Source organism: Thalassolituus sp., assembly GCF_034111725.1.
GTDB lineage: Bacteria > Pseudomonadota > Gammaproteobacteria > Pseudomonadales > Oceanobacteraceae > Thalassolituus.
Map to the genome: position 1 here is coordinate 57,672 of NZ_JAWUWR010000047.1, position 83,535 is coordinate 141,206.

An 83,535-nucleotide genomic window follows, 5' to 3' on the forward strand; every position below is an offset into this window, starting at 1 on the left:
GCATCGTATTGTAATCGTCAACACCCTGCACAACCAATTCAACATCAAATTGACCTGCCGTGGGGAGAGCAGAATCCAAAACGGGAAAGACTCGCAGTGGCTCAATAGCAGACAAGCTACCATAAATTTGCGGCACTATTTCTTGGACACTTTTTTCGCGCTCGCTATTTGGCCCTAGCTCTAGGCCACCAAATCCGCCGGCAGCTTGCAGAATTTGCCAAACACCCTCAGCGCTCTCAACCTTCATAAGCTCGTCAATAACCAAATCCATTTGTTCATTGGTATAGGCTAGAGATGATTCTGGCGGTGATTCAATAATCACAGTAATCGAACTTTGATCTTCTACAGGTGCAAGTTCTTTCTGAGCAATAAGATAAAAGGGAATTGATAATAAAGAGATGAAAATGGCAACGAAGATAACCTGACTTCGCCAAACAAATACCCCACCCAAAAATCTAACATACCAACTCTGCAGGTAATCAAATTGAGTATTTACCCAAGCAGTTACCTTTCCCTCTTGGCCCCCTTCATCACATACATACGCACTCATAATAGGTGAGAGAGTAACCGCAACGACGCCAGAAATAAGTACCGCCACCGCAAGCGTAAAAGCAAACTCACGGAACAGCATGCCTGTTAATCCCGTTAAAAATCCTATAGGCGCATAGACAGCCGCAAGAGTAAGAGTCATGGCAATAATTGGCAGAAGCAATTGACGCGAACTGGTGAGCGCAGCTTGAGTTCTCGACATACCTTGGCGCATATAACGCGCAACGTTTTCTACTACAACAATCGCATCATCGACAACCAGCCCCACCGACAAGACTATCGCCAATACTGTTAATAAATTGAGAGAAAAACCCATCATGTATATAGCAGCAATAGCGCCAAGTATTGAAATAGGTATGGTCACTAAAGGCACCAAAGCGGTTCGAAACGAGCCCATCATGGCAATAACCACAATACCAACAAGAAAGATGGTCTCTAACAGTGTGGTGAAGATTTCTTGCAACGAATCGCGCATATAGAGAGTGCCATCAAAACCAACATTAATTTGCATGTCAGCCGGCAGTGTTGGGTTAATCTCTTCTAGTTTTTTGTAGAGTGCATCGCCAATATCAATTTCATTGGCACCGGGTAATGGCCAAACAGCAATATAAGTCGTATCGCGCTTTGAAAAACGAGCATCGATCTCGCCTTCTTCCTCACCCATAACAACGCGGGCGATATCGCCTAATCTTACTAATTGATTATTGTCTTCATGCACGACTAACTGCTGGAAATCGTCTACCGTTGATAATGTGGTATTTGCCAAAATATTGATTCGTTGACGGGCGTTTTCACTACTGCCAATACTGGCAATGATATTATTAGTTCTTAACGCCGTTAGAACATCCTCAGCCGAAAGATTTAATGCTGCTAGCGCTGTTGGATCGATCCAAATTCGCATCGCTGGGCTGCGTCCGCCTTCCAATGTTATACGCTGTACGCCTTCAATAGATGACAGCAAAGGGCTAACGTAACGACTGAGATAATCCGATGCGACTGCACGATCAAGCTCTTTAGTAACAACATCTAAATAGAAAACAGCATAAGGTCGATCCGCTCGCCGCACGGATATCGATGGATCTTCTGCACCTAGTGGTAACTCGTAACGAATCTGGCTCAAGCGCGCTGTCGACTCGGCTAAAGCATCATTACTGTCTTGATTTAATTTCAACCATGCAGTAACACGACTCACACCCGCAGTCGTTTGCGAATCGACATAATCAACCCCCGGAACGCTCGCCATCGCGCGTTCAATTGGCTCAGTTACAAATCCCTGCACCATTGCCGCGGAAGTGCCGGTATATATTGTAGTAACTTCAAGTGAGGCACTTTCTAATTGAGGAAATTGCAACACTGGTAACTGCCGCGTCGCGCCAAAACCTGCGAGTAAAATAATCAAGGACAATACTATTGCGACAACTGGACGGTGAATAAACACATCCATCGGACTGGATTTCATAATTAGTACCCCTCTGCACTGGCAGAGGTTTTAGCATTGTCATCAACGCTAAATACTTGTGGAGAAACATAAACCTTAAGGCCAGGATATAACTTAAATGTGCCAACTTCAGCAATAAAAGTACCGGCATCAACCCCGGTTATAATAGCGCGACCATCCTGTTTGCTAAGTAAATTAATCCCAATACGATTCGCGCGATAAGCATCACCATCGGGCTTGAGTTCATAAACATAGGCGCCAAAGCGATCGTGACCAACGGCCGTATCAACAGTTTCAATAGCCTCGATCTCTGGACCTGAAGGTACACGAACACGAACAACGGAATTAACTTGTAATAATCCATCGGTATTATTTACCCGTGCTCGATAACCTAATTGCCTCGACGTTGTTGAAACCTCAGACTCTTTAGCAATAACCGTGGCTTGATATTCACGCTGATTCACTGTCGCAGTGATAATCGTGCCAATATCTAATGGCGGAATTTTTTGTGGCAATGAAAAATCCAGCCATAAATAATCCGTTATACCAATAAGCGTCGTCACTATCATATTAGGTTGAAGAAATTGGCCGACTTCCAAATTATGAATACTAGTCCGGGCAACAAAAGGAGCACGAATTTCTTTTTTCTCAATCGTTGTTTTTAGGCCTTCTATTTCAGCTTGCGCAGCCAGGTAATTGGCTCGTGCTTCATCGTAACCTTGCTGACTAATATTTTTATCATCCTTTAACGATTGGCTTCGTTCCCAAGTACTCTTAGCATAGGTGAAGCGCGCTTCCGCAGCAGTTAATTGGGCCTTTTCTATGCGCGTGTCCAAAGCAATTAATAGCTGGCCATTGGCGACATTTTCACCCGACGCGTAACCAATGCTGATAATTTTCCCCGGCAACTCATTCCGTACCTCTAAGCGTTGGGGAGCGACGACCTCGCCCAAGACTTCACTATAAGCTTGGTGTTTAGCCGCTTTTGTTACCGCACCACCAACGGTTTCTGAATGCTCAGGATAAGCCTCGGCCATGGCAATAAAACCTTGGATTTCCAATACTTTAAAGGTGGCTAGCCCCGCTGTTACTGCAACACATCCGAGCCCGGTAACTAGCCAACGACGAAGCGACATACGAAATCTCCTGAATCGCTATACCACCGAATGAAGTCGTGAATAGCGCGAATAATATAAAGCAGAAATTGTGGCGCTGTTACGCTTGCATCGCAAGATATGATTTAGCCAAGAGCAAACAACATATGAATATTCACGCATAACTTGGAAGAGGAGATTACACAACGATGACAACGAGCCTACATCGAGATTATAAAGGGGATAAACGCGAAATAGACGGAAAAATAATGTGGGATTAATCGGAAAAACTGAACATTAATTGGGGTACAGCAGACCACTAGAATGACGCGTTTCCAATCGTAAACGTACTGCTTTAGGTAAGCCCTTAACCACCAATGCATAAGACATATCGATTTGGCGCTGCAATTCAGCCTCAGGCACATCGCCGGGGAAATTAATCGTATTCCAGTGACGTTTATTCATGTGATAACCGGGAATAACGCTGGTGAATACATCGCGTAATTGAATCGCTTCATCAGGTGGAGATTTTAAATTGATGCGCCAACCGTCTTGGCTTGGAATCACGAGAGCAAACATTTTGCCCTCGATTTTATAAACGCTCGGCTCGGGTCCGAAGGGGAAGTCTTCAATGCTGTCAGGCTTAGTCCGCAAATAGGCGTGGAGATCATCCAGTGTCATCTTGCTCTTCCTATATTGCGGATCATGCCTTAGTGCAATTTTACTGCACCTTTATTGTAAGGTGATGCGCGGTACCCGCGGCGTCACTTGGCAATATAATTCGTAACCTATGGTGCCGCACAGTGCCGCAACGCGATCAATGTCCACCAGCTCGCCCCATAATTCAACCGACGAACCAATTTGCGCCGCCGGCACATCCGTTATATCAACGGTAATCATATCCATCGAAACACGACCAATCAGCGGGCATTCGACACCGGCCACATTCACCGGCGTACCCGCAGGCGCATGACGTGGATAACCGTCGCCATAGCCAATGGCGACTACACCAACCTTGGTATCGCGCTCGGCAATCCAGCTATGGCCATAACCAACACCCTCGCCCGCCGCAACCTCGTGTGTGCTAATGAGCGCCGACTGCAAACTCATCACGGGGCGTAAATCCAATTCAGACGCTGTTTTTTCTGCCAATGGCGAACTGCCATACAACATAATCCCAGGGCGACTCACGGCTTCGGCAATGCTCACGTCGCGCATCAGCGCTGCACTGTTACTCAAACTCAACGGCACCGGCCAGTCGTGTTTGAGCATAATCTGACGCTGCTCAGTGAAAAACGCATCGTCGACTTCGTCAGCGGTGGCAAAGTGACTCATCACGTGCACCAGCTGCAAATTATCGTTCGCTTCAATTTGAATAATGATCGAATTAGCATCATCCACACGAATACCCAAGCGGTTCATACCACTGTTTATCTTTAGCCAAACCGGCACAGGGTAACGAAACTCTAATCCTTGGCATTCTTGTAGCTGTTGTTCGTGATGCACCACCAGTTGCAAGCCATGATCGGCTGCCTTTTGCCATTCTTCAGCACTGTAGGCACCCTGCAGAACAAGAATAGAATGATCGAACCCCGCAGCACGGATACGCAGACCCTCATCGACACAGGCAACGGCAAAACCATCCGCTTCGGATGCCAGCGCATTGGCACAAGCCTCCAAGCCGTGACCATAGCCATTGGCCTTGATCACGGCATATGCCAAGGCGGCAGCGTGGCGTTTAGCCACACGATAATTGTGACGCAAATTAGACCATTTGAGTAATGCGCGAACAGGACGTGTCATAAGCGTGGGAACAATCCAGAAAATCAGTACAATAGACCCATCACAGCAACCCTGTAATGACCGTAGTCATTATGTCAGTCCTATTCAGTACCCGGAAGTTATTCATGCCGAGCCACCCGTTATTTACCGATAAAACCATTGCCCTGTCTGCGACGCTCGCGGCCACGATCGGGCTGGAAGAAGCGGTATTACTGACGATACTGAATGACGCCGCCAGTTTGCAAAGCAACCAATGGGCACGGTTACATTGCCAAACCTTACGCCTGCAACTGCCATTTTGGGACGATGTATCCATTCGCCGCGTACTGCGTAGCTTGATCGACAAAGGGTTACTCAGCTTGCAGGGGCCTATGTTTCCCGATGCCGAGGGTCTGATTTTTGGCTTTGGCAGCCAAGGTGTTACTGAAGTTCCAGCGGATACCAGCACCATCGCGATACGGCAACCCGCTCAGCCCTCAGTGCAAGCGGCCAACACTGTTCAAGCAGCCAACGTTGCGCAACCCATTCCAGGCCAGACCACACCGCATAAACCGCTCAATGGCCAGTGGCAACCCAACGAAGACACACTGGCACGGTTAGAACAGCATGGTGTTCCACGCGCATTTAGCTGGGCGCAAATGGATGCTTTTATATTGCAAGGCCAAGAACAAGGCGCGAACCGCAACGACTGGAATACCCGATTTTTCCGTCATGTGAAAAATCAGTGGGTATTTAGCCAAAATGACGCACAAAAAAATGCGCGCATTCCTGAACGTACCGCGTTTAATCCAGCGCAAGACGAAGCCAAACCCATCGCATTAAATTGGCAGCCAAGTGCTGATGCCTGCCAGATTTTAGGCCGTGCGGGCATTGATCCACAGTTTATTGAAGACGCCGTGGCCGAGTTTATTTTGTATTGGAGCGAGCGCGGTGATGCCTTTAAAACTTGGAACAGCAAATTTATCCAGCACGTTCGTCAGCAATGGGCGCGCTACACATCGGCAGTAGAACATTCGCCTCTGCCCAGCCGCATTGTCGATAATTGGCAACCGGCAGCCGATTGCTTTGATATTTTAGCCATGGGTCATATTCCACAAGAATTTGCCCAAAATTTAGTACCCGAATTTGTGCTGTACTGGCGTGATTCCAACCAAGTTCATAACAGTTGGAATAGCCGCTTTTTACAGTACGTAAAACAACAATGGGGCAAGCGTTTGGCTCAGCCTGTAGGAGATGCAAATGGACAGCAAACAACTGCTAAACCGGGTTACACAACAGCTGAAGCAAGCATCCAAAGACTCAACGATACAAGCTGGTGATAACGGCGCCATCGCCCATGAGCCGACTGTTGAGCAAAAAGAAGCGATAAACCAGATTTTTGAACTGTTTCGATTTAATTATCACAACCAGTTTTTAAAAGCGTTTCCTGACCTTGATACCATGATCATGGCCAAACGCTTGTGGGCGAAATTATTAGCCGACTACAGCGGCCAAGTGATTATGCGCGCCGCCGAAAAAACGGTAAAAGACAGTACCTATTTACCGAATGTACATGAAGTGCTCATGCGCTGTGATATTGCCGACGTCCACGGCTTGCCGTCGACGCACGCGGCCTACATGGAAGCTTGCCGAGCCCCCTCCCCTAAGCGCGAATACTCATGGACGCACCCCGCAATTTATTACGCCGGTCGCGCCAGCGATTGGTTTTTTCTCGCTAATGAACCTGAGTCGGTCGCCTTTCCTGTATTTAAGCGTAATTACGAATTATTGCTGCAACGTATACAACAAGGCGAAGAGATAGAACTAGAATTGCCGAAGGCGCTACCGGAGCACAGCAGCGTGCCCCTGCCACGCAAAGAACAACAAGAGCGTCTGCACGCCCTGCAAGACTTACTTAAAGATTAATTTGAATACGCTCACCGGCGGTGAGCGTTTGCGCATCTCCCGCCCACTGCGCCCGCACAGATCCTTCTAACACCTGTACAGTTAATTGTTTATCCAGCAGCGTCATACGAAATGCACTCGTACCCGCACGCAAACGAAAATCCCCAGCTTGCACCCAAAAAGGTCGAAGCGGATCTTCCATCACCACAAAGGTCGCTTCACCACCAACCAAGCGCAAACGTTGCTGATCATCACTGATGCGCCGCGATAACTGCGTATTCTCACTCAACTGAATTTCCGAACCACCCGCCATCGTAAGGGAACGAACCTCCCCCGCCACCGTCGAAATGGTATCCACCGCCGCTGCCGACTCACTTTGCTTAGGGCTAAAAAACAGAAATACCGACAACGGAATAGCAATCAGCAACGTAAGCGCAGCATACAATGAACGAGAAGGGCCAAGAGCGGCAGACATAATCAAACCTGCAAACATAAATATGCTTCGACACTACCACTGCTATGCTCAATGAGCGATGCGACTTTTGGGTAGGACAAGAATCGACCGAATAAACCGCTTCAACTACCTCCCAGTAAAAGACCAAACCCACCGAGGAAAATATGTACGAACTACAACCCCACACCGTCTACTGCCCCTACTGCGGCGAAAACCTAGAAGTGCTGATCGATACCTCAGAAGACGAACAAGACTACATCGAAGACTGCCAAGTGTGCTGCCGCCCGATTCGGTTTTTAGTGCAGATAGATAACGACGGCGATGCCATGGTTATAGTGCAGGATGAGAATGAGGTTTAGAAGAACGGTCACTTCCTCTCATCTGTAAAGATTATCAAAAGCCATTTACCTATAATAATTATAGCTATACTATCCACAGGCTTGGAGCAAAGGACTGACCCATGGCCATCGAACTACCCAAATTCAAAGCTCACGAAGTCAGGGCTGAAATCAAACGCATTGCCGATTCCAGCACACATTTCGTGGAGTTTTTAGATCACGCGCTCGACAGAATGGAGCAGCGCGGCGTTACTACGCGACAAGTGCTCCGAGTATTGAGAGACGGAGATCAAGAAGGCAATGCAGAATGGTGTACCGATAAGGAACGCGGCTGGCGCTGCAGATTAAGCAGAATCACCGCCGGTGAAAAAATCACAGTCATCGCAAAACTCGTTGAACGTAAAAATTCAACTTGTCTCGTTGTAACCACTTGGGAGGGCTAGCCATGTATCACTATAAAGCATGTGGTCTAGACAATGTGTACTTGAAAAATGGCTATGAAGAGAAAAATACGCCATCGGGCAAATCCATTGCCATCCATGATATTGACGGCCTACACAAAGCCATTGGCAAAGGTATAGCCAATAAAGAAGCAGCTTTAACACCACAAGAGTTTCGCTTTTTACGTGGAGAGTTAGATCTTTCACAAAAAGCACTTGGCATGTTGCTCGATCGAACGGATCAAATGGTCGCCAAGTGGGAAAAAGGCGAGACTAAAATTCTAGTGCTGGCCGATAAAGCCATTCGTGACTTGTACATGGAAAGCATCGGCGAAGGACCAATTTCCAACCTGCTGCAACGCTTAGCCCAGCTAGATAGAAAAAATCGCGAACTCACTTTGCAACTAGAGGAAACCGCTACCGGTTGGCTAAGCGAAAGTAGCGCCGCGTAGGCGGAGCCTCATTTGTGTTGGTTGAATTGCGTGAACAGTAGCCTTAGCCGCTCCCAGCCAAGCCCTTGCCATTCGCTAATAGTTAACATTTAATAACGAAATAAATCGCTAAGGATGGTGACCTTCCTATAGAGGACTTTCACCTCATTAGCTCTCCCCCGAATTGGCCATAAACTATACCGATGATAGCGGCCAAAAAAATTATGATGCTATAGCTGGTCGTTAGCATCTACCTCAACTTGGATGAGAAAATCATGGGGCATTGAGTATGAAAATCATCATTGCAAGCATCCTTTTTTCTCTACTTATAACGAGCTGTGCAACTGTTCATAATTCTTCGGTACTGTATCGAGAGTATTCACAATATCAGGAAGTCGCAAATAAGAATAATATCGTTGAAATGGCTGAGAACTTCTTTAGTCCTAATCTACTCGGCACAAATTACCAGACCAATCCAGATGCAGTAAACCAGTTACTATTCAAAAATTATATGACTAATATCAGTAGCCACCATGAAAAAGTGGATGAGATTGGGAGCTGCCTGACTATAAACGGATATGACGAAGAACGTTTCCCTTTAATTTTTAGCCTGAAGTATATTTTACTTAATGGTCATTGGCTTATTGACAATATTCATGTTTTTTTTTCGAAAATGAAAGTGATTTTTCTAATAATGCTAAATGTCCTAGTGAATACCCAAACTAGTACTCATCGGTGACGGAGGGTCTCGAACCCTTGACCCCTAACCCTCTGCTTACGCATCTCCCGAAAGTCGACCAAGGCTTCGTGAAACTCATTAACGTTATTTAATAAGCGATAAGTTGTCATAGGGTTCGTTCCTTTGTCCTTTGACTAGCGTCAATTATTCTTATGACGAGAGCTTAGCTAGTACACTCCCGTAATAGATATTCGATCCCGCAGTGACTCTGTTCAAATTACTCCTTCGTTGTCTACTCCGCATAATCATGCGCGCCTTACACCGCGCGAAATACAGCAATGTATGGTTATGCACTAGTGAGATGAGTTCCTTTCTCGGCTTTGGCATCATGGGACTTGCTTCGCATTTTGCTCCTTATCTCGTATTTTAAATACCATCGGCATTGACGTTCCGGATCAATCAGGCATTATTGTAATGACTGTCAGATTAGTTGTTAGTTTTCATCATGAATTCATATAGAGTTTATTGATATGAATAGAAAGCAATGGGTTGAAGGTAGAGAGTTAAAATCCGAGAAAATTTCAGTTCAATATCTTGTGAAGCCAGTAGAAATAATAGAGGTCTCGTTTAGAGAAGTTGAGGGTGAAACTGAGGGGGCTGACGAATATATTGCAGTACTTTTTCGTACAAAACATAAAGAATACCTCTATACGTATGTCTCTTCTCTAGAAGAGGCTCAGAATCAATCCAAAACACTATGTACTGATATTGAACGCTACATTAGAAATTAACAAAATGTACCACTACTGTGTCTACGACACTCGCACCCGTTTTGAGTAATACTAGCTCTATGATGACCGCTTGGTTAGAAACAATTGAGTCGCAGTGAAACATAATAAGGCGATGTGCCCGCTAGATAATTCCGCCGCCTAAGCGCTCTCAAATAAACGCTCTAATGCTCGTCAATTAGCAAACCATTAAAACCTAATTTAGTGAATTCCATGGATATAGTATTTTTCAAACAGATTTTAATTACAACTATATCGACACTTGGCATAGGTGCAACAGTAATCTTTGGACTTGCATCGTGGCTAGGAAGCCTGTGGGCACGGCGCATATTGCAATTAGAAAGAGGAGTGATTGAGGAAAAGCTAAAAAGTATCGAACATGAATTAAGTTTCTCCAAAACATCCTATGGTAATCATTTGAATCAAATTCTTGAATATTACGATATCTACTACTCTCACTATCGAACCTGCCAACTGACTGCTGAAGCTGATATTATCCGGTTTCCTGATGGGGATGATTTAAATACGCAAGAGTCCTATTTTGAGGAGCTAGAAAAATTTCAGATAAAGTGGAATTCTATTGAAGGTAAAGTGCGTTTTATTTTGCCAAAAGATCTATTAGAGTGTCATGAAAAGTCCATAAATTGTTTTAACGAATTTAACGCAGCGGCTAAAAAATATACATCACAAAGCGACCTTCAGGGAAGAGCACCTTTAGAAGAAGCCTTTAAAAAACTTGATGATGTCAAAAACAATTACGAGAAACTAATCAGGGCCTATTTAAGAACTGAAAATATGCTTGCAAAATAGGAGGGGCTAGCAGTCAGTCCCACACACCCTGCATATAGTTCCACTCAAGGCACTTCACTTAGAATACTGAAACTAGACTTCTTACTTTAATACACGACATCCATATCGAATTGCGGCAGCAACCCTGCGACACCATGCCACACCGCTAACTCAAACACCTTCTGCTAATCTGCCCGCCAATAAAACTGACTTATTGGTGATAATTCAATGCGTTACATGCATACCCCTTCTCTTCTCGCTATCGCGATATTAGCCATCAGCACCAATGCCAGCGCAGAAGACTCAAATCAAGAGCCCATCCAATTATCAACTCAGGTGGTGACTGCACAGGCAACTGATTCGGTTCTAACGGTTGTTACCGACCCTAAAGCGCCGCGTCAGCCAATGCCTGCGCACGATGGTGCCGATTTATTAAAGAGCATTCCGGGGTTTTCGGTTATTCGCAAAGGCGGGACGGATGGCGATCCGGTATTCCGCGGGATGGCGGGATCACGTCTTGGCATCATGCTGGATGGCGAAACGATTTTGGGTGGTTGTGGTAACCGTATGGACCCACCAACCGCGTATGTCTTTCCGCAAGCATACGATCAAGTAACGGTATTAAAAGGCCCACAAAGCGTTCAGCACGGCTCCGGCAATAGTGCTGGAACCGTATTGTTCGAACGTGCGACGCCGGATTTCTCCATGCAAAATGGGCAAGGCGAAGCAAGCGTGTTATTTGGCTCGGCAGATCGCAATGATCAAATGGCGCATGTATTAGCCGGTACCAACGATGGCTATATCGATTTAAATGGCACACGCACCGATGCCAATAATTATGAAGATGGCGATGGCAACGAAGTACATTCCGCTTATACCCGCTGGAGTGGCAATGCGGCATTAGGTTGGACGCCTTCACGCGATAGCCGTATCGAGATTTCTGGCGCGCGTAGCGACGGTGAAGCACGTTATGCTGACCGCGGCATGGATGGTGTTGCCTTCGATCGCAACAATGCAGCATTAAACGTCGAGCAAACCAATATCAATGATTCACTACTTGAACTCAAAGGTCGCGTGTATCGCAATTATGTTGATCACGTCATGGATAACTTCACCCTGCGCGATAGCACGGGTATGAAAATGGTCAGCAATCCTGATCGCGAAACCATAGGTGCTAACCTGAGCAGCGAATGGGCCTTAGGCCAAACAACAACCTTGCGCACAGGTATTGATCATCAGCGTAATAATCACCGTATTCGTTTGGCCAATAACATGATGAATATGATGATGACGCCAGATATTGATGGCGTTGCGCGCGTAGACGATATGCGCTTTCGTACCCGAGGGGTATTTGCTGAGTTAGACCATGATTATAACGATGGCAGCAGTGTCTACACCGGCCTACGTGTTAATCGCGATCAAGCGGAAGATCTGCGTTTAAATAAAACAACCAGCGGCGAAAAAGACGTTAATACATTAACCAGTGCTTTTATTCGCTATGAAAAACAATTGGATATCGCCCATCGCGTTTATGCCGGCATTGGCCATAGCGAACGCGGTGCAGACTATTGGGAGCGCACTAAAAATCCTGCGGCAACCACACCAATGATGACGGGTATGGCGAGTACGTTTTTAATTAATCCAGAAAAAACAACTCAGCTCGATACCGGCTTATTATTTAATCACGAACGTGTGAGTGGCTCGGTATCGGCATTTTATGCTCAACATGACGACTACATTTTAATTGAACAATTACCTGACATTAGCGCTTACGCCTCCACTGCGCGGAATATTCAAGCAACAACCTACGGTGCAGAAGTCGACTCTAAATACAATCTAACCACCAACTTGTATACCACGGCGAGCTTGGCATGGGTTCATGGTAAGAACGATACCGACGGCACGGCACTTGGCCAGATTTCTCCGCTAGAGATGCGCCTTGGCTTAAATTATCAGCGCAACAACTGGTCTACTGGTGCTTTGTTACGCTTAGTAGATGAACAAAATCGTGTCGCCATTAATACTGGCAATATCGTTGGGCAGGATATTGGTAAAACGGGGGGCTTTAATGTGTTCTCGGTTAATGGCAGCTATCAGCTGATTGAAAATATCAAAGTCAGTGCAGGCATTGATAACCTATTTGATGTGACCTATGCCGAGCATATTTCACGCAGTGGTGCGACGATTACTGGCTATGAAACGACCGACCGCGTTAATGAGCCGGGCCGAACGTTCTGGTTGCAGTTACAAGCTAAAATTTAAGCGAACAAGTAACAAAAAAGGTGCGTTAAATACGCACCTTTTTGTTAATCGTCATGACTATAATTTTTTAGCCAAGATTTTTATTCGAGATCTTGTAGTGGTGTTGGGTTTAGCAACGACCAAACCTCTAAATCCACTGATTCGCCTTCAAATTCTAACTGCGCAGGTAAGCAGCCTTCTTTGGCGAAGCCCAACCACGTTAATAAACGTTCGTGGCGTTCTTGCTGTGGCTTTAAGCGCATTTCGATACGATGCAGCTTTAACGCTGCAAAAACATATTCGAGTAATTGCGGCACAAATTCCAATACGCCTTCGTCGGTTAGTTCGTCGTCTAACTCCCACACCAACTGCGCATTCAGCATCATCCAATTAATGTGCTGAATACCCATTCGGGCGAATATTTTTTTATCAAAACGACCTTCTACCAACCAAAATGCCGCTTCGCGCGAGTCGAAACGCATGGTCATACGCCGCAGCTCATCCAACGCTTGAGCATCAACCGTTTGCGCTAAACGCGGAATATGAGCGGCGGCATTTTGATTTTTTAATAGCTCAAATAATTGTGGGCCATCTTCATCCATCACTGGCAAACGCACACTAAAATTTGCGGTTTCGAAATTCCAGCTCATGCGTCACCTCCGACAGAACCACGTCCTGCGACGCCATTGGCCGATACATTTTGACCAAGCTCATCATCGTCACCTAGTTTGCGCGGTACCGGTTTGGCGCGATCAAGTACACAGTGATATTGCACCACATTAGCGAAGCTCGTTTCTGCGGTGCGCCATGCATCACGCAGAACGGCGGCTGGTTTAAAACCGACGCTCTCAACAACGACTTTCAAACTGTCTTGCTGACCATCAATCCACTGGTAAGCAAAGTTACGCAGGTGATATTTATCGGCCATAAATTTCATGCAGGCATTCATAGCTGCGGCACGATAAGCGTCTTTTAAAGTCGGCAAACCATCAACCCGAAGTGTTGCGCGCAGCAAAGAGGGCTGCCAATCATAAATGCTGACTAAGCCTTGGCTCTCGCCATTCACTTCTAGCAACCACATCATGCCGCGCTGAGTCGCTGCCATTTGCACACTTAAATCGATCATGCGCTGTAAATGTTCGCGATTTTCAATAACACGCTGACCCGGAATCTCTGGGTGCTGATAAATCTCAAATAGGTTGTCGACATCGTCGGCTGTGAGTGGGCGAACCAGTCCGCCATCAAACGTTAATTCTGGTGTGAATTTCATGAAGTGTTTTCGCCTTAAAGGGTGCGCAATTAGTGCGCAACCCGATTAGTATTCGTCGTCGCCGTCATAACCTCGGGCGAGATTTTCAAAACGGGTATATTTACCGATAAACGCTAAGCGATCAGTACCAATAGGACCGTTACGGTGCTTACCGGTAATAATTTCAGCAACGCCTTTATCTGGCGTGTCTTCGTTATAGACTTCATCGCGATAAATAAACTGAATAATATCCGCATCCTGCTCAATCGCGCCTGATTCACGTAAGTCGGAACTCACGGGGCGTTTATTCGGTCGCTGCTCTAACGAGCGGTTAAGCTGCGATAACGCAATCATAGGGCAGTTAAATTCTTTCGCGATCACTTTTAACGTCCGCGAAATTTCCGAGATTTCTTGAGTACGCCCTTCCGACGGCCCTGATACACGCATTAATTGCAGGTAATCGACCATGATCAAGGCAAGGTCGTTGTTATTTTCGCGATACACCTTACGTGCTCGCGCCCGCATTTCTTGCGGTGTAATCGCTGCAGTGTCGTCGATATATAAAGGTAAATCTTTTAATAAGTTCACCGCCGCTGAAAGCTTTGGCCAATCCTCATCAATTAATTTACCACTACGAATACGAGTCTGATCAATACGACCAATAGAAGACAGCATACGCATCACGATGGATTCGGACGGCATCTCTAGACTAAACACCAATACTGGTCGCTTGGTTGCTAGCAAAGCATTTTCAACCAAGTTCATAGCATAAGTGGTTTTACCCATCGAAGGACGCGCGGCAACAATCACTAAGTCGGCTTTCTGGAACCCGGACGTGCGGCTATCGATCTCGGTAAAACCAGAAGTAATACCGGTTAAACCGTCTGGCTGGTTAAACATCTGATCAAGCTGTTCGAGCGTTTGCTTTAGAATCGGCGCAACCAATTGTGGTCCGCCATCTTTACGACTGCCTTCCGCAATTTGCGCGATGGCCTTTTCGGCATCCGATACCAAGGTCAGGGAGTCATCACCCGCTGGCTCATAGGCCTTATCAATAATATCGTTAGCTGCTTCAATTAAGCGACGTTGTTGTGCGCGTTCGTTAACGATCTGAGCATAGGCTTCGCAGTTGTCGATAGACGGTGTCATATCGACAAGGCGGCTTAAATAAGAGGCGCCACCGATCTTATCGAGCTGACCACGCTCCTCTAACTCTTCGGCAACCGTCACGACATCAATCGGTTGCTCGCTGGCGGTGAGATGCGTAATCGAACGAAAGATTAAGCGATGCTCGTGGCGATAGAAATCGTTGTCTTGAATGGTTTCAGACACAGATTCCCAGGCACGCTCATCCAACATCAGGGCTCCCAATACCGACTGCTCTGCCTCAACGGAATGAGGCGGCATACGAGCGCTGCTCGCTTCGCTATTGTGAGAATGATCCGGTGAGTAATCGTCGTTCATGAACGTCCCTTAAACTCCAATAAAAAAGGCACTATTAGTGCGAACCAATAGTGCCTTATTCTGGCGGCGAGGGCTACATACGCCCCGCCATCATTGACTAATTACTCTGCAACAACGTGCAATTTCAGTACGGCAGAAACTTCTGCGTGCAACTGAATAGTAATGTCAAATTCGCCAACGTTACGGATAGGACCGTTTGGTAGACGAACTTGTGACTTAGCCACTTCAACACCCGCTTGAGAAGCAAGGTCAGCGATGTCACGGTTGCCCAGAGAACCGAACAATTTGCCTTCGTCGCCCGCTTTAACGGCAACAGACAATTCGATTTCTTCAATTTTCTCTTTACGAGCATTTGCTTCAGCAAGGTTAGCATCAGCTTGCGCTTCCAATTCGGCACGACGTGTTTCGAACTGTTCTACGTTTACTTTAGTTGCTGGAACTGCCTTGCCCTGTGGGAACAAGAAGTTACGAGCGTAACCTGGCTTAACAGAAACTTGGTCACCTAGAGTGCCTAGGTTAGCGATTTTTTCTAAAAGAATAATTTGCATCAATAAATCCTCATTACAGGGCTAGGGTTATTCGTCCTCAGCCGTGTCTTTTAGTCGCGCCCGGATGTCGGTAAGACTGTCCAATAACGCTACGAAAATTAGTAATGTGTACATGTAAGGCTCAAAAACCAGTACGGCTACATACAATACAGCCAACCAATTCGAGCTGGTTCGTGTCTTTGACACGACACCATGGAACACCGCCAATCCGGCAAAAAATAGTGGCACTGTTACGACAACAGAAACACCTACCATGCTTGGCTGTAACGCCCCAGCAAACAATACCAAGCCAGTGGCCGGTAGACTGTATGCTAGCGGTAATCGCAACTGATTAAACTCGCGGCCAAACCCTTGCGGATTGTACAACTCGCTTTGCCAGTAGCGTCCCAAAAACAGACACAAAATACAGATAATTACATGCAGGGCGGCTAAGCCACCACTGACGACAGGAGCCACCATAGGTTGAACAGCTGCGGCCATGTCTGGCTGCTCTGTCAACGCTGTCATAATTTGTCCCTCTATTTCGCTAATAACGGCGGTTAATACATCGCCATATAGCAGAGGTAGCAAAGCAAACAGCATTACTCCCAATCCTGTCGCTAATAACAACGCCCAATCGAGTCGTTGATAATTGCGCAGAACAACGGCAATCAAGCTCGCGCCGATTACCGTAATCAGGGCCGTTGAATCTCCGATCGCACTCCACGCAATTGCGGGAAGTGATGCCCAGAGAACCACTCGACCACCGTCCTTCACGCCCTGTCGCATAATAATTAATGCTGACAGTGCGCCTCCGATCCAGAACAACAAGGGAACCATTAGAGTGCCAGCTACCGCGATAAACGCGTATAACTGGCGACTCATGGCCCATCGGGCCAGAGATTTCATCCGTTAATAATCAGCTTAACTTAGTTGTCGTGCTGATCAGTGTACGGTAGCAAAGCAATGTAACGAGCGCGCTTGATCGCTGTAGACAACTGACGCTGATATTTAGCGCGAGTGCCAGTGATGCGGCTTGGTACAATCTTGCCAGTTTCAGTGATATAGCCCTTTAGGGTATCCATATCTTTGTAATCGATCTCCGCTACACCTTCAGCAGTGAAACGGCAGAACTTACGACGACGGAAAAAACGTGCCATGACTCAAATCCTCTCTTATTCTGCGTTATCTTCAGATGAATCGTCTTCGATATCATCTGCATCATCTTCTTCAACATCTGCACTGTCATCCGAAGATTCTGAGCGAGTGTCAGGACGACGACGATCTTCACGGCTTTCAGCTGCTTTGATCGGAGAGATTTCAGTAACGGCTTCGTCGCGACGGATAACTAGGTTACGCAGAACTGCATCGTTGTAACGGAAGTTAGTCGTCAGCTCATCTAAAGCTTCTTGTGTACATTCTACGTTCATAAGAATGTAGTGAGCTTTATGAACATCATTGATTGGGTAAGCCAAGTGACGACGGCCCCAATCTTCAAAGCGATGAATTTTACCTTCAGTCGCTTCGATGGTGTTGGTGTAACGCTCTACCATTGCTGGTACTTGTTCGCTTTGATCTGGGTGAACCAGAAAAACGATTTCGTAGTGACGCATTGTCAACTCCTCGTGGGTTATAGCCTCCCAGGGGATCCGGTAAGGCAAGGAGTCCATCTAAACCACAACATCTGTCGTTTGGATGGATAAAAAGGAGCGCGGAGTTTACCTAAAGCCCCCAGCGAATTCAATCAAATGCATGCGACAAAGATCAAAAAATAGACAACCCCCCTGTGACATCGTGCCACAGAGACGAAATTTTGATTCTGGATTACGATTATTTCAGGCTATGAGGGTGGCCTAATATGGGAATTACGCTGGTGCTGTGCGGAGCTAACAGGGAGTGAAAGTAGACTCTGGCTCGGGGGTCGCGCAACGCACCACCGGCGCCCTACTCACCAATATCGATAAAATTTCGACCAACCGACCAAGGATTGTCGCTGCTGTGCACAACCTATGCCTAGCTTACAAAGGTTTTCCACATATTCTGTGGATAAACTAGTGGATAGTTTGGAGACAAGTGGTCTAAATCCCCATTATTACTAGCTTTAAAAATGTCGTACAGATTTGCATCAGTTCAAATCGTTATTAAAAACTCCTTATTATTCATAGGATAAGCATAGCCAATCACGCCATTTGAGTTAGCTGACCAAACAATGACTTAATGTTCTGGCAGAGCACCTCACCCCTCGATCATCTGGGGACAACCTTGCAAGCTCATCCACAATTGCTGTGGATAATTCTGTGTGTAATTTATTAACAACAGGCTCTAAGGTGCGCCAGCTATGGGATTCATTCAAACGACCGTTTTTTAACCGTTAACAGGACTTTTAGATTTGCTATGCTCACTACTCACCTCATCGTTATCGGATGGACCGATGGACTGGCGCTCTATACTTAAGCGACAAATGCACAATGATCGACGTTACCTTGGTTTGTTTGTATGGGGTGCTGTCGGCTTTTTTGCGGGCCTTGGTATTGTTATTGGCGTAGATCGCTTACTCTTACCATCTTGGCAGCAAGAAATGGCCGCACTCGCTGGATTAGCACTCGCATCCATCGGTGGCTTGGCTGCCTTAATTGGTTACATAGCACTAAGCCTCTTCCGTATATTAAGGATCTCAAACCCCAATGACTGACCAACTTCCCGATTTAGAAATCTATATCATGAAGGCAAACCCAGAAGCCGTGCATAACTGGCTCGCCTCCTTGTTCAAAGTTGAGATCATTAAATCTGCCGCTGGACACCATCACTATCGTTGTAACGATATGGATGTGTTTTTAAATGAAGGCGCTGAGAAAAATTTCGCTAGCCTTTGGTTTAAGCAAAATGATACGACTTGGCATACCGACTTAGAATTAGCTCGTGCAGCCCACTCTGCGCTAGAAACAGAGATTCGCTGCAGCGCCGAAGGTTGGAAAGAAGGCGACGAAAATGCCGCCAGTGATAACGGCTGGATTAAGTTAAATAAAGGCCAAGAAAAGTCGTTCGAATGGCACTAACTATCAATTACTAAAAATTGATAGTTATATTTCAACCAAACCATATTGCAAATAGTAATCATTCTCATTAAGGTATTCTTCAAATAAGGAGGAATACCTATGTCGCTATACTCTGATATCTACCCCATAACGACCTTTCCCGATCTTGTACCACAACGAGAACACCGTAATTCTTGTATTCTGCGCTTAGAGCGCTTGGAAGATGCCATTCGTAGTTATCACGGCGATGAATTACATCATGAGTGGCTGAATGATTACCTAGATGCCGGTTTAGAGCTCGCCCAAGAAGCCGGTGAGCGTGATCTCATACGCCTGCAAGAAAGCTGGCTAAGACGCATCTACAACACCTTGCGCGATACCGGAGTTAACGTCAGTTGCGGTGAAGCATGGCGGCACCAATGCCTCGAATACTTGTATCAACCTTTCTTTGCTTTACAGCATTTGTATCGAGCGCAACCAGGAAGTAATAGTCGCATCAAGGCCTTATCTCGTGATTTTTCTTTTATTTCTCGCTACGTCATTTAAGGAGCTATTTATGCAACGGATTGGATTGATTTACGGTACTGATACGGGAAATACCGAAGAAGTTGCTTATCTACTGCAAGAAAAAATTGATTGGGCTGTGGTCGAAATTCACAACATAGCCAGCTGTGCAGCTGAGGATATTGCGCAATATCAGACATTAATATTGGGCATACCCACTTGGGATTTCGGCGGCATTCAAGCCGACTGGGAAGACTTTTGGCCAATACTGGAAGATATGAGTTTTGCCAACAAAACGATTGCCCTTTATGGTTTGGGTGATCAGTTCGGTTATGGTTATTACTTTTTGGATGCTTTGGGATTACTGCACGATGCTGTGCGCGACCGTGGAGCAACTGTGATTGGCTATTATTCTATTGAAGGGTACGACTTTGAAGAATCGCGGGCATTAACCGCCGATGGTCGCCACTTTGTAGGATTAGGACTTGATGAAGATCGCCAACACGAATTAACTGAAAAAAGGGTAGATCAATGGGTCAAGCAATTGAAAAAAGAATTAAATAGAAAAAAGCCCCAGACGCGACGCGCCTAGGGCTATTTTTAAACATGATTAATTGCGATTAATTATCCGCGCAGCCATTCTAAAAAAGCCAACCAACGCTGACGTAAGCGATACCAACGCCTGTTGTTTTCAAGCTCGACCGCGACACTTATAGTGTCTGAGCCATCAGTAACATCGATAGTTAACGTTAGCGGCAACATAGCGATTACGCTCTGTGTAGCAACACCCGTTAACTGGCCATCATTAGATAAACTAAAACCTTCTGGCAAGTCACTAGCTGAATACGTTAATTCATCACCATCAGCATCAATTACATAGTCACTAACGGTGACAGCAATACGGGCATTACTGCGGTTAACCAAAACAACAGGGATTTCGTTATCTTGTTGCGGAGCGCTATTGGTAACCGGAGCTTGTAAATTCAAACCAACGACAATGGGATCGTGATCCGAGGAACGATACGCATCCGGTTCAGCATAATTATCAACCGAGTTGAATGTTTGACCATTGGCTTCGGTTAAATAATCAACCAATGAATCTTCCACAGAGTTAATATGCCAAGCGTCCACGCTCACGACTTGTTCAGCAATAACACCTGTCGCCAAGGCATGATCTAAGCTACCTAACAAACCACTAAACGAGTATGAATATGGTTGTGCTTCGGTTGATGCTGCTGTGTATTTTAAGTTAGTAAAATCAGCAGCGTAAAATACTTGCATCGGATCTTCTTGGCTGTAGGCATTTAAATCACCCAGAATCATAACGCCGTCAGATTCAACATTAGCCAAGAATTCAACCAATGCTTGCGCCGCGCGTGTACGCTTAATATTACAATTGCCTTGGCCGTCGTTGCCTTCATCGACTTCGCCACAAGCCGATCCTTTCGACTTAAGATGATTCACTGCAATGGTAATTTCTTGGCCATTAACCTCAAAGCTTTGAATTAACGCTGGGCGGTTTTTTGTATCATCAAATAAAGGTTCAGAATTATCATCCAATGGCGAATTTTCAGTATTTAATACCAAAGCAGAACCAACCGGAGTGACTTTTCCAGCTCTATATAATAAACCAACAGCAATTTCATCTGTACCTAACAACGAAGAATTCGGAGTGATAATGCTATATTCAAAGCCTGGCATTTGTGTTTGATTTAATTCATTAGCCAAAGTTTGAATAGCACTTTCAGAACCGTAACCGTCATTTTCGATTTCCATCAAACCAATAATATCAGCATTCATTGCGGTTAAAGCACTCACGATTTTAGCGCTTTGAATGGCAAAAGCATCAGCCGTTGGCGCACCACGAGAGGTGGGGAAACCACCACCTAAACCATCGCCATTAAAATAGTTGAGTACGTTCATTCCAACGATCACTAAGTTGACATCCGCTGCAACCACAGGGGCTAACGTACGCGCATGAGTTGGATCAATGGTGATGGCATCAGGAATGATGGTGTAGTTATTTTTATACGCATGCATTACACCGGCAACTGCTGGTACTTGATAACCAATGCGCATTGGATTGGATGCAGAAAAACCTGTTTCATCTGGGAATGGAATAAAACTTGGGTAAGATGCTGATACACCATCGTCAATTAACAACGCATCTAAATTGCGTTCATTAACCGCTTTGATAGCGGCATCCGAGCCGGGTAAGGCAATTTCAGTACCTTGGAAATGCAAGCGCGAAGACACCACAAACTGACCATAATTTCCAAAACCGTAACCAGTACCAAATAAATCACTAACGACCAAGCCCTGCTCGTTAGCAATGCGCATGCCTTCAAGCGCTTCTAACGCGCTCAAATCTGCAACCGGTAAGTTAATCGTAGTTGCCGCGGGCAAAGTCTGGCCTGAAGCACAAACAACTACTTCGCTAACTTGACTGATTTGAGTTACTTGATTGTATTCAGATACCGTGCCCTGCAAACGAACCCGATCACCGACATTAACTGCATCGGTGTAGTCATAAACAAATACACCTTCGGATGTCATCGGATCACTGTCTACTGCATCGTCCGCTTGTTGTAGCCAAAAGCCACTGTATTGGTACGAAGAATCGCCGTTGGCCAATGCCCCGCCTTGCTTATCTGCCGTAACGATTGCTTCAACAATCACACTTTGGCCGAGTAATGGGCTGGTATCATTACTGACGTCAGAGATTGCGCCTTGAATAGCATGAATTCCCGTCGCTTCGTCACCGCATAAACCAATGCTTGGCTCAACCACGACACTGCATTGGTTAGCGACGCCTGCAGTAGGAGCAGCGACAACAAAGCCATCAGTATCACGAGCAGCACCACCACAACGCTGAATAGAATCCGTTGTGCTTGCAGCATTTTCATTCTCATTAAGTTGTGGCTGTCCAGCATTCAACAATGCCAGTAAACCACTATCATCGGCGTCACTCGTGTCATAAACCACGGCATCCACTAATGCTGTGGTCGTTACCGCAGTATTCGTTGGAAAACTGCTGGCAGGAGCTACATACAATGCAACAGCATCCGCACCGTTCTGGATTAAATTAGAATCTGGCGAGACATCCAAATCACAATTTGCCACTTGCGCCGCATCGCCACACAAGACGAAATACCCATCACTATTGGTGCTGTACCCATCCAAACTGAATGCTTGATAACTTAGATCATTACTGCCGTTATAAAAAACGAGACTGTAGCCATCTAAAGATTGGTTGCCTAAGCCACCATCAAATAACTCGATAAATTCTGCGATATCTGTACTTGTTTGATCGGCATCGACTTCGTTGATCAAAATGTCAGCATGGCTAACGGATGCCAGCGCTAGTGTCAGCGCCGAGGCAATCGAAGGGAGTTGTGTTTTCATTGCGTCCTCAATGTGCGGAACATCCGCAAGCTAAAAATTGGCTGTTCCATTGGGGCACATCTAGGTTGCTTATCTAAGACACTTTATTGACAGTTTTATTGATGCGAGATGACCATGTCTCATCGTTTTTAATGAGTTAAGCCATCAATCCAGCGTTGCAATATTTTTCCAGTGGCTGAATCCCAGCTTTTTATTTTTTCTCGGGAAATCGTTTTTGCCTGATCCAACTCGTTTTCATCAAGACGAATGTCACCCTCGGCATATACATAAAAACCAATAATTAATTGATTAAATATCTGCCCACCAACACCACGACCATCAAATAATTCAAAACCAATAAACTCGGCTTTATTTCCTTGCAATCCTAATTCTTCTGCGGTTTCACGTAAGGCGCACTGCTCGGGCGTTTCGCCGCGTTCTAAAAATCCAGTAATAATACTGAACATACCTTCAGGCCATGCTTTATTGTGCGCCAGCACAATGCCATCTGGCGTTTCAACCACGACGGCGACCACCGGCGTTGGGTTATCCCAAAAAACAAATCCACACTCAGCGGCACAGGCAATTCGAGCCTCACCATCAATAACAGCATCCGTTAACGTAGATGTACATTGTGGGCAGTACTTCATTTTTCAACACCCTTTTTTATTAATAAAGTTGGTATTAATTAATTCGGCAAGCCAACAATGCTCGCTCTAATTCATCGGCGTTAAGCGCTGCATCGTGAATCAGTTCAATGCGGCTTTCTTCCAGCGCTCGTGTCGGCATTTCGGTTAAGGCGCCGTCGCGCCAATTGAGAACAAAGTAACCTTGATCTGTACGCAGTAAGCCCTTGGCTCGCTGTAGATTAATCGTGTTTAGCCAATGGCGTAACTCTGCTAACGAGAACTGCCATTCACCAGACAATAACCAACCCACGGAAAAATACCCATCGCCTTGATTCTGTAGGCAACGAATATCCTGCCCTGGCTCTAAAGCCAGTATAGATTCACGCGCATCGAGAACATCAGACGCCTCCTGCGCATTAACTTGAGGCGAGTTTAGAGCCGTCAGCCCAGAAGTTCCTATATTTGTTGCCGGACGAAATTGCACGCGCCGCTGTGGATTAGCGGCAAGCTCCAAACAGGATAAATCAAAATGACCTTGCGTCGTCCAATAGGAGGCGGCTTTCGCCGGTTGCGAACGCTCAAGCAAAGCATCAAACGCAGACTTATCAGCCGGCGAGGCCAGCTCGGTTTTATTCGCCACCAGCACGTCAGCGACCTGCAATTGATCTTTAAATACGTCGTTGCTGGTATAACGCGGCTGGGATAAATGCCGCGGGTCGAGCAAGCAAATGGTGGCACCCAGCTCTAAAATGCTTTGGTAATGCTCTGCCGCCATCATATTAAGAATATTGCGCGGATGCCCCAGCCCCGTGGGTTCAATTAAAATAACATCCGGCTTTTCGCGGGCAATAAGAAGATTAAGCCCCATTTGAAATGGCAAACCAGATACACAGCACAAGCAACCGCCTGGCACTTCTTTCACCACGGCACCTTGTGCGGCGAGAATGGTGCCATCAACACCAACCTCACCAAATTCATTCACCAATACTGCCCACTTTTGCTGACTCGGCTTATTCGCCAATACGTCCAGAATGGCAGTGGTTTTTCCTACACCGAGAAAGCCGGTGATCAAATGAACGCGTATCATAGAAAGCTAGTTAGTCCGCTTAAAAAGTAATAATATAACATCTGTTGCACTCCGCAATGACCAGACGAATATCAACAACTGGTTTCTGCGGTATGGTTACCGTCGCTACGCATATTCAATCGCGGCCAACGGCCCGTTGAACCAGGAGTTACTATGCATATAACTAATGTACTCACGCTAGCATTGCGCCTTGCCACTGATGCGGGAAACCTTATCAGTCAACAGAGGCCAAGACTCTCAGTAGAGTTTAAAGGCGGCACGGAACTCGTTACTCAGGCCGATGTAGCTGCCGATGAATTAATATGTCGAGGCATTCGCCAAGTTTATCCCGACCATCAAATCCTGTCAGAAGAGCTCAATCCAGATGGCGGCACCGATGCTGAACACCTTTGGATTATCGACCCCATTGATGGCACCGTAAATTACGCGCACCACCACCCACAAGTGGCTATTTCCATTGCCTACTACCACAAAGGCAAAGCTAAAGTAGCGGTTGTTCATAATCCATTTATGCAGGAAACATTCCATGCGATTGCTGGCAAAGGCGCGCGTTTGAATGACCATCCTATTCGTTGCAGCTCAAAATCTGAGCTCAACCGAGCGCTGGTCGCGACTGGCTTTCCCTATGTAAAAGATGATTTACCGCGTTTGATGGGGCGTTTGAATAGCGTACTCACCCGCTGTGCTGACGTACGTCGCTTGGGCTCTGCAGCCTTGGATATATGCTGGTTAGCATGCGGAAGAATGGACGCTTATTACGAAACCGTTAAGCCGTGGGACTTCGCCGCCGCACAACTGATTGCACGTGAATCGGGCGCGACGGTTGGGCATATACACCCTCTCCCCGCTGGTGCAAACCCCGAAATTTATAGTGAAAATTTATTAATGTCGGCGCCTGCATTGTTCCTGCCTTTGCAAAAGCTTCTGCAAGCTGCCGACCAAGAAAGCGTTATTCCTCCTTCAGCAACGCCAGTGCCGCCCCAATTCGCTTCTGCTCAAGGCTCGTAAAGTGAGCGTCACGATAGGTTTGCAATAAATCATCGCGATCTTGCGGTGCCAGTCGTTGTAGCTCAGACGACTGTTTATAGTGCCGATAATCTTTTAAACGTTGTTGCCATTCCTCTTGGCGCTGTTTTACCTGTGCTAAGCGTTGTGCGGCTTCTTCGCCGTACTCGCGTACCTGCCAAGCATATTGATCCTCTGCACTCACATTCTGCGCCTGCATCTGTGCCATTTCTTGATTCAGCGTTAACACGGAATGTGATTGTTCACGCATCACCTGTACTGCTTCAGGCAGAGATTCGTCCAATTGTTTGAGCTCGGTAGCATTAACGCCATTACGCAGCAGTGCTAATTTTTGTAGGGTGTAATTGTCAATTAGCTCATCAGCAGTGAAAAAGGCCGTTACGACATCAGGTTGTAGCCACTCACGCCGCAAGCGCTGCTGCCACTCGAAGCGAGTGAGCATACGACTAGACGCATCGCTCATTTGATTTTTTAGAGCCGTGGTTTCATCGTATGCGGCAAGAGCATCCAAGTAGCCCAAATAATCTTTTAACACAGTCAAGGCTTCATCTCTGGCCGGTAATGGCAGCCGCAATATTCTCTCGGTCATCACATTACGGATATCGGCAATACTCAACTCGCCCACGGCCGACAAATGAAAATCAAACCAATGACGCAGCTGTAAATCAATGACCAAATGATTGTCTTCATCAACCCGTAACTTGCCATCTTCAGACGCGCCGCGAAACGTACGAAGAGCCGCTTCGTTCACAGACCTATCTAGCACTGACCCACCTAGCGACGCGGCAGCACCAACGTCTGCATTCTCAGCCGATGCATATTCCATCGGCAAAGAACGGATCACAGTGTCCTGTGATCCTATATCGCTCACTATCCAACCGATAACACTAAAAAAAGACGCTACCGCAAAGATCATGAACCGTTTCATAGATTAAAAGCCTGCTAGCTTTAAACGATTAGCGTGCGTTCGGAAGATAGTTAATGGATCCGTCTCCGTTAAGTGATGAATACCCAACAGTTGGTTAACTTCATCTAGGTGGTTCATCTTGAAGTCATCACGCACCACCATGCCTAGGTGAGTCGAACATGTGCCGACTAAGCCGTCGTTGGCTTCGCCATCGGTAAACAATAAAGACGCACCAGCGGTAATCAAATCGGAAATATCCAATACATTCGTTACTGGCTTAGCACCCGTCCAAGAATAGAAGCCAATACCATTCACTTCATAATCACCTTCGCCGCACGCAGTCGCAGGAATCCCAGCAGGATGCTCATTATTAAAGCGCTCAGCTTCGGCAAAGGTCATCGAACCAATTGAGGCCAGCAGATCTTGCTCATAACCGCCGCCCGACAAGAAATCGATCGTCGTCGATAGGGCGTTACCTAAATTATCAAGTAGCCATGCAAACTCGGTAGAACCTTCGCTCCAGTCTTGAAGAGTCTGTGCCACTGGAGTGCCTTTATTCACACCACCGACCGATGTTACCGAAGCAACCAAATCCGGGCGCACAGAAGCCACATAACGAGTCGTTGGACCGCCATGGCTATGACCGATCAAGTTCACTTTTTCCGCGCCGGTAATAGCAAGAATTTCTTCAATTTGAGAGATGAATTGTTCGCCACGAATCTCCGGGCTATTCGAGTTCGACACCTGCGTCAAATACACGCTTGCGCCATCTTTTTGCAGTGTCTCTGGGATTTTGTACCAGTAATCAACACCTAGCAAGCTATCAAAGCCAAACAATCCATGTGCAAGCACGATCGGATATTTTGTTTCGGTATAGCCAGTCTCAGGGGTTGATGACATGGCAAATGTCGGCGCAGACACCGCAATGGCAGCAGCCAATGCTAAGCACTTCAGTTTCATAATCATTACTCTGTTTGTTATTTTTGTTTTGGCAAACACCTAGGACCAATGGCCCATATGGCAAATGCAGACTGAGTGTATGAAAATTCAACAAGGCAGCACTGACTATTGGAGCCGCAACCGTATCTATATAAGCCGCAGTAACAAATCACTACATAATTGCCATTTTTTGGGCACTTTACGACAAAAATAAGCGATAGATTAGTCAGAAACTAAATGACGGCATTAAGACTACGTGGGGATAACAGAAGGGAAATATAAAGCTCCAATTAATACCGGCGCAGGCCCGATATCAATTGGAACGAAACACAAACAGTGAAGTATTAGTTAGCCCAATACGCTGCCTGCTTAGTATGAAGCGCTTGGGCTTCTGCCGTGATGCGTTTGACCAGCACATCTACGGATACTACGTCTTCGATCAGACCTTGAGTCTGACCAATAAACTGCACCCCCTTTTCTAGGTCGCCATCAATGGTGGCAGCTTGCAGACGCGGTACACTAGCGCCGAAGTAAGCCAACAGCTTTACCTTATCCATCATAGCCAGCATACCAACCATAATTTTCCACACTGGCTGATTAACCAGCTTCGCAGCCTTCGTGGCTTGCCAAGAAGCAATAAAGAAGTTCATAGGCCTTCGTGTTGCTTTGATTGAGCGTGGCGTACGCATCACTCGAGCAGGAATACCGTCGAAGTTCTTCGAGTAAATCGTTTCCTGTTCGCTGCGTGCAACTACCGCATCTTTTACCTTGCTATGCAATGGACTGTCAGCACTGGTCGCAAAACGCGATCCCATGGCAACGCCTTCAGCTCCCAACGACAAAGCAGCCAACAAACCACGACCATCAGCAAAACCACCGGTAGCGATAACTGGGATAGATACTTTAGAAGCAATAGAGGGGATCAAAACCAACGAAGTTACGTTTCCACCATGTGCAGCAGCTTCATGGCCTGTTACTAATAAGGCATCGGCACCAATTTTCTCTGCCGATTTAGCGTGTTTTTCAGACACCACAGTCGCGATAACTTTACCGCCGTACTCATGTGCACGCTTAATCAACCAATCGCCTTTACCTAATGAGAAGTTGATCACTGGCACTTGTTCATCCAATGCAACCTCAGCGTTCTCTTTAGCACCTGGCATCAGCAACGTCACACCAACGCCGAATGGCTTATCGGTGAGCGTGCGAATCTCACGAATAGCAGCACGAGTTTGTTCGGGATTAAGTGGGCCACTTGCCAAAATACCAAGCCCTCCAGCATTACTGACTGCAGCCACCAGCTGAGGTGTTGAAATCCAGCTCATACCAGGCAAAACAAGAGGAACAGATATGCCAAACAATTCAGTGATACGGGTTTTCATAGGGATTTAGCAACCGTGACGTCTGTGAGTTAACAGATGGTTACTCTAGGCATAACAAAAAGAAAGTCTATGGCCGAAATGACGAATGGCCCACAAGGAATACTTACAATATGTGCGGAAAGTTACCTAACAATAAACTTGCTAGCTAGTTTCAACGGAAACGCTGACTCTCGCTCTGCTGCACGAAACTACGGAACATTTGCTGGCGTTGTTCCGACGACATATCCCGTAACTGCTCTAAATGCTGTTCGCGCATAATACGCTGATTTGCTTCTGGCTGAGCCGAGAAGTTTTGTAGAGACTGATAGAAAGTATCTAGGGCTTGGCGTTGCTCTGGATTGGTATTGTTCCATTCCAACTGCATATCCGGACGCGCACCTGCCGCTGGCGGATTCGCCATAGCAAAAGAGGACAATACTAGTAGCGCAACAGACAACAATACTCGCACGCAAAACACCCTGAATATAAATACTTACTATAAATACTTACTATAAATACTTACTGAGTGTAACAGCGAGATTACAAAAACGCACAGTCAAGTTGACGTAAACAGCACGTAAAGAGACTATCGAACCTTTGGAATCGGCCCAATTGGCAAATCTATCAATACGATAAGGCCACCATCCTTGTGATTATGTAATCGCAACTTGCCACGGTGGTGCAAAACCACACGATGAGCGATCGCCAAACCTAAGCCAAAACCTCTGTGCCCAGAACCTAAACGTTCACGAGCAGACTCAGCACGAACGAAAGGCCGTAAAAGGTCTTGCAGCTTGCTCTCCTCAACACCGGGTCCGTGATCACGAATAATGATGCGCAGGTTTTCATGACGAGAACTAATATCAATATCCACGGAGGTTCTTGGCGCTGTATGCAGCAATGCATTACGAATAATATTCTCAAATGCCGACGCCAGTAGCTTGGTATCCCCAGTCACCTTTGTGAGTTCGCCGTGTAAGGTTAACTTTAGCTCACTACCTTGGTGCTCAAACTTAGCATCATCAACGATATGCGTTAGCAACTTGTGACAGTCGACTCGCTTCCAATGGCTATGATCTTGTTGAGTTTCCAAGCGCGCCATACCTAATAAATCTTCGATCATATCGTTGAGTCGTTGGTTCTCTAACTCAATGCGATCTAAGTGTTCCACTTGTTCTGGCACCGCATCAAAACGCGCAAGCTCCAGAGCGATAGCCGAACGCGCTAACGGCGAACGCAACTCATGCGATACATCACTGACCAACTGCCGCTGATCTTTAATCAAGCGTTCCAAATATGCTGCCATATGATCGAACTCACGGCTCAATTCGCCGAGCTCATCCTTGCGACGCAAAAAGTTTGGATTCATCCGTGCAGACCAATCACCGTTGGCAAAAGATCGTACAGTTTTTTGCATATAACGTAGAGGCCGAGTGAGATACCCCGACAGTACAAAACTCCAGAGCGCAAAGAGCAAGAGCGAAGCTAACGTGCCCCACGCCAAATACTCCGGCAAGTTGAATACAACGAGAGGATGGATGAACTCAACGACTAATAAATACACTCGACCGTCGTAACCTTGCAGCGGTGCCTTTACCAGTATCTCGGAACGCCCTATTGGATTAACCTTGGCCACATACGAATCGGAAGAAAACGCATAATCCTGAACCGATAACGGCACATCCGGCAATAAGCTAATACCCTGATCGTCGAACACATAAGCATTAACACTTGGGTGACGCTCAAAGGTCAGTAACCATTCTAGCAATAGGGGTTCACCACCGCGCTGTAGGATCAGTTCCGCGGCTGAAATATAGCCGCCAGTAGGAGCAATAAGGTTAACGGAATCGTTAGACCATTGACGGTAATAGGATGCCAGCAGAAGCGTCACGACCGTGGTAATGAGGGTCGTGACCATGAAGGCTAAATAAATTTTAAGGAATACGCCTCGCACTCTATTGGCTTACGCCACCTCTTCTTCAGGAATATACATGTAGCCAATACCGCGAATGGTTTTGATACGAGCTTCGCCATCGCGGTTCGGCCCAAGCTTCTTACGCAAGTTGCTCAAATGCATATCCAAGCTGCGATCAAATAGCGTGAGCGAGCGCTGCATAGACTGCTCAGCCAAACGATTTTTATCCACAACCTTGCCAGCATCCCGCGCCAGAACGCTTAAAATATTGAATTCCGTCACCGTTAAGTCAATGACTTCACCGTCGCGACTCACTTGGTGCTGATCGAAATCTATAGTCAGTTCATCTAACTGGACAGAAGACGAAGCGACCGCATTCGATCTCCCACGACGCAAAATAGAGCGCAAGCGAGCCGATAGCTCGCGTGGATTACAGGGTTTGGGAATGTAATCGTCAGCGCCAATTTCTAGGCCCTCGATACGATCCATCTCATCGCCCTTAGCCGTCAACATAATCACCGGCAACTCACTGCGCTTGCGTATGCCCGCTAAAATTTCCAAACCATTCCCACCGGGAAGCATAATATCTAGAACAACCGCTTGATAACGACCACTCAGGGCTTCGGTCAACCCTTCGTCAGCAGTATGTACCGCGGTTACTTTGAACAATTCGCGCTCCAGATAACGACGCAACAGAGCACATAGCTCCTCATCATCGTCGACTAGCAATATGTTCATGCATCACTCCATTTTGCAGTTTTCGATCACACTAAACTCGGCTGATCATAACTAAACGATATATTAAAACCATACTACACGCCTGTTTAATCTTTGCGCGAGTGTTGTTCAACAAAAATGATCGCAGCGGCCACCGTTTGTTCAATGCTATCTCTTGTGCTTATCAATTCATCAGGAGACATATAAAACGCCATATCTACTTCATGTCGAATGTAGCGTGGGGGCAAACGATTTAGCGCCACACAAGCAACATCGGCCATATACTCAGAATCGCGCCTAACCTCAGCGTCTAAAGGCCGATCCTTAAGTTGTCGAAGTATTTCCTCCGCAACCAGCTGCTCATAATAGTTACGAATGTGATGACTGATACTCATTTTAAACTCCTCGCCTGAGCAACATTTACTGCCTGACAGCACCAAAGCATAGCAGTTTGAACAATTACTGCTTTACTAAAAAGGAAGCCTAACAGCTTATCAAATCAGGCCAGATGGTGACTCTATGAAGACGATTAGTGACATTATGATCACCGAGCTTTTCACGCTCACACCCCAATGCACGCTTTTAGATGCAGAACGCTTAATGCGCGAACACCAGGTACGCCATATCCCAATCATTGACAATAACCGTCGTCTCGTAGGTCTATTAAGCCAAAAAGAATTCTTACGAGAAGCATTTCGTATTACCGACAAATTCGGTGCTCACCATCTACAAGATTATTTTAGCCGCACAGAGATAGGAAGCTGCATATCAGCCGATATAACAACCGTGGCTCCGGGTGTCTCGCTTAAAGCAGCCGGAGAAACCCTGCGACGAGAGAAACAAGGCTGTCTCTTGGTTGCTGATGCCGACGACAAACTAATCGGCATCGTGACCTCGCAGGATTTCGTGCGTTTAGCTATTCGACTACTGGAAAGTGACTAACTTACATTCTAGGAACGAGCAATAATCCAAAAGCATGCCGTCGCTGCGATCCCTAATGAACTGGTACTCATTATCCATCGGGGGTACCAAGTTCGTCCTCGCAATACCAATAAAACAGGCAGCGCTAGCAGTACAATGACTAACTGACCAAGCTCAACGCCGATATTAAAAGCGATAACGATTAGCACCGGTAACGCCTCACCATCACTCAATAACTCTGCTAGAACGCTCGCAAAGCCCATCCCATGCAGTAACCCAAAGACGAACACCAGCAACGAAATTTGGCGAACCATCGGCCAAATATTATTCAAAGCGGCAATAGCAACAGAAAAAGCGATACCCAATTCGATCCAGTAACTTGGCAACACCACCCACTTCAATGCAGTTGCCGTTAGTGTTATGGAATGGGCAAGAGTAAACATGCTGGCTAATAGAGCTGACTGTTTTAAAGCCGATCGGGTACTCGGTTGCGGTAACCATTTACCATCAACTCTTACCAAAACCGATGTCAGTAGTAGCGTTAATAAAAATAGTACGTGGTCAATCCCCTTCCAGATATGTACAACACCCTCCACGATGAAAGTTACCATGGTTGAGAGTGAACTATTACTCGCTGGATTAACCACCACAAAGCGCGGTTCATTCGCTAGAATTTTAGAGACTAATTGACCATCATAATTAAGATTAATCAAAAGTTTATGCTGGCTATCAAAATCCATAAATGCTGAGTAATAAATAGAAAACAACTCAGGATTCTGGCATATAACATTAAGAGGAACACTTAGATAGGCCTCGCCGTAATGACTATCTATACTCCAATTAGAAGGTATATTAACGATACAATTCTGTTTGTTTTGTTCGACTGAAAAATGGCGTTTAAGATAAATTACGATTTCATTTTTATGCTGCAGTAATTCTCCCCAAGTCACCTGGCCGTTATGATTAGAGTCAATACCAATAGCTCGCTCAAGATCAAATAAGCGTAACTGTAAATCTACTTGCAATATCGAATCGTCACCGATCTTTCCCGTTAAAAAAGCAGTACTTGCTTGATGTGCATGAACACTTGAGGCGCTAAGAACACTCAAGAGAAAAAAACGCAGGATAAACATTATTCGAAACCCTCTACGCTAGATTGCGCTAGTGAATTGCGCACCAATGACAATAGCCGTTCATCTTCGTAGCTCTTATTTTTTTGCCAATTGATATTGGCCCAACGCTCAGCTTTGCTAATGTCTTTTTCAATCTCCAAGTAAAATCTAGCCATTTCACTCGCGTGCAATTGATCATTGCGCTGCTCACGTAATGCAACTCGATCACTCATGATGTCTGTCCAATACGACGACATCCCCAACGACGATTCAGCAATAGCTAGACGCAACAATAAAGCATCGTCCTTATCAGTATTACTAGAAACAATAGGGCCCAATACATCAATCACACGCTGAGGCTCATTGAGTACCAATTGAATATCGCTCCATTGTGCTAGGAAACTAAGTGTTAGTGTTGCAGGAGCACGCCTGTTCATCATTGCATCTAACCACTGCGAAGCGACATCCCACCGTCCTGTTTGCATCGTCCCTTCGGCAAGAATCTGTGCAAGCCATATGGCGCGATCATCGTTAGGCCAACCTTGCTGAATAATCATATTTTCTATTTGACTTAACAGTCTGGCATTCACATTACCTTGAGCTTCGGACGAACAGGCGGCAATCGTTAATACATCTGTAAGTCCGATCATGCGAACACAGCTAGACTTAGCCGCAGCGCTGTCGCCCTGTAAGGTATAAAGGCGAGCCAATAACAAATGCGCGCTGATATGTTTCGGCTGCTGTAAAATTAATTTTCTCAGAGTTTTAATCGCTCCTGAAAACTGGTGCTGGTATTGATCAATACGGGCATGTACAAATAGACCGCGAACGGAAGACTGCTCAGATTCAGGTAACGCTTGAAAAATGCTCTCAACCCGACTGTAGCGGTATGCTTGTCCTGGTTGATTAGCAACTCTTAATGCTTGATCTATCTCCTCGAATATTTCTACGACACCCGTAGCTGAAAAATCACGACTAACAGTGGTAGGAACTCTATCAAGCGGCCACTCAGCAATAATTTCGTCAGCGTGAGTAGGCACCCATTCAGCCTGAGCCAAAAGCGGTAAAAATAGAGACAGTACTGAAATAATTTTTTGCTTCATGCTTTTTATAACTCCGGCAAAAAACCGCCGAGTAATCTACTCGGCGGCTAGTTACTTATTCGCCGTGCAGCAAATAATCAAACGAGTATTGATCAGTATTATCATCAATTATTAAATCATTAATGGCTACTGGCTCACTCTCTGCGTCTGCATAAAAGATGTCATCAACCAAGCCGGCTAACGTTACTCTATTAGGATCAGACCGCTTTTTATCGTCATCGAACACATCCGAACAGCCAGATAAAAGTAAAGTACTAGCAGCTAATGTGGATAAGATAAACTGGGTAGTCATTTTCATATTCATAACCTCTCGCCTATGGATTTACTGAGCCAGCCAATGGCGCTTTCAAATATGGAAATTCATTATCAACATAAGTTGCATCGAGTGGTGCAAGATCGCTGAAAGGCTGATCACCCACTGGCGCGTCACTCGGCGTGCACAAACCTAAATCATCAGTAGCAGTGCCGTCACCATCGAGGTCTACCGAGTGACATAGAGCACCCATAACAACGCGCAATGCAATATCAACTACATCATCACCTGGACGACGTCCATTTGGAAAACCGGCCAGATCACCTGCAACAACACCAAACGCACTCTGATCGGCAGCTGGTGTTGCATCAATACCCGTATTTAATCGCAGCATTTCAGAACCGGTCACGGTAGCCAACTGGTTAACACCAGGAAATCCTGTTAAAAAGGCGGTGACTAAATCATTGCGAGGAATATTTGATGGCGCGATATTATCGGTAGCGCCAAGTGGCGTTCTAAATAGGATATCAAGTAATGCAGGCAATGTAGGATGCGTTACATAATCTGCAAATTGACCGTCATCCTTTGGTTCAGAAGAAGAGAATAGATCCTTATCATTTAAACCAATCACCACTTCGTTAACGAGTGGCATACCTAAGCGAGAAACCTGCACTAAAGCCCCGCCATCGACTGAAGGCTTATCAATTGTTGCTTGCGGGTTCAAAATACGTGCCTGCGGTAAACTCGCGGAAGTCCATCCACCCACAACGCCATTTCCGCTACCAGTAATGCACGACTTAGGCACTTCTAGAGCAATGGTAGTAACGTTCTTATCGAGTAAATCATCGTTACTATCACTTTGATTAGTACCATTATCCAACGGTACATAATTTACCAAATCAAAAGTGCGACCTAAATTAACGACAAATGCATCTTTTCGCTGTCCGACAAACACTTTACTGCCCGTATCACAACCAGGAATAGTAATGTCATGAATAAATGTGGAAGCATAAGTATCATAATCTGTGAACGATTTCTCTCCGATATTATCGAGAGGCTTTGAGAAGCTGGTTCCATTATCACCCGTTAAATCTGACGCAATTCCATCGCGGCGATCACCTTTAATTAATTTAACGGTGTAGGTTTCCTTAAAATTCACACTGCCATCATTATCAACATTACCGAAGTTCTTGAGTGGAATGCCAACTTGCTTGGCATTATCACCTTCGCCAATCGTCAGAGCTACGCCACCGCTAACACCCAATGCCTGCTGGAATTTAAACTGAAAGGTTAAATCTTCAATGGCATCGCCATCGTTATCAATATGAATTTCATAAACCGCATTAGGGTCCATTGCGAAATAGTTCGGGCCACCATAACCATCTTGCAATGGAATATAATTTGCGATGAAAGTTACAAAATCCTCCCGACCATCTTGATAGCTATTAAAAGCATAAAAATCGGTAGAATCGATGGTAGGTAAGCGAGTAACGTTGGGAGCCTCGCGATGACTAGAGGCTAATGCAGCTTCGCTACTAACCAAACCGGCAATGGCGATAGCCAGAGCTGAACGTGTGATGGAATTCTTCATAAGCGTACCTTTTTGAGATGAGTTAACAATTCAATCCCAAGAGATACGCTGCAAGTTTTAGTTTGGATGCAAATAGGCCAAGTTAAATTTACTACTTACTTTTTTTAGGGCGCTGCCAGCCACTAATATTGCGCTGTTTACTCCGAGCAACAGCCAATTCACTGTCCGCAACATCTTTAGTTAATACTGAGCCTGCGGCTACCGTTGCACCAGCACCCACCGTCACAGGAGCAACCAAAGACGAATTGGATCCAATAAAAGCACCATCACCAATATTGGTCTGAAATTTATTTACGCCGTCGTAGTTGCACGTAATAGTACCGGCACCAACGTTTACATCTGCCCCCAATGTGGCATCACCAATATAGGTTAGATGGTTTACTTTGGAGCCTTTACCAATATGGGATTTCTTAATCTCGCAGAAGTTACCAACACGCGCGCCCTCCGCCAGCTCCGCCCCAGGACGAAGACGAGCATAAGGGCCAACATTACAATCCAGTTCTAGGCGAGCCTCGTCAATCAGCGAATAGCTCTCTATGCGCGAGCCAGCACCAAGGTGGCTGTTACGCACAATGCAGTAAGGGCCGATAGTAACGCCGTCTTCAATCGTTACGTCGCCCTCAAAGATGCAACCGACATCAATACTGACATCAGACCCGACAGTCAGTGATCCGCGAATATCGAGACGACTTGGATCCGCTAAAGAAACACCATCGCGGAGTAAATTATCTGCCAGCTGACGTTGGTAAACGCGCTCAAGTTGCGCCAACTGTAGGCGGTCATTCACGCCTTGAACTTCAAATTCGCTATGCGGATGAATTGCGCGCACACCCACACCATTCGCCACCGCCATGGCAATCACATCCGTTAGGTAGTACTCACCTTGAGCGTTATTCGACGACAACTTAGGCAGCCATTCATGCAAATGGGCTGCAGACACAGCCAAAATACCGGTGTTCACTTCATTAATTCGCAGCTGTTCCGCCGACGCGTCTTTTTGCTCCACTATCGCCAGAATATTGCTAACCTCATCGCGAACGATGCGACCGTAGCCAGTAGGGTTATCGAGATGAACCGTCAACAGCGCCAACGTGTTGCCTGTACTGGCTATTTTAACCAACTGCTTCAGGGTCTCAGCGCGTATCAACGGCACATCACCGTACAACACCAGTACCACAGCATCATTGGCGATCGCAGGCATCGCTTGTGCAACCGCATGCCCAGTGCCTTTTTGCTCAGCTTGCAGCGCCCAGCTCACATTCTGATTGGCGAATTCTTGCTGCACTTGTTCAGCACCGTGCCCTATCACCACATGCTGATCTGCGTGTTCCAACTGACGAGCGCTAGCCAACACATGCGCTAACATTGAACGGCCTGCCAAAGGGTGCAGAACTTTGGGCAAATCGGATTTCATGCGCGAGCCTTTACCGGCCGCAAGAGTAACAACTGCTAGGGTCATAACGATGGGTATCCGTATATACGATCAACAAAGTGAAGATGGAGAAAATAAATTGCAGCCATTCTAAGCCCTCACGACTTGGAAGCAAACCAAGCACAATTAACGCCCGATTGTTGAAAAAGGCGCAAAAGTACTATTTTCGCAACAATGAACAGGTTTTATTCCAATAAAAAATCACTTGCTAGAAGCTATTTTAAAACATTCGTCTCACCGCCGAATTGGCTTAACCAATTGTCATCTAAAATCACTAGGCAAGATATATAACACTATGATTTTTAAAAAGAAAAAGCGCATCGTCATACTATTGAAAACAGAAATCACCAATATCTATTGTCTTGCTTTTAAACTTAAGCAACAGACCTGTACAAAAGGGCCAAAAACTCAAGGGAATTGGAAAGGATATTATGAGCCAATCGACTTTTATGCATAACCGCTGAATTTTCATAATGAGCGCTTTGTGATTAAATCTAATCGTATCAGCGTCGGTTCTAATAATAAGAAAACAATCGTTCCCTTAACGAGAAAACCTAAGCTGAAGATAACTAAAATAACGATGCATTCTCAAACACGAATTCCGCTCATTAATGCTCAACACAGCCATTGATAGCAAAAAGCTGATCAACAGGATAGATCTGTACTGTGCTTGAATAGATGCCTGCCTCGTTATTTTTCTGGAAATCCAGAGAACATCCAGCTGCTGCGTTCCTAATAGGGACTGACAGCGGCTGAGAATACAACCCAAAAGAACTCCAAGATTCTTGATGGTTGTCACTGTTATTAAGAGTGCCGTCATTGCACCAGGAGCTATATTGAATGTCTGCTTTAAACTCTCTGACCACGTCATTGCTACACTTTGCGTCCAGTCAACTTACCCGTCAGGGCGCCAAGAAGATGCTCGAATCGAGCAAACAATTGGAGAGTATTCAACGCGCTAAACTGCATTCGACATTAGCACTCGTTGCAGGTAGCGCTAGTGGTGAGCAGCACAACGTGCCAGCCGACATGTCGCTAGAAGAATTCCAACAGCGCATCCCTGTTACCGACTATGATCACTGGCATGACATGATTGTCGAGCAGCAAAAAAACAATCGTCCGATGCTAACCAGCGAAGGCTGTGAACGCTACCAACCAACCAGTGGTTCAACGTCTAAAATCAAATGGATTCCTTATACTCAGGCATTCTTAAATGAGCTAGACGGTGCGATTAGCCCTTGGATGTCGGATCTGTACAGCAGCTTTCCCGGTATCAAAAAAGGTCGTCACTATTGGTCGCTATCTTGGGTTCCGAGCGATCTACGCAACCAAGTCAGCGAGAGCATTAACGACGACCTGAAATTACTGCCTTGGTGGAAACGCATTTTTATGGCCCGCACCATGGCCGTGCCGGAAGCCGTATCGCTAGCAGAATCATCAGAAGAATCCTTCTTCGCGACCTCGTGCTACTTAGCTTCGTGTACTGATTTATCGTTTATTTCGGTATGGAGCCCAACGTTTGCCATGAGTATCTTGCAACTGATGCAAGAACACCGTGCCGCTATCGCTGAAGTGCTACGTACTGGTGAATGGGTTGAACCGTTTAAAACCCTAACGTATTTAGAAGCTCCAAAAAATCTTGAAGCCGCCAAAATCATGGCCGCTTGGGATGGTGAAATATCGCCGAAAATCACCAAAGCGCTTTGGCCGAACCTTGCATTGATCAGCTCTTGGGACACATCGTCATCAAAAGGCTGGGCAGAAAAGTTACATGCAATTTTTCCCCATAGTGGCTTTCAAGGTAAAGGTCTATGGGCTACTGAAGGCGTCGTAACCTTCCCTCTTGGCGACAAATATCCGCTATCGCTCAATAGTCACTTCTACGAATTCGAAGACTTAGAAACCCAAGAAATTTTAACCGCTTGGCAATTAAAAGAAGGGCAACGTGTTCGCCCAATTTTGACCACAGGTAACGGCTTACTGCGTTACGCCACGAAAGATCAATTGCTAGTCACTGGCTTCATTAACCAATGTCCATGCTTGCAGTTCATCAGCCGTATTGACGGCGTCGACATGGTTGGCGAAAAACTCGCTCCTGATGTTGCCGTTAATTTGATTAACGAATTTGACGGCAAACATGGCATAGCACCAGTCACCTTATTAGCACTGCCATCCAACGAATTCCGCGCCAAACCAACCTATGCACTGTTATGCAGTGGCGACGAAAAGGCTAAAGCTCACGGAGCTGAACTCAGTGCGCAATTAGAAAACAGCCTTTGTCAGCACTTCCATTACAAGCTTGCACGAGAGCTAGGCCAGCTCGCCAAGGCCGAACTGTTAATCGTAGATGACGCAATGGATGTATATACCAGCCATAAAATTGCTGGCGGCATGGTCGCCGGTAACATTAAAGTCGAGCCATTAGTGTTATGGCAAAGCGAGCCGTTACCTGAGGCGTTAAAAGTGTCGTTAAACGAACACACGGAGCGCAGTGCATGAGTCAGCGCTATGTTATACGCCCAACAGTGCCTGAAGATTCCCAGGCGCTACTGGATTTACTTGGCGATACACCGCAAGAAGGTAGCATTCAGTTAAATTTTGAACGTCAGCCTAATTATTTTTATGCCACTTATATAGGCACGAGCGATCCTGATCTTTGGGTCATGGAAGATACTCAAGAAAAAATCATTGTCGGTGCTTTCAGTATCGGTAAGCGAAATGTATTTATTAATGGTGTCCCGCAAGCAGTGCGCTACGCCAGCGATTTACGTATTCATCGTAGCCAGCAAGGCGGACGCGCTCTTTATCGGATGTTCAAGCATTATAAAGAGCAAACGAAAGATGAATGGATGCAAACGGTTATTCTCGAAGAAAATAAAGCATCAATGGATACCGTGAGTAGTGGTCGAACAGTGCTTCCTACTTATTACCCCGCGGGGCGATATCGCACCAATATGATTGATTTGCGCCGCACTGAAAAGCGTAAAATAAAGCATCATGTTCGTCGCGCAACTGCCGATGACGTTGTCATCATGCAAGCATTCTTCGATAAGGAAGCCCGCAAAAAGCAATTTTACCCTTGCTATGACTTTTCATTAATAGGTACCGATAATGACTATTATCGAGATATTCGCTTAGGCGATTTCTTCCTTGCCTTCGAGAGTAATGGCGACCGCCAAAATCTCATTGGAATGACTGGTTTATGGGATCAAAAGAATTTCAAGCAAACGCGCATTGCAGGCTACGCTAACGGCATGCAGTACATTCGACCGTTTTATAATCTCTATACCAAGATATTTGGCGGGTTAAGCTTGCCACCTGCAGGCGCATTAACGAGTTATCTATACTTGCATAGTACTGTAATCGCCAATAACGAATCCGAGACCTTTGCCGACCTCGTCGCCTTCGCGCGTCGTGAATTAAAAAACACGCGCTACGATGCTTTAGTCTTTGGATTCGATGTTAATGATCCTTTACACGCCGTCGCGAACAAATACAAAAAGGTTGAATTGTTTAGTCGCCACTTTCTTACATTCTATGGAGAGGATCCCGCGAGCGAGTTGGATTCTGACCGCATCATGTATTTAGAAACATCTCGTCTGTAGGAGCAGTAGTGTGCAGAAGAAGAAAGATTACATAGCAATGTGGTTCAATGTTCGCAAACAGTTAGGTATTAGCGATGAAATACATGCGGGTTGGTACGATCACAATACTAAAACTATGCAATGGACGAGCTATGAACATGCAAAAATGGATGGTATGGGATTATATGCTCACGAATTGAGAAAATATGGCTATCCTTGCACACCACTACCAACCAATCGTGATACCAGCGAACCTAAATTTTTTGATGTATTGAAGAAACAACGTCAAGGAAAATACCAAGATACGGCTCCAAAGAAAATTCGTTGGAAGGAAACCTTTGAATATTCTAACAGCGATCGCGGAGAGCTGGAGTGTATTATTCTTGATGAAGCTGCAACCTTAAAATTGAAAGAAAAAGCAGCGGCACAGAATGTTTCCGTAGCAACCACTATATTCTACTCATTAAACAAAATGGTTGCCTCTGAACTTCTTGACGGAGAACAAGAGTATTATTGGTTTTATCCTGTCAATATGCGTGGCGGTGTAAAGCTAGAAGATGAAACGATGAACCATTCATCTGGCTTTAACTTAGCACTTAACACTAAGTCCACTGCCAATGAAATCCAAGATATTGTGCGAGACAAACTAAAATCACAGAGCCATTGGATGCTGTGGAAGCTTGCGCATATTGGTAAGTGGATTGGACACGCCGGCGTTAAACGTATTTATACAAGTTCGAGCAAAAAGAATTTTTTCGCAGGGTCACTCAGTTATCTGGGAAGCTGGCCTATTCCCGATGAAAGAAATTCTGGAGAACGAAAAGACGACGTATTGGCATGCTGTGGTACAGGATCAAAAAACTATCCGATTTCGACGGGTGTTACTGAATGGTATGGAAAAATGTCTATAGCCCTCAAGCTACATCCGTATATCGGCAAGAAGCCAGGATTAACCAAACACTGCCTAGAACAATGGCAAAAGTATTTAACGGACAGTAACTAAGCATGAAAATCTTAAGAACCCTTACTTTGGTGCTGATCGTATTACTTATTGGCGGTGGCGCTGGTTACTATTTTTACACCAATGCACCAAAACCGGTGGTTACCGAAAAGCCCGTTATTATTCCACAAGTGCCCTACATCGAAGTTGAGATCGCAAGCCAATCGATTCCCGTATACACCCGAGGAATAGTGACGGCCGCAAAGGTACACAAAGTGGCTAGCTCAGTATCTGCTTTGGTGGTGAATGTTAGTGACTCTTTAATAAAGGGAGCTTTTGTTAATAAAGGCGATATCTTAGTTGAACTTGATGAAGCGCATATCATCCTCGACATTGCGCAACAGCAGGCGACTTTAGATCAAGTGAAACTAAAGCTGGAGGAAGTTGAAGCCAATGCGCGAGTAGCAAAACGCCAAACTGGAAAGAACGCATCGGAATACGCTCGCTTTGTTCCGCAATTACGTTATGCAAATAGCCAAGTCGCGGCGGCGCAAGCCGCACTGGACTATGCCTACAAGCAGCTAGAAGAAACAAAAATTCGCGCTCCGATTGACGGTAAAGTGATTGAATCTTATGTTCATCAAGGCGATTTATTACAAGCATCTGCACCAGTTGCCGTTATCTATAGTATGAACCAAGCGGAGATCCGTTTGCCGATCAATGACCAACAGCTCGACATCATCGGTTTCAAAGATCAGCTCAGTTCGGAACAAGGTCCACGCTTCACTCCTGTAGTAAAGCTAGGTAGCTATCAAGATGATGGGCAATGGACTGGGTATATCGTCCGTAAAGACGGTGAGCGCGGCCAAAACCAATTAATGTATGTCGTCGCTCAAGTGAATGCGGACTCTATGATCAATGCTTCCGGGAAATCGTTACTACCTGGGTCGTTTGTCGAAGCCGAAATTAAAGGAAGAGTGATCGACGATCTGCGCATTTTGCCTCGCGAAGTTCTGCAGCCTGGTAACATTATTTGGTTGCTGGATGACGAAGATCGCCTCCACTCGCAAGAAGTTGCTGTGATATATCGTGGTCGCGATCAAGTATATATCGATACTCTACTACCAAAAGGTACTCGTGTTGTGTCTGGTGGTTTCCATCGTTTGGCCGAAGGCACGCGTATTATTCCTGTTAGCCAATCCAGCAATAGTAATAACTGAGGTAGATTTATCGTATGAAATCCTCAATTAGCTGGTTTGCTAACAACCCAGTTGCGGCTAACTTATGCATGATTTGTATTTTAGTTTTAGGTTTCCTGTCGATACCTGAAACACGTAAAGAGTTGCTGCCTAACGTCTCGTTAGAACGTATTAGCATCCAAAGTAAGCTGCCTGGTGCATCGGTTGAAACCGTTGAGTCGAGCGTATGCCGCCCTATTGAAAATCGTATTTATGATATTCAAGGGACTATTGATCTTACCTCTTATGCTTACGAGGGAATCTGCTCGATCACCCTTGATGTTGATGAAGGCTTTGTTACTAAAGAAATCGTCGATGAAGTAAAGAGCCGTCTAGAAGCAAAAGATTTATTACCAAAAGAAGCAACAACACCTGACGTTGTCGAGCTGACAGTACGAAACCGCGTTGCTAAATTGATTCTTAGCGGCCCTGTTAGTTATTCCGTATTAACGGCTTCAGCTCGGCAATTACGCACCGACTTACTCGAGTTTAGTGCGGTGAGTATTGTTGAACTCGAAGATATGAAAAAATCGGAAATCCGCATCAGCATTCCCGCTTTCAATTTGCAGAAATATCAAATTAGCTTTGATGAAATAAGCGCAATGATTCAAAAGCAGTCGGGGTTTTTACCCGGGGGCATGCTACAAACGAGAGAAGGCGACGTACTCATTACCAGCGATGCCTATCGAGATTCTAGTGAGAGCTATGCCAATATTGTCATCGCCGCCGACCCCGACGGGGGCGAAGTTCGGCTGGGCGATATCGCCGATATTATCGATAACCGTTTCAGTAATCTGCCCCAAGCTTCTTTTGATCGTCAACCAGCGGTATCCATCGATGTATTCCGTGTTGGCAACCAAAATATTACCGATATTTCGGATGTCATTCACAATCACTTGGCCGACAGTAATTTACCGCAAAACGTGAAAGTGTATGTCTGGCAAGATGAATCGAAAAACTTCCAAAGCCGCGTGGACCTATTAGTAAGCAACGCATTTAGCGGTCTGGTACTGCTGTTTATCGTTTTATTATTATTTTTAAGCGCGCGCTTATCTTTCTGGGTGAGTCTAGGTATTCCAATCGCTTTCCTTGGGACTATCTTTATTCTTCCGGTGTTCGATGTATCCATCAATATTGTATCGCTATTCGCATTTATCCTTGTACTCGGTATTGTTGTCGACGATGCAGTGGTTGTCGGCGAATCTATCCATCTACAAAATCAAAAAGGTTTGCATGGCACTGAAGGCGCATTACAGGGCGTATTCGAAGTCTATAAGCCGATCTTTTTCGCAGTTGCCACAACCGTTGTCGCCTTTTTGCCATTAGTGAGTTTACCTGGACCTGAAGGGAAGCTAATGCGAGCCATCCCTATCGTTGTGATCAGCACACTAATATTCTCATTAATAGAATCCTTATATATTCTTCCGGCGCATTTATCTGGTACGCACAAGAATGAGAAGCCGGGCAATAAGGTATTAACAGCGATTCAAAATGTTTTCTCTGTTTTTCTAGATACATTAATAAAATGGGTTTACACCCCGGTATTGACTGTATGTTTGCGCAATAAAGGGCTTGTAGTGCTGACTTTTACCGTCGTTTTCGCATTGTTCATTGTGTTGCTTAGCCAAGGCTGGATTAAAACCGCTTTATTTGCGGCTATTGAAGGCGATGTCGTAGTTGCTAATTTTGCCTTCCCTGAAGGGTCGCCGCGTGAAAAAACCGAAAAAGCGTTAAGACACTTAATTGCTGCAGCAGATCAAGTTCAAGCTGAATACGAAGCTAAAGACGCCAGTGCAATTGAACATATTTACTCAGTTGTTGCACCAAAGAATACTTTTACCTCTTACAGTGTAGATAAAAGTATGGATCATAAAGGTCAGGTCATTATTGAACTGCCCTCTTCTGAAACTCGGACCTATAGTGGCCAAGATGTATTAGCCCGCTGGCGCGAACTCGCTGGCGACATCCAAGACACCACCAGTCTGAAATATAGCGCAAGTTTGAATCCGACCAATCCAGATATTCAAATTGAATTCTCTGGTTACGACATCGACGACTTAATGAGTGCGGCCAATCAATTAGCCAAGAAACTACGCGATTACGATGGCACTTTCGATATTCATACATCTCAAGAAGAAGAGAAACAGGAAGCCGAAATCAAACTCAAAGACAACGCTGTAGCGCTTGGTTTAACTCTTGAGAGCGTTATCCGCCAAATTAACCGCGCTTTCCAAGGGAATGTCGTACAGCGCATTCAAACCCAAGATGATGAAGTCGAAGTCTGGGTTGGCTTGCCAAAAGATGAACGTTCTTCGCCTTGGTATTTAGAAAACATGCATATCGAATATGCACCGGGCCAGTACGTTAGCTTATCGACCATTGCCACTATCGAATATCGTCCGTCTAAAACTCATATTAAACGCTATGACCGTAAACGCGTTATTTCAGTGAGTGCATTCGTTAACCCTGCACAAAATTCAGTGAAAAACATTCAAACTGATTTAGCGACCAATTACCTCGACGGCTTAGTGAAAACCATGCCCGGCATTAACTGGGATGTTGGTGGATACCAGCGTGCAGTCACTTTGTTCTTAGATATTTTAATGAAGTACTACCTGTTCGCTATTTTAGCCATGTACCTAATGATGGCGGTTTTGTTTTCCTCATATAGCCAACCACTGTTGGTGCTATATGCGATTCCTTTTGGACTCCTTGGTTCGGTTACCGGTCATATCCTTCTCGATCTAGAATTAACCCTATGGTCATTCGTGGGAATGGTGGCCGTTAGTGGCGTGGTGGTAAACGACAACTTAGTATTGATTGATTACATCAACACCCAACGCGCTAAAGGCGAGAATGTGTTTGTCTCGGTGTGCGAAGCCGGTCGTGTTCGTTTCCGCCCTATTATGTTGACGTCTCTCACTACCTTCGTTGGTTTGGCCCCACTTATTTCGGAAACCAGTGTGCAGGCACAGTTCTTAATTCCAATGGCGGTGTCGTTGGCTTTCGGGGTGGTATTCGCCACACTTATTAGCTTGTTATTAGTGCCAGCAACCTACTTAATGATGGTCGAATGGCAAACAAGCGTGTTGCGTCTGTTTAAACAAACACCAAGCGGTAGTTCCGATGATCCCGTTGAAGCGGCATATCAACGCGGCTTTGAACAAGGTACGCGCAACGCCCGCAAGGCAGTGTGTCCATATGAAGATGACGTTCTTAGCTCTAGCTGGGAAGCTGGCTTAAACGACGCAAGAAACCTTTAAAACTAAAAAGCCGCGTATGAGAGAATGCAAAAATCTCCTACGCGGCCTTATTAAATATTTATCCATCCCATTTTTGCTTGAAGCAATTATTCTTCTGCGGGCAAGTCTTGCTGCGACTGCCAATTAACACGCTGCCAGTAACCAATTTCGTTAATCAAAATAGCCGTTAATATATACATGGCTAAATACAAGACATAAGCAGCGCTCATCCATATCATCCCCTCAATCAGGCGGGCGACTGAATCGACGTTAAGTAGCACATAGACGGCAACGATTTTACTCACGTTAGCACCAACCAAAGCCAACCACCACAACGGCAGCAACCAAGAATCTGGGACAAAGTTGTGATGCTCAGGAGCCGATCTATGGCGCATGGACGCAAGGGTGCGCAATGCTAAAAAGATACAGCTCAGCATGCGCATAAAGATAATAAGAGTATTTTTTATAGTATGCGGCTTCTCGTCGTATAGGCAGACTAAATTGCGCACCGCATAGAAGAGCCAGTAGCCAAAGAATATACCGAGCACACCGGTCAGGCTGATTTGCGTAATACGAATAAGACTATCTAGGGCAATACGACTTTGCAACCCAGCATCTAATTGCGTGATTATGTCAGTCGCAGCCAGCCCATGAAGTTGTTGCAAGGTCATAAAACCATGAATAAAACCGGCAACACACAGTATTCCTGGTATTGCCATTACCCCAATAATGACACGATTCAAGAGATGCAAATCGTAGAAAGGGTATCGCTTGTAGGCCATTATAATACTTATCCTTTTAGGCTATCGTCGATCGCTATGCTGAAACTGCACTTACCAATTAATGGTAATTGTCTCAGCACGTCGCAAAAGCACAAGGATAATTCATGCCGTTAATGGCTCAACTGCCACATTTCAGCATAATCAGCGCGTAATATTCATTACTATCGGTCCAAATATTCGTACACTCAAACCCACAAGACCCTGCCATATCAATCAAGTGCTCTAACCGATATTTGTAAGAGTTTTCGGTGTGAATTGTTTCACCACTGCGCAAGGCGATAGTGTTACCGGCAATATTAACCATCTGATCGATGGAGCTCACAAGGTGCATTTCGACACGAGAGAGAAGATGATTGACAACAATTTTGTGTTCGAAACGATCTTCGTTAAATTGACCATCTAAGGTGCGATTTAGGTGACGCAAGACATTCTTATTAAATGCGGCAGTAACACCTTGAGAGTCATCGTAAGCGGCTTGCAAAATCGATTCATCTTTTAGTAAATCGACACCCAATAAAAAATAGCCGCCGTCACCTAAAGTCGAACGCACTCGACGCAAGAAATCATTGGCCTGCTCAGGGGTGAAGTTGCCCATACTCGACCCTGGAAAGAAAGCCATTTTCGTACCGGCATTTAACAGCTGATCCGGCAATGCGATGTCTTGAGAATAGTCGACACATGCAGCGTAAATATTGAGCCATTCGTAGTCGTCGAGTAGGCGTGAAGCGGAAGCGATTAAAAACTCGCGACTAATATCCATAGGTACATAACACTGTGGACGTAAGGCTTCGAGCAGCAAGCGAATTTTAATACTCGCACCACTACCGTACTCCAACAAAACAGAGCCACGCCCGATAATTTCGGCGATTTCATCGGCGTATTCGCGCAGTAAACCAATCTCAGTTCGTGTTAAATAATATTCAGGTAGATGGGTAATTTCTTCGAATAAACGTGAACCACGTTCGTCATAGAAATATTTCGCCGGTAAGGTTTTCTGACTAGAGTTTAAGCCAGCTAATACCTCTGAACGAATATCAGCCGGAGCAGGTAAATCATCAAAAATTTGTAATGCCTGACGTTCCATGGTCATCCTCTTTTATTTAAGGTCCGTAATAATTGCTGCGTTAACTAAAAACGCGCTAAACGAATGCCGGTAAATTGCCAGCGCTCATGGGGATAAAAGAAATTGCGATACGAAGCTCGAGCATGAGCAACAGGCGTCAGACAAGATGCTCCGCGCAACACCATTTGATTACACATAAACTTGCCGTTGTACTCGCCAACAGCACCGGCGGCGGGTTTGTACTTGGGATAAGCTTGATAAGTACTACTGGTCCACTGCCATGTTTCACCAAAAAGTTGTTGCAGCGATTTGTTGTTCGCTGCACCTTGGGGATACCAATAAGCCGACTCTTGAAACCCACCAACAATCGCATGTTTTGACGCCACGAGTTCCCATTCTGCTTCCGTCGGTAAACGAGCACCCGCCCAGCGCGCATAAGCGTCAGCTTCATAAAAGCTCACATGCGTCACCGGATTATCTAATGCCAGTGGCTGGTCGCCGTGCAAACTAAAACGACGCCAGCCATCAAGCGTCTCACGCCAATATAAAGGTGCTTCAATGGCATTTTGTTGTACCCAAGCCCAGCCGTCCGCCAACCAAAGATCTGGGCGCTCATAGCCATCATCTGCCATAAACTCTAAATATTCGCGGGTCGTAATTAAGCGATGAGCGATCGCGCCGTCACTCACTAAAACCGAGTGTCGCGGCCCTTCGTTATCAAACGAGAAGCCATGCCCTTGATGACCAATACTGTGAATACCACCACCAAATTCGTGCCAGCTTATTTCTTGGTGGACAAATTTGGTCTCATTCATTGGCGCAGCATAAGCGGGGGCAAGCGGGTTCACAGACCAACAATATTGTAGATCTGTGAGTAACAGCTCTTGGTGCTGTTGCTCGTGATTAAGACCCAGTTCAATCAGGGGCCAGAGGCGAGTATCAGCCAATAGAGCCTGCATCGCTTCATCAACCCAGAGACGATAGCGCAGAACCTCAGCAAGCGAAGGACGTGATAACAAGCCGCGCTTATCGCGAGGGTATGGCTTGCCTATGCCGTTGTAATAGCTATTAAAAAGCTGTTCAAACAGGGGATTGAAGGGGCGATAACCTTTCAGATTGGGTAGTAAAACGAAGGTCTCAAAAAACCAAGTAGTGTGGGCTAGATGCCACTTCGCGGGACTAGTAAAAGCCGCCGCTTGCAACTCATGATCGGCAGGCTCCAACGGCGTACATAAGGCCAAAGTTGTTTGCCTGATTGCGTGATACGTATGCGATGGATCGTTCATTATGCTCTCTTGGTCAATCGGTCATTATTAACCCTGACCTCTGAGAGCACATAGTGCAAGTCTTAGTCGGTTAATTTTCTCTAGGCTCAAGACAAGCGCGCGCGCGCATCGCCATGTCATCTAAGAACCGAGCGTAGCCATCTTTTGTCACAGAAATATGACTACCTAACGGATCAAGTTCTGCTCGATTCACTGGCAAATCACCGACGACAGAATCCACCAGCGCTGGAGTATATTCAGGTTCGCTGAACACACATACGACTTCGCCATTGGCTAGCTGGTCACGCATAGCTTGCAAGGTCCGAATGCCTGGTTTTTGTTCAGGCGACAAGGTAAAAGCCCCCAATTGCAATAGACCTCGCTCACTAACCCAGTGGTCGTAGGCGCGGTGAAATACGAAAAAGCCTCGCTGTTGTAAGCCCTGTAGTTGCTCCTCACTGAATTGTACGGAGGCAGCCACACTCTGCGCGAACTCAGAGTTGTCATGCCCCAACAATGCCGCTAGATCAGCTTGAGCCGCCAAAGCAATCACAGTCGAAAACCAAACATGAGGATCGTCACTTTGCCCCTCTTGGCGATAAATGGCTAAGTTAATCCAATGTTTGTCGGGCCAACGTTTAGCAAAACCACGCAAATACGGCTCAGCCTCTGGACCAGCCCAAAAAATAATATCGGCATTTTGCAATCGGTCGATATCGGACGGTCGCAAGCTAAAGTCGTGCGGCGTCATACCCGCTGGCACTAGCACTTCAAGCTGCTCGGGAGGAACCGTCGATGCCGCAATTAAGGCTAACGGATGCAGTGTTGCCAGCACATTTAATGGCTTGGGCGCACTCATGGCGGGAAATGTTAGGGTAGATAAAACAACTAAACCCAACAAATAACGCAAATTCTTCATTGTCTCGCAGCCTAGGTATCGTAGAATTGCTACATTATAACCTAAGGTTTACGTCATGACTTCTACTGTCTACGCACCGCATGATCATCACACCTGCATAACGGCAGCTTTAGCTAATGCCAAGAACTTGTGTGAATCCCGTGGCGCGCGCTTAACTCCAGTGCGTAAACGCGTATTAGAGTTAGTTTGGCAAAATCATAAACCGACAGGCGCTTATGAACTGCTACCGCAATTAGCCCAAGACGGCTTCAATTCAGCGCCGCCAACAGTCTATCGTGCGTTAGATTTTCTATTAGAGCTTGGTCTGATTCATCGCATTAGTTCGCTCAACGCTTTTATTGGCTGTGCTCATCCTGGGCAAGATCACACAACGGGGTTCTTTATCTGCCGCTTGTGTGGCAATGCACTGGAACTATCACCCGAGCGTATGCAAGACGTTAACACTCGCCTCGCAGAAGAATTAGGAATTATTATAGAAGAACAAACAATCGAACTCTCCGGTCTCTGCCCTAGCTGCCAACATTCAACTGCAGCTGCTAACGGGGCAAATGCATGAACGCATCGTCAGCATTAATTGAAGCGCAAAATCTGCGCTTAGCCTTACGCCAAAAAGTCGTGCTTGATGATATATCGCTAAAAATTGAGCCCGGTAAAATCATTACCTTGATCGGCCCCAATGGCTGCGGTAAATCTACTTTAATTCGCGTATTACTAGGCTTAACGAAAGCCGATAGTGGGCGCGTATTACAACGCCCTGATTTACACATAGGGTATATGCCGCAACGCTTGGCGCTAGATGAGCGCATGCCTCTAACCGTCGGTGGTTTTTTACGTCTGGCGCGTGGCGCTAAAAAAGACCAAATCCACTACTGGCAAGAACGTTTAGGTATCAAAGCTCTGGAACAGCAATCCGTTCACAATCTCTCTGGTGGTGAATGGCAACGCGTGTTGTTGGCACGTGCTCTATTACTCAAACCGCAACTACTGGTACTTGACGAGCCAGTTCAAGGCGTGGATGTGCAAGGCCAGTTAGAGTTATACCAACTGATTCCAACTTTGCGCGATGAGTTAGGTTGCGCGGTGTTAATGGTGTCTCACGATTTGCATTTGGTGATGGCTGCCACCGATGAGGTGATTTGCCTGAATGGCCATGTCTGTTGTTCTGGCCATCCTGATAGTGTCTCGCTCGACCCTGCTTACTTGCAGCTGTTTGGTAAGCGCGAAGCGCCAATCGCCCATTACACCCATCATCACGATCATGCGCATTGCATTGATGGGCATGTCGAACCAGCTAATACCTTATCGGTTGATCACAAACACCACCGGCACTGCAATCATCACTCAGGATCTAACTCATGATGGACTTCACCACACCTTGGTGGACGATGCCGTTACTGGCAGGGATTTTACTGGCTGCCACCACTGGGCCGCTCGGTAGCTTTGTAGTTTGGCGACGCATGGCATTTTTTGGCGATACTCTCGCACACGGTGCGTTATTAGGTATCACCTTCGGTGTTCTCACCGATATCAATCTGACCTTGGCGTTAATTATTGGCTCAGTATCGTTAGCCTTAATACTGCTGCCACTGCAACGTGGCTCGCGGTTATCATCCGATACTTTACTCGGTATCGTTTCCCACGGCACGCTAGCGGTAGGCTTAGTTGCGCTTAGCTTAACAGATGGGATTCGGATCGATTTAATGGGATATTTGTTTGGTGATTTACTCGCCGTCGAGAGCCAACATACTCTATGGCTTTTGCTCGCCGCCATCAGCACTGGGCTGTTGTTACTTTGGCAATGGCGTGCGTTATTGGCCGTCACGGTTAGCCCTGAACTGGCTAGTATTGATGGTCACCCAGTCCAGCGTTTGAATTTATTGCTGGTATTGATGCTGGCAATCGTTGTTGCCCTAGCAATGAAAATCGTCGGCATTTTACTGATCAGTGCGCTACTCATTATTCCGGCGGCAGCCGCACGTAGCTTTGCTCGCACACCGGAGCAAATGGTGGGTCTATCGAGTGTTGCTGGTGTAATTTCAGTGCTACTCGGTATGTGGGCATCTTTTCGTTGGGATACCCCCGCAGGACCAAGTATCGTGGTTGCCGCGATGCTCTTGTTCTTAGCGAGTATTCCTGCAGGCCGCTTACAAGCAGCGCGCTAATATCTAACGCGGCATACTAACGAGCTGCTGCATAACGCCCGTTAGTCTTTGCGGATCTAACGGTGGTTCGATATAACCTCGATACTGCCCTGCGGGATCAATCAATACTATATTGGCCGAATGATCCATCAAATACGCTAAATCACCATCGCGTTCGACACGCGCAAAAAACGCATTCACTTCCGTTGCTAACGTTTTAAGCGCCGCAGGGTTGCCAGTTAATGCCATAAAGCTGGGATTAAAGTACCCCATGTAAGGTGCCATCGACGCCGGTGAATCGCGCTCGGGGTCAACACTCACCAATACAACATTAAATTGTGCCTGCACATCCAACGGTAAGCGCTTCCAAGTCCTGCTTAAATTTGCCAAGGTCATTGGACAAACATCTGGACAGTAGGTGTAGCCAAAGAAGAGCAAACTCCAGCTTCCTGATAATTCGCTAAGATGAAATGAGTTACCGGTTTGAGCACTAAACTGACCGTCAGAAATAGGAATTCCGCGGCTAAAAATACGCACGCCATCAATACCAACTGCCGAAGGCCCATTCAGCCGCGCTAGCGCCCCACCAGTAATCATTGCAGACACTAACAAAAAAAAGAGCACTGAAGCGAAAATACGCTGTGTTGCGTTCAACATCTGGATGCCTCTGATTGAGATGTGGGATTGAGATGTGGGATTGAGATGCGGGATTGAGATTACCAATGTTCATATTGCTGTTATTGTACCAGCCATGACGCCTTCACACTCTGCCAATAGCCCCGAAATTGAGCCGCTAACTGCGACACAAGGTCGCATCCTCGCACTAGCTTGGCCGATTATGCTCAGCAACATTACAGTGCCACTACTCGGCTTAGTCGATACTGCGATATTGGGTCATTTAGACGATGTCACTTACCTCGGTGCGGTCGCCATAGGCAGCCAGTTGTTTACCTTTATGCTGTGGAGTTTTGGGTTTTTACGCATGGGAACAACGGCATTAACCGCACAAGCCTATGGTCGCGATACGATAACTCAAGAAGTAAACGGCGTTTTCGATGTGCTCAAAAATGCGCTCTGGCTTGCGTTACCTCTGGCACTGCTAATCGCCGTCATCGCCCAATTTATGATTCCTTGGTTGCTACCGCTATTTGGCGACACACAGATATCGAATAACTCACTGCTACAAACACACGCCCAGCAATATATTGAGATACGTTTATTCAGCGTACCCGCGGTGTTACTACAGTACACCTTAGTTGGCTGGTTTATTGGCCTAGGGAAAACTCGTATTCCGCTACTTATGCTAACAAGTGCAAATCTCGTGAATGCGCTACTCGACTACCTCTTTGTTTATCACCTAAATATGACCAGCGACGGCGTCGCTTGGGGCAGCGTTATTGGCGATTACAGCGCCAGTATCATCGGCGTTATCTGCGTGTGGCGTTACTATCAGCAGAATCATCAGAACAACTCCTCGTCGATCAGCTCCGCTGTCTTGTGGTTGCAACGTCCACACTGGCAAGCTATAGCGCCCCTCGTACGCATTAATCATCAACTATTTATCCGTACTCTTTGCTTACTCAGTGTGTTTGCATTTTTTACCGCCCAAGGAGCACGACAAGGAGAAGAAATACTCGCCGTGAATGCCGTATTTATTACCTTGTTACTCCTCATTTCTAATGCCCTTGATGGCTTTGCTCATGCAACAGAAAGCCTAATAGGACAAGCACTGGGGTGCGCTCGCGCAGACTTATTAAAACGTATCTTATGGTTATCCGGCAGCAATATGGTGACGATGGCTGCTTTGCTATCCATTGGCTTTTTCAGTTTTGGCCCAACGCTATTAAGCGTTCTAACCAACAACCCTGGCCTACTTCCGCGCTTAGAAGAATACCAAGGTTTCTTATTCCTATTGCCCTTAGTCGGTGTTGCCAGCTATTGGCTCGATGGTATTTTTATTGGCGCGGCGCGAACAGCACTCATGCGCAACGCTATGTTAGCCGCAGCATTACTGGTGTTTTTACCTTTATGGTGGCTATTACTACCCTTCTCAAATTACGGTTTATGGCTAGCATTTTACGGATTCTTAGTAGCTCGCGCTCTATTTATGCTGCACGGCTTTTTGACACTCTGGCGGTACCCGAAAAAATTTATGTAAATCACCTAGCGTAGGCGTCAATCTTTACTATACTTTTTTCCAAGAGGCAGAAACTGACTCGTAAACATTTGATTTTATTAGATTTTTATACCGTCAGTTGTCAGTCACTAGAATTCACTGTCGTAATGATTAGCCACCGAAGAGGGTCGAATTGTGACCATGGAACGTATCGAAGTACTGATTCACAACGCCATTGCCGAAGAAAAAACCAGCCATCATTTACAGCAAGTCTTAGGTCAACGCTTGGATCAAGTAGCACGCGTTGTGCAACTACCAGAAAATGATGCGACACAGCGTTTGTGCGAATTTGTCGTGCGCTATATCAGTAACGTACCCGCCATGCTGACCGATCTAAGTGATGCCGCTCAGATAACAGGCTTGAGCCATGCCGTTGAACCTGTGATTCGCATTGCCGCCGAATTTTTCACGACACCACCACAAGCAATCAATAGTGAAGTCGGTTTAGCTGCGCTCATGGATGAAGCCTATTTAGCTCATCGTTTATTGGAAGAGGTCAACGAAGCCTGTATTCATCGCATTGGCCAGCCTTTAATTCCTTTAGATATGGCGCTATCCAACGTGATTATTCATACCTTGATTGGCGAGCCATTTTCTAACGACTTAGATGAGCTCGTCGAAGCGGCTGTCGAACGACTGTTAGAACAACCACAAGCCTATGAGAATCCAACCTTCGATTCCTTTATGAAACGCTTAGGCAGTAGTAATTTATTCCAAATTGGCCAGCGCTGGTCTTGCTTGTCAAGCCAAATGGGATTTGCCAGTCCGCTGCTGTAATTCGTTTTACTTTGAGCCTTCATGCATTAGTCATCTTGAAGGCTCAAAACTCTAATATTACTCTCTAAACCGCAGGTAAATGCGCTAACAGGAAATCCTGCAAAGCTCGAATACGTGTGCTTTGACGTAAGTCCTTATGATATACGAACCACATATCAGCCGAGCCTGTGCGCAAACCAAAATCAACTACCTGCAATCCATCTTCTGAGCCAAATGGCTTACGCACCATGCTTAAGGGACCTATCCCCATGCCTTCGCGAATGGCAGACTCTATGTCGTTAAAACTATTACTCTGATATGCCACTTGCTGAAAATCCAACCGCTCAAATAGCTGATCAATACCCGATAGTCGCAGTTTCTCGCCGCTTGGCATAACCCACAAATGACGATTTACGTCCGCTAATGAGCGCGGCACGCCGTAATTGTCTATGTAGCTTTGGGCTGCATAATATTGCAACCTAACAGACATTAAGCGCTTAGCAATAATGTCTGGTTCGCGCGGTTCTTGACCGATACGAATGGCAACGTGAATATCCCCACTGGCAAGGGACAAGACATCATCGGTTGCAACAATTTGGACCCGAATTTGCGGGTATTGCTGACGAAAGCCATGCAGCAGTGGCGCAAAGAAAGCCGAAAAATCCGATACTGTGGAAATTCGTAATGTGCCCGAAGGCGAACTTTCAAGCGACGACAAAGTGTTAAACAACAACTGCATATCGGTGACGATTGGGCGCATTTTCTCTAACATCAGATGACCGGCATCGGTCAGTTGATAGCCGCGCTGATGGCGAATAAACAAACGTAAATTGAGTTGCTGCTCCAAGCGATTAACCGCACGCAGAACTGTCGTGTGGTTAATACCTAACTGCTGACCGGCTCGGCTCAAGCTACCTGATTCCGCCACCTGATAGGCTACGCGCAAATCATCCCAGCGATACCCAGAATCCATACTCATCTCCACTTTGAACAAGTTCAGCGGCCTAATTGTGCATATTTGCACAATAGTTGTCTGTTTTTGTACCTATTTATCACACTCAGAAAGGTCTAATGTGATGACCTACAAGCAACTGACCAGCCGCGGAGGCGATTTCGAATGTCAGGCAATTTAAGGAACACCCCGCTTGGTTATGGCTGGATAGCCATCCTACTCCATTGGACTATGGCGCTTGCTATTGTCGCTATGTTCGGATTAGGCCTTTACATGGTTGAACTAACCTACTACGACGCTTGGTACAAAGGCTCCCTCGACCTGCATAAGAGTGCCGGTATATTAGTCGCACTATTATGGCTCACTCGTGTGTGCTGGCGCTTACTGAACCCAACACCAAAACCTTTGTCGGAAAAACCGTTAGAAAATAAAGCGGCCCACATTGCGCACTTAGGTTTGTATACCTTGATGGCCATGTTGTTCCTCAGCGGCTACTTAATATCCACCGCTGACGGTCTAGCGATCACGGTATTTGGCTTGTTCGATGTGCCAGCAACACTTACGGGCAATGGGCAAGCAGACGTCGCAGGCGAAGTTCACGAATGGCTGGCTTGGTCGCTTATTGCCTTAGCGACGTTCCACGGTGTCGCGGCGTTAAAACACCACTTTATAGACAAAGATAAAACACTGCTGCGCATGATTAGACCCGAATCAAATTCAAATGAATTTAAATAACGAATAAAACACATTTAACTGTAATAGGATAAAACATGAAAAAATTACTATTAACTTTGGCATTCAGCGCGGCGACATTAGCGGCTCCATTAACCCAAGCAGCCACCTATACTGTCGATCACCAAGGCGCACATGCTTCGGTCAACTTTAAGATCAAACATCTTGGATACAGCTGGTTGGTAGGTCGTTTCAACACCTTCGACGGCACGTTTGAATATGATGCAGCTGCGCCAGACAAATCTGCAATTAATGTGACCATTGATACTACCAGCGTTGATTCAAACCATGCCGAGCGTGACAAGCACCTGCGAGGTGCTGATTTTTTAAATACCGGTAAATATCCAGAAGCTTCGTTTAAAAGTACCGGCTTTAAAACAACCGGCGAAGGCACTGGTGTAATTACTGGCGACTTTACCCTGCATGGCGTGACCAAAAGCATTAGTTTTCCAGTGACTCGCATCGGTGAAGGTAACGATCCATGGGGCGGGTATCGTGCGGGCTTTGAAGGTTCAACCACGCTGACATTGAAAGATTATGGTATCGACTATAACTTAGGCCCAGCGTCAACTCAGGTTGAAATTGAACTCCATATCGAAGGTATTCGTCAGTAAGACGCCATCGTAAGTAACCAAAAGCCGGCTTAGTGCCGGCTTTTTGTTTTGTACGGTCTTACGACTTATTCACAAGGTGTGTCAGCGTCGCAGTATACAGCACCTGCCCTGGCAACCCAGTGACAGATCCACCGGGTTGCTCCAAGCTGATCGCTAACGCCGCAATCTGGAGGCTATCAAAGGCTTCATGACGCGGCACATCAAGCACCCCAGACTCAGGAACAACCCCTAATGAAATAGGTGCGCGTCCGTCTGAGGCCACTATCCATAACTCATAGTCGTGATCGGCACTTTGCTCAACCGCTGCCGTCGCCTGCACATGCAACACATCGTCACTTAATTCCAGCAACCATAACGGCTGTTGATCAGCATTCTGAATAATCGCGATCTGTTGTGTCAAAGGCATTGCTACTTGCTTGCTTGGCATCACCAAAACCACCGCGAGCACTAGCATAGCAGCCGTTGATAGTGCCGCTAACCAACCCCAGTTAGTGTTTGCCGCTGCTTCTTCAGCCGCATGTTCAATAGCATCTTCCGTATCATTGGCGGCTTCAGGCAAATGCCCAAGGCGTAATTGTATTTTGCGCAGCAATTGTGTCGAAGGCACAGCGTCTAATAACCGCTCTGTCATTGGCGCTAAGGTGCGCTCCCAGTAATAGACGCGCTCACGAATTTCGGCGTGCTCTCGCATCAATCGTTGAAAGCGTGATCTAGCAGCGCCATGCAACGTACCCAGTACGTACTCTGCGGCCAGGGCATCTTTCCGTTCTTTAGTCAGGTAATTCATGATTCCAGACACCTCTTTAGGCGCTGTAAACCTCGGCGAATCCAGCTTTTAACCGAACCCAGCGGCGATCCCAGCTGCTCAGTAATCTCACTATGCGTTAGTCCGCGGAAGTAGGCCAAGTGAATGGCGTGCTGTTCTCCCTCGTCCAACGTCTGCATACAGGCACCCAACTGCGGTGCATCTTCAGTCAACACTAAATCATCCAATAAACTTGTTTGCTCAGTCTCTGGTATCGACTCGTCACCCTCAAATTCATCCTGCTTATCTTCACGCAACTTGCGGCTGCGCAGCATGTCTAAACAGCGATATCTGACGATGCTGCTCATCCAAGTTAGTACAGAACCACGCTCTTGGTGATATTCACCAGCGTTGTACCAAATGCGCACATAAGCTTCTTGTACGGCCTCTTCTGCCCTATCAGGCTGACGCAGTAAGTTTAGTGCTACTGCATACAAACGCCTGTTAGTACGCTCATATAATTTGGCAAAAGCGTCTTCTCGCCCTTGCGCCGTCTCAGTTAAGAGTCGCAATTCAATTTCTAAATCCATGGATGGTGCTCTACCTTTGGTAGGTTTCCGTTACGGGAATACGCGTTTTTTCTACCGGTAATAGATATACGATAGACTGCACTTTTCGGATGCACAAAATATAAGACTAGTTCCACGCTGTGATTCAGATCAAGGTGATAGTTAAGCCCTCAGCTATGCTAAGAGAAGCTATCAAAAGGAGAGAATATGAATACTGAAGCAATCCGCGACCGTTTAGTGGCACGACAAAAAGTGTTGCTTGAACGTGCGAATAAGGTCGAGCGCGATGCTAGCCACCGAGATGCCCCCTTGTCCGCTGATTTTGCTGAGCAAGCTACCGAGCGCGAAAATGACGATGTATTGTTGGCGCTAGGTGATGAATGGCACCACGAACTACAAGATATTGATCATGCACTCGATAAACTAGAACACGGCACTTACGGTGAGTGCGATACCTGTGGAGAAAGCATCAATGCTGCGCGACTAGAAGCGATTCCAACCGCGCATCAATGCATGATGTGTGCAGATTAGGCGATATTTACGACCACTTCACTGCTGGTCGAATTAGCAATAAAACAATGTTCATGTGCCTTATCGTGCATAGCACGAATAGCCTCAGAGTCCGGAATTTTATCGCCGCTAAACGTAGCTTTGGGATTTAGCGTAATACGACTAACCCAAAATTTACCGTCATCGCGCTGGCTTAATTCAGCCTCTGCCGTGTCGCGATAGCTCTCTACCTTTAAACGTTTTTTAGCAGCCAAAGCTAGAAATGTTTGCATATGACAACTGGCCATCGCCGCGGCCAACATTTGCTCTGGATCGGCACCGTATTCGTTACCTGCGCCACCAGCAGCAATGCTGACATCGGATTGAAACTGAATGCTATGACGACGTTCAAAGCCTTCGTGCGAGAACTCGCCCTGTGCTTGCCAGTCGATTTTAATTACGTGATCAGCCATTAGATTAGTCCTGTAAGGTTTTTCGCAAGGTAAAGGCTCCACGAAGATCGCCGACATTGAAGCCAACGGCCTGATCGACAGGATACAGTTCGTGTATTTTGCTAGCCACTGAGGGTGCCACATTAGAGCCGTGGCAAGTAACACACATTTCCGCAGTAGGGATGGCTTTCATGTAACGAAATTCGCCGTCAATAATCTTACTGGCTTCAACCATCATTGGGTTTTCGCCCGCCTGAATTCGATCATTGAATTCGTTTAGCGTCTGCTTTTCCCAGGCATCGGGAGCATTATCACTATTACGTATTTTTAGTGAGGTACGGCCAACACGCCAATCAGCCTGACTTAAACTTCCGGCAATGTCTGGCGCATTCAAATTACATACGGTAATTGCTGCTTCAGGACCTTCGCTTTGTATGCTCGTTTTCAAAACGGCCATCAACGACTGCCCTAGTATTTTACTTTGAGAACGAGCCTCTACTGTTAACGATTCCATATCTCCAGCATGCAGGGATACACCGAAAAAACATAAGTACATAATCACTAACTTGCGCACATGGAACCTCATAGACAAATGCTACTGATAAACACTAGGGTCAACTTCAATTTTATGAACAGTACCTGTCCATCCATCAAAACCGCCAACCAGCATACGTACGTTATCGAATCCCATCTGTTTGAGTGTATGGGCCGCCAAAGTGCTACGACCACCATTTTTGCAATACAGTAAAATAGTCGCTGAAGTATCGGTTAAAGCGGGATGGTCGCCGACGCGAAATTCCAATACTCCACGCGGAACATTAACAGCACTAGGTAGGTGGCCAGCATAAAACTCCGCCGGCTCGCGAACATCTAGCACCACAGCACCTGATGCTAATAGCGCTTCGGCTTCATTCGCAGTAATGGGTGAAATCGATGCTTGAGCGGCGGCTAAAAAATCTTCTTTTTTCATCATCATTACGCAATCTCACTTATTATGTATTCAGTTTAAGTAGCCAGAAAACCAACTATAGGCTGTCCACGTCATAACCGGCCAAGCAATCACTGGGCCTAATGTAAAACGCCATATCCGCATTTCAGGGATATAACCAATACCATGCACAAAACCGGCACTAATGCCCCACATAGCCAAGGATAACGGACCATGTTTTAAGCTCATGGTATCAGCAGCAACCAAATGAGGCATAACCAGTAATGCACCAGACAATCCGAGCGCTGTCAGTAATGACAGCACCCTCGCCCAAACGTGATAAAGAGGACCATAAGCGCGGTAATTAATCGGCGTTTTGTGATCGCCATCCGCGCTTACCGCCGCCTCTATTTTTTCACTCTGGGACATCAGCATCACGATCTAAGTTTTCATTCACTTCTAACCACAGCGCATTAATAATGCCGAATGAACAAGCCAACAATACGCCTAAAATCCAAGCAAAATACCACATAAATAATTCCTTAAATTAACAACACCCGAATACTAGTAAGTACTGTATTTATTGTTTTCAATAAAGTCGGTCGTTAAACGACCACGCATTTTGTAGTAACCCCATGCGGTGTAACTCAAAATAATAGGGACGAAAAACATAGCCACCCAGAACATAATATTCAGCGTTAATTCACTCGAAACAACATCCCACACGGTCAAGCTTTGAGCGGGGAACGTGCTCGACGGCATAATAAATGGGAACAAGCTAAAACCTGCAGTGCAAATAATTCCAGTTAGAGCAAAAGAACTAGAAACAAAGGCTAGCGCCCCACGATTAGCAATTGAAAATAAGGCAGTTAACAATAAACCAACAAACCCCATGGCTGGTGCACTCATCATCCACGGATAACGACCATAATTTTCCAACCACCCGCCCGACTGCAGCATCACTTCTTTTTGCAACGGCGTTACTGCTTTGGTCACATCGTTAATAGCGCTAATGACATAACCATCAAGATTAGCTACCCAAAAACCAGCAACGGCAAATGCTACCGTAACCACAACGGCTAAATACAAAGAGGTTTTCCGCGCACGCTCGTGCAAAGCGCCATCGGTACGCATTTGCAAATAAGTCCCGCCATGCATCGCCAACATCAACAAACTGATGACACCCGTCAACAAGGCAAATGGATTCAATAATGCCCAAAACGATCCGGTATAGGTGGAGCGCATAAACTCATCGAAACCAAAAGGAACGCCCACCAGTAAATTACCAAATGCGACGCCAAAGACTAAAGCAGGAACGGCTCCACCAACGGTTAAGCCCAAATCCCAAGCTCCACGCCAGCGTGGATCATCAATTTTAGAGCGATATTCAAACCCTACCGGACGGAAAAACAAGGCAAATAGCACCAAGAGTAAAGCCCAATAAAAACCCGAAAAAGCCGTGGCATACACGATCGGCCATGCCGCAAAAATGGCACCACCAGCCGTAATAAACCACACCTGATTACCATCCCAGTGCGGGCCGATGGTATTCATCATTACTCGACGTTCATTATCGGTGTTACCAATAATGCGTAATAAGGCACCTACGCCCATATCAAAGCCATCGGTTACCGCAAAGCCAATCAGCAGAACACCGATCAACACCCACCAAGCGAGTTTTAATGTTTCATAATCCATGGTGAATATCCTTACGCTGGTGCGTGAGTAGTAGTGTGATTACTTGGCTGTTCAAAATGATAGCGACCAGTATGTAAACTCGAAGGTCCTAAACGCGCAAAGCGAATCATTAAGTACATTTCAGCCACGAGCAGCAGTGAGTAGAAACCAATAAATGCGCCAATGCTCATATAAAGATCCGTCACGCTGCGTGTTGATACAGATAAGTGCGTTGGTAATATTTCACCAATAGACCAAGGCTGGCGACCGAATTCGGCAACAAACCAACCCATTTCACAGGCCACCCAAGGCGCAGGTAAACAAATAATCAAAGCGCGCAATAACCACTTTTGTTTCTCGGCGGTATGGCGTGCGCTGTAGTAAAAGGACAAGCCGATCAAAGTGAGCATCAAAAAGCCTAAACCCACCATAATGCGGAAGGTAAAGAACATAGGGGCAACGCCTGGGATAGTATCTGCGGCGGCTTGCTTAATTTGCTCTTCTGTCGCATCGACGACATCGTTGGTGTATTTCTTCAAGAGTAAGCCATAACCTAAGTCATCTTTTACTGCTTCAAATTCCGCTTTCGTTGCGGTAGACACATCACCCGCCTTTAGCTTCAGCAGCACTGCATAAGCAGTCATGCCATTGCGAATACGCTCTTCGTGCTCAATCAGTAAGTCTTTAATGCCGGTAATTTCTTGGCTCACCGAGCGCGTCGCTATCAACCCAAGCATGGCAGGAATTTTAATGGCGTAGTCGGTTTCTTGGGTTGCTTCATTCGGCAAGCCAATTAAGGTAAACGCGGCTGGCGGCTCTTGGGTTTCCCATTCGGCTTCGATGGCTGCAAGTTTGGTTTTCTGCACATCACCAATTTCATAACCTGACTCATCACCTAAAATAATGACCGAAAAAATAGACGCTAGACCAAAGCTTGACGCGATCGCAAATGATCGACGAGCAAAGGGTAAGTCGCGTTTTTTCAACATATAAAATGCCGAGATAGCGAGTACAAACATAGCACCCGTTACATAGCCTGCCGACACGGTATGCACAAACTTAACCTGCGCTACGGGATTAAAAATAACGTCTGAAAAACTCATCATCTCCATACGCATGGTTTCATAATTGAATTCTGCACCAACAGGGTTCTGCATCCAGCCATTTGCGATCAAAATCCACAAAGCTGACATATTCGAACCGATGGCCACCAACCAAGTCACCGCTAAATGCTGCACTTTCGTCAGACGATCCCAGCCAAAGAAAAACAAACCGATAAAAGTAGACTCTAAAAAGAAGGCCATCAGACCTTCAATCGCCAGCGGCGCACCGAAAATATCACCGACGTAATGTGAGTAATAAGCCCAATTGGTGCCGAACTGAAACTCCATCGTCAAGCCAGTGGTTACCCCCAGCGCAAAGTTAATACCAAATAACTTGCCCCAGAACTTCACCATATCCTGATAAATCTGCTTGCCGGTCATGACATACACAGATTCCATAATGGCTAAAATAAACGCTAACCCCAGCGTTAATGGAACAAACAGAAAGTGGTATAGCGCGGTTATCGCGAATTGCAGTCGCGATAGATCCACCAAACTTTCACTGATCATGGGTGTTCTCCTTCATATTAGAATCGGTAGCGGATGGGCTGACAGGTAATCCCCACTGCTCAGTCATGACCTCATCAACACGGCCTTGCTCGACCGAGTCGGAAAAATACAGCGTATAAATACCCCAAATGAGGGCCAGCTTGATAATGAGTAGCGCAGTCAATTCACGAATTAGCGCGGAAGACCACATAGAGGCTTTGTCTGAAGACGTTTTAAATATCGGCATCACTCAAACCTCCAGAACTAGGAGCGCCAGTATCTCAAACTGGCAAAGACTGCGTATGCGACAAGACGTCGCAGCTGGATGTAGAGCTGTTGAAATAGGTCAAGATATAACTACATAAGCATGAAGATTTCAACTCTTCATTTGTCTTGTGTAGCCATTCTATTGATACCGCCCCTCCCTAGGCTTGCGGCTATCGCAGTGGTATATTCAGAAGCAGTCTAGGCTCAGGCAGTGGTATATTCAGAAGCAGCCTAGGCTCAGGAATGACGAAAATAAAAGGCTTAGTCACAGATGTGACGAGAGCATATACAAAACACGGCAATAATTCCGAGATTACATAGCAATCGGAGCAGCCCCTGAGCAACTCACCACAACCGTTTGGCAGACGGTTATAGAACCTATGGACAGTGCAATGGCCGCGGATTTACGTGAACACCCAAGATTCACCAGCCAGCTAAATGCGCTATTAACGCTTAGCGATGGGCGCAAGTTCGACTGTATCGTGACGGATTTTTCGCACAGCGGCATGAAACTTAATTGGCAGCACGGCAGCCTGAAAGGCACCGCGGGTGTGCATCAATTGCAACTTTCACTGGCAAACCCAGTCAATATTGCTGTGGAGTGGGTATTTCAACGCAATCAAGTTGTTGGCATTAAATTGCACGAGCCCGACGACCAACTCTTCTTGCAGCTACAAGAAGTTAATCAATCTAGCCGTGCCGGCGGCGGTATCACTAGCGAACAACGCGAAACATTTAAAAAGCTGTTTGTCAGCGAAGCATCTCGCCTCATCGAAAGATTACCGCGCCAGTGGCTCCCCGAATTTTTAGAAGGTACCTTCGATCAGGCCAATCAAGCTCGCAATACGGCAGAGCAGCAACAATGGCTGAAGCTAGAAAAACAAGTTAAAGCGCAGGGTGACAAATTCTTTCAGCGTTTTTCACAGATTTTAACTCATCAATTAAAACGCTGGATGGATGGTGAAGCTAAAATCTCTGACGAATCAGAAGACTATGAAGGTTCGATTGCATTATCACTGGTACACCAAAGCGATTTTGAAGATTGGTTATTAGCAAAAGTAACCGCATCACATCTGCAATCGCATTTGAACAAAGAAAGCTTCGAGCTTAGACAGCTACTCGATACCATTTCCAGCGCCTCTGTCGAAAACTGCTTTAACCCCATAGGCCCAAATACGGTAACCGAAGCATTTCGCGACAGTGTTGAAACCATTGGCCTACCACATGAGGCGCGAGAGCTTGCGTTCGATACATTCGAACACGCGGCATTAACCTTACTGACGTCGACTTATCAAAATGTCATTCGCCAAATTAATATCCCACTGACATTCCGCTATCGTAAACCTAAGCAAGATGAACGTCCGCAGGCGGCAACGACGGCAAGTTATGCTCAAACGGAGCAGCCGACTGCCGGCACTGCAAATTCAGTAAAAGAACCACAAGCGCCAAAAAACCAGTACAGCGCAGGCAACACCGATAGTGCCAGCAATAAGCCATCAATGGCCGACTTCCAACGCCATCACGAAGAAGCACGCCAGGCCTACGAAAACATTCAACACTTATTATCGTTGCGCTATCAACGCTCGCAACCAGAAAGCGAAGCTCCGGCCTTACCCGAAGCTGCGCCAGAACAAATTACCGATTTAGTTGCGGTGATGTCGCAAGTTAATGCCTTGCCAGACAGCCACGTACTCGATGAGTTAGAGCACGAACTTGCTCGCCAAGACGTAAGTCTGCCCGAAGATACGCGTCACGCAATCGACACCATTGAGCATGTCACCCGCGACTTACTAGACAACCCGCAAATTGCTGACTTTATCAAACCGTCGATCTCACAATTAGGCTGGCCGTTACTGCACTTGATGCTGAATGATGCCACCTTACTGTTCAATCAAGATCACCCAGGGCGCTTAGTGCTGAACTTGTTGGCACGCTTAGGACATTTGACCACTACTGGCCAAGGCAAGATTCAGGCGACCCTAGAAGAATTAATCACCCCGCTAACGGACGATATTCAAAATAACCCCCAACAATTGGATGAGTTATTAGAATCATTGCAAACCATGGTTGGCAGTGCTGAACGTAAGGCCCGCAAGAACGCCGAGCGCGTCGCACAAACCGCCGAAGGCGAGTATCGCTTAGCCATGGCGCGTCGTCGTATCGACGCCTTAATTGGTCGTGATATCTCTGGCCGTACTTTGCCCAATTGTGTAGTTGAGTGGCTGCGTGAAGGCTGGCAACAGATGCTGTGCTTACTGCTGCTGCGCGAAGGCCCAGATAGCGTTCGCTTTAAAGGCGCAGTGAAACTCTATCGCCAAACCTTAGTACTATTTAATAGCAACAACACTGGGCGTCGCGAGCTCATGCTCAAGTTCGCCCCCATGATGGATCTCGCCCGCCAAGAACTAGATCAACTGAACGGTCCTCTGCCGCGCCATGACACATGGCATAAAGCGATACTAGAAGCCGCAGAAGAGCACCTCAGTCACGGCGAAGTACGAGAAACCGTTGATCTGCCAGAATTCATTGAAGAACAAGAAGATCAGCAGCTGCAAGGTAAAGGCGCTCGGCGCGCACGAAATCTGCAAATGGGCGATCGCCTGCTCATCATTAGTAACAATCAAACCGTATCAATTGCTTGGATTGCGGCCGATATGTCGCGCTTCGCCTGCGTTAATCATAGCGGTATGAAAATCGTAGATTTCACCTTCAACGAACTCGCAATCGCACTCGAAGATGGCTCCATTAAGCGCTTATATGAAGCTGAGGAATCGGCGGTTGACCAGAGCGTTGATAGCCTAGTGCAACAGATCTATAAAGACCTATCCGAACAAGCAAACATTGATGCCCTTACCGGCCTAACAAACCGTCAGCATTTCTTGTATCTACTACAAGAACAACTGCAACAACATCTGCATAGCGGCGTGCCGCAGACCTTGTGCATGATTGATATTGATCAGTTTAAGTTGATTAATAAAAACTACGGAGTGGAAGGCGGTGACATCTGCCTGCAAGCCATCGCGACACTTATTGAAGATCATGATGGCGACGCCATTTGTGCCCGTATAGGCAGTAATGAATTCGCAGTATTGTTCCCGCGCCACGATATCGAACAAGCAGAAGCCAGTACGCGACTTCTGCGTAAGGCAATTGAACAGTTCGATATACCAACGGGCGAAAGCACCTTCCGCGTTCATGTCAGCATGGGCTTGGCCGAATTAAATGCCGATACCACAGAAGCCGCGTTGTTATTTGAACAAGCAGAATCGGCCTGCATGCTAGCCAAAGACCGTGGCGGTAGCCGTATTGTGCGCTACGAATTTGATGACGCTTCACGCCAACGCCAAGATGCCTTTATGCATTGGGGGAACAAGCTCAACCAAGCCCTTGAAAACGAACAACTATCGGTCCTGTGCGTTCCTATCAAAGCGATTCAAGAACGGCATAAAGGACATATTCAATACGAAGTAGTTATCAGCATCGCAGACGAGGATGGCGCTCAAATACCGCCATTAGAGTATCTACAAGCCGCTGAAAACTATAACCGCATGTACATGTTAGACCGCTGGATTATCGAACAGATGGTGCAATGGCTGGCTGATAACCCTGAGACTGCTGCGACAATTCAGCGTTTCGTTCTGCGCCTGTCGGGGCACGCTATCAACGATGAAAGTTTGTTAGCCTACATCTTTGAGCAGGCAAGAGAAAAAGACGTGCCCGTTAATAAGCTCTGCTTTGAACTGAATGAAACATCTGCCATTAAAGATCTCGATGACGCCGCCGATTTCATGCACGAAATGCGCAGTCTTGGCTGTAAGTTCGTGCTTGCTGATTTTGGTACTGGGCAATCCTCATTCCGCTATCTAAAAGCCTTACCGGTTGACTTTGTTAAGATCGACCATAACTTTATTGATGGCCTAAATAGCAGCTCAGCCGACTACGCCCTGATTAAATCGATTCAGGAAATCGCGCAATTTATGGCGAAGAAAACCATCGCTGAATATAGCCCAAATCAATCCGTATGGGAGATTCTGCGAGGTATTGGCATCGACTACAGTGTTGCATCATCGGACGATCACATTGCCCTACAAGATCTGGCTTAAACGTAGGCTATTAACGCTTGAGTCGATGAATGCCTCAACCTACTCCCGGGCGCCTGAATGACAAGTGTCTGGGTTTAGTGAAACCGTCACCCTAACCGGTGTACAATCCGTGCTCCAAATCTCAATAGTGCCTGACATGAAATCGATTTTGACCATAGGGCTGTGCCTAGTAATGGCCGCCTGCTCTGTTGGCAGACTGCCGAGCAATCTATCTCGTTCCATGATGAACCAAGATGATCCTGCGGTAGTAGCCGCTGGCGCCCCTGCCTATTTACTACTGTTAGATGCCTTGGTTCTAACTTATCCCGATGACGAAGACTTCCTACTTGCCGCTTCTCGTTTGTATGGAGCATATGCCGGCGTATTTGCTCAAGATGAAGAGCAAGCTAAATCAATGGCCGACAAAGCCATGACCTACGCCCGACGAGCACTGTGCGAATACGATGATGATGCTTGTCGTCTAGTGGATGGTCCTGCGGATGCTCTCAATAACGCCCTATATTTAGACTACGACAGCGACGACATTGCCGTTTTTTACGCATTTGCTTCTGCTTGGGCCGGTTGGATTCAAGCTAATACTGACGACTGGAATGCCATTGCGCAGTTATCAAAAGTAACGATCCTAATGACTTGGGTAGCCAGCCATGATCCGGCATACGACAACGCCACTGTGCAAGTCTATTTAGGCGTATTGGAAACCCAACTTCCACCATCATTAGGCGGCAAACCAGAAGCAGGTCGAGCGCACTTTGAGCGCGCTATCGAATTAACCGATGGCCACAATCTCATGGCCAAGGTACTGTTTGCGAAACAATACGCCCGTTTGATGTTCGAACAAGAACTGCATGATCGTTTGCTGCAAGAAACTCTCAGTGCCGATCCCCATTTTGAAGGCCTAACCTTGATCAATCGTTTAGCACAACGCCAAGCGCATCTTTTGCTGGCTGAATCCGCTGATTACTTTGAGTGAGACCATAATGAAATTACTAACACCCGCTATATTAGTCTTAAGCCTACTAGCATCTGGGGCACAAGCCGCCACGCTAAAAATTGCTACACTGGCACCCGATGGTACTAGCTGGATGAAGCTATTGCGCGAAGCGGCTGCTGAAATAAAGACAGAAACGGAAGGTCGCGTAAACGTTAAATATTTCCCAGGCGGCGTACAAGGTAGCGACAAGAGCGTGCTACGTAAAATGCAGATCCGCCAACTGCAAGGTGGTGCTGTTGCCTCTGGTGCATTCGCGCAAATCGCCTCGTCTACTCAGCTCTATAGCCTGCCATTCACCTTCCGCAATTTAGAAGAAGTACGTGCAATTCGTGAAGAGTTCGATCCGTACATTATTCAAGATCTAGCGAAGAATGGCTATGTCGTACTCGGCATATCAGAAGGCGGGTTTGCTTATTTGATGTCGAATAAAGCGATCCGCACATCAAGCGATGTTCAAGATCGCAAAGTTTGGGTTCCTGAAGGCGATATGATCAGCCAAACAACGTTCGAAAACGGTGGCGTATCACCCATAGCACTGCCTGTTTCAGATGTGTATACCAGCTTACAAACTGGTTTGATCGATACAGTTGCCGTTAACCCTTCGACCTCGATTGCATTGCAGTGGCATACCAAACTCGATTACGCCACAGATTACCCTCTGGTGTTTTTGATTGGCATGATGGTCGTTGATGATTCTGCCTTTAAAAAATTCAGCCCGGCTGATCAAGCAACCGTCAAACGTGTTATGGCAGCTACCTTCGCGAAAATGGATGCACAAAACGAAATTGATGAAGCCGGTGCACGCCAAGCCCTAGCACAAAACGGTATCGAATTCGTAGAGCTGACCGAAGCTGACAAGACCGCATGGCAAGCATTAGCCAAAGGTGCGATTGCTGCTCTTGCCGATAAGAACGTTTATCCCGTCGATTTATACAAAAAGCTGCAACAGCGTCTCATCGAATTACGTCAGGCTAAATAATGAAGAAACTCGTAACTTGGGTGCATCGAGCAGAAGACAGTCTATTAGTGCTACTCCTACTCGCTATGATTTTACTGGCGGGATTCGATATTCTCGCGCGCTCGTTGTTTGGAGGCGGTGTCAGCTGGATTCCACCCTTGTTAAGAGTTTTAGTGCTATGGCTTGGTCTGCTAGGCGCTTTGTTAGCAACACGCACTCGAGAGCACATTGCTATTGATCTAATTAATCGCTTAGCTGGGCCAAACACCAAACGTTTGTTGGCAACCCTAACTCTGAGTTTTGCCGCTGTCATTTGCTGTATTATTGCTTGGCATAGCTATGCATTTCTCGCTGTATCACGCGAATTCGGCGATATTGCTTTTGCTCAAATTCCAGCTTGGCCGCTACAAGCTATTATTCCTTTTAGCTTTGGCTTGATGGGCCTGAGATTTATCGCGCAAAGTCTAGATACAGCGTTTAATGGCTTGGAGAAAAACGCATGAGCGTTATTATTCCTCTCATTCTATTCTTGCTCGCCATAGCTGGTGCCCCGTTATTCACCGTCATTGCTGCAAGCGCGTTATGGGGCTTTTGGCAGAGTGATGTCGACCTGCAAGTTATGGCCGTAGAAATCTATCGCATTGCCGAAATGCCCGTGCTGATCGCTATTCCTCTGTTTACCTTTGCTGGTTATTTGCTCGGTGAAAGCCAAGCGCCTAAACGCCTCGTACGAATTACCGATGCATTTCTTGGTTGGATGCCTGGTGGCCTGGCCATCGTTGCTCTTGTAGCGTGCGCTATGTTTACAGCATTTACAGGAGCTTCAGGCGTGACCATAGTGGCACTGGGCGCATTGTTAGTACCGGCACTGAATAAAGCAGGCTACAAAGAGCAGTTCAATCTGGGTCTAGTAACCACATCCGGTAGTCTTGGATTGTTGTTCGCGCCGTCGTTACCTTTGATTCTGTATGGCGTCATTGCCCAGCAAATGGCTTTGGACACGCCTGTGAGTATTGATGATCTGTTTCTTGCGGGTCTTTTGCCTGGTCTGCTTATGCTTGTGGCACTATCGCTTTATAGCGCTTGGCAAGGTCGTCATATTAAGAAAGAAGCTGCGCCTTTTGATGGCGCGGAAGCGTGGGCTGCAATCAAGGACAGCGCGTGGGAGATTCCTCTGCCTTTCGTCGTACTTGGAGGTATTTACGGTGGTTTCTTCGCCGTATCTGAAGCCGCTGCCATCACAGCGTTATACGTACTAATCGTCACTGTAGTGATTCGTCGCGAAATCAGTTTTAGTAATTTACCCGGCGTTATGCGCGACTCGATGAAACTCGTTGGCGCTATTTTACTGATATTAGGCGTATCCCTCGCATCCACTAACTACATGATTGATGCTGGGGTACCTGAGGCTATCTTTGGCTACATTCAGGCACACGTCAGTGACGGATTCACATTCCTATTACTGCTAACGGTATTCTTGCTAATCTTAGGAATGATGCTGGACATCTTCTCAGCCATCGTCATTATGATTCCGATCATACTGCCGATCGCTGTACAGTATGGTATCCACCCAATCCATCTAGGGATTTTGTTCTTGGCGAATATGCAATTGGGATATTTCACACCGCCGGTAGGCATGAATTTATTTATTGCTAGCTTCCGCTTTAATAAACCAGTGATGACCCTATATAAAGCGACGCTGCCCTTCTTCTTTATTCTATTAGCCACCGTCATCATCATCACCTATGTGCCTTGGCTAAGTATGGTTCTGCTATGACCATAAACATCGCTTTAAATACTCACTTATGCATGACCAATCTTTACAGCTCTCTGCCCAAACTTACGCAGGACGGGAGTAGATTATCAGGTATTGGCTTAGGCCATCTTCATGATCGTTGCGCAAGGATGTGCACCCAGTCCTGCTGCTTTGCGGGCCCCCAACGGCCCGCTCTTTTTCCTACTCGGTAATTTCATATGCCCTCCTTTTTAGCACGGGCGACTCGCCTATTTGTAAACCAAGTGGTGAAACGCCAGTTAGGACCCAAAGTATCCATTGCCTCCCAGCGCAAACGGTTAGATGCATTACAGCGCGTTATTCCAATGCCGAATGGTGTTAAGGAAGAAGAGTGCCGCTTAGCTAATATTCCAGCACGTAGCTACACACCTGCGATGGACAGCGGCGCAATTCTCTATTTACACGGCGGAGCCTATACCATTGGCTCACCGGTTAGTCACAGAGAACTCGTTGCACGGATATCACGAGAGACAGAATACAAAGGCTATTTAATCGATTATCGCTTAGCACCTGAGTCATTATTCCCTGCTGCGGTAGAAGATGCCCTAGAGGCATATATAGCGTTGCTAGCAGAGCATCAAAACATCGTTGTTATAGGTGACTCCGCGGGTGGAGGTCTCACCCTTGCTCTTATGCAGGCAATTCGCGCTGGCGAATACGCCGAGCCTAGTGCGTTAGTCTTACTATCACCTTGGGCGGACTTAACTTGCAGCGGCAACAGCATTGAACGTTGCGCCAACATAGATCCGATGCTTAGCGTCGAGTGGTTGCGAACGTCGGCAAAAATATATGCTGGCGATCAGTCACTAAGCCACCCACAAATATCCCCGCTTTTCAGCGATTTTAAAGAATATCCGCGAACACTAATTCAAGTCGGTACCGACGAGATACTGCTTGATGACGCCCGTCGGGTTGCCTATGCAATCAAGCAGGCTGGGAATGAAGTGGTTTTACAGGAATTTGCCGATATGTGGCATGTATTCCAAATTCACGGCAGCTACATGCCTGAATCGCGCGGTGCGATACGAGCAATAGCCAATTTCCTAAAGGCTGAGAAATAATCTTGCGCCCGTGAGGCTTAGGCCTCAACGGCACCGTGCTCTGATTATTAGCGAGCGCCCATAAAAAAACCCGCGATTTTCATCGCGGGTTTTTCGCATCAGTAAACTGACACTAACTAACTTAGTCTTCAGTAACTACGTCGTCAGCTGCAGTAGCAACTGGACGATCTACTAATTCAACATAAGCCATTGGGGCGTTATCACCCGCACGGAAGCCACATTTCAAAATACGAATGTAGCCACCTGGACGAGCTTGGTAACGAGGACCCAAGTCAGTGAACAACTTACCAACTACTTCTTTGCTACGAGTACGAGCAAAGGCCAAACGGCGGTTAGCAACTGAGTCCACTTTTGCAAGTGTGATCAGCGGCTCAGCTACACGACGCAGCTCTTTTGCCTTTGGCAGAGTAGTCTTGATGATTTCATGTTCGAACAAGCTCACCGCCATGTTTTTGAACATAGCTTGACGGTGTGCGCTTGTACGATTGAAGTGACGACCACTTTTACGATGACGCATGGTTTAATTCCTTAACTAACTGAACGAACCGCTTACGCTAGCACTTTGTCGTCGTTCCGGAGGCTGGCAGGTGGCCAGTTTTCCAGATGCATACCCAACGACAGGCCGCGTGACGCAAGAACGTCTTTAATTTCAGTCAGAGACTTTTTACCTAAGTTAGGAGTCTTCAACAGCTCAACTTCAGTGCGCTGAATCAGATCACCGATGTAGTAAATATTTTCTGCTTTCAGACAGTTAGCAGAGCGAACGGTCAACTCTAAGTCATCCACTGGACGAAGTAGGATCGGATCGATCTCTTCTTCTTCGCGAATCTGCTCTACGACTTCGTCGTTTTCTAGATTTACGAAAATTGCTAACTGCTGTTGCAAGATAGTCGCGGAACGACGGATCGCTTCTTCTGGATCAATTGTGCCATTGGTCTCAAGATCAATGACCAGCTTATCCAAGTCAGTGCGTTGTTCTACACGAGCGCTATCTACGCTGTATGAAACACGTTTAACTGGGCTGTAAGTAGCATCAAGCTGCAATTTACCAATCGCCTTAGTCTCTTCATCGTTTTGGTTACGAGCTTCAACAGTTTCGTAGCCGCGACCAGAAGATACCTTCAGGCTCATTTTCAGTTCAGTGCCTTCGCCCAAATGAGCTAAAACATGACCTGGGTTTGCAATCTCAACACCGTGATCCAGTTGAATGTCGGCAGCTGTCACTACGCCAGGACCAACTTTGGTCAGGCTTAGAGAAGCTTCGTCACGTTCATGCAATTTGACCGCAACACCTTTGAGGTTCAGTAGGATCTCAATCACATCTTCCTGAACACCATCAATCGCGCTGTACTCATGCAAAACGCCATCGATCTCGCATTCGACGATCGCTGCGCCTGGCATAGAAGACAGCAGGATACGACGCAATGCATTGCCCAGAGTGTGACCAAAACCGCGTTCTAGCGGCTCAAGTGTTACCTTGGCATGGGTATTGTTTACTTCGTCCACCTGGATGTGACGAGGTGTCAAAAATTCATTAACTGCACGCTGCATAGCTGCCCCTTAATTTCCTCTATTATTTAGAGTAAAGTTCCACGATCAGGTTTTCGTTGATCTCAGCAGAGAGATCAGCGCGCTCAGGAACTGATTTATAAGTTCCTTCCATCTTGCCCGCATTGACATCAATCCATGCGCAATCGGCACGTTGTGATGACAACTGAAGAGCAGTTTTAATGCGATCCTGAGTTTTGGATTTTTCGCGAATCGCTACTACATCGCCTGTCTTAACTTGGTAAGACGGGATATTTACAGTTTGACCGTTCACAACGATAGATTTGTGAGAGACAAGCTGACGTGCTTCCGCACGAGTCGAGCCGAAGCCCATACGATATACGACGTTATCCAAACGCCCTTCCAACAATTGCAACAAGTTCTCACCAGTCGCGCCTTTACGGCGTGCGGCTTCTTTGTAGTAACTGCGGAACTGCTTTTCTAGGATACCGTACAGGCGACGCACTTTTTGCTTTTCGCGTAACTGTAGACCGTAGTCTGACAGACGACCGCGACCAGCACCGTGTACACCTGGTTTGGTTTCCATCTTACATTTTGTGTCTAGTGAGCGAACACCGCTTTTTAGGAACAAATCAGTTCCTTCACGACGTGCTAGCTTACACTTAGGACCAATATAACGTGCCATTTCTCAGCCTCCTTATACGCGACGCTTCTTAGGTGGACGACAGCCGTTATGTGGAATCGGCGTCACATCAGTGATGTTAGCGATTTTGTATCCACATGCGTTCAAAGCACGAACGGCAGACTCACGACCAGGACCCGGACCTTTAACTTCCACGTCCAGATTCTTGAGGCCGTACTCTTTGGCGGCTTCCCCAGCGCGCTCCGCAGCAACCTGAGCTGCGAAAGGAGTGCTCTTACGAGAACCACGGAAACCAGAACCACCGGCGGTAGCCCATGACAGAGCGTTACCTTGACGATCGGTAATGGTTACGATGGTGTTGTTAAAAGAGGCGTGTATATGGGCGATGCCGTCCACTACCGTCTTTTTAACCTTCTTCTTTGGTGATCTATTTGGCTTAGCCATTTTTAAATCCTGCTTTTAATATCAACACTGCAACAAGTCGAATGCAGCTACACTAAAAACCCGATCGTAAGTAAAATTACTTACGAATCGGTTTGCGCGGACCTTTACGGGTACGGGCATTTGTTTTAGTACGCTGACCGCGAAGTGGCAGGCTACGACGGTGACGGATGCCTCGAAAGGAACCCATATCCATCAAACGTTTGATGCTCATCTGGACTTCACGACGCAGATCGCCTTCAACCGTGTATTTTGCTACTTCGTTACGAACAACATCCAACAACTCTTCGCTCAAATCACCAATCTTGGTGCTCTCAGCAATGCCAGTACTGGCACAGATTTGCTGGGCAGACGTCTTACCAATGCCATAGACATAGGTCAGAGAGATAACTGCATGCTTGTTGTCAGGAATGTTGACACCGGCAATACGGGCCATGTCTAACTCCGTTACACTTACTTAATGAAAGGGCCGCGAATAATACAGATAACATGATCAGAAATCAAGTTATCTGAATCGCGACCCGGCCTTGTCAGAAGAATTAACCCTGACGTTGTTTGTGCTTAGGATCTGTACAGATCACTCGCACGCTACCGTTACGGCGAATTACTTTGCATTCACGGCAGATTTTTTTAACAGACGCACGTACTTTCATGACGGTCTCCTAAATCTGACTCAGCGTGCTGAGCCAAAATTCTTAAGATTTGATTTCTTCATCAGTGAATCGTACTGGCTCGACATCAAGTGCGATTGCACCTGCGCCATAAAGTCCATAACGACAACCACAACGATCAACAATGACGTTCCACCAAAATAGAAAGGAACATCTGCAGCCACTACCAAGAACTGAGGTAACAGACACACAGCGGCAATATACAGAGAACCGAACAGTGTCAAACGACCTAGTACGCTATCAATGTAATTGGCTGTTTGAATTCCTGGACGAATCCCTGGAATAAACGCGCCTGACTTCTTCAAGTTCTCTGCAACATCACGAGGGTTGAACATCAACGCCGTGTAGAAGTAGCAGAAGAAGATAATTCCAGCTGCAAACAGAACAATATAAAGCGGCTGACTAGGAGCCAACGCATTACTGAACTTCTGCAACCATTCCATGCCTTCGCCTTGACCAAACCATTGACCCAAAGACGCAGGGAACAAAAGTAAGCTTGAGGCAAAGATCGCCGGGATAACCCCAGCCATATTCAGTTTAAGCGGCAGATGACTGGTCTGGGCCTGAAATACTTGACGGCCTTGCTGGCGCTTGGCGTAGTTGATTGTGATACGACGCTGACCGCGTTCTACGAACACGATAAAGCCGATCACAGCAACCGCAAGAGCAGCAATCACCAGTAACAACAGGATATTCAAGTCGCCCTGACGGGCAGACTCAAACGCCTGACCAATAGCACTTGGCAAGCCTGCAACAATACCAGCAAAAATCAGAATCGAGATGCCGTTACCAATACCACGTTCGGTAACTTGCTCTCCTAGCCACATCATGAACACAGCACCTGCCACGAATGACGGTACGGCCGTGATGTAGAAATCCAATCCAGCTGAGAAAGTAACACCCTGACTCGCCAAGCCGGCGGAAACGCCAAATGCTTGAACGGTTGCCAGTAATACGGTGCCATAGCGGGTGTACTGAGTAATCTTACGACGCCCAGACTCACCCTCTTTCTTTAATTGCTCAAGCTGAGGCGTCACTGCCGTCAACAATTGCATGATAATCGACGCAGAAATGTAAGGCATGATGCCCAGCGCGAGAATACTCATACGCTCCAGTGCACCGCCGGAGAACATGTTGAACATTTCCAAGATAGTACCTTGGTTCTGTTCAAACAGGCGCGCCAATGCGTCTGGATTAATGCCTGGTACCGGTATATGGGTACCCACACGATATACAACAATTGCCAGCAGGACGAATCGGATGCGAGCCCAAAGCTCGCTTAATCCGGATTGCATGCCCTGTGGTAGTGAGCCTTGCCTAGCCATTAGTCTTCGACCTTTCCACCTGCTGCTTCAATAGCAGCTTTAGCGCCTTTAGTGACCTTTAAACCTTTAACGGTCACAGCTTTCTTAACTTCACCAGACAAGATCACGCGAGCAGATTTAATCTTCTCACCGATAACGTCTGCTGCTTTAAGAGCTGCTAAATCAACCACATCACCTTCAACCAGTGCCAACTCGTTCAAACGAATCTCAGCAACATACTGTGCTTGACGAGAAACGAAACCGAATTTTGGCAAACGGCGATGAATAGGCATCTGACCGCCTTCGAAGCCTGGAGCCACTTTACCACCAGAACGCGATTTTTGACCTTTGTGACCACGACCACCAGTCTTACCCAGACCAGAACCGATACCACGGCCTACACGCTTAGCAGCAGGTTTAGAACCAGGAGCTGGGCTCAATTCATTGAGACGCATATTACTCCCCTTCAACCTTAATCATGTATTGAACTTTGTTGATCATACCGCGTACAGATGGAGTATCTTCCAACTCAACGGTGTGACCAATGCGACGGAGACCCAAACCTTTCATGGTTTCACGATGCTTTGGCAACTTGCCAATAGTGCTTCGTATTTGGGTCACTTTTACGGTTTTATTAGCCATAACAGATTACCCCAGGATGTCTTCAACAGACTTGCCGCGCTTAGCTGCAACTTGTTCCGGAGACTTCATTTGCGCTAGACCATTAAAGGTTGCGCGAACGACGTTCACCGGGTTAGTTGAGCCGTAGCACTTAGCCAATACGTTTTTAACGCCGACCATTTCCAGAACAGCACGCATCGCACCACCGGCGATAATACCCGTACCTTCAGAAGCAGGCTGCATGTATACCTGAGCGCCAGAGTGACGGGCGCGTATAGGATACTGCAAAGTGTTACCGTCCAATTGTACGGTAACCATGTTGCGCTTAGCCTGTTCCATTGCTTTCTGGATAGCCAGTGGCACTTCGCGTGATTTACCACGACCGAAGCCCACACGACCATTGCCGTCGCCCACTACTGTCAAAGCGGTAAAGGCGAAAATACGACCACCTTTTACAACTTTGGCAACGCGGTTAACTTGTACCAGTTTTTCCTGGAGTTCGCTTTCGTTACGGTCGTTGTTACGATCGTTATTAAGTTAATTATTTGCCATGATCTTTACCCTTAGAATTCCAGGCCGCTTTCACGAGCCGCGTCAGCCAGAGCTTTAACACGACCATGGTATTTAAAACCAGAACGATCGAACGCTACTTTAGTGACGCCAGCGGCTTTCGCGCGCTCGGCAATCAGCTGGCCAACTTTAGTGGCAGCGTTAACATTACCAGTCAGTTCAGTACGCAGATCAGCTTCTACAGTAGAAGCAGTAGCCAAGACGTTAGCGCCGTTGGCCGAGATGATCTGAGCATAGATGTGTCTGGGCGTACGGTATACGCACAGACGTACCGCGCTTTTCTCACGGATATTTATCCGTGTTTTCTGGGCGCGGCGTAAACGAGCTTTTTTCTTCTCATTCATGGCCTAGACCTTACTTTTTCTTGGCTTCTTTACGACGCACGTTTTCATCAGCATAACGAACACCCTTGCCTTTATAAGGCTCTGGTGGACGATAGCCACGGATTTCAGCTGCTACTTGACCAACTTGCTGCTTATCAACACCTTTGATAACCACTTCAGTTTGGCTAGGAGTCTCAGCAGTAACACCTGCTGGCAGCTCGTAGTCGACAGGGTGAGAGAAGCCCAGTGTTAAATTCAGAGTGTTGCCCGTGGTTTTTACACGATAACCAACACCTTGCAGGACCAACTTCTTCTCAAAACCTACGCTAACACCAGTAACCATATTGTTTACTAATGCGCGGAACGTACCAGCTAGAGCATTGCTCTGCTTGTCGTTTGATTTTGGAGCAAAAGTTAAAACGTTTTCTTCTTTCTGAATATTTACAGAAGAATGAACGTCCAACTCAAGTTGACCTTGCTTACCTTTAATCAAAATCTTCTCAGCAGCGACAGTTACTTCAACGCCAGCTGGGATTTGTACAGGAGCTTTTGCTACGCGAGACATCGTTATTCCCCTTAGAATACGGTCGCTATAACTTCACCGCCAACGCCCGCAGCACGAGCAGCGCGATCAGTCATAACGCCTTTAGAAGTGGAAACGATAGCCACACCCAAACCTGCTTCAACTTTCGGCAGTTCGGTGGTGCCGCGATATTGACGTAGACCAGGGCGACTTACGCGCTGGATACGTTCAATAACTGGCTTGCCTTCGTAGTATTTCAAGTCAATCGTCATAGTCGGCTTAACGCCTGACTCAACTGAAAAACCTGCGATGTAGCCTTCAGATTCTAGAACCTCGGCCACTGATTTCTTAATTTTTGAAGACGGCATGCTTACATTCGAATGACCAGCTTGCTGGGCATTACGAATGCGGGTGAACATGTCCGCCAACGTATCTTGCATACTCATTTAATATTACCTCTGTTGTACAGCGCCCCCCTTCCGGATTAGAGGAAGGGGGAATTGCTTACCAACTAGCTTTTTTAAGGCCAGGCACATTACCCTTCATGCCTTCTTCGCGCAACTTAATACGTGAAAGCTTGAACTTACGGTATACACCGTGTGGGCGGCCTGTCATTTGACAACGTGCACGCAGGCGGCTTGATGACGAATCACGCGGCAGCTTTTGCAATGCTTGTTGTGCGTTCCAACGAGCTTCATCAGATGAATCTACGTTGATGATGATTGCTTTAAGTTCGGCGCGTTTTGCGGCGAACTTTGCTACCAACTTCTCACGCTTCAGTTCACGATTCTTCATGCTAATCTTAGCCATGGTTAACTCCTTAGTTACGGAACGGGAACTGCAGCGCTTTAAGTAGAGCGCGGCCTTCATCGTTAGTTTTGGCAGTTGTTGTGATGGTCACATCCATACCGCGAATCTTGTCTACTTTATCGTATTCAATTTCCGGGAAGATGATCTGTTCCTTCACACCCATGCTGTAGTTACCACGACCGTCGAACGACTTAGGGTTAATACCACGGAAATCGCGTACACGCGGTAGAGAAATATCTACCAAGCGATCCATGAATTCCCACATACGAGCGCGACGTAGGGTAACTTTACAGCCAATTGGCCAGCCTTCACGAACTTTAAAGCCCGCTACTGACTTACGTGCCTTAGTAACAATGACTTTCTGACCAGCAATCGCTTCCATATCGGAAACGGCGCTTTCCATCAACTTCTTGTCACCTAATGCTTCACCAACACCCATGTTCAGGGTGATTTTGGTAACGCGTGGCACTTCCATAATGTTTTTGTAACCAAACTCTTCTTTCAGCTTGGCTACTACTTCAGTTTTGTACAGTTGTTCTAAACGTGACATAGCAGTACCCAGTCCGATTAGGCGTCAACTTGATCGCCAGTGGATTTGAAGATACGTACCTTGCTTTCGCCTTCAACTTTAAAGCCAACACGGTCAGCTTTTTCAGTTTTCGGGTTCCAGATAGCAACGTTGGAAGCTTGAATACTCGCTTCTTTCTCAACGATACCACCTGGTTGCTGTAGGTACGGATTTGGTTTCTGGTGTTTTTTCACCATGTTAATACCAGCTACAACCAAGCTTCCGGTGTCTAGTACTTTTTGTACTTTGCCACGTTTGCCTTTGTCTTTACCGGCAATAACAACTACTTCGTCATTTTTGCGAATCTTTAACATATCGTCCCCTCCCCTACAGCACTTCAGGTGCTAGGGAAATGATTTTCATGAACTGTTCAGAGCGCAGCTCACGAGTCACAGGGCCAAAGATACGTGTACCGATCGGCGCAAGAGACGCGTTCAACAGTACCGCAGAGTTGGTGTCGAAACGGATGATAGAGCCGTCTGGACGACGTACACCTTTACGGGTACGTACTACTACTGCGTTCATTACCTGACCTTTTTTAACTTTACCGCGTGGAATCGCTTCCTTCACGGATACCTTAATCAAATCACCGATGCCGGCATAGCGACGATGTGAACCGCCCAGTACTTTAATGCACTGTACGCGCTTCGCGCCGCTGTTGTCGGCAACGTCAAGCATTGATTGAGTTTGAATCATGCTGCTCGCTCCTTAACTAGCTTCGCCAGGTATTAAACCTTGGCGCCGCGCTCGTCGATACTTACCAGCGCCCATGTCTTGTTTTTAGACAAAGGACGCGACTCTTTTAGCGTAACGGTGTCACCAATCTGACATTCGTTATTTTCATCATGCGCCATTACTTTCGTAGAGCGCTTCACGAACTTCTTGTAAATCGGGTGCTGAACAAAACGTTCGATAAGTACAGTTACTGACTTATCCATTTTGTTGCTGACAACGCGACCACTCATAGTGCGTGCAATAGTTGTGTTCTCACTCATGATCATTCCCCTGCCTTGCTTGCAAGCACGGTTTTAACGCGAGCGATATCACGACGTGTCTGACGTACTAGATGCGTTTGACCTAACTGGCCAGTCGCCTTCTGCATACGCAGTTTGAATTGATCGCTCAACAGTTCTTCTAGCTGAGTTTGCAGCTCAGCTACTGATTTTTGTTTCAGTTCAGTTGCGTTCATCACAGCACCGTCCGTTTAACAAATGCGGTTTCAAAAGGCAGCTTAGCAGCGGCCAGAGCGAAAGCTTCACGAGCCAACTCTTCTGGAACGCCTTCAATCTCATAGAGAACGCGGCCTGGTTGAATCTGACAAACCCAGTATTCAACGTTACCCTTACCTTTACCCATACGCACCTCAAGAGGCTTCTCGGTAATTGGCTTATCAGGGAAAACGCGGATCCAAATTTTGCCCCCACGCTTCACTTTACGAGTCAACGCACGACGCGCTGA

Annotated in this window: 96 protein-coding genes and 1 pseudogene (1 of these 97 cut by a window edge); 34 read left to right on the forward strand and 63 right to left on the reverse strand. The window is 46.5% G+C overall.

From position 1 onward, the window contains the following. The 4 genes from UXZ23_RS07325 to alr form a co-directional block, all read right to left on the reverse strand. Window positions 1-2,008, reverse strand: the 5' portion of a protein-coding gene (locus tag UXZ23_RS07325; protein WP_320819960.1) for an efflux RND transporter permease subunit. The gene continues 1,070 nt to the left of window position 1, outside the view; only the first 2,008 of its 3,078 coding nucleotides appear in the window; it begins with the start codon at window positions 2,006-2,008; the stop codon falls past the left edge of the window. A 2-nt stretch (window positions 2,009-2,010) separates the two neighbouring features. After that, window positions 2,011-3,123 carry an efflux RND transporter periplasmic adaptor subunit gene (locus UXZ23_RS07330; RefSeq protein ID WP_320819961.1) on the reverse strand — a complete coding sequence of 371 codons (1,113 nt, stop codon included), beginning with the start codon at window positions 3,121-3,123 and terminating at the stop codon, window positions 2,011-2,013. A 255-nt stretch (window positions 3,124-3,378) separates the two neighbouring features. Beyond that, a complete protein-coding gene (locus UXZ23_RS07335; RefSeq protein ID WP_320819962.1) occupies window positions 3,379-3,762 on the reverse strand; it encodes an MmcQ/YjbR family DNA-binding protein in 384 nt (127 codons plus the stop codon). A gap of 51 nt (window positions 3,763-3,813) precedes the next feature. Beyond that, the gene (alr, locus tag UXZ23_RS07340; RefSeq protein ID WP_320819963.1) at window positions 3,814-4,884 is read right to left on the reverse strand and encodes an alanine racemase; all 1,071 of its coding nucleotides are present in this window, start codon (window positions 4,882-4,884) and stop codon (window positions 3,814-3,816) included. Between the two features lie 104 nt (window positions 4,885-4,988). Here alr and UXZ23_RS07345 point away from each other — a divergent pair, with 104 nt between their 5' ends. Together UXZ23_RS07345 and UXZ23_RS07350 are read left to right on the forward strand one after the other, a co-directional pair. After that, window positions 4,989-6,182: a DnaT-like ssDNA-binding domain-containing protein gene (locus UXZ23_RS07345; protein ID WP_320819964.1), complete on the forward strand. Its 1,194-nt coding sequence runs from the start codon at window positions 4,989-4,991 to the stop codon at window positions 6,180-6,182. Then, window positions 6,103-6,768: a replication protein P gene (locus tag UXZ23_RS07350; protein WP_320819965.1), complete on the forward strand. Its 666-nt coding sequence runs from the start codon at window positions 6,103-6,105 to the stop codon at window positions 6,766-6,768. The genes UXZ23_RS07345 and UXZ23_RS07350 overlap by 80 nt, the downstream gene beginning before the upstream one ends. Here UXZ23_RS07350 and UXZ23_RS07355 read toward each other — a convergent pair. Next, window positions 6,758-7,222, reverse strand: coding sequence for a FecR family protein (locus tag UXZ23_RS07355; RefSeq protein ID WP_320819966.1), 465 nt, complete (start codon window positions 7,220-7,222; stop codon window positions 6,758-6,760). The genes UXZ23_RS07350 and UXZ23_RS07355 overlap by 11 nt on opposite strands. Window positions 7,223-7,365: 143 nt before the next feature. On the opposite strand from UXZ23_RS07355, the gene UXZ23_RS07360 reads away from it, so the two are divergent. From UXZ23_RS07360 to UXZ23_RS07390, 7 genes are all read left to right on the forward strand, one after another. Further along, a complete protein-coding gene (locus UXZ23_RS07360) occupies window positions 7,366-7,560 on the forward strand; it encodes a CPXCG motif-containing cysteine-rich protein (RefSeq protein WP_320819967.1) in 195 nt (64 codons plus the stop codon). Between the two features lie 101 nt (window positions 7,561-7,661). After that, the gene (locus tag UXZ23_RS07365) at window positions 7,662-7,982 is read left to right on the forward strand and encodes a DUF4258 domain-containing protein (RefSeq protein WP_015488412.1); all 321 of its coding nucleotides are present in this window, start codon (window positions 7,662-7,664) and stop codon (window positions 7,980-7,982) included. Between the two features lie 2 nt (window positions 7,983-7,984). Next, a complete protein-coding gene (locus UXZ23_RS07370; RefSeq protein WP_015488413.1) occupies window positions 7,985-8,431 on the forward strand; it encodes a helix-turn-helix domain-containing protein in 447 nt (148 codons plus the stop codon). A 268-nt stretch (window positions 8,432-8,699) separates the two neighbouring features. After that, complete coding sequence (locus UXZ23_RS07375; RefSeq protein ID WP_320819968.1) at window positions 8,700-9,149, forward strand: hypothetical protein; 450 nt, start codon at window positions 8,700-8,702, stop codon at window positions 9,147-9,149. Window positions 9,150-9,619: 470 nt separating this feature from the next. Then, complete coding sequence (locus tag UXZ23_RS07380) at window positions 9,620-9,880, forward strand: hypothetical protein (RefSeq protein ID WP_320819969.1); 261 nt, start codon at window positions 9,620-9,622, stop codon at window positions 9,878-9,880. Window positions 9,881-10,090: 210 nt separating this feature from the next. Then, on the forward strand, window positions 10,091-10,687 hold the full coding sequence (locus UXZ23_RS07385; RefSeq protein WP_320819970.1) for a hypothetical protein: 597 nt from the start codon (window positions 10,091-10,093) through the stop codon (window positions 10,685-10,687). A gap of 207 nt (window positions 10,688-10,894) precedes the next feature. Further along, complete coding sequence (locus tag UXZ23_RS07390; protein ID WP_320819971.1) at window positions 10,895-12,928, forward strand: TonB-dependent copper receptor; 2,034 nt, start codon at window positions 10,895-10,897, stop codon at window positions 12,926-12,928. 80 nt (window positions 12,929-13,008) lie between these two features. On the opposite strand, the gene UXZ23_RS07395 is transcribed toward UXZ23_RS07390, so the two are convergent. The 7 genes from UXZ23_RS07395 to rpsF form a co-directional block, all read right to left on the reverse strand. Beyond that, window positions 13,009-13,557 carry a GNAT family protein gene (locus UXZ23_RS07395; protein WP_320819972.1) on the reverse strand — a complete coding sequence of 183 codons (549 nt, stop codon included), beginning with the start codon at window positions 13,555-13,557 and terminating at the stop codon, window positions 13,009-13,011. Beyond that, window positions 13,554-14,177 carry a GNAT family N-acetyltransferase gene (locus UXZ23_RS07400; RefSeq protein WP_320819973.1) on the reverse strand — a complete coding sequence of 208 codons (624 nt, stop codon included), beginning with the start codon at window positions 14,175-14,177 and terminating at the stop codon, window positions 13,554-13,556. The genes UXZ23_RS07395 and UXZ23_RS07400 overlap by 4 nt, the downstream gene beginning before the upstream one ends. Window positions 14,178-14,222: 45 nt before the next feature. Next, window positions 14,223-15,620: a replicative DNA helicase gene (gene dnaB / locus UXZ23_RS07405; RefSeq protein WP_320819974.1), complete on the reverse strand. Its 1,398-nt coding sequence runs from the start codon at window positions 15,618-15,620 to the stop codon at window positions 14,223-14,225. Between the two features lie 101 nt (window positions 15,621-15,721). Continuing rightward, a complete protein-coding gene (gene rplI, locus UXZ23_RS07410) occupies window positions 15,722-16,168 on the reverse strand; it encodes a 50S ribosomal protein L9 (protein ID WP_320819975.1) in 447 nt (148 codons plus the stop codon). Window positions 16,169-16,195: 27 nt separating this feature from the next. Continuing rightward, window positions 16,196-17,032 (reverse strand): hypothetical protein, encoded by an 837-nt coding sequence (locus tag UXZ23_RS07415; protein WP_320819976.1) that lies wholly within the window; start codon window positions 17,030-17,032, stop codon window positions 16,196-16,198. A gap of 44 nt (window positions 17,033-17,076) precedes the next feature. Further along, window positions 17,077-17,307, reverse strand: coding sequence for a 30S ribosomal protein S18 (rpsR, locus tag UXZ23_RS07420; protein ID WP_015488437.1), 231 nt, complete (start codon window positions 17,305-17,307; stop codon window positions 17,077-17,079). Between the two features lie 15 nt (window positions 17,308-17,322). Then, complete coding sequence (rpsF, locus tag UXZ23_RS07425) at window positions 17,323-17,760, reverse strand: 30S ribosomal protein S6 (protein ID WP_320819977.1); 438 nt, start codon at window positions 17,758-17,760, stop codon at window positions 17,323-17,325. A gap of 818 nt (window positions 17,761-18,578) precedes the next feature. Between rpsF and UXZ23_RS07430 the strand changes: the two genes are divergently transcribed. The 4 genes from UXZ23_RS07430 (at window position 18,579) to UXZ23_RS07445 (ending at window position 20,278) form a co-directional block, all read left to right on the forward strand. After that, complete coding sequence (locus UXZ23_RS07430) at window positions 18,579-18,839, forward strand: hypothetical protein (protein ID WP_320819978.1); 261 nt, start codon at window positions 18,579-18,581, stop codon at window positions 18,837-18,839. Beyond that, complete coding sequence (locus tag UXZ23_RS07435; RefSeq protein WP_320819979.1) at window positions 18,832-19,203, forward strand: hypothetical protein; 372 nt, start codon at window positions 18,832-18,834, stop codon at window positions 19,201-19,203. The genes UXZ23_RS07430 and UXZ23_RS07435 overlap by 8 nt, the downstream gene beginning before the upstream one ends. A 99-nt stretch (window positions 19,204-19,302) precedes the next feature. Beyond that, window positions 19,303-19,728 carry a hypothetical protein gene (locus UXZ23_RS07440; protein WP_320819980.1) on the forward strand — a complete coding sequence of 142 codons (426 nt, stop codon included), beginning with the start codon at window positions 19,303-19,305 and terminating at the stop codon, window positions 19,726-19,728. A gap of 10 nt (window positions 19,729-19,738) precedes the next feature. Next, a complete protein-coding gene (locus UXZ23_RS07445) occupies window positions 19,739-20,278 on the forward strand; it encodes a flavodoxin (RefSeq protein ID WP_320819981.1) in 540 nt (179 codons plus the stop codon). Window positions 20,279-20,310: 32 nt separating this feature from the next. Here UXZ23_RS07445 and UXZ23_RS07450 read toward each other — a convergent pair whose 3' ends face one another. From UXZ23_RS07450 to UXZ23_RS07460, 3 genes are all read right to left on the reverse strand, one after another. Then, window positions 20,311-23,091, reverse strand: a complete 2,781-nt coding sequence (locus UXZ23_RS07450) for an ExeM/NucH family extracellular endonuclease (protein ID WP_320819982.1) — start codon at window positions 23,089-23,091, stop codon at window positions 20,311-20,313. 128 nt (window positions 23,092-23,219) lie between these two features. Then, complete coding sequence (locus UXZ23_RS07455; RefSeq protein WP_320819983.1) at window positions 23,220-23,720, reverse strand: NUDIX domain-containing protein; 501 nt, start codon at window positions 23,718-23,720, stop codon at window positions 23,220-23,222. A gap of 34 nt (window positions 23,721-23,754) precedes the next feature. Then, the gene (locus tag UXZ23_RS07460; RefSeq protein ID WP_320819984.1) at window positions 23,755-24,786 is read right to left on the reverse strand and encodes a GTP-binding protein; all 1,032 of its coding nucleotides are present in this window, start codon (window positions 24,784-24,786) and stop codon (window positions 23,755-23,757) included. Window positions 24,787-24,939: 153 nt separating this feature from the next. On the opposite strand from UXZ23_RS07460, the gene UXZ23_RS07465 reads away from it, so the two are divergent. Then, a complete protein-coding gene (locus UXZ23_RS07465; RefSeq protein ID WP_320819985.1) occupies window positions 24,940-25,794 on the forward strand; it encodes an inositol monophosphatase family protein in 855 nt (284 codons plus the stop codon). Here the strand turns inward: UXZ23_RS07465 and UXZ23_RS07470 are convergent. From UXZ23_RS07470 to UXZ23_RS07500, 7 genes are all read right to left on the reverse strand, one after another. Further along, complete coding sequence (locus tag UXZ23_RS07470; RefSeq protein WP_320819986.1) at window positions 25,736-26,740, reverse strand: lipase chaperone family protein; 1,005 nt, start codon at window positions 26,738-26,740, stop codon at window positions 25,736-25,738. The two genes, UXZ23_RS07465 and UXZ23_RS07470, sit on opposite strands and share 59 nt — an antisense overlap. Before the next feature lie 3 nt (window positions 26,741-26,743). After that, window positions 26,744-27,679 (reverse strand): triacylglycerol lipase, encoded by a 936-nt coding sequence (locus UXZ23_RS07475; protein ID WP_320819987.1) that lies wholly within the window; start codon window positions 27,677-27,679, stop codon window positions 26,744-26,746. Window positions 27,680-28,002: 323 nt separating this feature from the next. Next, window positions 28,003-29,040, reverse strand: a complete 1,038-nt coding sequence (locus tag UXZ23_RS07480; protein WP_320819988.1) for a nitronate monooxygenase — start codon at window positions 29,038-29,040, stop codon at window positions 28,003-28,005. Between the two features lie 151 nt (window positions 29,041-29,191). After that, on the reverse strand, window positions 29,192-29,488 hold the full coding sequence (locus UXZ23_RS07485) for a hypothetical protein (protein ID WP_320819989.1): 297 nt from the start codon (window positions 29,486-29,488) through the stop codon (window positions 29,192-29,194). Window positions 29,489-29,605: 117 nt separating this feature from the next. Beyond that, entirely contained in the window at window positions 29,606-30,937 is a 1,332-nt protein-coding gene (locus tag UXZ23_RS07490; RefSeq protein ID WP_320819990.1) for a sensor histidine kinase, read from the reverse strand. Window positions 30,938-30,982: 45 nt separating this feature from the next. Beyond that, entirely contained in the window at window positions 30,983-31,672 is a 690-nt protein-coding gene (locus UXZ23_RS07495; RefSeq protein ID WP_320819991.1) for a response regulator transcription factor, read from the reverse strand. Between the two features lie 86 nt (window positions 31,673-31,758). Then, window positions 31,759-32,046: a late competence development ComFB family protein gene (locus UXZ23_RS07500; RefSeq protein WP_320819992.1), complete on the reverse strand. Its 288-nt coding sequence runs from the start codon at window positions 32,044-32,046 to the stop codon at window positions 31,759-31,761. A gap of 124 nt (window positions 32,047-32,170) precedes the next feature. Here UXZ23_RS07500 and UXZ23_RS07505 point away from each other — a divergent pair, with 124 nt between their 5' ends. Continuing rightward, complete coding sequence (locus UXZ23_RS07505; protein ID WP_320819993.1) at window positions 32,171-32,593, forward strand: HPP family protein; 423 nt, start codon at window positions 32,171-32,173, stop codon at window positions 32,591-32,593. An 8-nt stretch (window positions 32,594-32,601) separates the two neighbouring features. On the opposite strand, the gene UXZ23_RS07510 is transcribed toward UXZ23_RS07505, so the two are convergent. The 5 genes from UXZ23_RS07510 to glmU all read right to left on the reverse strand — a co-directional run bounded on the left by UXZ23_RS07510 (window position 32,602) and on the right by glmU (window position 38,090). Next, on the reverse strand, window positions 32,602-33,705 hold the full coding sequence (locus UXZ23_RS07510) for a HupE/UreJ family protein (protein WP_320819994.1): 1,104 nt from the start codon (window positions 33,703-33,705) through the stop codon (window positions 32,602-32,604). Then, complete coding sequence (locus tag UXZ23_RS07515) at window positions 33,705-34,787, reverse strand: hypothetical protein (RefSeq protein ID WP_320819995.1); 1,083 nt, start codon at window positions 34,785-34,787, stop codon at window positions 33,705-33,707. Before UXZ23_RS07515 ends, UXZ23_RS07510 begins: the two co-directional genes overlap by 1 nt. A 55-nt stretch (window positions 34,788-34,842) precedes the next feature. Continuing rightward, entirely contained in the window at window positions 34,843-35,091 is a 249-nt protein-coding gene (locus UXZ23_RS07520) for a hypothetical protein (protein ID WP_320819996.1), read from the reverse strand. 10 nt (window positions 35,092-35,101) lie between these two features. Then, the gene (locus UXZ23_RS07525) at window positions 35,102-36,631 is read right to left on the reverse strand and encodes a DUF4331 domain-containing protein (protein WP_320819997.1); all 1,530 of its coding nucleotides are present in this window, start codon (window positions 36,629-36,631) and stop codon (window positions 35,102-35,104) included. Between the two features lie 91 nt (window positions 36,632-36,722). Continuing rightward, window positions 36,723-38,090, reverse strand: a complete 1,368-nt coding sequence (gene glmU, locus UXZ23_RS07530; protein ID WP_320819998.1) for a bifunctional UDP-N-acetylglucosamine diphosphorylase/glucosamine-1-phosphate N-acetyltransferase GlmU — start codon at window positions 38,088-38,090, stop codon at window positions 36,723-36,725. Window positions 38,091-38,903: 813 nt separating this feature from the next. Here glmU and UXZ23_RS07535 point away from each other — a divergent pair. The 5 genes from UXZ23_RS07535 to UXZ23_RS07555 are packed head-to-tail and all read left to right on the forward strand — an operon-like array spanning window position 38,904 to window position 47,088. Then, a complete protein-coding gene (locus UXZ23_RS07535) occupies window positions 38,904-40,562 on the forward strand; it encodes a GH3 auxin-responsive promoter family protein (RefSeq protein ID WP_320819999.1) in 1,659 nt (552 codons plus the stop codon). Continuing rightward, window positions 40,559-41,668 carry a hypothetical protein gene (locus UXZ23_RS07540; RefSeq protein WP_320820000.1) on the forward strand — a complete coding sequence of 370 codons (1,110 nt, stop codon included), beginning with the start codon at window positions 40,559-40,561 and terminating at the stop codon, window positions 41,666-41,668. The genes UXZ23_RS07535 and UXZ23_RS07540 overlap by 4 nt, the downstream gene beginning before the upstream one ends. Before the next feature lie 10 nt (window positions 41,669-41,678). Continuing rightward, on the forward strand, window positions 41,679-42,650 hold the full coding sequence (locus tag UXZ23_RS07545; RefSeq protein WP_320820001.1) for a hypothetical protein: 972 nt from the start codon (window positions 41,679-41,681) through the stop codon (window positions 42,648-42,650). Window positions 42,651-42,652: 2 nt separating this feature from the next. After that, entirely contained in the window at window positions 42,653-43,807 is a 1,155-nt protein-coding gene (locus UXZ23_RS07550) for an efflux RND transporter periplasmic adaptor subunit (protein WP_320820002.1), read from the forward strand. 14 nt (window positions 43,808-43,821) lie between these two features. Then, complete coding sequence (locus UXZ23_RS07555) at window positions 43,822-47,088, forward strand: efflux RND transporter permease subunit (protein ID WP_320820003.1); 3,267 nt, start codon at window positions 43,822-43,824, stop codon at window positions 47,086-47,088. Between the two features lie 86 nt (window positions 47,089-47,174). Here UXZ23_RS07555 and UXZ23_RS07560 read toward each other — a convergent pair whose 3' ends face one another. The 4 genes from UXZ23_RS07560 to UXZ23_RS07575 form a co-directional block, all read right to left on the reverse strand. Beyond that, window positions 47,175-47,849, reverse strand: a complete 675-nt coding sequence (locus UXZ23_RS07560) for a DUF4328 domain-containing protein (protein WP_320820004.1) — start codon at window positions 47,847-47,849, stop codon at window positions 47,175-47,177. A 118-nt stretch (window positions 47,850-47,967) separates the two neighbouring features. Beyond that, window positions 47,968-48,933 carry an L-histidine N(alpha)-methyltransferase gene (gene egtD, locus UXZ23_RS07565; RefSeq protein WP_320820005.1) on the reverse strand — a complete coding sequence of 322 codons (966 nt, stop codon included), beginning with the start codon at window positions 48,931-48,933 and terminating at the stop codon, window positions 47,968-47,970. 44 nt (window positions 48,934-48,977) lie between these two features. Next, window positions 48,978-50,198 carry an ergothioneine biosynthesis protein EgtB gene (gene egtB / locus UXZ23_RS07570; RefSeq protein ID WP_320820006.1) on the reverse strand — a complete coding sequence of 407 codons (1,221 nt, stop codon included), beginning with the start codon at window positions 50,196-50,198 and terminating at the stop codon, window positions 48,978-48,980. A gap of 70 nt (window positions 50,199-50,268) precedes the next feature. Continuing rightward, a complete protein-coding gene (locus UXZ23_RS07575; protein ID WP_320820007.1) occupies window positions 50,269-51,096 on the reverse strand; it encodes a metal ABC transporter solute-binding protein, Zn/Mn family in 828 nt (275 codons plus the stop codon). 55 nt (window positions 51,097-51,151) lie between these two features. Here UXZ23_RS07575 and UXZ23_RS07580 point away from each other — a divergent pair, with 55 nt between their 5' ends. The 3 genes from UXZ23_RS07580 to UXZ23_RS07590 are packed head-to-tail and all read left to right on the forward strand — an operon-like array spanning window position 51,152 to window position 53,258. Continuing rightward, the gene (locus UXZ23_RS07580) at window positions 51,152-51,652 is read left to right on the forward strand and encodes a Fur family transcriptional regulator (protein WP_320820008.1); all 501 of its coding nucleotides are present in this window, start codon (window positions 51,152-51,154) and stop codon (window positions 51,650-51,652) included. Beyond that, a complete protein-coding gene (gene znuC, locus UXZ23_RS07585; RefSeq protein WP_320820009.1) occupies window positions 51,649-52,455 on the forward strand; it encodes a zinc ABC transporter ATP-binding protein ZnuC in 807 nt (268 codons plus the stop codon). Before UXZ23_RS07580 ends, znuC begins: the two co-directional genes overlap by 4 nt. Beyond that, window positions 52,452-53,258 carry an iron chelate uptake ABC transporter family permease subunit gene (locus tag UXZ23_RS07590; RefSeq protein WP_320820010.1) on the forward strand — a complete coding sequence of 269 codons (807 nt, stop codon included), beginning with the start codon at window positions 52,452-52,454 and terminating at the stop codon, window positions 53,256-53,258. The genes znuC and UXZ23_RS07590 overlap by 4 nt, the downstream gene beginning before the upstream one ends. Window positions 53,259-53,261: 3 nt before the next feature. On the opposite strand, the gene UXZ23_RS07595 is transcribed toward UXZ23_RS07590, so the two are convergent. Continuing rightward, window positions 53,262-53,894: an SCO family protein gene (locus tag UXZ23_RS07595; RefSeq protein WP_320820011.1), complete on the reverse strand. Its 633-nt coding sequence runs from the start codon at window positions 53,892-53,894 to the stop codon at window positions 53,262-53,264. A 34-nt stretch (window positions 53,895-53,928) separates the two neighbouring features. On the opposite strand from UXZ23_RS07595, the gene UXZ23_RS07600 reads away from it, so the two are divergent. Next, window positions 53,929-55,395, forward strand: coding sequence for an MATE family efflux transporter (locus tag UXZ23_RS07600; RefSeq protein ID WP_320820012.1), 1,467 nt, complete (start codon window positions 53,929-53,931; stop codon window positions 55,393-55,395). A gap of 153 nt (window positions 55,396-55,548) precedes the next feature. Beyond that, complete coding sequence (locus UXZ23_RS07605) at window positions 55,549-56,190, forward strand: hypothetical protein (RefSeq protein ID WP_320820013.1); 642 nt, start codon at window positions 55,549-55,551, stop codon at window positions 56,188-56,190. A 64-nt stretch (window positions 56,191-56,254) separates the two neighbouring features. On the opposite strand, the gene UXZ23_RS07610 is transcribed toward UXZ23_RS07605, so the two are convergent. Beyond that, window positions 56,255-57,142, reverse strand: a complete 888-nt coding sequence (locus tag UXZ23_RS07610) for a LysR family transcriptional regulator (protein ID WP_320820014.1) — start codon at window positions 57,140-57,142, stop codon at window positions 56,255-56,257. 144 nt (window positions 57,143-57,286) lie between these two features. On the opposite strand from UXZ23_RS07610, the gene UXZ23_RS07615 reads away from it, so the two are divergent. Together UXZ23_RS07615 and UXZ23_RS07620 are read left to right on the forward strand one after the other, a co-directional pair. Beyond that, on the forward strand, window positions 57,287-57,856 hold the full coding sequence (locus UXZ23_RS07615) for a cytochrome b (protein WP_320820015.1): 570 nt from the start codon (window positions 57,287-57,289) through the stop codon (window positions 57,854-57,856). A gap of 35 nt (window positions 57,857-57,891) precedes the next feature. Next, entirely contained in the window at window positions 57,892-58,467 is a 576-nt protein-coding gene (locus UXZ23_RS07620; RefSeq protein WP_320820016.1) for a YceI family protein, read from the forward strand. Between the two features lie 58 nt (window positions 58,468-58,525). On the opposite strand, the gene UXZ23_RS07625 is transcribed toward UXZ23_RS07620, so the two are convergent. After that, a complete protein-coding gene (locus UXZ23_RS07625; RefSeq protein ID WP_320820017.1) occupies window positions 58,526-59,254 on the reverse strand; it encodes an anti-sigma factor domain-containing protein in 729 nt (242 codons plus the stop codon). Then, entirely contained in the window at window positions 59,251-59,802 is a 552-nt protein-coding gene (locus UXZ23_RS07630; RefSeq protein WP_320820018.1) for an RNA polymerase sigma factor, read from the reverse strand. The genes UXZ23_RS07625 and UXZ23_RS07630 overlap by 4 nt, the downstream gene beginning before the upstream one ends. Window positions 59,803-59,988: 186 nt before the next feature. Here UXZ23_RS07630 and UXZ23_RS07635 point away from each other — a divergent pair, with 186 nt between their 5' ends. Then, the gene (locus UXZ23_RS07635) at window positions 59,989-60,312 is read left to right on the forward strand and encodes a TraR/DksA family transcriptional regulator (protein WP_320820019.1); all 324 of its coding nucleotides are present in this window, start codon (window positions 59,989-59,991) and stop codon (window positions 60,310-60,312) included. Here UXZ23_RS07635 and UXZ23_RS07640 read toward each other — a convergent pair. Genes UXZ23_RS07640 through UXZ23_RS07675 form a run of 8 tightly spaced genes read right to left on the reverse strand, consistent with a single transcriptional unit; the run spans window position 60,309 to window position 65,166 of the window. Beyond that, window positions 60,309-60,743 carry an OsmC family protein gene (locus UXZ23_RS07640; protein ID WP_320820020.1) on the reverse strand — a complete coding sequence of 145 codons (435 nt, stop codon included), beginning with the start codon at window positions 60,741-60,743 and terminating at the stop codon, window positions 60,309-60,311. The genes UXZ23_RS07635 and UXZ23_RS07640 overlap by 4 nt on opposite strands. 4 nt (window positions 60,744-60,747) lie before the next feature. Then, window positions 60,748-61,296, reverse strand: coding sequence for a DUF3365 domain-containing protein (locus UXZ23_RS07645; RefSeq protein WP_320820021.1), 549 nt, complete (start codon window positions 61,294-61,296; stop codon window positions 60,748-60,750). Between the two features lie 21 nt (window positions 61,297-61,317). Continuing rightward, window positions 61,318-61,698 carry a rhodanese-like domain-containing protein gene (locus UXZ23_RS07650; RefSeq protein WP_320820022.1) on the reverse strand — a complete coding sequence of 127 codons (381 nt, stop codon included), beginning with the start codon at window positions 61,696-61,698 and terminating at the stop codon, window positions 61,318-61,320. A 24-nt stretch (window positions 61,699-61,722) separates the two neighbouring features. Continuing rightward, window positions 61,723-62,079: a cyd operon YbgE family protein gene (locus UXZ23_RS07655; protein ID WP_320820023.1), complete on the reverse strand. Its 357-nt coding sequence runs from the start codon at window positions 62,077-62,079 to the stop codon at window positions 61,723-61,725. Then, window positions 62,066-62,182: a cytochrome bd-I oxidase subunit CydX gene (gene cydX, locus UXZ23_RS07660; RefSeq protein ID WP_025266463.1), complete on the reverse strand. Its 117-nt coding sequence runs from the start codon at window positions 62,180-62,182 to the stop codon at window positions 62,066-62,068. Before cydX ends, UXZ23_RS07655 begins: the two co-directional genes overlap by 14 nt. 32 nt (window positions 62,183-62,214) lie before the next feature. After that, window positions 62,215-63,348: a cytochrome d ubiquinol oxidase subunit II gene (gene cydB, locus UXZ23_RS07665; RefSeq protein ID WP_320820024.1), complete on the reverse strand. Its 1,134-nt coding sequence runs from the start codon at window positions 63,346-63,348 to the stop codon at window positions 62,215-62,217. Window positions 63,349-63,359: 11 nt separating this feature from the next. Beyond that, entirely contained in the window at window positions 63,360-64,940 is a 1,581-nt protein-coding gene (locus tag UXZ23_RS07670; protein ID WP_320820025.1) for a cytochrome ubiquinol oxidase subunit I, read from the reverse strand. Next, window positions 64,930-65,166 (reverse strand): hypothetical protein, encoded by a 237-nt coding sequence (locus tag UXZ23_RS07675; RefSeq protein WP_320820026.1) that lies wholly within the window; start codon window positions 65,164-65,166, stop codon window positions 64,930-64,932. The genes UXZ23_RS07670 and UXZ23_RS07675 overlap by 11 nt, the downstream gene beginning before the upstream one ends. A 412-nt stretch (window positions 65,167-65,578) precedes the next feature. On the opposite strand from UXZ23_RS07675, the gene UXZ23_RS07680 reads away from it, so the two are divergent. The 6 genes from UXZ23_RS07680 to UXZ23_RS07705 all read left to right on the forward strand — a co-directional run bounded on the left by UXZ23_RS07680 (window position 65,579) and on the right by UXZ23_RS07705 (window position 74,094). Beyond that, window positions 65,579-69,289, forward strand: a complete 3,711-nt coding sequence (locus tag UXZ23_RS07680; protein ID WP_320820027.1) for a DUF1631 family protein — start codon at window positions 65,579-65,581, stop codon at window positions 69,287-69,289. A 136-nt stretch (window positions 69,290-69,425) separates the two neighbouring features. Continuing rightward, window positions 69,426-70,259, forward strand: coding sequence for a TRAP transporter TatT component family protein (locus UXZ23_RS07685; protein ID WP_320820028.1), 834 nt, complete (start codon window positions 69,426-69,428; stop codon window positions 70,257-70,259). A 7-nt stretch (window positions 70,260-70,266) separates the two neighbouring features. Beyond that, window positions 70,267-71,259 (forward strand): TRAP transporter substrate-binding protein DctP, encoded by a 993-nt coding sequence (gene dctP / locus UXZ23_RS07690; RefSeq protein WP_320820029.1) that lies wholly within the window; start codon window positions 70,267-70,269, stop codon window positions 71,257-71,259. Next, window positions 71,259-71,741, forward strand: a complete 483-nt coding sequence (locus UXZ23_RS07695) for a TRAP transporter small permease (protein ID WP_320820030.1) — start codon at window positions 71,259-71,261, stop codon at window positions 71,739-71,741. Before dctP ends, UXZ23_RS07695 begins: the two co-directional genes overlap by 1 nt. Then, window positions 71,738-73,015 carry a TRAP transporter large permease subunit gene (locus UXZ23_RS07700; protein ID WP_320820031.1) on the forward strand — a complete coding sequence of 426 codons (1,278 nt, stop codon included), beginning with the start codon at window positions 71,738-71,740 and terminating at the stop codon, window positions 73,013-73,015. The genes UXZ23_RS07695 and UXZ23_RS07700 overlap by 4 nt, the downstream gene beginning before the upstream one ends. Before the next feature lie 197 nt (window positions 73,016-73,212). Next, entirely contained in the window at window positions 73,213-74,094 is an 882-nt protein-coding gene (locus tag UXZ23_RS07705; protein ID WP_320820032.1) for an alpha/beta hydrolase, read from the forward strand. Between the two features lie 121 nt (window positions 74,095-74,215). On the opposite strand, the gene rplQ is transcribed toward UXZ23_RS07705, so the two are convergent. From rplQ to rplP, 20 genes and pseudogenes are all read right to left on the reverse strand, one after another. Continuing rightward, a complete protein-coding gene (gene rplQ / locus UXZ23_RS07710; RefSeq protein ID WP_015488517.1) occupies window positions 74,216-74,611 on the reverse strand; it encodes a 50S ribosomal protein L17 in 396 nt (131 codons plus the stop codon). 32 nt (window positions 74,612-74,643) lie between these two features. Then, window positions 74,644-75,645 carry a DNA-directed RNA polymerase subunit alpha gene (locus UXZ23_RS07715; RefSeq protein WP_320820033.1) on the reverse strand — a complete coding sequence of 334 codons (1,002 nt, stop codon included), beginning with the start codon at window positions 75,643-75,645 and terminating at the stop codon, window positions 74,644-74,646. 22 nt (window positions 75,646-75,667) lie between these two features. After that, window positions 75,668-76,288 carry a 30S ribosomal protein S4 gene (rpsD, locus tag UXZ23_RS07720; RefSeq protein WP_320820034.1) on the reverse strand — a complete coding sequence of 207 codons (621 nt, stop codon included), beginning with the start codon at window positions 76,286-76,288 and terminating at the stop codon, window positions 75,668-75,670. A 12-nt stretch (window positions 76,289-76,300) separates the two neighbouring features. Beyond that, entirely contained in the window at window positions 76,301-76,690 is a 390-nt protein-coding gene (rpsK, locus tag UXZ23_RS07725; protein ID WP_015488520.1) for a 30S ribosomal protein S11, read from the reverse strand. A gap of 76 nt (window positions 76,691-76,766) precedes the next feature. Then, complete coding sequence (rpsM, locus tag UXZ23_RS07730) at window positions 76,767-77,123, reverse strand: 30S ribosomal protein S13 (protein ID WP_320820035.1); 357 nt, start codon at window positions 77,121-77,123, stop codon at window positions 76,767-76,769. A gap of 103 nt (window positions 77,124-77,226) precedes the next feature. After that, on the reverse strand, window positions 77,227-77,340 hold the full coding sequence (gene rpmJ / locus UXZ23_RS07735) for a 50S ribosomal protein L36 (RefSeq protein WP_015488522.1): 114 nt from the start codon (window positions 77,338-77,340) through the stop codon (window positions 77,227-77,229). A 20-nt stretch (window positions 77,341-77,360) separates the two neighbouring features. Next, window positions 77,361-78,683 (reverse strand): preprotein translocase subunit SecY, encoded by a 1,323-nt coding sequence (secY, locus tag UXZ23_RS07740; RefSeq protein ID WP_320820036.1) that lies wholly within the window; start codon window positions 78,681-78,683, stop codon window positions 77,361-77,363. After that, complete coding sequence (gene rplO / locus UXZ23_RS07745) at window positions 78,683-79,117, reverse strand: 50S ribosomal protein L15 (protein WP_320820037.1); 435 nt, start codon at window positions 79,115-79,117, stop codon at window positions 78,683-78,685. The genes secY and rplO overlap by 1 nt, the downstream gene beginning before the upstream one ends. 1 nt (window position 79,118) lies before the next feature. Then, window positions 79,119-79,304 (reverse strand): 50S ribosomal protein L30, encoded by a 186-nt coding sequence (rpmD, locus tag UXZ23_RS07750; RefSeq protein ID WP_320820038.1) that lies wholly within the window; start codon window positions 79,302-79,304, stop codon window positions 79,119-79,121. A 6-nt stretch (window positions 79,305-79,310) separates the two neighbouring features. After that, window positions 79,311-79,784 (reverse strand): annotated as a pseudogene (gene rpsE, locus UXZ23_RS07755) (30S ribosomal protein S5); the annotation flags it as partial. Window positions 79,785-79,846: 62 nt separating this feature from the next. Further along, window positions 79,847-80,197, reverse strand: coding sequence for a 50S ribosomal protein L18 (rplR, locus tag UXZ23_RS07760; RefSeq protein WP_015488527.1), 351 nt, complete (start codon window positions 80,195-80,197; stop codon window positions 79,847-79,849). A gap of 10 nt (window positions 80,198-80,207) precedes the next feature. Beyond that, window positions 80,208-80,741 carry a 50S ribosomal protein L6 gene (gene rplF, locus UXZ23_RS07765; RefSeq protein WP_320820039.1) on the reverse strand — a complete coding sequence of 178 codons (534 nt, stop codon included), beginning with the start codon at window positions 80,739-80,741 and terminating at the stop codon, window positions 80,208-80,210. Between the two features lie 11 nt (window positions 80,742-80,752). Continuing rightward, window positions 80,753-81,145, reverse strand: coding sequence for a 30S ribosomal protein S8 (gene rpsH, locus UXZ23_RS07770; protein WP_015488529.1), 393 nt, complete (start codon window positions 81,143-81,145; stop codon window positions 80,753-80,755). A 58-nt stretch (window positions 81,146-81,203) separates the two neighbouring features. Then, a complete protein-coding gene (gene rpsN, locus UXZ23_RS07775; protein WP_015488530.1) occupies window positions 81,204-81,509 on the reverse strand; it encodes a 30S ribosomal protein S14 in 306 nt (101 codons plus the stop codon). Between the two features lie 10 nt (window positions 81,510-81,519). After that, window positions 81,520-82,059, reverse strand: a complete 540-nt coding sequence (gene rplE, locus UXZ23_RS07780) for a 50S ribosomal protein L5 (protein WP_320820040.1) — start codon at window positions 82,057-82,059, stop codon at window positions 81,520-81,522. A gap of 17 nt (window positions 82,060-82,076) precedes the next feature. Continuing rightward, on the reverse strand, window positions 82,077-82,391 hold the full coding sequence (gene rplX, locus UXZ23_RS07785) for a 50S ribosomal protein L24 (RefSeq protein WP_015488532.1): 315 nt from the start codon (window positions 82,389-82,391) through the stop codon (window positions 82,077-82,079). A gap of 13 nt (window positions 82,392-82,404) precedes the next feature. Beyond that, window positions 82,405-82,773 carry a 50S ribosomal protein L14 gene (gene rplN, locus UXZ23_RS07790; RefSeq protein ID WP_015488533.1) on the reverse strand — a complete coding sequence of 123 codons (369 nt, stop codon included), beginning with the start codon at window positions 82,771-82,773 and terminating at the stop codon, window positions 82,405-82,407. A gap of 32 nt (window positions 82,774-82,805) precedes the next feature. Further along, window positions 82,806-83,072: a 30S ribosomal protein S17 gene (gene rpsQ / locus UXZ23_RS07795; RefSeq protein ID WP_015488534.1), complete on the reverse strand. Its 267-nt coding sequence runs from the start codon at window positions 83,070-83,072 to the stop codon at window positions 82,806-82,808. 2 nt (window positions 83,073-83,074) lie between these two features. After that, window positions 83,075-83,266 (reverse strand): 50S ribosomal protein L29, encoded by a 192-nt coding sequence (gene rpmC, locus UXZ23_RS07800; protein ID WP_015488535.1) that lies wholly within the window; start codon window positions 83,264-83,266, stop codon window positions 83,075-83,077. Then, on the reverse strand, window positions 83,266-83,535 hold a 270-nt coding region (gene rplP / locus UXZ23_RS07805), incomplete at its 5' end, for a 50S ribosomal protein L16 (protein ID WP_320820041.1). The genes rplP and rpmC, both read right to left, overlap by 1 nt.

Coding starts and splice junctions, on each gene's coding strand:
- UXZ23_RS07330 (WP_320819961.1), bottom strand. CDS start 3,123: ATGTCGCTTCGTCGTTGGCTAGTTACCGGGCTCGGATGTGTTGCAGTA.
- UXZ23_RS07335 (WP_320819962.1), bottom strand. CDS start 3,762: ATGACACTGGATGATCTCCACGCCTATTTGCGGACTAAGCCTGACAGC.
- alr (WP_320819963.1), bottom strand. CDS start 4,884: ATGACACGTCCTGTTCGCGCATTACTCAAATGGTCTAATTTGCGTCAC.
- UXZ23_RS07345 (WP_320819964.1), top strand. CDS start 4,989: ATGCCGAGCCACCCGTTATTTACCGATAAAACCATTGCCCTGTCTGCG.
- UXZ23_RS07350 (WP_320819965.1), top strand. CDS start 6,103: ATGGACAGCAAACAACTGCTAAACCGGGTTACACAACAGCTGAAGCAA.
- UXZ23_RS07355 (WP_320819966.1), bottom strand. CDS start 7,222: ATGTCTGCCGCTCTTGGCCCTTCTCGTTCATTGTATGCTGCGCTTACG.
- UXZ23_RS07360 (WP_320819967.1), top strand. CDS start 7,366: ATGTACGAACTACAACCCCACACCGTCTACTGCCCCTACTGCGGCGAA.
- UXZ23_RS07365 (WP_015488412.1), top strand. CDS start 7,662: ATGGCCATCGAACTACCCAAATTCAAAGCTCACGAAGTCAGGGCTGAA.
- UXZ23_RS07370 (WP_015488413.1), top strand. CDS start 7,985: ATGTATCACTATAAAGCATGTGGTCTAGACAATGTGTACTTGAAAAAT.
- UXZ23_RS07375 (WP_320819968.1), top strand. CDS start 8,700: ATGAAAATCATCATTGCAAGCATCCTTTTTTCTCTACTTATAACGAGC.
- UXZ23_RS07380 (WP_320819969.1), top strand. CDS start 9,620: ATGAATAGAAAGCAATGGGTTGAAGGTAGAGAGTTAAAATCCGAGAAA.
- UXZ23_RS07385 (WP_320819970.1), top strand. CDS start 10,091: ATGGATATAGTATTTTTCAAACAGATTTTAATTACAACTATATCGACA.
- UXZ23_RS07390 (WP_320819971.1), top strand. CDS start 10,895: ATGCGTTACATGCATACCCCTTCTCTTCTCGCTATCGCGATATTAGCC.
- UXZ23_RS07395 (WP_320819972.1), bottom strand. CDS start 13,557: ATGAGCTGGAATTTCGAAACCGCAAATTTTAGTGTGCGTTTGCCAGTG.
- UXZ23_RS07400 (WP_320819973.1), bottom strand. CDS start 14,177: ATGAAATTCACACCAGAATTAACGTTTGATGGCGGACTGGTTCGCCCA.
- dnaB (WP_320819974.1), bottom strand. CDS start 15,620: ATGAACGACGATTACTCACCGGATCATTCTCACAATAGCGAAGCGAGC.
- rplI (WP_320819975.1), bottom strand. CDS start 16,168: ATGCAAATTATTCTTTTAGAAAAAATCGCTAACCTAGGCACTCTAGGT.
- UXZ23_RS07415 (WP_320819976.1), bottom strand. CDS start 17,032: ATGAGTCGCCAGTTATACGCGTTTATCGCGGTAGCTGGCACTCTAATG.
- rpsR (WP_015488437.1), bottom strand. CDS start 17,307: ATGGCACGTTTTTTCCGTCGTCGTAAGTTCTGCCGTTTCACTGCTGAA.
- rpsF (WP_320819977.1), bottom strand. CDS start 17,760: ATGCGTCACTACGAAATCGTTTTTCTGGTTCACCCAGATCAAAGCGAA.
- UXZ23_RS07430 (WP_320819978.1), top strand. CDS start 18,579: ATGGACTGGCGCTCTATACTTAAGCGACAAATGCACAATGATCGACGT.
- UXZ23_RS07435 (WP_320819979.1), top strand. CDS start 18,832: ATGACTGACCAACTTCCCGATTTAGAAATCTATATCATGAAGGCAAAC.
- UXZ23_RS07440 (WP_320819980.1), top strand. CDS start 19,303: ATGTCGCTATACTCTGATATCTACCCCATAACGACCTTTCCCGATCTT.
- UXZ23_RS07445 (WP_320819981.1), top strand. CDS start 19,739: ATGCAACGGATTGGATTGATTTACGGTACTGATACGGGAAATACCGAA.
- UXZ23_RS07450 (WP_320819982.1), bottom strand. CDS start 23,091: ATGAAAACACAACTCCCTTCGATTGCCTCGGCGCTGACACTAGCGCTG.
- UXZ23_RS07455 (WP_320819983.1), bottom strand. CDS start 23,720: ATGAAGTACTGCCCACAATGTACATCTACGTTAACGGATGCTGTTATT.
- UXZ23_RS07460 (WP_320819984.1), bottom strand. CDS start 24,786: ATGATACGCGTTCATTTGATCACCGGCTTTCTCGGTGTAGGAAAAACC.
- UXZ23_RS07465 (WP_320819985.1), top strand. CDS start 24,940: ATGCATATAACTAATGTACTCACGCTAGCATTGCGCCTTGCCACTGAT.
- UXZ23_RS07470 (WP_320819986.1), bottom strand. CDS start 26,740: ATGAAACGGTTCATGATCTTTGCGGTAGCGTCTTTTTTTAGTGTTATC.
- UXZ23_RS07475 (WP_320819987.1), bottom strand. CDS start 27,679: ATGAAACTGAAGTGCTTAGCATTGGCTGCTGCCATTGCGGTGTCTGCG.
- UXZ23_RS07480 (WP_320819988.1), bottom strand. CDS start 29,040: ATGAAAACCCGTATCACTGAATTGTTTGGCATATCTGTTCCTCTTGTT.
- UXZ23_RS07490 (WP_320819990.1), bottom strand. CDS start 30,937: ATGGTCACGACCCTCATTACCACGGTCGTGACGCTTCTGCTGGCATCC.
- UXZ23_RS07495 (WP_320819991.1), bottom strand. CDS start 31,672: ATGAACATATTGCTAGTCGACGATGATGAGGAGCTATGTGCTCTGTTG.
- UXZ23_RS07500 (WP_320819992.1), bottom strand. CDS start 32,046: ATGAGTATCAGTCATCACATTCGTAACTATTATGAGCAGCTGGTTGCG.
- UXZ23_RS07505 (WP_320819993.1), top strand. CDS start 32,171: ATGAAGACGATTAGTGACATTATGATCACCGAGCTTTTCACGCTCACA.
- UXZ23_RS07510 (WP_320819994.1), bottom strand. CDS start 33,705: ATGTTTATCCTGCGTTTTTTTCTCTTGAGTGTTCTTAGCGCCTCAAGT.
- UXZ23_RS07515 (WP_320819995.1), bottom strand. CDS start 34,787: ATGAAGCAAAAAATTATTTCAGTACTGTCTCTATTTTTACCGCTTTTG.
- UXZ23_RS07520 (WP_320819996.1), bottom strand. CDS start 35,091: ATGAATATGAAAATGACTACCCAGTTTATCTTATCCACATTAGCTGCT.
- UXZ23_RS07525 (WP_320819997.1), bottom strand. CDS start 36,631: ATGAAGAATTCCATCACACGTTCAGCTCTGGCTATCGCCATTGCCGGT.
- glmU (WP_320819998.1), bottom strand. CDS start 38,090: ATGACCCTAGCAGTTGTTACTCTTGCGGCCGGTAAAGGCTCGCGCATG.
- UXZ23_RS07535 (WP_320819999.1), top strand. CDS start 38,904: ATGTCTGCTTTAAACTCTCTGACCACGTCATTGCTACACTTTGCGTCC.
- UXZ23_RS07540 (WP_320820000.1), top strand. CDS start 40,559: ATGAGTCAGCGCTATGTTATACGCCCAACAGTGCCTGAAGATTCCCAG.
- UXZ23_RS07550 (WP_320820002.1), top strand. CDS start 42,653: ATGAAAATCTTAAGAACCCTTACTTTGGTGCTGATCGTATTACTTATT.
- UXZ23_RS07555 (WP_320820003.1), top strand. CDS start 43,822: ATGAAATCCTCAATTAGCTGGTTTGCTAACAACCCAGTTGCGGCTAAC.
- UXZ23_RS07560 (WP_320820004.1), bottom strand. CDS start 47,849: ATGGCCTACAAGCGATACCCTTTCTACGATTTGCATCTCTTGAATCGT.
- egtD (WP_320820005.1), bottom strand. CDS start 48,933: ATGGAACGTCAGGCATTACAAATTTTTGATGATTTACCTGCTCCGGCT.
- egtB (WP_320820006.1), bottom strand. CDS start 50,198: ATGAACGATCCATCGCATACGTATCACGCAATCAGGCAAACAACTTTG.
- UXZ23_RS07575 (WP_320820007.1), bottom strand. CDS start 51,096: ATGAAGAATTTGCGTTATTTGTTGGGTTTAGTTGTTTTATCTACCCTA.
- UXZ23_RS07580 (WP_320820008.1), top strand. CDS start 51,152: ATGACTTCTACTGTCTACGCACCGCATGATCATCACACCTGCATAACG.
- znuC (WP_320820009.1), top strand. CDS start 51,649: ATGAACGCATCGTCAGCATTAATTGAAGCGCAAAATCTGCGCTTAGCC.
- UXZ23_RS07590 (WP_320820010.1), top strand. CDS start 52,452: ATGATGGACTTCACCACACCTTGGTGGACGATGCCGTTACTGGCAGGG.
- UXZ23_RS07595 (WP_320820011.1), bottom strand. CDS start 53,894: ATGTTGAACGCAACACAGCGTATTTTCGCTTCAGTGCTCTTTTTTTTG.
- UXZ23_RS07610 (WP_320820014.1), bottom strand. CDS start 57,142: ATGGATTCTGGGTATCGCTGGGATGATTTGCGCGTAGCCTATCAGGTG.
- UXZ23_RS07615 (WP_320820015.1), top strand. CDS start 57,287: ATGTCAGGCAATTTAAGGAACACCCCGCTTGGTTATGGCTGGATAGCC.
- UXZ23_RS07620 (WP_320820016.1), top strand. CDS start 57,892: ATGAAAAAATTACTATTAACTTTGGCATTCAGCGCGGCGACATTAGCG.
- UXZ23_RS07625 (WP_320820017.1), bottom strand. CDS start 59,254: ATGAATTACCTGACTAAAGAACGGAAAGATGCCCTGGCCGCAGAGTAC.
- UXZ23_RS07630 (WP_320820018.1), bottom strand. CDS start 59,802: ATGGATTTAGAAATTGAATTGCGACTCTTAACTGAGACGGCGCAAGGG.
- UXZ23_RS07635 (WP_320820019.1), top strand. CDS start 59,989: ATGAATACTGAAGCAATCCGCGACCGTTTAGTGGCACGACAAAAAGTG.
- UXZ23_RS07640 (WP_320820020.1), bottom strand. CDS start 60,743: ATGGCTGATCACGTAATTAAAATCGACTGGCAAGCACAGGGCGAGTTC.
- UXZ23_RS07650 (WP_320820022.1), bottom strand. CDS start 61,698: ATGATGATGAAAAAAGAAGATTTTTTAGCCGCCGCTCAAGCATCGATT.
- UXZ23_RS07655 (WP_320820023.1), bottom strand. CDS start 62,079: ATGTCCCAGAGTGAAAAAATAGAGGCGGCGGTAAGCGCGGATGGCGAT.
- cydX (WP_025266463.1), bottom strand. CDS start 62,182: ATGTGGTATTTTGCTTGGATTTTAGGCGTATTGTTGGCTTGTTCATTC.
- cydB (WP_320820024.1), bottom strand. CDS start 63,348: ATGGATTATGAAACATTAAAACTCGCTTGGTGGGTGTTGATCGGTGTT.
- UXZ23_RS07670 (WP_320820025.1), bottom strand. CDS start 64,940: ATGATCAGTGAAAGTTTGGTGGATCTATCGCGACTGCAATTCGCGATA.
- UXZ23_RS07675 (WP_320820026.1), bottom strand. CDS start 65,166: ATGCCGATATTTAAAACGTCTTCAGACAAAGCCTCTATGTGGTCTTCC.
- UXZ23_RS07680 (WP_320820027.1), top strand. CDS start 65,579: ATGGCCGCGGATTTACGTGAACACCCAAGATTCACCAGCCAGCTAAAT.
- UXZ23_RS07685 (WP_320820028.1), top strand. CDS start 69,426: ATGAAATCGATTTTGACCATAGGGCTGTGCCTAGTAATGGCCGCCTGC.
- dctP (WP_320820029.1), top strand. CDS start 70,267: ATGAAATTACTAACACCCGCTATATTAGTCTTAAGCCTACTAGCATCT.
- UXZ23_RS07695 (WP_320820030.1), top strand. CDS start 71,259: ATGAAGAAACTCGTAACTTGGGTGCATCGAGCAGAAGACAGTCTATTA.
- UXZ23_RS07700 (WP_320820031.1), top strand. CDS start 71,738: ATGAGCGTTATTATTCCTCTCATTCTATTCTTGCTCGCCATAGCTGGT.
- UXZ23_RS07705 (WP_320820032.1), top strand. CDS start 73,213: ATGCCCTCCTTTTTAGCACGGGCGACTCGCCTATTTGTAAACCAAGTG.
- rplQ (WP_015488517.1), bottom strand. CDS start 74,611: ATGCGTCATCGTAAAAGTGGTCGTCACTTCAATCGTACAAGCGCACAC.
- UXZ23_RS07715 (WP_320820033.1), bottom strand. CDS start 75,645: ATGCAGCGTGCAGTTAATGAATTTTTGACACCTCGTCACATCCAGGTG.
- rpsD (WP_320820034.1), bottom strand. CDS start 76,288: ATGGCACGTTATATTGGTCCTAAGTGTAAGCTAGCACGTCGTGAAGGA.
- rpsK (WP_015488520.1), bottom strand. CDS start 76,690: ATGGCTAAGCCAAATAGATCACCAAAGAAGAAGGTTAAAAAGACGGTA.
- rpsM (WP_320820035.1), bottom strand. CDS start 77,123: ATGGCCCGTATTGCCGGTGTCAACATTCCTGACAACAAGCATGCAGTT.
- rpmJ (WP_015488522.1), bottom strand. CDS start 77,340: ATGAAAGTACGTGCGTCTGTTAAAAAAATCTGCCGTGAATGCAAAGTA.
- secY (WP_320820036.1), bottom strand. CDS start 78,683: ATGGCTAGGCAAGGCTCACTACCACAGGGCATGCAATCCGGATTAAGC.
- rplO (WP_320820037.1), bottom strand. CDS start 79,117: ATGCGTCTCAATGAATTGAGCCCAGCTCCTGGTTCTAAACCTGCTGCT.
- rpmD (WP_320820038.1), bottom strand. CDS start 79,304: ATGGCTAATAAAACCGTAAAAGTGACCCAAATACGAAGCACTATTGGC.
- rplR (WP_015488527.1), bottom strand. CDS start 80,197: ATGAATGAGAAGAAAAAAGCTCGTTTACGCCGCGCCCAGAAAACACGG.
- rplF (WP_320820039.1), bottom strand. CDS start 80,741: ATGTCTCGCGTAGCAAAAGCTCCTGTACAAATCCCAGCTGGCGTTGAA.
- rpsH (WP_015488529.1), bottom strand. CDS start 81,145: ATGAGTATGCAAGATACGTTGGCGGACATGTTCACCCGCATTCGTAAT.
- rpsN (WP_015488530.1), bottom strand. CDS start 81,509: ATGGCTAAGATTAGCATGAAGAATCGTGAACTGAAGCGTGAGAAGTTG.
- rplE (WP_320820040.1), bottom strand. CDS start 82,059: ATGTCACGTTTAGAACAACTGTACAAAACTGAAGTAGTAGCCAAGCTG.
- rplX (WP_015488532.1), bottom strand. CDS start 82,391: ATGTTAAAGATTCGCAAAAATGACGAAGTAGTTGTTATTGCCGGTAAA.
- rplN (WP_015488533.1), bottom strand. CDS start 82,773: ATGATTCAAACTCAATCAATGCTTGACGTTGCCGACAACAGCGGCGCG.
- rpsQ (WP_015488534.1), bottom strand. CDS start 83,072: ATGAGTGAGAACACAACTATTGCACGCACTATGAGTGGTCGCGTTGTC.
- rpmC (WP_015488535.1), bottom strand. CDS start 83,266: ATGAACGCAACTGAACTGAAACAAAAATCAGTAGCTGAGCTGCAAACT.